Genomic DNA, 115,343 nt, shown 5'->3' with positions numbered 1-115,343 from the left:
TTCATTATCCTTGGTGCGTGGTTTATTAGGACTAGGTGAAGCTGGTTTGTGGCCTGGGACTGTAAAAAACAATGGAGAATGGTTTCCTGTAAAACAAAGAGCATTGGCACAAGGAATTTTTAATTCTGGAGCTTCTATAGGTAATGTAATAGCACCAGTTATAATAGTGTATTTATATGCTCAATTTGGCTGGAAATCTACTTATATAATTTTAGGTTTAGCTGGTTTAATTTGGGTAATTCCTTGGCTTTTTATTAATAAGAAATCTAAACCAGAAGATCATCCTTGGATGACCGAAGATGAAAGAAACTTGTTGCTTAATGATAGAAAGGAAAATAATGTCATTGCTGTTGATGGAGAAAAAAGTTTAAGTGTTGGAAAAATATTGAGTTTTAAACAACCTTGGGGTATTTTATTATGCAGATTTTTCATAGAGCCTATTTGGTGGTTTTTTGCTGGATGGATGCCAATTTATTTGAATTCTAAGTTTGGTTTAAGTATTGAAGAAATTGGAAATACAATGTGGATATCTTATTTAATGGCCGCAGCTGGCGGAATATTAGGAGGAGTGTTTACCGAAGAAATAATAAAAAGAACTTCAATAGATTTTGGAAGAAAAGCAAGTATAGTAGTGGGAAGTCTTTTAATAATAATAGGCTTTGTTTCTATAATATTATTTGTAAGCAACTCTAATTACATGACGTTTATTTACTTAGCAGGTTTAGCACTTTTTGGTTTTCAATTTGCCATTGGTAATATTCAAACCTTATCAAGTGATTTATTTAGAGGGCCATCAGTAGGTACGTTAGCTGGATTAGCTGGAACTGTAGCTGCATTTTCTCCTATCATAATGAATTGGTTTATTGGTAGGATTACAGAAGGTGGATCTTATACTCCAGCATTTATTGCTATTACAGTATCTGTTATATTAGCTGTATTAGCTGTTTTCTTATTAATAAGAAAAGTACAATTAGTAATAAACGAAGAAAATTAAATTAAAATAATAAATAAATATAAAGATGAGTAATAATAAAGGAAAAATAGCTATAGTTACAGGAGCTACAGGGGGTATTGGTTTTGAAGTGGCTAAAAGATTAGGTCATGATGGCTATACAGTAGTTTTAAACGGTATTGAAGATGAAGCTGGAGCTGAAAGAGTAAAACAACTCGCTGCAGAAGGAATTACTGCTGAGTACTATGGTTTTGATGTTACAAGTGATGAAGCTGTAACTTCTAATATCACTAAAATTGGTGAGAAATATGGTAGAATTGACGTTCTTGTAAATAATGCTGGAGGTTTAGGTGGCAGATCTCGATTTGAAGAAATGACAACTGACTTTTATAGATTTGTAATGGCACTTAATCTTGATTCTGTGTTTTTTGCGTCTAGAGCAGCTATTCCATTTCTTAAAAAAGGAGAACACCCTTCAATAATTAATTATACTTCAAATGCAGGATGGACTGCTGGAGGACCAGGAGCAGGAATCTATGGTACATCAAAAGCAGGTGTGCATGCTATTACTAGGGCATTAGCTAAAGATTTAGCTGAATATGGTATCAGAGTAAATGCAGTTTCTCCAGGAACAATTGACACACCATTTCATGCTCAAATTAAGTCAACTAAGCCAGAAGTATTTGCATCTTGGGCAAATAATATTATGTTAGGTAGATTAGGTCAACCAGAAGATGTAGCAGGTGTTATTTCTTTCTTAGCAAGTAAAGACGCATCGTTTATAACAGCTGAGACTATTCAAATTGGTGGAGGACAAGCTCTAGGAATTTAACGATATAGTTTTATTTTTAAGTATATTTTTTTTAATTATGCTTAACGGACAATAATTGTAATAAAAAAGCAAGATTAAAAATCTTGCTTTTTTATTACAATTAACATTAATTAAATTTTCTACTATTAGAATGACTATTTAAAAAAGATTTTCCAATAAGTCATTATCTACTAAATTTGGTAAAGTAACCTTCAAATTGGGTGTACGTTCCATTTCGCGTTTAATAGCAAAAATTGAACCTTCATTACGCGCCCAACTGCGTCTTGAGATGCCATTGTTTACATCATAAAACAGCATATTTTTTAGTTTTCTTTCTGCATCTTTTGTACCGTCTAGTAACATTCCAAAACCACCATTTATAACTTCTCCCCAACCAACTCCACCACCATTGTGAATAGATACCCATGTAGCACCTCTAAAACTGTCTCCAATAACATTATGGATAGCCATATCAGCAGTAAATTTACTTCCATCATATATGTTTGATGTTTCTCTATAAGGAGAATCTGTTCCGCTTACATCATGATGGTCTCTACCTAAAATAATTGGACCTATCTCTCCTTTTGAAATTGCATTATTGAATGCTAAAGCAATTTTTGATCGTCCTTCAGCATCAGCATATAGAATACGTGCTTGAGAACCAACAACCATATTATTCTTGTTTGCATTTTTAATCCAAGTAATATTATCTTGCATTTGTAATTGGATATCTTTAGGTGAATCTAGCATGATATGTTCCAATACTTCAGCCGCAATTTGATCTGTTTTTTCCAAATCTTCAGGGTTGCCAGTAGTACATACCCATCTGAATGGACCAAATCCATAGTCGAAACACATGGGGCCTAATATATCTTGAACATAAGATGGGTATTTAAAATCAATATTATTATCAGCCATAACATCTGCTCCAGCTCTAGAAGCTTCTAATAAAAAAGCATTTCCATAATCAAAAAAATAAGTTCCTTTTTGTGTGTGTTTATTTATTATTTCTGCATGACGTCTTAAAGACTTTTCAACTTCCTTTTTGAATAATTCAGGATTGTTTTTTATCAATTTATTTGATTCTTCATAAGTAAACCCAATTGGGTAGTAACCTCCAGTCCAAGGGATATGAAGTGATGTTTGATCTGAACCAACATGTACAAATATATCTTCATTGTAAAAATGTTCCCAAACCTCTATAACATTTCCGATATAAGCTATAGAAATCACTTCTTTATTTATTTGTGCTTCTTTTGCTCGTTTTGATAAGTCATCAATATTATCAATTAAGATGTCCACCCAACCTTGTTTATGCCTTTTTATAGCAGCTTTTGGGTTTACTTCTGCACAAATGGTTATACAACCAGCTATATTTCCTGCTTTTGGTTGTGCACCACTCATTCCTCCTAAACCAGAAGTTAGAAATATTTTCCCAGCAGATGTTTCTTCTTCTGGTAAAATTTTTCTAAAAGCATTCATAACCGTAATTGTGGTACCGTGTACAATACCTTGAGGACCTATGTACATATATGAACCAGCGGTCATTTGCCCATATTGAGTAACGCCTAAAGCATTGAACTTCTCCCAATCATCAGGTTTAGAATAATTTGGAATCATCATACCATTTGTAACTACAACTCTTGGAGCTTCTTTTGAAGAAGGAAATAAGCCCATTGGATGACCAGAATACATGTGCAAAGTCTGTTCATCTGTCATAGTTGATAAATATTGCATGGTTAAAAGGTATTGAGCCCAATTTTGAAATACAGCACCATTACCACCATAAGTAATTAGCTCTTCTGGATGTTGAGCAACAGCAGGATCTAGATTATTTTGGATCATTAATATAATAGACGCTGCCTGTTTAGACTTTGCAGGATATTCGGAAATTGGTCTTGCATATATTTTATAACTAGGTTTAAATCTATACATATAAATGCGACCATATTCTTTGAGTTCATCTGCAAATTCTAAAGCTAGCTCTTTATGCCATTCTACTGGGAAATAACGTAATGCATTTCTAATGGCTAATTGTTTCTCTTCTTTTGAAAGTACATCTTTTCTTTTTGGAGCTCTATTTGAGTCGAAAGGATATGCCTTTTTTTGAGGTAGAGTTTTTGGTAAACCTTGTAAAATTTCTTCTTTAAACGTCATATTTAATATTACTTTAAAATGAAAGTTTGATTAACTACTAGATCAATCATGGCATTGATATCGTCTTTTAATAGACGATCATCTTCTAACTTATCTACCTTTTCTCTTATAATTTTGAAATTAGCTTCAATGATGTCTGAAAAGGTGTTAGGTCTTCTAAACTCTAAAGCTTGCGCACCATACATTAATTCAATAGCTAGTATTTTTTCTAAATTTCCTAAAATTTGATTGAACTTACGCCCAGAAATACTCCCCATGGATACATGATCTTCTTGACCTAAGGATGTAGGGATACTATCTGCAGATGGAGGAAAGCATAAAGACTTATTTTCAGTAACTAAGGCTGCTGTAGTATACTGTGGTATCATAAAACCAGAATTTAGCCCACCACCAGTTGTTAGTAACCTTGGTAATCCAAATTTACCTTCTAGTAATAAAAAGCATCTACGGTCTGCAATGTTACCTAATTCTGAGGCAGCTATAGATCCATAATCTAATGCCATGGCTAGAGGTTGTCCATGAAAGTTTCCACCAGAAATTGCTTCCATTTCACTTAAAATAATAGGATTATCGGTAACTGAATTCATTTCTATTTCTGTTAACTCTTTTAAGTGATAGAATGCATTTCTTGAAGCACCATGAACTTGTGGAATGCAACGCATAGAGTATGGGTCTTGGACACGTTCACAATCTTCATGAGAATCTACATTTTGTGATCTATATAGTAGCATAAACATACGCTCTGCGACTTCTATATTACCTTTAAAAGGACGAATTTTATGTAACTCGTCTCTAAATGGCGCTGAGCTTCCTTGGTAACCTTCAATACTTATAGCTCCAGCAACATCGGCTAAATCTAAAAGGTATTCCATTTTTTTTAAGCCTCTTATTGCATGAGCCAAAATAAATTGTGTGCCATTAATTAGTGCTAATCCTTCTTTAGCTTTTAATTCAATTGGTGCTATATCGTAATCTTTTAAGACTTTTTCTGCTTTTACTATTTGGTCGTCAATCCAGAATTCACCCTCACCAATTAGTGGTAAAAATAAATGAGATAAAGGTGCTAAATCTCCAGAAGCCCCAACAGATCCCTGTTCAGGAACTACTGGAAGTAGATTGTTTTCTATAAAGAATAAAATGCGTTCAATAACTTTTAATCGAATTCCGGAATATCCTTGACATAATGCATGCACTTTGCAAATCATCATGAGTTTGGATAAATTTTTGTCAATAGGTTTGCCAACACCAACAGCATGTGTTATTAATAAGTTTTCTTGAAGTTTATTAGTCTCTTTTGTAGTAATTTGAACATCACATAAAGGCCCAAAACCAGTGTTAATGCCATAGATTGTCTTATTTGAAGTAGCCATAACTTCTACTTTTTTTCTACTGGAAATTACTTTTTGTTTAGCCTCAGTGCTTATTTCTGTTTCTATTTTTCCATTTAAAATTCTATCTACTTTATCTAAGGTTAGTCTGTCTATGCCGTATTTGAATATCATTTTATGAAGTCTTAATCTTGATTTTCACAAAGTTATTTTTATTTTTGATGTTTTATAAGACTATTTTAATTAATCATTGATAACTATGAGTAATCAATTAGAGTTTAGACATTTGAGATATTTTCTTGCTGTAGCAGAAGAATTGCATTTTAGAAAAGCCGCAGAACGTTTGTATATATCTCAACCAGGTTTAAGCAGGCAGATTAAACAAATGGAAGACGATTTGGGCATAAAACTATTTGAACGACATAATAGAAAAGTGGTTTTAACAGAAACGGGTAAATATCTAAAAGATGAATTTGCAAGGAATTTGAAGCAGTTAGATGATGTAATTAACCACGCTAAACTACTTCATGATGGAAAAACTGGACAAATAAAATTAGGCTACGTTGGGTCTGCTATTCAAAAAATAATACCAGAATTACTCATAAATTATAGAAAAGAACATCCTGATGTCGTTTTTAGTTTAAAAGAAATGGATAATCAAAAACAAATTGAGGAATTGTTAGATTTTAATATAGATATTGGTTTTGTTAGATTGGAGGAAGTTCCTAAGACTATCGAAAAAATTAGTATTAAGAGTGATACATTTTGTTTAGTTCTGCCAAAAAAGCATCCGATAAGTATATCAAATTTTAAAAATGTTTCTCAGTTAAAAGAAGAAGCCTTTATTCTTTTTGATCCTGAATATAGTAAGTCTTATTATGATAATGTTATGCAGATATTTCATGATAGTGGTTTTACTCCTTTTGTGTCTCATCTTACAATACATGCTAGTTCTATTTATAAATTGGTAGAAAATAACTTCGGAATTTCTATTGTTCCTAAATCACTGGCATCACATAAAATTAAAGGTGTAAAATTTATAGAATTGGATGGTATTTCACAAAGAACAAATCTATCCTTAGTATGGAATAAGGCTAATAGGAACCCTTTATTAAATAAGGTTTTAGATTTAGTTTTTAAGATAGCTCATGAATAACAAAAACCCAAGATTTAATCTTGGGTTTTTGTATAAATCTTGTAGCGAGAGGGGGGCACGATCCCCCGACCTCCGGGTTATGAATCCGACGCTCTAACCAACTGAGCTACCTCGCCATTTTGAGGTTGCAAATATAAAAACAAAATTAACGTTCACAAACATAACTAGGGCAAAATATTATTAAAAATAATTGCTAAACTTATCAATTAATGTATATATTGAGCATTATAAATATTTAATGCGCTTATGGACGATAAAATTAAATTTGAAATAGAGTTTCCTATTCATGCTTCTCCACAATTATTGTATCAATACATATCTACACCTTCTGGATTATCAGAGTGGTTTTCAGATAATGTAAATTCTCGTGGAGAACTATTTACTTTTATTTGGGATGATAGCGAAGAGCAAGCAAAATTGTTAAATAAAAAGAGTGGAGAGCGTGTAAAGTTTAGATGGCTTGAAGACGAAGAAGACGATTTATCATGTTATTTTGAAATTAGAATTCAAGTTGATGAAATTACAAAAGATGTGTCGTTAATGGTAACAGATTTTGCTGAAGATGATGAGGTTGATGAAGCAAAAATGTTATGGACAAATCAAATTTCTAGTCTTAAGCAAGTATTGGGTTCTGTCTGATAAAAAATAGTATATTTTAAATTATATTTGTCCCGCTTTCAAAATAATGTTAGCGGGATTTTTTTATGATAAATTTTAACGGAAAAGTTTTAGAGGGTAATACTATTTTGTCAATTCAAAATAGAGGATATGCTTATGGTGATGGGCTTTTTGAAACTATAAAAGTGGTCAACGGTAAAATCCTCTTTTGGGAAGATCATTACTTTAGATTAATGGCTTCAATGCGTATTATGCGCATGGAAATTCCAATGAATTTTACCATGGAATATTTGGAAGACGAAATACGAAAAACCATAGAAGCTAATAATTTATCTAATAGGTCTACTAGAATTAAATTACAAGTACATCGAAATGAAGGTGGACTTTATACTCCTGAAACTAATAATATTAGCTTCATAATTTCAGTAAAATCTATTTCGCAAGATTTTTATTCATTGAATGATGATTTTTATGAAGTAGATTTATTCAAGGATTATTATGTATCTCCTAGTTTGCTTTCAACTTTAAAAACCAACAACAAAGTTTTAAATGTTGTTGGTAGTATTTATGCAAAAGAGAATAATTTAAATAATTGTTTGTTATTAAATACTAATAAACATGTTGTTGAAGCCTTAAACGGAAACGTGTTTTTAGTAAAAGGAAATACTATTAAAACAGCTCCTTTGGCTGATGGTTGTTTAAAAGGTGTAATGCGTACACAACTTTTAAATACCATTAAAGCAATTCCAGAATACGAGTTGGTTGAAGACTCTATATCTCCTTTTGAAATTCAAAAAGCAGATGAAATGTTTATTACCAATGTTATTGTTGGAATACAACCAGTTACTAAGTATAGAAAAAAGGTTTTTGCAAATGAACTTTCTAAGTTATTACTGCAAAAATTGAATGTAAAAATAAGACTAGGTTAATTATAACTAGGATTCTCAGGAGCATTAGACCAAATACTATATTCTCCACCAAACTCTAACATTTTTTCTTTCCAAAAAGTCTCATAATCTTTTTCAATGATATTCTTTTTGTAAATGTTTTCAGTAACAACCCAAGAACTTGCTTTTAATTCACTTTCCAATTGACTTGAGTCCCAGCCAGAATAACCTAAGAAAAATTTAATATCGTTTTCTTTGATAGTATTATCTTTTATGAGTTCTGCAACTTTACTAAAATCACCTCCCCAATAAATCCCTAAAGAAATTTCAATACTATTCGGAATAAGATGCGGTATTTTATGAATGAAGTATAAATTATCTTGCTCCACAGGGCCACCGTTATATACTTTAAAGGTTGCATCAACCTCAGGAATTAAATCATTTATGTTATACTCAAGCGGTTTATTAAGAATAAAACCAATAGAACCCTCATCAGAATGGTCAGCGAGCAAAACTATAGAACGATTGAAAGATACATCTCCAATGATTGCAGGTTCAGCAATTAATAAATCTCCTTTTTTGGGTTTGGTAGTCACCATGTTTTAAGCAAATAATAACTAAATCTAATATTTATTTATTTAAAATGCAACTCTTAAAGTTATAGAAATAAAAAAAGCCTCCTTTTAGGAAGCTTTTAATATTGTATAAGAACTAACGAATTAGTTTACTGCACTTGATAAATCAGAACCAGCTTTAAACTTTACTACGTTTTTAGCTTTGATTTTGATAGTAGCACCTGTTTGAGGGTTTCTTCCTTCTCTTGCAGCTCTTTTAGAAACTGACCAAGATCCGAATCCTACTAAAGAAACTCTGTTACCTTTTTGTAAAGCTCCTTCAATTTCAATGATTGCACACTCTAAAGCTTTTTTTGCAGCAGCTTTAGTAATTCCTGCGTGTTCTGCCATTGCGTCGATTAAATCTGTTTTGTTCATAATATAAAATTTAATTATTAATAAATCGGTTAAACATTTTTGTTAAATCCTTTACAAATTTATACGGATTATGCAACCACGCAAGTAACAGTAAGGGAAAAACATGCTTTTGTTGATAACTTAAGGCATTTGTTAATAAAGGAAGGGCTTTTCGTCGATATTTTTATGAAATCAATGGTAATAAGGGTTTACAGCATTTTAGCATTTTTATCAAAAGTATATCCATTTAAAAGCGATTTTACATCCATAGCACGCTTACCAGGTAGCTTAATTTCCTTTATAATAATGTAACCTTTTGTTACAGCAACCTTTAACTCTTTTTTCGAAGCTATTATGGTTCCAATAGCTAATGAATGTTTATCCAATTCCTGTTCTACTTTATATAATTTAATATCTAATTCATCATCAGCATTAATTAACGTACACCAAGCAGCTGGATAGGGAGAAAGCCCACGGATATGATTATAAATAGTATCAATAGGGGCATGCCAATCAACTTTACAATTATCTCTATTAAGCTTATAAGCCGTTTTAATATCTTTAGTTTCAGTTTGCGGAATTGTTTTAACATTACCCTCCTTAATAGATTTAACGGTCTTTAAAACAAGCTGGCTTCCAATGTCCATGAGTTTATCATGCAGGCTTCCTGCATTTTCATCAGGTTCTATATCAATAACCTCTTGAAGAATCATATCCCCTGTATCAATTTTCTCATCAATAAAGAAAGTAGAAACCCCAGTTTTTGTCTCACCATTAATAATAGCCCAATTTATTGGTGCAGCTCCACGGTAACTTGGTAATAAAGATGCATGTAAATTAAACGTCCCAAATTCAGGCATTTGCCATACAACTTTTGGTAGCATTCTAAAGGCAACTACTATTTGCAGGTTTGCACGTAACGCTTTTAATTCTTCAAGAAAATCTTCGTTTTTTAAATTGGTAGGCTGTAAAACGGTTAAGTCTTTAGATTTTGCATATTTTTTAACTGCACTTTCGTTAAGTTTCCTACCACGTCCAGCAGGTTTGTCAGGTGCCGTAATTACACCTACAATATTATAGTTATGTTCTACCAGAGTTTTTAAAGTAGCCACCGCAAAATCTGGCGTACCCATAAAAACAATTCTTAATTTTTTCATTTCTTTTTTATTATAAATTTTTGGGCGTTACCCCGAAAAGGGGTCGGGCTATCCGTTACAAGTCCTCGCTTCTGCGCTAGGGCGCAAAAGCTGTGGGCTTTCCTCTACTATCCCTAACGCGGGTATATCTGCAAACTTCTGTTTTTTATTTGGATTTTTTTAATTTTTGGAAAGGTTCGTTTAACGTTTTTACGGATATGCGTCGTTTTAATGACTTATATCCGACGTTAAACGAAGGTAGCTGAAATTTTTTACAAAGTCAAGTCATGTTATAATTCATAAATGACTTAATTTATAGGTGTTAGTTGGTGTTATTGTAATGATTTGATGTTCTAATAATAGCTTTAAAACGGTTTTCATATCCTTTTCTTCACAATTTAAATGCGCTATTATAGCTCTGGAAGATTGCTCTCCGTTTTCTAATAATTGAATAATATCCTTTTTTATACTTTTTAAATCCTGTGGCTTCTTTTTCTTTTGTTTGTTTATACAAACAGAACACACACCACAAGGCTCTAATTTTTTTTCTCCAAAATAGGCGAGGAGTTGCATGCTTTTACAAACCGAATCGTTTTCAACATAGTCAAGCATCGCTTTTACTTGGCTTTGCTTTAATTTGTTTTGCTGTTCTATAATTGATGCTATTCTGTTAATCGTTTTATCATCTTCTCGTGGTTCTATAAACGTAATTTGTGCATCGGTTTTTGCTAAGCTTAAATCTATAATTTTATCGCTTTCTAGTTTTTGAAGTGTTTCAATTATAGTATGTTCTGGTACAGATGCTTTTTCGGATATTTTAGATACATCTATTTTGGTAACATGATCAAAAACACCACCATATAAGCGCAAAATGGATTTAACAGTAATACTAAGGTTATTATGTGTTTCTAGATAGCTAAAAAGTGTATTGTTTGATGTTATAAATTGTACAGTAACCTTGTTTTTAAATTGTTTAGATAAGCTTATAATACTATTTCTGTCTAGCAATAAAATGGCATTATAGCATAAAATAGAACTGAAATTGTAGGTTTTGCAAAAGGTGTTAAAATCAAAATCGAAGGTTTGATATTCACCTTCTCCATAAGAAATTTGAAAATAACTACAGAGTTTTCTATACACTTGTTTTACCAAATCTACATCTGGTAAAACGCTTAAAAATTGATTTTTTACTAATGCTTTATCACTATCGTTTTTTAAAATTATGGCAAACGCTTTTTCTCCATTTCTTCCAACTCTACCAGCTTCTTGAAAATAACTTTCAATGCTTTCAGGGAGGTTTAAATGTATAACCGTTTTTACATCTGGTTTATCAATACCCATACCAAAAGCATTTGTAGCAACCATAACTTGCTTTTGGTTGTTTAACCACCCCGACATGTTGGTGTCTTTCTCAATGTTTGAGAGTCCGCCATGGTAGTGTGTTGCCGTTATGTTTTTAGAATTTAAAAATGCACTTAGTTCTAAGGTTAATCGTCTATTTCTAACATAAATAATGGACGATTCGGGATTCTTTTTTAGGATTTTTTCAAGACGATAGTATTTATCGTTTTCATGAAACACCATGTATGCTAAATTGGGTCTTAAAAACGATTGTTTAAAGATTTTTGGGTTTATAAAATCGAGTTCTTTTACAATGTCTTTTACTACGTTTGGTTTTGCTGATGCGGTTAAGGCTACCATATTTACACTGGGTTGCAGTTGCCTTAATATGGCTATGTTTTTGTATGCTGGCCTAAAGTCGCTTCCCCATTGTGAAATGCAATGTGCTTCGTCTACTGCAATAAGGTTAACGTGCATTTGCCTAATCCTATCTTGAACGAGTTCTTGTTGTAAGCGCTCTGGCGAGAGGTATAAAAACTTATAATTTCCGTATATACAATTGTCTAAAAGTGTATCTAATTGGCTATAGCTTATACCGCTTGTAATAGACATGGCTTTAATACCTTTGTTATTTAAGGCTTGCACTTGATCTTTCATAAGTGCAATAAGCGGCGATACCACAATACAAATGCCTTTTTTTGCTAAAGCTGGGATTTGAAAACAGAGCGATTTTCCACCACCTGTTGGGAGCAGAACAAAAGTATCTTCGCCCTCGATAACCGTATTTATAATGGCTTCTTGCTCTGGCCTGAAACTTGTAAACTTCCAATAACGCTCTAATATGTTTATTGGGTGTTCCATTTTATAAGTTTACTGTTTTTAAGATGAAGTTTGTTCGGTTTTCTACCGTATCAAATGGGACATCTATTAACGTGTAATTAAACTTTTGGTAAGTATTTACTAGATGCTCGTGAATTTTTAGGGCTTGATCGAAACTTTCGTAACGCTCGTTATCACTTCTGTAAATGGCTTCCCATGGCTTTAAAATGAATACTAAATTGTAGGGTGCATTTTTGCAGGTTTCTACAAATGCGTCTGGATATTTGTCTCCTATATAATCCATGTATGCTAAAACATCTGGAATGCCTCTATCGAAAAAAACGGTTTGATTTTTATAGATATCGGCTTCTATGTATTGTTTTTGTCTACCTTTTAATAGCATTTCGCTAAATAGTAATGGGTTGGTTAAAAATAGTTGGTCTATACCTTGTTTTTGAGCATCGAGGGTGACTTGACGTGAAATTTCTTCAAGACAGGTGTGTCCTTTTTTTATAAGGTTATTAATTAATGTAGATTTTCCAGTTCCTGGACCTCCAGTTATTACTATTTTTTTTGTACTCAATATTGTAATATTTGCTGTAAAAATCGGGATTTATATGTTGAAAAAAAAGCGGAATGGTAACTATTGCAAGTGTGTAATGGTTTTGGTGGTGCTGTTTGTGTATTTTATAATAAATAAATAGTTTTTAGTTTGTTCATTTTGCCTTGATGCACTATTTAGTTTGAAATGTCTGGTAGACATTTTAAAGTAAATACAAAACCAAAAAATCACGGTCAAGCCGAGGAATTTTTCTTCTGTAAAAACAGAAGAAAACCGATTTGAAAACTCCGCGTCGAACTTTGTTCTCCTGTTTTCGGAGCTTTTCAAATCTATTCTGCGCCTTGACGTTCAATTCTGTGAATTGATTTGGGTGTTGACTTTTTATTATTTTTTTTTGCTAATGGCTAATCGTTGAAGTACTGACTTTTGCTAAGTAACCCGCGCTAGGGATTGTAGTGGATAGCCCACAGCTTTTGCACCTTAGTGCATAAGCGAGGACTTGTAACGGAAAGCCCGACCCTTTTGGGTAGCGCCCAAATAATAATATGTATTATGTTTTAAAATGTGTTTTGGTGCCGTATATTTGCACTTTATTTTTATGTTATGAGCACACCTCCAAATTCTGAAGAATTTTACAAGAAATTAAAGACACAGTTGCAAGATACGGCGCTTTGGCCTACGGAATATTTGTATAAATTTATTGTGATTTCTGATAAGGAAAAGATTAAGAGTATTGCATCTATTTTTAATCATTTAGGGGCTGTGATTGATACTAAAGAGTCTAAAAACGGTAAGTATACCAGCGTTTCGATTAACGTGAGAATGAAAAATCCGGATGCTGTTATTGAAAAGTATAAAGAGGTTGCAGAAAAAGTTGAAGGCGTTATAAGTCTTTAGTTTTTTTTTGTACTTTGCGCTTGCATAACAACTACGTGCAACAACATTAACTCTACACATTTATTTTGATAGATAATTTAGAATACAACACAGAGCGTGAACATTTGATTATTCCTGAATATGGACGCCATATGCAGAAAATGATTAATCATGCTAAAACACTTGAAACAAAAGAGGAACGTAACAAAGTGGCGAAAGCTATTATTGCTGTTATGGGTAATATGCAGCCGCATTTAAGGGATGTTCCTGATTTTCAGCATAAACTTTGGGATCAGCTTTTTATTATGTCTAATTTTGAATTGGATGTAGATTCTCCTTTTGAAATACCAACTAAGGAAATTTATGAGGAACGTCCTGACCCATTGGAATACCCGCAGAATCACCCAAAATATCGTTTTTATGGAAACAATATTAAAACGATGATTGACGTTGCTAATACTTGGGAGGAAGGTGAATTGAAAGAAGCATTGCTTTACACGATTGCCAACCACATGAAAAAATGTTTTTTAAATTGGAATAAAGATACGGTTGAAGATGCTGTAATTTATGATCATTTATTTGAGCTTTCTGGTGGTAAAATAAACTTGAAAGATAGCGAGGAGGATTTGTCTGAATCTTCTAGTTTATTACGAACAAAAAGTAAATACTCAAATAACAATAATAAGAAACACCACAAAAAGAATTCTAATAATCGCCAAAGAAAACGCTACTAGTCAAGCATGGGAACATTTAAGATTGAAGGTGGCCACCGTTTAAAAGGAAAAATACAACCTCAAGGTGCCAAAAACGAAGCATTACAAATTTTATGTGCTGTTTTATTAACTCCAGAACTTGTTACAATTAATAACATCCCTGATATTGTTGATGTTAACAAGCTAATAAGTTTACTTAAAAAACTTGGTGTTAAAGTTGAAAAGCTTGGAAAAGGATCTTATAGTTTTAAAGCTGACGAGGTTAATTTAAAATACTTAGAGTCTCAAGCGTTTAAAGAAGATGGTAAAGGATTAAGAGGTTCTATAATGATTGTTGGACCTTTATTGGCTCGTTTTGGTAAGGGATATATTCCTAAACCTGGAGGAGATAAAATTGGTCGTCGCCGTTTAGATACGCATTTTGAAGGTTTTATAAATTTAGGAGCAAAATTTCGCTACAACAAAGAAGATTTATTTTATGGTGTTGAAGCAGATAGATTAAAAGGTGCGTACATGCTTTTAGATGAAGCATCTGTTACAGGAACCGCAAACATTGTTATGGCTGCAGTTTTAGCCGAAGGGACAACCACAATTTATAATGCAGCTTGTGAGCCCTATTTGCAACAACTTTGTAAAATGCTTAACCGAATGGGGGCAAACATTTCTGGTGTAGGTTCAAATTTGTTAGTTATAGAAGGTGTTGATGCTCTTGGTGGTACAGACCACAGGATGTTGCCAGATATGATTGAGATTGGAAGCTGGATAGGTTTGGCTGCTATGACTAAAAGTGAATTAACTATTACTAACGTGAGTTGGGATGATTTAGGTGTTATTCCTACAGTCTTTAGAAAAATAGGTATTACTGTTGAGCGTCAAGGTGATGATATTCATATACCTGCGCATACTGATGGTTATGAAGTACAAAATTATATTGATGGTTCTATTTTAACCATTGCAGATGCCCCATGGCCTGGGTTTACTCCAGATTTGTTAAGTATTATTTTAACGGTTTTAACTCAAGCAAGAGGAAGTGCTGTTGTGCATCAAAAAATGTTTGAAAGTAGATTGTTTTTTGTAGATAAGTTAATTGATATGGGCGCGAAAATTATTCTTTGTGATCCGCATAGAGCTACTATTATTGGTCACGATTTTAAATCTACATTAAAGGCTACTACCATGACTTCTCCTGATATTAGAGCAGGTGTTTCGTTATTAATTGCGGCTTTGTCTGCAAAAGGGACTTCAACTATTCATAATATTGAACAGATTGATCGTGGATATGAAAATATTGACGAACGATTGCGTGCTATTGGTGCCAAAATAGAGCGTGTCTAGTTTATGATGCTTGAAAATTAGAATGTACTACTTTTAACTTGGGTAAAAAACTTTTTTCGTATTCTAAAAGATCTTCTTTTTTTAGTGTTTCAACATAATTGTGTAAAACTGAAAGCGGTATGTTTATACAGTCTGATGTTTTAATATGATTTTTAAATTCAATTTCTAAAGTTTCATCTTTTTTATTAAAACGAAGATTTTTTACAAATGAGGGTTTTAAGCTGAGGCGTATCATAACTATTTGGTTTTGAAGGATATGTTGTAAATATACTTCTAGAATTACTCATTTCAAATACGCACATATACGTATTTTTAATTTATAGCTACTACTTAGTTTTTATCATTTCGAGCTCTAAATCTTTTAATTGAATATCATTACCCCTCGAAATGCAGGTATAACCGTTATTATAGGTTTTAATAATTGATACTTCAAATATTTTTCCAATAGCATTTTTTAATTCGGGTTTAGAAACGCTTTTACAAGTTAAAGTATAAACACACTCTGATTTCCATTTAATTACACTTTTAATTTCAACTCCTGTTTTACTATTAATTTCAGTTTGAATTGAATCATTTCTTGTAATAGTCCATTCTGAGTAATTAGGGTTTAAAAACTTAAACTCCCCAATTTTAAAATCTACGCAGGAATTGTTTTGACAGAATAATGACAATGAGGATAGAGAGAGAATTATTATAAAATTGATTCTCATATTTGATTAGGGTTGATTGGCTAATCAAATATAAGGATTTTCTTATATATTTAAATTTTTTTTCTGTTAAAGGTGTAGCTTATTTAATAAATAGTGATAATTATTTTAAATGTTTTTTTAGGCTATTAAAAATAACATCTGCTGCAACTTTACTACCTTTTGGAGAAGGATGAAAACTATCTAATCCATAGTAATCAAACTTTTTAGTAGAATCAAAATAGTTTTTCCAAACTTTTCCTACTGGACATAAAATAGCATTATTCATTTTTGCAGCCAATTGATGATTTTTTATAACATCATCAAAAGTATGATAATACCTTAAAGATGGCCAGACCATGTAGTAGGCAAGTAGTACGTTATTCTCTAAACACAAATCACTATATTTTTTTCCGTAATTGATGAGCATTTTTTTTCCTTCGGATTGAGAAGATGGCCCTTGCTGAATTATTACGATATCAAATTTTTTACTAGAAATAAGTTTTTGAACTTTCCCATCTTTCCAATGATCTGAGATTGCATAATTTGGAAAAGCTATAACTTCAGTATGAATATTGTATCCGGAGTATTTCGCCTTAGTTTTTACTAACTCTGGTAAATTATTTGTGTAAGTTAAACTGTTTCCAATAAATAGTATATTATTTACGACAGGCTTATTTTGCGCTTCAGTATTAAACTGAAAGCAAAAAAAGAGCGTTAACAAAAAGAATTTTTTCAATGTATTGTAAGCCATATAGCTATAATTATTTTTGACTTTTTTATATTATGCATAACTAAAATTTATGCATTGTATAAAAAATATAAATAAAAATATATTAATAATGCGTGCTATATTTGCTTAGGGAAATGTAATATAAGTTAATCGTAAGTAATAATAAAATTTAGTTTAGTTAGTTTTTTAATAAGCCTTGTGTATTTTACACAAGGCTTATTTTAATTTTATTCAACCTTTACACCTTTGTAACTTTCATCTTCTTTAGATAATTTAATAGTCATTTTATTTGTTTCTTTATTGCTAGCAAATTCCACTTTGGCATTAGGCATTCCTTTGACTTTAAATTCGGTTTCTGATATTGGATAGAGAGAATCAGCTGGTTGTCCAGCAAAATTGATGTAAAGACTCATGTCTTTTCTATATATTTTAACTTCAAAACCTGGATCCATTTTATAAGTACCAACATAAGTGTCTAAAACGCTTTCAGTGATTTTATTTTCTTTAAAAGTATCAAACTCAGAAACTGATTCAGTCTTTGGAAAGCTATTATTTTCCATATTAGTATCTGCAAACTCAAAATTAGGGTCTAGATTCACTTTACTAACTTCTTTGTCTTTAATAAAAGTTTCTTGAATTTCATATTCATTTCGTCTCCAAATATCAGAAGGTAACGTATTTGTTTCAGAAGTTCCATCAGTGAAAATCCATTCAATAGTAACTGGCATAACTAATCCACCTAAGTTTTTAATAGTAACCTCATAAATATTTTTACCTGACAATTGTTTTCTAACTGCTGCATCATCTATTCGAGATAAAAATTGACCATAGGATTGGTCTGGAGTAGTAGTCATAGTTACTACTTCAGGACCATTAGAAAAATCTTTAGCTTTTGCATTAGCATTGCTTCCATTTGCTGCAATTTTTGTTTTAGAATTATTTTTTTGATCTTCAATATTAGAATTTTCTTCATACACTTTAAACCATTTTACGTTACTCAATTCCATATCAACATTATCAGTTGTAAAAAACCATCCTCTGTAAAACCAATCTAAATCAGTTGCCGAGGCATCTTCTAGAGTTCTGAATAAATCTGCAGGATTTGGATGCTTATATTTCCAACGGTTTGCATATTCTTTAAACGCTTCGTCAAAGAGCTCTTTTCCCATAACAGAGTTTCTTAATATTTGTAAACCAACAGTAGGCTTCAAATAAAAATTTGCTCCAAACTGTGATAATAATTCATTATCAGAATTCGTCATAATAGGTCTTAAAATATCTTTATCTCCACTCATAAATGGTACTATAGATTTTGGAGTAACACTATTCCAACCTGGGTAGCGTTCTGCAACTGTGCGTTGATGTAAAAATGTATTTAAACCTTCATCCATCCACATCCATTTACGCTCATCAGAACTTACAATCATAGGGAACCAATTATGTCCAACTTCATGTATAATAGTACCAACCATTCCTTGTTTTGCACCATCACTAATTTTACCGTTTTTTGGGCGCCCACCATTAAAACTAATCATCGGGAATTCCATTCCAATATTTGAGGTGTTAACTGAAATACAAACAGGGTAAGGGTAATCAAAAGTAGCTTCTGAATACACTTGTAAAGCATGCATAATAGCTTTTGTAGATTCTTCTTGCCATACTGGTAAACCTTCTTTTGGGTAGAATGACATGGCCATTACAGTATTAGTTGGTAGTTTTACTGCTTGAGCATCCCACATAAACTTTCTAGACGAAGCAAAAGCAAAATCTCTAACATTTTTGGCATTAAATTTCCATGTTTTTTGTTTAGTAGATTTTTCTTTTTCGTTAGCTTCTGCCTCTTCTTTAGTGATAACCATTACTGGTTTGTCAAAAGATTTTTTGGCTTGTTCTAATCTTTTGCGCTGTGTTTTTGTTAGAACAGATTCAGGGTTTTGAAGTGTTCCTGTTGAAGCAACAACATGATCTTGAGGCACAGTGATTTCAACCTCATAATCACCAAATTCTAAAGCAAACTCTCCAAGTTTTTGAAATTGTTGATTTTGCCATCCTTCAGTGTCATTATAAACAGCCATCCTAGGAAACCAATGTGCAATTAAATAAACCGTATTATCATCTTCAGGAAAATACTCATAACCTTCCCTTGATAATAAAAACATACTTCTATCAGTAATCGGGTAAGACCAATCAATTAACAGCTTGGTTGATTCACCAGATTTTAAAACGGTATTTAATTTAACTTTCATCATGGTATTGTTTACCATGGTTTTAATGTTATTCCCGTTAGCATCTTTAACTGATTTTATCGAATATCCTGCTGGAAAATCTATCGCTCTAGTAAGAAACTGCATTTGTCTTGTAGTAATAGAATCTTTCATTCTATTATTTATACTACCAAAATCTTCATTTTCTTTCTTGTTTACATTTTGTTCTAACTGAATCCATAAATAGCTTAAATCGTCAGGAGAATTATTGAAATAAGTGATGGTTTCTTCTCCTGTAATGGTGTTATTCTTTTCATCAAGAACAGCTTTTATTTTATAGTTTGCTCTTTGTTGCCAATAAGCACTTCCTGGAGCTCCACTTGCAGATCTATATGCATTTGGAGGAGAAATCATATTGTCTATGGGTTCAAATTTTCCTTTCCAAGGTTGATTTTGAGCTTGAAGATTAAATGCAAAAAAGAGCAGTAAACAGATTGTTGTACGCATGATTCGTTAATTATTTAAGTTAGTCATGCACAATATAGCAAATATTGATGTTAAATAGTAGGGATTATTTAATATGATTATGTTAAAGTTGTACTTATGTAAAAAGAAAATTATGAATAGCTTTTTTGTTGTTTAAAGTTAAAGTGTTCTGTACATTTGCAACCTTAAAATTATGAGTTATACAACCTAGATTTAGGGTTTCAAAATATATTATTATGAGTGATGAAAAGAAAAAAAGAGTAGCATTTGATGTGTTAATAGAAATACCAAAAGGAAGTAGAAATAAGTACGAATACGATTTTACTTTGCATAAAATTCGTTTTGATAGAACCTTGTTTTCTTCAATGATGTATCCTGGTGATTACGGTTTTATTCCTGAAACCCTAGCACTAGATCAAGATCCATTAGATATTTTAGTGTTATCTACAGAGCCTTCTTATCCAATGGTAGTGATGGAAGTAAGACCAATTGGTGTTTTTCATATGACAGATGAGAAAGGACCAGATGAGAAAATTATCTGTGTGCCTGTTTCTGATCCTGTTTGGAGTAAAAGAAGTGATATCTCCGATTTGAATCCACATAGACTAAAAGAAATAGAACACTTTTTTCAAGTATATAAAGACTTAGAGAAGAAAAAAGTAGATACTGGAGGTTGGGGAAATGCTGAAGAAGCTATTAAAATATATCATGAATGTGTTGAGCGATATGATAATAGTGAGCATAAGAAAAAGAGAACTTTTACTATCTAATTAGTATATTCTCAAAATATTGATAAAAAAATGAGCCATCTTTAATTAAAGGTGGCTTTTTTTATCACTTATATTTTCATATTTTCGTCCAGTTAAAAAAAATAATTAATTTAAAACTGACTAACTAATATGGAATTAATAGTAAAATTTTTACCACTTTTTGGAGTTATCGCTCTGATTTTCGTTTTTCTAAAAAGCGGATGGGTTTCAAAACAAGATGTTGGTAATGAAAAAATGTCACGCATAGCTAAAAATATAGCTGATGGTGCGATGGCATTTTTAAAAGCTGAATACAAAGTTTTAGCAATTTTTGTTGCTGCAGTTGCTGTCTTACTGTACTTCAAAGGAACAAACGAAGTCGGTTCAAATGGAATGGTCGCTGTATCATTTATTATTGGTGCTATTTGTTCTGCTTTAGCAGGGTTTATTGGCATGAAAGTAGCAACCAAAGCTAATGTTAGAACCACTGAAGCTGCAAGAACCTCATTAGGGCGCGCATTAGAAGTTGCATTTGCTGGAGGAGCTGTAATGGGCTTAGGTGTAGTAGGTTTAGGTGTCTTAGGATTGAGCGGATTGTTTATTTTGTATCAATCAATCTGGCCTGGAGCCGAAAACTTATCAATGGTACTAAATGTGCTTTCGGGATTTTCATTAGGTGCTTCATCTATTGCTTTATTTGCTCGTGTTGGTGGTGGTATTTATACCAAAGCTGCTGATGTTGGTGCTGATTTAGTTGGTAAGGTTGAAGCTGGAATTCCAGAAGACCACCCATTAAACCCTGCAACTATTGCTGATAATGTTGGAGATAATGTTGGAGATGTTGCTGGTATGGGAGCCGATTTGTTTGAATCGTATGTAGGTTCAATTATAGGAACAATGGTATTAGGTGCTTTTATATTAACTCCAGATTTTAATGGTTTAGGAGCTGTGTACTTACCTTTAGTTCTAGGAGCAGTAGGTATTATAATGTCTATTTTAGGTTCGTTTTTTGTAAAAGTTAAAGATGGAGGAAATCCACAAACAGCTTTAAACATTGGAGAGTTTGGTTCTGCAGGATTAATGGTAGTAGCATCTTACTTTATAATTAATGCTTTAATTCCTGAATCTGTGGATGGTTTACCTTTTGGAGCAATGGGTGTGTTTTGGGCAACAATTGCTGGTTTAGTAGCTGGTTTAGGAGTTGGTAAAATAACTGAATATTACACAGCTACAGGAAAAGGACCTGTTAATTCAATTGTTGCGCAATCAGAAACTGGTTCTGCTACAAATATTATTTCTGGTTTAGGTGTGGGCATGATGTCTACAGCAATTCCAATTATTTTAATTGCTGCAGCTATTATGATTTCACATCATTTTGCGGGTTTATATGGTATTGCAATTGCCGCTGTTGGTATGTTAGCAAATACAGGTATTCAATTAGCAGTAGATGCTTACGGACCTATTTGTGATAATGCTGGTGGTATTGCTGAAATGGCAGAATTACCAAGTGAAGTTAGAGAGCGTACAGATAAATTAGATGCTGTGGGTAATACTACTGCAGCTGTTGGTAAAGGATTTGCAATTGCTTCTGCAGCTTTAACAGCTTTGGCATTATTTGCTGCTTTTATGAAGACAGCTGGCGTTACTGCAATTGATGTGTCTCAGCCAAAAATTATGGCAGGATTATTAGTAGGTGGTATGTTGCCATTTGTGTTTTCTGCATTATCAATGAATGCCGTTGGTAGAGCTGCTATGGCAATGATTGAAGAAGTAAGACGTCAGTTTAGAGATATACCAAAATTAAAAGCTGCTTTAGAAGTTATGAGAGCAGTTGATTCTGATATGACTAAAGCAACAAAAGAGCAAAGAGCCATTTTTGATGAAGCTGATGGTGTTGCAGATTATGGAAAATGTATTGATATTTCTACAAAAGCATCAATTAAAGAAATGGTATTACCAGGTTTATTGGCAATAGTTGTACCTGTTGCTGTTGGATTCTTAGGAGGTGCTGAAATGTTAGGAGGTTTGCTTGCTGGTGTTACAACTTGTGGAGTACTAATGGCAATTTTCCAATCTAATGCAGGTGGTGCATGGGATAATGCTAAGAAAACTATTGAAGAACAAGGAAGAAAAGGAACTGAAGCTCACAAAGCTGCTGTTGTTGGTGATACTGTTGGAGACCCTTTTAAAGATACTTCTGGTCCTTCATTAAATATTTTATTAAAATTAATGTCTGTTGTAGCATTAGTAATTGCACCTAGTATTGCAATGTCTGCTGATGATGTAACAGCTTATGCTACTAATACAAATGTTTCTGAACAAGTAGAGGTGTCAAAAGAAGTTAAAGTTGAAATGACTAAAAATGATGAGGGTTTAACTAAAGCTGTTGTTACAACTGTAACTACTAAAAATGGTGAATCATCTACTGAATATGAAACTTTTGAAGGTACTGAAGCAGAAGTTAAATCTAGTATTGAAGCTTTAAAAGAAGAAGGTAGAGACATTTTAGTTGAAACTAAAAAAATTGTAAAAGAAGTGAAAGAAGAAGTTGTTAACTAGACACTTTTGTTTTCTTTTTTCAAGAATAAAAAACCACGCTTTTCTGCGTGGTTTTTGTATTTTTAAGCTGAATACCTAGTAACAGTTATGTTTAAAAAAGATCCGCTTCAAATTATTCCCTTTGATACTTATGGAACAAAATCACATTTGTATCTAAAAGGTAGAGCTTTAGAGGATGAAGATATAGATTTAGATAAAAAAAGTTGGCTTAATCTTTTAGTAAATTCTTGGAAACGTTTTGAAACTGATGAAATAAGAAACACACCTATTACTATAACAATAGCTGATAAGATTGTAATAAATTCAACTACAGATGCTGAAGGTTATTATCTTATTGATGAGTCAATAGAAACAATTAAAGAACATATAGACTCTAACGGTTGGCTTCGTTATATGGTTTCATACGGCAATAGTAAAAAGTCAAGACAAATTCAACTCGGAAATCAATTTTTTGGAGAAATGCTTATTCCAAAGGAAAAATCTAGTTTTGGGGTTATTAGTGATATTGATGACACCATATTACATACTGGAGTTGCCTCAACTTTAAAATGGCGTGTTGTTGTTAATACGTTTTTTAAAACACCACATAAAAGAAAGGCACTTGAAGGTTCTGCAGATTTTTACAATATGCTCCATCGTGGAAAATTTAATAATGATGCTAATCCAATATTTTATGTAAGTAATAGTCCTTGGAACTTATATAGATACTTAAAATTCTTTTTGAAGCGAAACGGTTTCCCTAAAGGTCCTATTTTGCTGAGGGATTTCAGAACACCGTTTGATAGAACACCTAAGACTGAATTGGCACATAAATACAATGAAATCTATAATATTCTTGATACATTTCCAGATTTAAAGTTTATCCTTATAGGAGATTGTGGAGAAAAGGATGCATATATTTATTTAGATGTTGTTAAAAGATTTCCTAATAGAATAGCTGCAATTTATTTGAGAAGTGTTGAACATTCTAAGCGAATGAAACGTATTTCGTCTTTATTTAAAGACTATAAAGCAGTTCCTGTAAAAATAATCAAGACTAGTGAGGATGCTTTAAATCATGCTAAAAGCAATAATTTTATTTAGTATACAAATAAGAGTTAGACTAAAAGAGTCCGTTTATTTCTGCATCAATTGTATTGATAACATATCCTAAATCTTCTGGATTGTCAACAAAATTCAAATTATCAACATCAATTATCAATAATTTACCTTTGTCGTATCCATGAATCCAAGCTTCGTATCTCTCGTTTAGCCTGCTTAAATAATCAATACTTATTGTGTTTTCGTAATCTCTTCCGCGCTTGTGTATTTGAGACACTAAATTTGGAATAGAACTACGCAAATAGATTAATAGATCTGGACCTTGTACTAGAGATTCCATGAGGTCGAAAAGCGATTTGTAGTTTTCAAAATCACGATTAGTCATTAAACCCATAGCGTGAAGATTGGGTGCAAAAATATGAGCATCTTCATAAATGGTTCTATCTTGAATGATATCCTTTCCACTTTGGCGAATTTGTAAAACTTGGCGAAATCTACTATTTAAAAAATATACTTGTAAATTGAAACTCCAACGTTCCATTTGGTTGTAAAAATCATCTAAGTATGGGTTGTCTACTACATCTTCTAATTGTGCTTCCCACTTGTAATGTTTTGCTAAGAGTTTTGTGAGAGTTGTTTTTCCAGCGCCAATATTTCCGGCAATAGCAATATGCATAATTTACTTAATTTTTAGTTGATTCTCATGTAGGATTTCGTTGTTGTAAATATACAAGGTTTCATTGGTTACAAAAAACTGATTTATCAACAAATTTGAAGTTGCTATAGGAATGATTTTATTACTATTCTTATTTAAAAAAAAGAGCTCATTACCTCTTTTTAAGATAATATTCTCGTTAGTTTCCACTAAGGTTGTATAACCGTCATTTACTATTTTTTTGATTAAACTACCAAAGTAATTGTATGTGTATAGATAGTTTTCAGTAAGCAAGTAGCAATAGTTGTAATTGCTTTTTAAATCAAGTACATTGCTTCGAACAGGAACGGTTTGCGCTCGATTTGTTCTGGTTTTATAATCAAACAATTCAAGCTTTTGTAAGTCTTGATTAAAAGTCCAAATGGTATTATCATGCCCAGTAGAAATATGTGTTACATTTTTATACGGAGAAAGAGCGTTAAAGTCTATTTTAAAAATTTCTGCTAAACGATTGTCCAATATAATTACTGTATTAAAATCTTTGTAAAAGAGATTAATTTTTAATGGATTAAAAGCATTAGCAGAATGAAGATTGCCTAATTGTAAATTATTATAAGTTATGTTTTTAGTATTGGTTTTTTTATGAATTACATCATCTATTAAATAGTAAATGGTGCCAAAATTATCTACAGATACCAAGGTTTCGGCTTTTAAGTGAGTTTTCTTAATAAATTTAGCTTCAATTGATTCTTGAGCGAATATTGAAGTAGTAATGAACAGAATAAAGTAAAAGGTGTATTTCATTGCAGTTTGAAAAGTACAAAAATCAAACCACTTTTAGCAAATTAACTTGTAGCCATAACCACGAACATTTAGAATTTCTAAATTAGTATCCTTTTTAAGTTTTTTTCTAAGTTTTGTAATAAACACATCCATACTTCTTGCACTGAAAAAATCATCATTACCCCAAAGTTTATTTAATATTAAAGAACGGTCTAAAACCTTATTTTTATTTTTTATGAGATGAAACAATAAATGGGCTTCTCGATGGGTAAGTGATACTACTTCTTCATTTTTAAATTGAAGTGTTTGCTTTGGAAAGTTAAATATATATTGGCTTATATTGATTATATCAGACTGTTTTTGTTCTTTAGTTCTATTAAGTAAATTATTAATTCTAACAATTAACTCTTCTATACTAAAGGGCTTTTTTAGATAATCGTTACCTCCAATAGAAAATCCTTCAACAACATCTTGAGTTTGCGATTTTGCTGTTAAGAATATTATAGGAATGGCACCATCAATATTTCTAATATCCTTTGCTAATGTAAAACCGTCTTTTTTGGGCATCATAACATCAAGTACCAATATTTCAGGAGTCTCTGTTTGATATTTTTTTAAAGCAACTTCACCATTTTCGCATAGTATTACCTCAAAACCTCTAGTCTCTAAGCTTTCTTTAATAATTTGCCCCAAAGCAGCTTCATCTTCTGCTAATAAAATTTTTATTGGCTTATTCATGAGGTAAAGAAATTTTGAATGTTGTTAGATTATTTTTTAAATCTAAATAAATACTTCCGTTATGTTTGTCTATTATAGTTTTAGTATAGTATAAACCAATACCAAAACCTTTTACATCGTGTGTATTGCCTTTAGGTATTCTATAAAATTTCTCAAAAATACGCTGCTTATTTTCTGGTTTTAATGTATTACCATTATCAGAAATAGAAATATTTATTTGATTTGAACTTTTAACTAATTCAACAGATATTTCATCACCTCCATATTTTATGGCATTATCTAAAATATTATTTATGGCATTTTCAAAATGAAATTTGTCTACTTGAATGTTTAAAGATTCAGGTTTTATGAAGTCAGTGAATGATTTCTTAGGATTATGAATTTTATATCTACTTATAAGTGTTTCTATTACCGGAACAATATCAACATACTCTTTGTTGAATTCTAATAATTCACTATCCAAAGTTGCTGTTTCCAATAGTTTTTCAACCATTACATTTAGCTTTGAAAGCTGATTAGACGACATTTTTATATACTTCTTTGTCTTTTCTTTATCATCTATAGCATTAAAACTATTTATGCTTTCTAAAGCAACACCAATAGTAGCAATTGGTGTTTTAAATTCATGAGTAATATTACTTATTAAATCATTTTTTATTTCAGCAAGTTGTTTTTGGTTTTTTATAATTTTTAGCAAATAGAATAATGAGCTTATTATTGCAATAACCAATAATGTAGAAATTAAAATACTACTCAAACCTTGTTTTAAAATAATATGTGTTGCATTAGGGTAAGCAATTTCCAGTAGTTCATTCTGCTTTAAAAATGTAGACTTAGACTGTGCTTTTAAAAAATTAGGCTTAATGTTTTCAATATTATAAACATTATATAAGCTGTCGTTTTTGAAATGTTTTAAAACAAAATCAATGTTTAATTGCTTTCTTTTAAGTTCACTTTTAACTAAAGGGTTTAATTTGGAGAAGTCTAAAGTGTCATTCTTTATTGAAATAAAAATTGAGGTAATACCTTTTAATAATTTTATACTATCTGAAGCTTTCTTTCCTCTTATTACTTTTATTTTTGATATATGGTTTTTATCATTACTAAAATGATATCCATTGCTAGAATCTGTAAACTGTGTGTATCCTGAAATACTTTTGATGTCAACAGACCTAAGATCATGCTTAATATCTCTAATAACGGAATCAGTTTTTAGCTCTTTAAAATTATGGCTAAATGCAATACTATCAGTTTCAATAATGGTCATATTATTAGACTCAGCTAATTCAGCATAATAAGTATCTAAAGCATTATCTAAACTTAATTGTACCTGATTTACAAAATTTTGTTTATTAAGTAAATAGTTTTTGTAATTCCAATAGCATTGTACTACTATAGTTAACACTGTAGTTGTTATAATTAAATATAAGACCCACCTGTATTTTTGTTCGTTCATTAATCCAAAAGTAAATGTTAAATATTAATAAAACCAATTGGTTAACACACGTTAACACTCGTTAACTTTAAAAAATGAAATTCTGTTACATATTTGTACATCATTAATCATAAAACGAATACAGTTATGAAAATTAATCATGTTTACCTTTTACTATTTCTTTTCACTTCAAGTGTAATAGCTCAAAACTTTCAAGGTGTTGCGACATACAAATCGCATAGAAAAGTAAATTTAAAAATGGATAATAAGGAGATGAGTGATGAGATGCAGAAACAAATTCAAGAGCAACTTAGAAAACAGTTTCAGCAAGAATACACACTCACTTTTAATAGGCACGAATCCATTTATAAACAAGAAGAAAAATTAGATGCTCCTAATCCTGTTCAATCTGGAATCACAATAAAAGTATCTCAAGGTTCTGATATTTTGTATAAAAATATAAAAGACGGTAGGTTTTCAAATAAATCCGAAATTTATGGAAAAGTGTTTTTAATTAAAGATACGCTAACTAATAGAAAATGGGAGTTAGTAAATGAGACTAAGAATATTGGAAACTATACTTGTTTTAAAGCCATTTTTAAAGATGAATACACCACAGAAACTTTTACACAAGAAGGGAAAATAGAAAAAATAACCAAGCCAAGAACAACCACAGTTTGGTATACACCTCAAATACCAATTAACAATGGGCCTGCACAATATTATGGGCTTCCGGGGCTTATTTTGGAAATGAACGATGGTGATTTAACTTTAGTTTGTACAAAAATTGTTTTGAACCCTGAGGAAGAAATTGAAATTGTTGAACCAACAAAAGGCAAGGTAGTTTCTCAAAAGGAATTTGATGATATTCAAGAAAAAAAATCAAATGAAATGATGGAACAATTCAAAACAAAAAAAGGAAGACATGCTGATGGTGATAGAGTTATGATAAGAGTTGGAGGGTGATAATTTTATTTAATAAATATGCTTTCAAATATTTTGTTTAATAATTTATTACATTTGTTAAACAAAATAATTTACCATGAAAGCATTTACTATTAAAGTTATAGCATTAATCTTAATTACCTTAATATCTATATCAGTTCAATCTCAGGATTTTCAAGGCAAAGCGTATTATTTTTCAAAATCTAAAATGGAACTAGGCAAATGGGGTGCAAAACTAAGTGCGCAGCAAAAAAAGCAAATTCAAGAACGTTTAAAGAATAGATTAGAAAAAACATATATTCTGACTTTTAACAGGGAGGAATCTATATTTAAAGAAGATGAGAAGTTAGATGCTATGTCTGGAGCTACAGATACTTGGGGTAAAAATTTCACTCCAGGATCTCAGTACAAAAACGTTAAAACAAATACACTTTTACAAGAGCAAGAATTTTATGGGAAGAAGTTTTTAATAAAAGATAAGCTTCAAGAATTAGAATGGGTTATGGGCTCTGAAACGAAAAAAATAGGTAATTACACATGTTTTAAAGCGGTAAGTGTTTTGCCTCAGTCAGAACTAAATTGGTGGTCGTTTTCATGGGATAAATTAAGAGTTAAAGAAAAGAAAACGGACTCAATTGCTAAAGAAATAACTATTAATAAACCTAGTAATATAGATGAAACCATTCCTTTGGCTCAAATAGAAGCATGGTATTCGCCACAAATACCAGTAAGTCAAGGCCCTCTAGAATATTGGGGGTTACCTGGTTTAATTTTAGAAATAAGCGTTGGAGACACAACCATGCTATGCTCTAAAGTAGTTATAAACCCAAAAGATAAAACTAATATTGAAGCTCCTAGTAAAGGAGAAGTTGTTTCAAAAAAGGAATATCAAAGTATTATTCTGAACAAAATGAAGGAGTTTAGGGATAATAGAGGAAGAAGGTATTAAAGATGAAAATAGTAACAATAAATAATTTAACTTTTTATTAACCATTTTGATTTAAACCTTGTTCAGACATTGCGGTCTAAACCTAGTTAATAATTAACTATGTTTGTTAAACATTACAATCGTTTAAACTTTCCGCAATGAAAATCTCTATTATTAAATTTTGCATGTTATGCTTTATTCTTCTATTTACTATTTCAGTTGATGCTCAAGACTTTCAAGGTAAAGCGTATTATTTTTCTAAGACAACCATGGATATGAGTCGTTTTGGTAGAGGTAGACAAATGAGTGAGCAACAGAAAAAGCAAATAGAAGCCCGTATGAAATCTTGGTTAGAGAAAACCTATGTGCTAACTTTTAATAAAGAAGAGTCAATATTTAAAGAAGATGAAAAATTAGCTGCACCAGTGAATGGTAGAGGACCAAGTGTATGGGGAAGTAGTTTTTCTGCAGGACCTCAATATAAAAATATAAAAGAAAAAGTGTTTTTACAAGATCAAGAGTTTTTTGGGAAGCAATTTTTAATAAAAGAAGAAATGTTACCACTTGAATGGAAAATGGGTACTGAAACGAAACAAATAGGTCAGTATTTATGTTTTAAGGCTACTGCAAGAAAAGTATCTACTGATGTTGATTTCAGCCCACCAAGAAGAGGTAATAATAATGAAAAAAAAGCAGATTCGCTTAAAGTTAATAATGATTCTACAAAAACAAAGATAAAAGGTGAAAAAGTAGAAGAAGTAAAAGAAGTAAAAATGATTGATGTTGTTGCTTGGTATACCCCACAAATACCGGTGAGTCAAGGACCTTCTGAATATTGGGGATTACCAGGATTAATTTTAGAGGTGAGTGCTGGAAATAATACAATGCTTTGTTCTAAAATAGTACTTAACCCTGAAGAAAAGGAAGAGATAGAAGTTCCTAAAAAAGGAGAAGAAGTTACTAAAAAGCAATACAACGATATTATCACTAAAAAAATGCAAGAATTTAGAGATAATCGTGGAAGAAGAAGAGGAGGATCAGGAGGCGGTAGACGATAAATATTAAATTTCATTAAAACATACCAATCAAAAAATGATAAAGAAACTAATTTTTATTACCCTACTTTTTATAGGTAATATTACTATTGCTCAGGTTAAACTTCAAGGTGTTGTTAAAGATAGCATTGGTGGAGCACTTGAATTAGCAAATGTAATTGCTATCAATCAAGAAACTAAAACCTTACAATCTTATGGTATTACAGATCAAGATGGACGTTACAGATTAAGTCTATCTAAAAATACAGCTTATAGTATTCAGGTAAGTTACATAGGTATGAAAACATATACTGAATCTGTGTCTACTAATGAAACCGATTTAACTAAAGATATTGTTTTACAGGCAGATAACGCGCTGGATGCCGTAGAGTTAACCTATGAAATGCCAGTAACAGTAAAAGGAGATACTCTTATTTATAATGCAGATTCTTTTAAAAATGGCTCTGAACGAAAGTTAGAAGATGTTTTAGAGAAACTCCCAGGTGTTGAGATTAATGACGATGGACAAGTAGAAGTAGAAGGTAAGGTGGTAAACAAATTGATGGTTAATGGTAAAGATTTTTTTGATGGCGACACCAAATTAGGTATCAAAAACATTCCATCTAATGCTGTTGATAAAGTACAGGTATTACGAAATTATTCAGAAGTTGGGCAATTAAGTAGTGTTACAAACAATCAAGATAATGTTGCTTTAAATATAAAACTAAAAAAAGGTAAAGAAAACTTTTGGTTTGGCAATGTTACAGCTGGTGCTGGTAGTTCTCCTGATAATGAATTATATTTAATACAACCAAAACTGTTTTATTACAGCCCGAAATTTAGTTTAAACTTTATTGGCGATTTAAATAATACAGGAGATTTAGCTCTTACACGAAGAGATTTAAGAGGTTTTGGTGGTGGTTTTAGATCACCAAGTAGAAGTAGTGGAACAACTATTAACTTAGGTGATAATGGACTTAATTTTTTAACAACCCAAAATAATGCGTTAGAGATTGAAAATAAATTAGCAGCATCAAACTTCAGTTACTCTCCAAATAGTGCTTTGGACATTAGTGGGTTTGCTATTTATAATAGTAGTAGAATTTTATCAAGAGAGGAAAGTTTTGTGCAATACACAGATTCAGATTTAGGTATTCCAGATGAAGAAACTATTCAAAAAAGTAAAGAGCGCTCTAATCAAGGTCTTTTAAAACTCAGTGCGTCTTACAAGCCAAATATTAACAATCAATTAGATTATGATGTATTAGGTCGCTTTTCAAAAGATGTTCAAACACAAAGTTTATTTTCTTCTGTTATTGGGACCACAGATCAAATTGATGAAGTAACACCTTTTAGTGTGAATCAGAATATTAATTATTATTACACGCTAAACGAGACCAATATTTTTGCTTTTGAAGCCCAACATTTAATAAAAAACGAAGATCCGTTTTATAATGCATTATTGGTTAACGATCCTGATAACAATGATGAAATAGATCCAAATAATAGAGATGCTTTTGATACAACTGCTGAAGCTATTGGTTTTGTAACTTCATTAGATAATTATGATTTAGGTCAAAACCGACGTATAAAATCCAATCAAGTAGATGCTAAGTTGGATTATTATAACATCCTTAACGCTAAAAGTAACATCAACTTTACTTTAGGAACTATTTTGAGTCGTCAAGAATTTAATTCTAATATTTTTCAATTTTTAGATGATAACTCAGAATTCGAACCAACTCCAAGTATTACAAATGATGATGGCGATTTATTAAGTGCAATGAATGATACCGAATATAATTTTAGCGATATTTATTTAGGAGCACATTACACACTTAAAGCTGGAAAATTTACATTCACGCCTGGGTTTTCAATACATGCCTACGGAAATAAAAACAGTCAATTTGGAGAAACATTTGAAGATAATTTCTTTAGGTTTTTACCAGATTTTGAAACCCGTATTCAGTTTAAAAAGAGTGAAAGTTTAACGTTACGATACAGAATGCAAAATCAATTTACTGATGTTACACGTTTAGCTCAAGGTTTGGTGTTTAATAACTTTAACAGTATTCAGTTCGGAGAACCAGATTTACAAAACGCATTATCACACAATGTGAGTTTGTTTTATAGTAGTTTTAATTTATTCAACTACACAAATGTTTTTGCACGTTTATCTTATAACAAGAATATTGATCAAATTAGAGGTCTAACCAATTTTGAAAACGTAATTAGAACTAGCTCTTTCTTCAACTCAAATTTTGCTGATGAAAGTGTATCTGCAAACGGCCGTGTACAACGTACTTTTGGGAAATTAAGAGCAAGCTTGTCTACAAATTTCAACTACAGTAAAATCAATCAATTTATTCAAGGAAGACAATCTCTAAATGAACGTTTCACGCAGAGTTATACACCAGAATTGCGGACTAATTTTAGAGAAGCGCCAAATGTAAGATTTAGATACCGTTACAGTGTTTCGAATAATGATCAAGGATCAAGTTCTACAAAATTTATTACCAATGCACCATCAATAAATTTTGATGCATACATATGGAATTCATTAACCTTCAGAACAGATTATACATATAGCAATCAAGATGATGGTGTTAATCCTTCTCAGTCTTTTGAAACTTGGGACGCTTCATTATCTTACAGAAAGAACGAAGATTCTAAATGGGAATATGAAATTAAAGCTACTAACTTATTAGATATAGATTCTAGAATACGAAATAGTGCTAGTAATTTATCTGTTCGTAATTCTGAAACGTTTATTCAACCTCGATTTATTTCATTTAGAGTACGTTATGAATTATAAAGAGTTCCATGTCACCTTGAGCACAGTCTAAAGGTTTTTTGTACTAGATTTTTTAGGTTTCAACTTCGCTCTACCTGACATCAGATCATATATTTTTTAATTGGATAAATTTTAAAATTTCCTTTTGCAGAATTAAGAAACAATAATATATTTGCTGTCAGTTTTGGGGAGATACTCAAGCGGCCAACGAGGGCAGACTGTAAATCTGCTGACTACGTCTTCGCAGGTTCGAATCCTGCTCTCCCCACGGATAAATAGAAAAAGCAAGCAAAATATAAAGCTTGCTTTTTTATTTTGTGGATTTTTCTATTTTCATGAACGGTTAACTAGGATATTTAATCCTACTAATAAATTAGTAGAAATCACATTTATTCTGAAAAATACTCTAAACTATCTTCAATAGTATTTAAGAAATTTTCTGAGCAATCAAAATACTTTAGATTATTTTCTTTACAGGATTTTTTTAACATTATACTGTGAGTTATCATGTTTTTCACATGGTCAGTTATATAAGTGTCTGTTTTATCAATTAACCAGTCATTTTTCTGTAAACTGAACTTTTTTATGTCTTTAACTTTTTCTTCAATATTAGCAGAGGTATAGCCAACAAAGCAAATTTTAATTTTATCTGGATGTTTGTTCAATAATTCAATGATCAATTCTGGAAGTATGGCTTCTCCTTCAATAATATAGTTGATTTCACTCCACAGCATATTTTCTAATATGGCTTTTAAAAAAGGCCACATTCTTTTAGCAATCTCATCTGGGAATAGCATATCATGTATTCCATATTCAGGAATACCATTTGTAAATCCCATTACTAACCAGTCAAGAGACAAATACGATATGTTTTTTTGTTCTGATAATTTTTTAGCGAGCAGAGTCTTTCCAGATCTTGAAGCTCCACTTATTAGATAAAGCATAATATTTTCAATTTATACTACAGTTGTTTTTTATAGATACTTTTCAATCTACTTTCCAAAAAAAAGATAAATCTTCATCTAAAACAAACCCTTCACGTTGGTACAAATGCTGTGCAGGGTTATTACTTTCAGTTTGAATAATAAGTCCTTTATAATTTTTTTCTCTGCAAAGTGCTTTTGCTTTATTAATTAAAGCAGTACCGATACTTTTATTCCGATAATTTGAATCTATATATAAATCATTTAACAGATACATAGGTTGCATACTTACTGAAGAAAATAAAAAGTAAAGTTGTGCAAAGCCTACTGGAACATCATCAATATATGCTATAAAAATTACTGAATCTTTTTTAGTAAGACGCTCTTTTAAAAAGCTTTGAACTCTTTTTATATCTGTTGGTTGTCTATAAAATTGACGGTAACAATCAAAAAGAGGAACTAAATGATCTAATTGTTTAACACTTGCTTTAGTTATAACCATATCAAAAAAAATCTGCAACGTGAAGTTACAGATTTTTAATATATGATTAAGCAAAAAGGGTTTTATACTTTTTTCTGTTTATTGATTTCGTCTTGTAATTGACGTCTTACCTTTTGTTCACGTTCTAAAGCTGTTCTTCTGTGTTCATCAAATTCTTCTTCAATTTCAGCTAAATTGTGTTTGGCTTCTCGGGTAATAGCATTACTATTTTTAAACTTGTAGATAAACAAAACTAGAAGTGCTAATAAACCTCCAATTATAGACCACATAAGCACATTGTAATTGGTTTTACTCATTTGCATACCAAACAGTGCCATGTTGTTTTTTTCTTCGTTTGTTTTGCTTAAATCAGTCTGTGTATTTGACAAATTAGCTTTTAAATCAACAATTTCCTTAGCTTGTGTTTTTACAACTGCTTGCGTTTCTGCTAAATTTTTATGTACTGTTTTTAAAGAATCTAGTGTGTGGGCTCTTAAAGCTAAGAACATACTACGTTTTACAGCCTCATATGCTTGCCCGTTTGTCCCTTTAAAATTACCAGATTTTTTTAAAATATATTCAAATTGATTGTCAATAGTACCTTTGTATAAAGACAATTGGTCGTCATCTTGTTTGGCTTGAGAAAATGAGGTTAAGCCGATTAAGCAAGTAAATACTATTAAAAGTAGAGATTTGATAGGATTCATTTTTAGATGGATTTATTGGTTGTATTTGGTTTGCGAATTTATAAAATATTGTTAATTAATTGATTATAAATCATTAAAAAGCCTCATAAAAATGAGGCTAGTTTATATACGTTAAAAATAAAACTTTAGATTTTCAAATTCTAATAGTAAGTATAACGTCTTACTTTGGCTATATATTTTGCTAATCGAATCACTTGATGACTGTATCCATATTCGTTGTCATACCAGATATAAAGCAAGATATTTTTTCCGTCTTTACGCACTATAGTGGCTTTACTATCATAAATTGATGGAGCTGAACTTCCAACAATATCACTAGAAACTAATTCATCACTTAACTCATATTTTATTTGTTCAACTAAATCACCTTCTAGGGCATATTTTTTTAAAATAGTATTTACACCATTTAAAGAGGTTTTATTTTCTAATTCTAAATTAAGAATAGCCAAAGAACCGTTAGGTACAGGAACTCTAATAGCGTTAGAGGTTAATTTACCTTCCAAACTTGGTAAAGCTTTAGAAACGGCACTTCCTGCCCCAGTTTCAGTAATTACCATGTTTAAACCAGCAGCTCTACCACGACGGTATTTACTATGAAAATTATCAACTAAATTTTGATCGTTAGTATAGGCATGAATGGTTTCTAAATGACCGCTTTTAACACCAAAAGAATCTTCTACAGCTTTTAAAACTGGTGTGATAGCGTTAGTAGTACAAGATGCAGCAGAAAAAATATCAACTTTATTAGGATCATTTTCCTTATGGTTTACTCCATAAACAATATTTGGAACCCCTTTTCCTGGTGCAGTTAATAGAACCTTATCAACACCTTTGGATTTTAGATGCTTACTTAGAGCTTCTTTGTCTCTGAAAGCACCTGTATTATCTATAACTAAAGCATTGTTAATGTTGAATTTAGTATAGTCAATATCTTCAGGTGTTTTTGCTGATATAATTTTAACTGTTGTGCCATTAATAATTAGGGCATTATTCTTTTCGTCAATTAAAACTGTTCCAGGAAAATCGCCATGTACAGAGTCATTGCGTAAAAGTGAAGCTCTTTTTTCTAGTATTTGGGCATCAATAGCACCACGAGTTACTATAGCTCTTAAACGAAGTTGGCTCCCTTTACCGGTTCTTACCATTAATTCTCTGGCTACCAATCTACCAATCCTTCCAAAACCATAAAGTACTACATCTTTAGGTTCTATATCACCATTTTTGCTTGCATCTTTAAGTTTTGAAGCTACAAATGCTTTAGCATTATTATGCTTATTGTCTTCTAAATGATATTCATAAGTGAGTTTCCCAATGTCTAATTTTGCAGGAGGAATATTTAAGCTTTTAATTGCTTGTGCTATTTCTACAGAATCAAAAATTGAAATTGGTTTTTGTACAAATTTACCTGCGTATTCGTGCAAACTTAAAATCTGACTTACATTTCTATCAATTAATTGATTTCTGAATAAAACCAATTCAATTGATTTATCATACCATAAATCGCTTACGGTTTTAATAAATTCTACCGTAGCTTTTCTACGGTCTGCCTGAAAGGCCAATTCTTTTTCATAAGTTTTGTTAGAACCCATTGCTTAAATGTTTAGTTTATGTTGAAAAATTTTTGCGAAAGTACTATATTTCAAACGTTTTCGTAAGCTATTTTAACAAAAAAATAACCCTTCAAAAATTTATCTATTTGAAGGGTTAATTAATTCGTTAAACGAACCGTTTTTATCTAAAATTATAGCGTTCTTTTTCTCCACTAGAATTAATAAGTTCTATTCTTAGAGCATCAGAATTAGAATTTTTTATAGCATTTTGTACATCATCAACTGATTTTACTTTTATATCATTTACAGAAGTAATAATGCAACCTTCTTCTATACCGTTTCTTTTCCAGTAATCAGCATATTGAGAATTTAAATCGGTTATTTTAACACCATAAGCGGCTTTAAACTTTTTTAAATCAGATGATTTTGCGTTTTTTATTTGCCCTACTAAAGGCATTGTAAAAGTTTCATTTTTTGCTAAAGTTACAGGAATAGTTTTTGTTTCTCCGTCTCTTAATACTTGAAGGCTTACCACATCGTTAGGGCGTTTCGTACTTAAATGCCCCGTTAAATCAGAGAACTTAGAAATTTTTATATTATCAATTTCTTTTATAATATCACCTTTTTGTACACCAGCTTTTTCAGCACCAGAGTCTTCAACAACACTATCAATATAAACACCTTCAGTATCATTGACACCAAATTTTTCAGCCAAAATACTGTTTAAAGCGCCACCTTGAATACCTAAAATCCCATTTTGTACATTACCATATTCCATAATGTCTTCAATCACTTTTCTAGCAATATTACTAGGTACAGCAAAAGAGTAGCCAACATAAGAGCCCGTTTGAGATGATATTGCGGTGTTTATACCTACCAATTGTCCATCAGTATTAACAAGTGCACCACCAGAGTTTCCAGGGTTTACCGCGGCATCAGTCTGGATAAAAGATTGCCTGCTAGTACCCGATAAATCTCTAGCCTTAGCACTAATAATGCCAGCAGTAACAGTAGATGTTAAATTAAACGGATTTCCTACAGCCAATACCCATTCGCCAATTTTTGCATTATCAGAGTCAGCAAAAGTAACAAATGGTAAATCTTCATCTGCATCAATCTTTAAAAGTGCAATATCAGTTTTGGCATCAGCACCAATTAATTCAGCAGTATAGGTTTTATTATTATTTAGTGTAACAGATAGTTCATGTGCATTTTTAATCACATGGTTATTTGTAATTATATAACCATCTGCATTAATAATAACACCAGATCCTGTACCCATTTGCGCACGTTGCGAGCTTCTACCAGAAAATAAATCTTGTAAAGTATATTGTCCAGAACTTAGTGTTACATTTTTTACGTGTACAACCGCATTTACAGTGTTTTCAGCAGCTACTGTAAAATCTGGAGCTTCCTCATTAGCTAATAATGTATTAAAGTTATTTGTTGGTAGAAATGCTGGGTTGGAGTTTTCTGCAGCAATCAAAACTGTTTTTTCTTCTTCTAAAAAAAGTTTGTAGGCTCCTAAAGTAAAAATACCACCTAAAGCCGAAACCAATACTAATGTCAAAATCTTCTTCATAATTTGAGTTTAAGTTTTATTTATTAACGATTAAAATTAAATAAATATTGAATTCTTAATTCAACTTTAACGACGATTTAACAATCCACTTACGTTTAATTATTTGGGCGTTACCACAAGGGTCGGGCTTTACGTTACAAGTCCTCGCTCTCCCGATAGCTATCGGGATCGCTGTGGGCTTTCCACTGCAATCCCTAACGCACTTCCTTGTAAACATCTGCCAAAAAAATAAGCTTTTTTTCAACCCGCCAAAATTATCGCTAAGCATCAAAAAATTTAAATCACTTCTTTATCTTTGCAGCATATTATGCAACACACCTTTTACAAATACCAAGGCACAGGAAATGATTTTGTGATGATTGATAATCGTCAACAAACATTCGACAAAAATAATACCAAACAAGTAGCGTTTTTATGCGACAGACGTTTTGGCATAGGCGCTGACGGACTCATTCTTTTAGAAAACCATCTAGAACACGATTTTAAAATGGTTTACTACAATGCAGATGGTAATGAAAGTTCTATGTGTGGTAACGGTGGGCGTTGTTTAGTTGCCTTTGCTAAGCAATTAGGCGTTATTTCAGATAAAGCAGTTTTTGAAGCTATTGATGGTTTGCATCATGCCACTATTGAAGGTGATATTGTGAAACTTCAAATGGTAGATGTTAATACGGTTGAAAAACATGAAAACCATGTCTTTTTAGATACTGGGTCGCCACATCACGTGCAATTTGAAGAAAATATTGAAGATTTTAATATAAAATCAAAAGGCGCAGAAATTAGATATGGAGCACCATATAATGAAGCTGGGAGCAATGTTAATTTCGTAAAAAAGCAATCTGATAACGAATTTAGGGTAAGAACCTATGAACGTGGAGTAGAAGGGGAAACCTTATCTTGTGGTACAGGTGTTACAGCAGTGGCATTAGCAATGCATTACATAGGAGAAACCGAAAAAAACCACGTAACTTTAAATGTTGAAGGCGGAAAGCTAGAAGTATGTTTCGATGTTGAAAATAATACTTATAATAATGTATGGCTTATTGGTCCTGCAAAATTTGTTTTTAAAGGAACAATATGATAACTCTAAAAGGCGATAATATATACTTAAGAGCCTTAGAGCCAGAAGATTTAGACTTCATACATACCATTGAAAACGATGAATCTATCTGGGAAATCAGTAATACACAAACACCATATTCTAAATTTCTTATCAAACAGTATTTAGAGCATGCCCACAAAGATATTTTTGAAGTCAAGCAATTACGTTTGGTCATTTCAAGTTATGATGATGTTGCCATAGGTATGATAGATTTATTCGATTTCGATTTTAAAAATAAAAGAGCAGGTGTTGGCATTTTAGTTAAAGAACCTAACGACAGATTAAAGGGTTACGGTCGCGAAGCCCTTAAACTTTTAATAAATTATAGTTTTACGCATTTAGATTTGCACCTGTTATATTGTAATATTTCTGAAGAAAATGATGCTAGTATTAAATTGTTTTCAAAAGAAGGTTTTAAACAAATCGGCCTAAAAAAAGATTGGAACCACGTTAATGGTGCTTATAAAAACGAATATTTATTTCAACTCATTAATAAATAGATGAATTACATAAAAAAAATACTTTTAGTTATAGTCATTATAGGTCTTGTTGTAGCTGCTTTTTTTGCAAATTTTGTATACAAAGCCATGTTAAAACCCAATACGGCTTTTAATAATGAAGCGGCTTATATTTTTGTACCTACAAATGCTAAGTATACTGAAGTTAGAGAGCAATTAGAACCTTTATTAGAGGATATTGAGTCTTTTGATGATTTAGCTGAACAAAAAAAATACACCACGAATATAAAAGCTGGTCGTTTCGAAATTAAAAAAGGAATGACTAATAATGATATTATCAATTCTATAAGAAGTAAAAACTTGCCAATAAAAGTGTCTTTCAATAATCAAAGTACTTTAGAAAAATTAGCGGGACGTATTTCAAAAGAAATAGAAGCAGATAGTATATCGCTTTTAAATGCCATGACCGATAAAGCTTTTTTAGAAGAAAATAAATTTAATGAAGCCACGGCTTTGGGAATGTATTTACCAAACAGTTATGAATTCTTTTGGAATTCATCTGCAGAAACTTTTAGAAATAGAATGCTTAAAGAATATAAGCGTTTTTGGACAGATGCACGAATTAAAAAAGCTCACGATATTGGATTGTCTCAAAATCAGGTGATTGCATTAGCATCTATTGTTTATGAAGAGTCTAAACAAGCTTCAGAACAACCAAGAATTGCAGGCGTTTACATAAATCGTTTACGTGTTGGAATACCACTTCAAGCAGATCCTACTTTAAAATTTGCAGCATATAAATTGCCAAAATATAAAAACACCGTAATTAAGCGTGTTTTAAACGTTCATAAAGAGATTGAATCACCTTATAATACATACAAAAATAGAGGATTACCTCCGGGGTTAATTGCAATGCCAGATATTTCAGCGATTAAAGCCGTTTTGAATTACGAGAAGCATAAATACTTGTATTTTGCTGCTGATGCAAAGCGTTTTGGCTTTCATAAATTTGCAAAAACTTTGGCACAACATAATGTAAATGCTAGAGAATATCAACGGTATTTATCATCTCAAGGGATAAATAAATAGTGCGTTTATATGTAATAAGACATATTATCATTTTTGTTTTATTACCAGTCGTTTCTTTTTCGCAATCTAAACTAGATTTATTTTTGACACCTAGTGATACACTTAACAAACCAAGAAGAAATGCTGTAGTTATTACAGAAGCTTCTATAGGAGCCATAACACTTGTTGGTTTAAATCAATTGTGGTATGCGGATTTTGAACGTTCAAAATTTCATACTATTAATGATAATAATGAGTGGTTGCAAATGGATAAGTTAGGACACGTATTTACATCTTATCAATTAGGTAAGCATGGAGCGCAACTTTTAAATTGGAGTGGTGTCAGCAAGCGTGATCAATTGCTATATGGAGCTACATTAGGTTTTACTTTTTTAACAGCTGTAGAAGTACTTGATGGGTATTCAGAAGAATGGGGGTTTTCTTGGGGAGACATTTTAGCAAATGGCGCAGGAACAGGTCTTTATATTGGGCAAGAATTATTATGGAAAGAACAGAGAATTGCCTTAAAGTACTCTTTTCACCATACTAAATATGCAAAACAGCGTCCAGATAAACTCGGAGAAACCCATCTTGAACAAATTTTGAAAGACTATAATGGGCAAACCTATTGGCTTAGCGCAAATTTACACTCCTTTTTCAAAGACAGTAAAATTCCTAAATGGTTAAATATAGCTGTAGGCTATGGAGGACAAGGGATGCTTACAGGTGAAAAAGATATTGACAATCAAGTGTTAACAAGTAATTCCAGATATAGACAGTACTATTTGAGTTTTGATTTAAATTTGAATAAAATTAAGACAAACTCGAAGTTATTGAGGTCTATTTTTGATGTTATTGATATGATAAAAATACCATTTCCTACCTTAGAATTTAATAAAAAAGGGAGTGTATTTCATCTATTCTACAACTAATAAAAGCTGATAATCGATTAATTTTGAATTTATTGAAAAAAAGCTTAATTTTGCACGCTCAAATTTCAAGGTGTATTTTGTATTGAAAATACGCTGAAAAAATTTAAAATTATGTTGAGAAATATTGCAAGTTACAGTACCCTGACGCTTACAATATTAACACTATTGTATGTATCGTTTCAATCTAATGAAACGATTGATTTAAGTAAGTACTCTACGGAAGGCTTAGACTTAAATTATACTGTCAGTATTGATGTTAGTCAAACTGAACTAAAGAAAGAGTCTAATGATTCGTTTTCACCTTATTTAGGTAAATCTTTTGTTGGTTTTAAAGAGGCTATTGCTTTTAAGGAATCTGGTGGAGATTACAATTCAGTTAACACTTACGGTTACCTTGGTAAATATCAGTTTGGAACAGAAACTTTAAAGATGATTGGTATTAACAATCCTGCAAAGTTTTTGAAGAATCCTAAATTGCAAGAAAAAGCATTTATTGCTAATGCAGCTCGTAATAAATGGATTTTAAGACGTGATATTAAGAATTTCGTTGGTAAACGTATTAACGGTATTATTGTTACTGAATCTGGGATATTAGCAGCAGCACATTTAGCTGGTCCAGGAAGTGTGAAAAAATATTTAAGAAGTTATGGTTTAGATAATTTCGCTGATGGATACGGAACTACAGTTCATTATTATATGAAGCGTTTCTCTGGATATGATACATCTTTTGTAAAACCGAATAAGAAAGCTAAAGCAATTTAATTATTATCTCTTAGCTTTTATGAATGATAAATATGGTAGGTCTCTTGTGGAGGTCTACCTTATTTTTTTTCCATTGGTTTGCTGTTAGTGTTTTAATAAACTCATTTTCTAAAGTAATATCACATGCTACAGAAACATCTGTATTATTTTCTAAAACATTATATAAATCTTCTAACATTTTATTATTCCTATATGGGGTTTCAATAAATATTTGAGATTGGTTTTGTTCAAACGATAAACGTTCTAAGCGCTTTATTTCATTTTTACGCTCGCTTTTATCAATCGGTAAATAGCCATTAAAAGCAAAACTTTGCCCATTCATACCAGAACTCATTATCGCCATTAAAATAGAAGAGGGACCAACAAGAGGTACAACCTTTATATTCTTTTCATGAGCAATTTTAACAACATCAGCACCTGGATCTGCTACACCAGGGCAACCAGCTTCAGATAATAAGCCAACATCGGTTCCATTTAAACAAGGGTTTAAAAAAGAAGGTATGTCTGCTTCATCAGTAAATTTATTTAAATGAAACATATTTAATGACGGTTGAGATTTTTCAGGGCTAATTCTTTTTATAAAACGTCGCGCTGTTTTATCATTTTCAACAATAAATGTGTTTATTTTATCAATAGTTTGTTTTACAGAAATAGGTAAAACTTCTAATGGGTCATTGTCTCCTAATGTAGTTGGAATAAGGTATAATTTACCTTTTTTGTTGTTCATTTATTCTATTATGATTTTTTTTATTGCTTTGTTATAGTTATTAGTTTCAACTTGTATTAGATATAAACCGCTATTAAAATTTTCAGTTGGTATTCGAATAATTTTCTGATTTGGTTTTTTAATAGTTTTAATCAACTGACCTTGAATATTTGTTATTGAAATCGTTTCTACATTTGCAAAATTATCTGTTAAATCAATATTTACAAAAGATTTTGATGGATTAGGGTATAAGGTAAAGTTGAAAAAGTTATTTTCAGTAATACTTAAATTAGAATCAAAAATTTTATAAACCGTTGAACCTCCAGCTATATATAATTCACCATTTATGTCTTCACCAAAAGTAGTCCAACCTCCAGTTATATTAGGTGTTTGTAGTGTAATTGACCAACCAGCACCAGTATCAGTTAGAAATCCAATTTCACCAGAGCAAAAGTCAGCAAAAAAGTATTTCCCACCAAAAGCACCATAAATATTTCCTCTATAAATGTAACCACCAGTAATAGAACATTTCCCGCCAGAGTGTCCATATTCTGCAACAGGAGCAACGGTATCATTTAAACCTCCTGAAGGGCAGTTTCCTGTTGAATTAAAAGACATACTACCTTCAAAACATCGCCAGCCATAGTTGTCACCAGGTGTTCCAGAACCATTTACTCTATTAATTTCTTCTATTAGTTGCTGACCTACATCAGCAATCCATAAATCGCCATTATTTTTGTCAAAAGAAAATTTCCAAGGATTTCTTAAGCCTACTGCGTAAATTTCTGGTCTTGGATCGTTAGGTCCATTAGCAGATGTTGAAAAAGGGTTTGAAGTTGGTATGGAATAATTGGTTCCACTAACGTCAATTCTTAAAAGTTTACCCAAAAGTGTAGTTGTATTCTGTGCTCTATCTCCAGGATCGCCACCACTTCCACCATCACCTGAAGCGATGTACAAAAAATTATCTTGATCAAAGGCTATTTTACCACCATTATGATTATCAAAGGGTTGCTGGTAGGATAATAATATGGTGCCATTTGTATTTGCAATATCTGGATTTGTACTTACCGTATATCTAGCAATAATTGTATTAGGCTCAGTAGTACTTGAATTATCAGTATAGTTTACGTAGAGACGACCAGTAGAATCGTAATCATTAGCAAATGCTAGTCCTAGTAGTCCACGCTCTCCTCCAGAGCCAACTATACTTGATATATTTAAAAAGGGTGTTGAATTTACAGTACCATCAGAGTTTAAAATTTTGATAATTCCTGATTTTTCGACAATAAAGAGTCTTGTGTCATTTGTAACACCTGTGTTTGTAATCTCTACAGGTTGTGAAAAGCCAGAGGCAAAACTAGTAAGACTTACAGTTTGTGAAATACAAAAAGTGCTAAATAGGTAAAAGGCGAAAATAAAGAATTGGGGTTTCATAGCGTATCTTTTTATGTAAAGTTAATAAATAAGACGCTAATAAGTATTTAGCCTAAAAATCAAATAAGTTGTTTTGCGATGCTCTTACATGCTTCGTCTAACATTTGATAGACATTTTCAAAACCATTATCACCACCATAATATGGGTCTGGAACTTCATAATTTTTATTCGGATGAACTTCGTTTAAAATCATTTTAACTTTTGCGATATCTTTATCATGTCTAGCTAGTTTAAGAACATTCTGAAAATTAGATTTATCCATAACGTAAATGACATCAAAAGTGTCAAAATCCGAAACATCGAATTGACGCCCTCTTAAATTCGAAATATCTAATCCGTATTTTCTGGCAACAGCTACCGAGCGTTTATCTGGTGAACTTCCAGAATGGTAATTAGCAGTTCCGGCAGAATCTATAATAAAGTCGTTTGAAAGTTTTGATTTTAGAATACCTTCAGCTAGAGGAGAACGGCAAATGTTTCCTAAGCAAACCATCAAAATTTTAGTCATGGTGTAAACTATTTAAACAGAAAGTTTTTTGGTAATATCTTCAACATATTTTCTGAATTGTTTATCAGTTGAAGATAAATTGTCTACTGTTTTGCAAGCATGTAATACTGTTGCATGATCTCTTTTTCCTATTTGAGATCCAATACTTGCAAGTGAAGCTTTGGTGAATTTTTTAGCAAAAAACATAGCTAATTGACGTGCTTGAACAATATGACGCTTTCTTGTTTTAGACTGTAAAGTGTCAATATCCATTTGAAAATAATCTGAAACTACTTTTTGGATATAGTCAATAGATACTTCGCGTTTGGTATTTTTAACAAACTTCTCAACTATAATTCTAGCTAAATCAATTGTAATTTCTTTTTTATTGAAAGAAGATTGTGCAATTAAAGAAATGATAGCACCTTCAAGCTCTCTAACATTAGTTTTGATGTTCTTTGCTACATATTCAATAATATCATCTGGCATTTCAACACCATCACGATATAATTTGTTTTTAAGTATTGATACACGAGTTTCAAAATCCGGATTCTGTAATTCAGCAGATAACCCCCATTTAAAACGTGATAAAAGACGTTGTTCAATATCTTGCATATCAACAGGTGCTTTGTCACTAGTTAAAATAACTTGCTTTCCGTTTTGATGTAAGTGATTGAAAATATGGAAAAATACATCTTGTGTTCCTGATTTTCCTGATAGGAACTGAACATCATCAATGATTAGAACATCTATGATTTGATAAAAATGAATAAAATCATTTCTATTATTCTTTTTTACAGCATCTATATATTGTTGCGTAAACTTTTCAGCAGAAATATATAAAACTGTTTTTTCTGGATATTTATCTTTTATATCAACACCAATAGCATGAGCTAAATGTGTTTTTCCTAGGCCAACACCACCAAATATTAATAATGGATTGAAAGAAGTGCCTCCTGGTTTGTTTGCAACTGCTAACCCTGCACTACGTGCTAATCTATTAGAATCTCCTTCTAAAAAATTTTCAAAACTATAATTTGGATTAAGTTGAGATTCGATTTTTACATTTCTAATACCAGGGATTACAAATGGATTACGTAATTCTGGGTTTTTATTGTTCAATGGAACATCAACATCTTGTGATTTAAGAGCTCCTCTATTTGAACTAGGAATTTTTTCTGTAAAAGGTTGTTTGTTGCCATAAGTGTTTTCCATTTTAATAATGTAAACAAGTTTGGCAGTTTCTCCTAATTGTTTGGTAAGAGCAACTTTTAAGATTTTAACATAATGCTCTTCAAGCCATTCGTAAAAAAACTTACTAGGTACTTGAACGCTTAATGCTGTATCAGAAAGTTTAACTGCTTTGATTGGTTCAAACCAAGTTTTGTATGCTTGCGGTTGAATATTATCCTTTATGAATTCAAGACAATTATCCCATACCGATTGCGCAGTTACACTCATTTGTTAGTTTTAATTTTTGGTTTTTAAAGTTTGTTGTATTCGATACGAGACAATAAAATGCCATCCCCCTTTTATCGAGGAGCAAATATGTGAACAAAATTCTTAAAAAAAAAATGATTTACTATTGAATTTTTAGAAATTTTTCCTCATGTTTATCCTCTTGCCGAAACTACAAAAAAATATTCAATAAAACTTATGAAATTCGATGAAATACAAATAAGAGTGAGATATGGTGAAACTGACCAAATGGGAGTGGTATATCATGGTAATTATGCGCTATATCTTGAAATGGGGAGAATTGAGTGGTTACGTAAACTAGGAGTTTCATATAAATTAATGGAAGAAAATGGTATTATGTTACCAGTAGTTTCTTTAAATATAAACTATAAAAAATCAGCAGGTTATGATGATGTAATTAATGTAAAAACTCAACTAAAAAGTAAGCCTACTGCAAAAATTGAATTTGAATATGAAATTACAAATGAAAACGATGAAATTTTAACTACAGCTAGCACAACTTTAGTATTTATAGATATGAAAACTAATAGACCAACAAGAGCGCCTCAGTATCTTTTGGATCTTTTAGGGGCTTAATTATAATTTTTTTATGTCTATTTCATAAAGACGATTAAAAATTTCAAAAACAGATTCTGCTTCATTTTTTCTTACCGTTATAGTTATCTCACAACTCATTTCTAATTTTTGATTGATTATTTTGAGTTGTTTTTCTTTGATGACACGCATTACAGTGTTCATATTCTTATATTCAAAAGAAATAAGGTAATCTGTATTGATAGTCTTCTCAATTATAGCAGAATTCTCAAGAACCATTTGCGCTGCAGTTCTGTAAGCATTAATTAAACCACCAACCCCCAGTTTTACACCACCAAAATAGCGCACTACAACAATTAAAACATTTGTAACATCAAACGATTGTATTTGTCCATAAATTGGCATACCTGCAGAATTGCTAGGTTCACCATCGTCATTTACGCGGTAAGTAAGAGTTTCTGTTCCTAACTGGTAAGCGTAACACCAATGTCTTGCTGTATGATGTTCTTTTTTTAATTGCTCTAAGTGCTTTTTTATATGTTCTTCATTTAAAACAGGAAAAGCATATCCAAAAAACTTACTGTTTTTATCTTTAAACAAAGTTGGGTCAGGAGTAACTTCAATAGTTTTATATGTGTCTTTTTCAGTCAAACTATTTAGAAGAGATGTTTTTTGGTTTCAAAAAGATTTACAACATCTTCATTTTCAGGGTTGATATGCCAGGTATTAATATTCAACCGCTTTGCAGTTTCAATGTTATCTGTGTTATCATCTATAAAAAGACATTCTTCAGCTTTGAGCTTGTTTTCATTCAAAACAAATTCAAAAATATCTTGATTAGGTTTAACTAAGTTTATTTCATGTGAAAGATAAAACGCATCGAAACAATTTTTGAAGTCCTCATAAAATGAAACATTATCTTTTATGTAATTGATATGAAGTTCATTGGTGTTGCTCAATAAAATCAATTCATATTTTGAAGATGATTTAAGTTTCTTTAAAAACTCTAAACGTTTTTTAGGAAAATGTTTTAACATATAATTCCAAATATCAATAAGGTCTTCTCTAGATAATTTTGGAAAATTTTCAATATAAAATTGAAGAAATTCATCAGTAGAAATTAATCCTTGTTCATAAAAGCTATTGAATGCTAACATTTCTTCTGAAAGTCTCTCAATTTCAAATGTTTCTAAGGCATGTTTATGAGCAGCTTCAATATTTAAATTGATAAATATGTTTCCAAAATCGAAAATGATGGTTTTAATCATTTTTGTAAATTTTAAGAGTATCTGTAAGTATAGATGTCTCAGATATTAATTTCCCTTTAAAACTAGGTGCTTTAACTCCATTTTTAAAAGTATTTTGTCTTGTAAAGATTCTTGCTTCATCCCAAAGATTTTCATCTATAAAAGTTTGAAGTGTTTTCGCACCACCTTCAATTATTACTGAGTTTATATCATTTTCAAATAATATATAAGTAATTTGTTTTCCTTTAGGTTTAGTAAAATCTATATTGTTTTTTGAGATTATTATAATCTCAGAATCTTTATTAAAAACATGAAGCTTTTTTGATAGCTCTTCATCTTTATCAATAACAATTCTTATAGGGTTTTTACCTGCCCAATCTCTTGTGGTTAAGCTAGGGTTGTCTTCTATAATGGTATTTGTTCCAACTAAAATGGCTTGTTCTTCTGCTCTCCATTTATGTACTAATTGTCTAGAATAGGTATTAGTAATCCACACTGGTTTTTGTTCATTTTTTGTTTCTGGAGCAATAAATCCATCACTAGTCTCTGCCCATTTTAAAATAATATAGGGTCGTTTTTTATTATGAAACGTAAAAAAGCGTTTATGATGTTCTTTACATTCATTTTCTAGAATACCAACAGTTACGGTACAACCTGCGCCCATAAGTTTTTTTATGCCTTTACCCGCTACTTTTTCATTATCATCAACACATCCAATAACAATATTCGGAATTTTATGCTGTATTATAAGATCGCTACAAGGTGGTGTTTTTCCAAAGTGCGAGCAAGGTTCAAGCGTTACATAAATTGTGGCTTCTTTGAGTAAATCTTTATTTAAGACAGAGTTTATTGCATTTACTTCTGCATGATTTCCTCCGTAAGGACTAGTAAAACCTTCGCCAATAATTTTATTATCATGAACAATTACGCTACCAACCATAGGATTAGGTCTGGTGCTTCCTAAACCATTTTTAGCAATCTGAAGACAGCGCTTTATGTAAGTTTCGTGTAGTGTCAATTTTAAAATTTAATTTTAACATCTTCGGTTTGGTCAATGTCATAAGTATAAGAGAATCCCAGTACCTTATATTTAATATCACCTTTATATTGCACTTTAACTTTCTTACTAAATAAACTTCCAATTAATCCGCCAATACTCTTATTGCTAAAAATACTATCTGTTGGTACATTTGTTTTTAATGGTACAGAAAATTCTTTTTTAGCAGGCACTTTAAAACTTTCAGTAGAAACTGAAGCCATTTCATTATCATTTATAAAAACTTTTATCTCATCTGTTTGTAACTCGCCGCCTATATCATTTGGGTTGATAAATTTTGCTTCAGCGGTAAAAGTGACATGTTTAGAAGTTGATTCTAAAACCTTGATGTTTTCTAAACCAATAAATTGAGGTTTTTCATTTACAGAACAGCTTAAAAAAACTAAACAAATTGTTGATAAGATTATAAGTTTACGCATGATGTTTTTTTTCGATTTAACGTATCTTCACTACTTCAAAAGCAGCAATTAAAGTGAGTAAAGATACTATAGTTATTCGAGAAATTGAACCTCAAGACAATGCGGAATTAGAGCAGGTTATAAGGGCGTGTTTCCATGAATTTAAAATTCCGTTGAAAGGCACTGCATATTCTGATAATGAAACACCTAGAATGTATGAGTCTTATCAAAATACTAATGATGTGTATTTTGTAATTGTTGAAAACGGAAAAGTTTTAGGTGGCGGCGGCGTTAAACCTTTAGCAGATTTTGAAGGTGATGTGTGTGAAATCCAAAAAATGTATTTCTCTCCTAAAGTAAGAGGTGCCGGCTATGGTAGAAAGTTATTTGAAAAATGCATGCAAGCTGCTAAAGATTTAGGATTTAAAAAATGTTATTTAGAATCAGCTTCACAACTTAAAGCTGCAATTCATATTTATGAAAGTTATGGATTTAAGCATTTAGATAATGCCCTTGGAAATACAGGACATTATTCATGTGGAGTATGGATGATAAAGGATTTATGAAGGTAAAAGATATTCAAAATATATTTCATGTTGAATTAGATGTTCTTTATGGTGAAGAAGAAGTTAATAGCTTCTTTTTTATATTGATAGCGCATTATAATAATATAACCAGAATTCAATTAGCAGTAAATCCTGATATGGTTATAGATGATTATGAAAACATTTTAAATGCTTTACAATTATTAAAGAAGCAAAAACCAATTCAATATATAATAGGAGAAACGGAGTTTTACGGACTGCCTTTTAAAGTGAATGAAAATGTACTAATTCCTAGACCTGAAACCGAAGAATTAGTTGATTGGGTTTTGAAGGAAGTTGATAATAATAAGCCTATTACCATTTTAGACATTGGTACAGGAAGCGGTTGTATTGCAATCTCGTTAGCTAAAAACTTAACAAATGCTAAAGTTTATGCTCTGGATGTTTCCGCGAAAGCGATAAAAATCGCAAAACGAAATGCAGAATTGAACAAGGTAACTGTAAAATTTATAGAAGCGGATATCTTAAAGATAAAAAATGAAGGGTTTATGGCTGATGTTAAATTCGATATCATAGTATCCAACCCGCCATATGTAAGAGTGCAAGAAAAAGCACTTATGAAGGCTAATGTTTTGGATAACGAACCCCATTTAGCATTGTTTGTAGAGGATGAAAACCCGTTGCTTTTTTATATAGCCATATCTAATTTTGCTTCAAGTAATTTAAATGATAATGGGCAATTGTATTTTGAAATTAATGAATATTTAGGCAATGATATGATTGGGTTGTTGAGTCAAAACCATTTTCAAAAAATAAAATTAAAACAAGATATCTTTAAAAAAGATAGGATGATAAAAGGTGTTAAAGCATAATGAATACAGTAAAAGAACAAATTGAAGCCCTTCGTAAAGAATTAAGATTGCATAACTACAATTATTATGTGTTAGATAATGCGACCATATCTGATTACGATTTTGACGTTAAATTAAAAACGCTCCAAGCTTTAGAAGCTAAACATCCTGAATTTTTTGATGCAAATTCACCATCACAGCGGGTTGGAGGTGAAATAACTAAGAATTTTGAAACGCTTGTACATGAGCATCGTATGTATTCGCTAGATAATTCGTACTCAAAAGAAGATTTAGAAGATTGGGAAACACGTATTAAAAAATTAGTTGATGGTGATGTTAGTTATACATGCGAATTAAAGTATGATGGCGCATCTATAAGTTTAACCTATGAAGATGGAAAACTTTTAAAAGCTGTAACTAGAGGAGATGGGTTTCAAGGAGATAATGTTACAGCCAATATAAAAACTATAAAATCTGTTCCGTTGCAGTTGAAAGGCGATTATCCTCCAAAGTTTGATATACGTGGTGAAATTGTTTTGCCTTTTAATGGTTTTAATAAAATGAATGAAGAACGCATTGAAATAGGAGAGGAGCCATACAGAAACCCAAGAAATACAGCTTCAGGAAGTTTAAAGTTACAAGATAGTACTGAGGTTGCTAAACGACCATTAGAGTGTTTGTTGTATAATTTAACTGGTAATAATTTAGGAGTAAAAACACAATTTGAAAGCTTAGATAAAGCAAGACAATGGGGTTTTAAAGTTCCAGAGGCTGCTAAGTTGGCTCATTCTATTGATGAAGTTTTAGAGTTTGTAAATTATTGGGATGTGCATCGTCACGATTTGCCTTATGAAACGGATGGTGTGGTTATTAAAGTTAATAATCTTCAACAGCAAGAAGAATTGGGCTATACAGCCAAAGCACCACGTTGGGCTATGGCGTATAAGTTTAAGGCTGAACAAGTTTCTACACGATTGAATAGTATTACATATCAAGTTGGTAGAACGGGAGCTATAACTCCTGTGGCTAATCTAGAGCCTGTAGAATTAGCAGGTACAACGGTTAAAAGAGCTTCTTTACACAATGCAGACCAAATTGAAAAACTTGATATTAGAGAAGGAGATGAAGTGTATGTTGAAAAAGGAGGTGAAATTATTCCAAAAATCTTAGGTGTTGACTTAAGTAAACGTCCTTCAAATTCTGAACCTACAATTTATATAAAACAATGCCCTGAATGTAAAACGGAATTAGTGAGACAAGAAGGCGAAGCACAACATTATTGTCCAAATTATAATGGTTGTAATCCACAAATTATTGGTAGAATTCAGCATTTTATATCTAGAAAAGCTATGGATATTGATGGGTTAGGAGGCGAAACCGTTGCGCTATTGGTTAACGAAGGTTTAATTACTAATTATTCAGATTTATATGAATTAACTAAGGATCAGGTGATTCCATTAGAGCGTATGGCAGAAAAAAGTGCTGAAAATTTAATTAATGGTATTGAGCAATCTAAAAACATTCCTTTTGAGCGTGTACTTTATGCTTTGGGGATTAGATATGTTGGTGAAACCGTAGCTAAAAAACTTGCTAAACATTATAAGAGTGTTGATGCAATTATTGAAGCTACAGAGGAAGAATTAGTAAATGTTGATGAAATTGGTGTTAAAATAGCAGAGAGTGTAACAGCGTTTTTTGAATCTGAAGAAAACATTGCTGTAGTTAATAAATTAAAAGGTTTTGGAGTTCGATTAGAGTTTTCAGCAGAACAACTTATTGGTCAAACCGAAAAGCTAAAAGGCGACATTATTGTAGTTTCTGGTGTATTTCATAAAGTATCTAGAAATGAATTAAAAAAGCTTATTGAAGATAATGGTGGGAAGGTAAGTAGCTCTATTTCTTCAAAAACAAGTTATATAGTTGCAGGTGATAATATGGGACCTAGTAAAAAAGATAAGGCAGAAAAGCTTGGTGTAATGTTAATAAATGAAGATGAATTCTTACAAAAAATAGGTTAAATCTATTTTTTTATCGATAAAATGTATTTTTTTTACGTTTAATTGTAAAAATTGTTTATATTTGTACTTGAACACTAAATTACTCTCATGTACAAGTCGAAAGTCTTGGTAGGATTTGTTTTAATATGTTACATCTTATTTGCTATTTTTGAATTTAGCGGATATCAAGATGTAGCTTATTACTTTAATTCTTTAATTGTACCAATAATAACTGTGCTATACTTTTTATTAATAAAAAGAAAAAGCAAATTATTTTTATGGTTTTTATTGAGTTATTCCTTGGCTGACATTTTAGGGTTAGTAATAGGTAGCATCCCTAATGGGCCATCTTGGATTTACGATTTTTCATATTATTTTGGAAATTCACTTTATATATTATCGTATTTATTTCTAGTAATAAAAATTAGTAAATCTATATGCTTTTCTCATATTATTAAACATTTCAAATTGCATTTATTAGTCTTGAGTATCTTAAATGTATACCTGTTGTATGTATTACATGCTATAATCGATCCAAATTTAGTTATTGAGAGTGATTATTATATTGAGTTAACTTATAACATAGTGGTGCTGTTATTGTTGTCGATGTCACTTTTAAACTATTTTTATAAAGACAATAAAAAATCACTTTACCTGTTCTTGGGTGCGTTATGTATTGTTTTTGCAGAGGTAATGGATATAGCTTATATTTATATAGACCAAAGGAGTTTTTTAAATTTTCTATCTACAACGCTAGCTCTAAGCGCATTTTATTTCTTCTATCAACAGTCAAAGTTATTAAATGTTTCTAATCAAGAAGAGAAGTATTTAGTAGCTGAACATAATTAGGCTTTCTTCTTTAAGAACGGAATGTCATTTTTGTATAAATAAAGAATAATTGCAGAAAGAATAAAAGTTAATACTGCAGTTCCAAAAAGTAAACCTCCATCACCTTTTACTTCTATTCCTAATTGCGTTAAGTGCATCATAATAGCGCCACCAATTAATCCTAAAGTTAAACCAGCCCCAATCCATACTGTTTTAGGTATAAGTAATAAAATACCAGCTATAAGTTCTAAGACACCTATGCCTATTCTTCCAATTGGCTCTAATCCAACAGTTTCAAATATGTAAACACTATCTGGATGAGCAGAAAATTTAAAACGTAAGGTTTGAATTAAAATTACAGCAACAATTATTCTTAATGCAAGAGGTATATATTTTTTCATAATATAGTTATTTAGTTAAATGCTTAGACGCAAATAGCTATGTTTCTTAACATTCTAAATATTTTTTACACAATAATAGATGTGCCATTTGCTGATTTATTCTTGTCAGAATCAAAATAAAAATCAATTTTCCCAAGGTTTATACCATAACAGCCTACTTGGTTTACTAGCATGTTTTTATTTTCTTTATTCTTAACAACCGTCGGTTTTGGAAGAAATGTGTGTGTGTGGCCTCCAATAATTAAATCAATATCTTTCGTTGCTTTTGCTAAAGATAAATCACTAATTTTATTTGAGTTTCGGTAGTGATATCCTAAGTGAGACAAACAGATAACCAAATCACATTTTTCTTCCGTTTTTAATATCCTAGACATGTCTTGGCTAATCTCTACAGGATTTAAATATTTTGTCTCTTTAAACATTTTAGGAGCTACTAAACCATCTAATTTAATACCCAAACCGAAAACACCTATCTTAATTCCATCTTTAATGAATATTTGATAAGGCTTGGTATGTGTATCCATTATAGTATTTGAAAAATCATAGTTAGCAGATAAAAATTGAAAATTTGCATGGGGTAATTGTGCATATAAACCATCAATACCATTATCAAAATCATGATTACCAATAGTTGCAGCATCATATTTAAGTTTACTCATAAGTTTAAATTCCAACTCGCCACCGTAATAATTAAAATAAGGGGTGCCTTGAAAAATATCTCCAGCATCTAATAATAACGTATTTGGGTTTTCTTTTCTAATGGAATCAATTAAACTAGCTCGTCTTGCTACACCTCCTTTATTTGCATTTCTACCATCTTCAGGACCAAAAGTATCAATATGACTATGCACATCGTTTGTGTGAAGTATGGTTACTTTTGTTGTTTTCGGTTTATTTGTAAAAGATTGTAAGCCTAAACTTCCTAATGTAACTAATGCTGTTCCAGCTGATGCTTGTTGAATAAAATCTCTACGTTTCATAGTTTACTTAATTTGAATAAATCTATCGTCAATAACTGGTTTTATGGTGTCTAGCTTATTGAATTTATCAATTAAAGCATTCCTGATTTTATAGTTAATTCTATAAATACTATCATTTGGTTTAAAGAAAGACATATTATCACCTCCATTATACAAATAATCACTTGTAGCAACATAATATGTGTGATTATTTTTTATGTGTTCATCTTTAATCTTAGCATCAACAAGGTTGAAATTTTCATCTATAGTTAATTTAAGTTTTGAAATAGGGTGTGCTCTTTTCGCCTTAAGTAAATAATCAATTAAACTATTTATTTGAGAAGTTTTAAGAGCAATTACAACGATACTATTTTCAAAAGGCATTAATTGAAAAGCAGTTCTTTTGGATACGCTTCCCTTGTTTAAGGGTGCTCGTATACCACCATGATTTAACAATACTAAATCAATATCCTTACCAGTTCTACTTTTAAAAATTGGATTAGCTTCAGAGTAAACAGCATCAGCCATAAAGTTACCAACAGCTGTATTAAAATCACCATCATTTTTAGAATAAGTGCCTGCAGAATATGCTAAAGTACTATCTAAATCTTTTTGAATATTATCTCTAAAAGGCTTTATGAAAGCTTCAATTTCAGAATCTAAAGCTATAGAATCTGTTACTTGAATTTGTTTTCCTTCAATTTTATAAAGATTTGATTTTTCATGTTTACAATTAAGAAAAGTTAAAAAATATAACAAAATAAAGAAATGTGTAAACCTCATATTAAAGCGTAAAATTTGAATGTACTTTTGCTACCTTTGCGCAAAGTTTAAAGATAAATGATTTTAAAGGGTTTTAAAGAAAAATCTAATAAAAAGTACTTAAACAAATTATTAACAGAACGCAAGGTTAATGTTAATGCGGACAAGGTTATTAGTTTAGGTATTATCTTGAATATTGATGAAATAAACGATTTTGAATCTCTAAGAGAATTAGCAGACCATATTAAAGTTAGACCTAATAAACTCAAGATTATAGCATTTTCATCCAGCAAAAAGGATGACATACACTCTTGGGATGAATGCTATAATCCAAAAGATTTTGGTTGGAATGGTGCTATAAAGAATATGGAATTAAAAGCTTTTTTAGAAACCGAATTTGATGTTTTAATTAGTTATTATCAAAAAGAAATTTTAGAGCTTAAATTAATAACTGCTGAATCTATAGCAAAATTTAAAATAGGGATTTTACAATCTGATGAACGTTTAAATGATTTAATTATAAAAACTAATTTGAAACAGTTTAGTCTTTTTAAAGAAGAAGTTTTTAAATATCTAACCATTTTTAAAAAAATTAAGTAATAATGAGTAATAAGTTTGTAGGTACTGGAGTTGCATTGGTTACACCATTTAATTCTGATTTAACTATTGATCATGAAGCATTAACTAATATTGTAAATTATAATATTGATAATGGTACTGATTATCTTGTAATATGTGGAACAACAGGAGAAAGTGTAACACTAAATAAACAAGAAAAAAAGGATGTGGTTGAAACTATTTCTAAAGCTAATAACGGTAGATTACCTCTAGTTCTTGGTATTGGCGGAAATAATACCATGGCTGTTTTGGAAGAGATAAAAACTACAGATTTAAGTAACATTGATGCCATTTTATCTGTATCTCCTTATTATAGCAAACCAACTCAAGAGGGCATTTATCAGCATTTTAAAGCCATTGCAGAGACGTCTCCAATAGATATTATTTTATATAATGTACCAGGAAGAACTTCCAAAAATGTAGATGTAGATACAACTTTAAGATTAGCAAACGATTTTGATAATGTTATTGCCGTAAAAGAAGCAGGTAATAATATGGCGCAATATTTAGAACTTATAAAAGATAAGCCAGAAGATTTCTTAATTATTTCTGGAGATGATGATTTAGCCCTTGGAGTTACTTTGGCCGGTGGTTCTGGAGTTATTTCAGTAATTGGGCAAGCTTTTCCAAAAGAGTTTTCTAGTATGATTCGTTTTGGTTTGAAGGGAGAGTCAAGTGAAGCATATAAGCTCCATTATAAACTTATGGATGTTGTAAATTATATTTTTGAAGAAAATAACCCTGCAGGAATAAAAGCTGTTTTTGAGGCTTTAAATTTATGTAATGATAGTGTTAGGTTACCATTGGTTCCAGCTTCAAATGGTTTAAAATCTAAAATTAAAGATTTTGTTAATGCTTTTTAGTGTGTTAAATATTACTTAAACCTTATAATTACTTACTTTTTGCCATTATTTTAGCTGAGAAATAATATTTTTAAAATCCATATTAATAGCGTATTTTTGCATGCTGTATTAAAAATCTATGAACAAATTTTTTTACATTCTATTAGTTTTTGCTGTTTTAAGTAGTTGTAGTGAGTACCAAAAAGTTTTAAAAGCTGATGGGGAAGGGGCAATAGCTAAAAAATTTAAACTGGGTGAAGCTTTGTATGACGAAGGTAAATTTGATAAAGCTAATAGGCTTTTTGCTCAAATTGTTCCAAATTACAGAGGAAAACCACAAGCTGAAAAATTAATGTATTTATATTCAAATACATTTTACCAAATGAAGGATTATTATGTGGCTGGTTATCAGTTTGAACGATTTGCTTCAAGTTATCCTAAAAGTGAAAAACTAGAAGAAGCATCTTTTTTAGGTGCAAAAAGCTATTATCAATTATCACCAATTTATAGTAAAGACCAAAAGGAAACAAAGGAAGCTATTGAAAAACTACAAGAATTTATCAATTTATTTCCTAATTCTAAATATGTAGCTGATGCCAATAAGCTAATTCAAGAATTAGATTTTAAACTTGAGAAAAAAGCATATGAGGTAGCTAAGCAATACAACCAAATTTCAGATTATCCAGCATCGGTAAGATCATTTGATAATTTTATATTTGAATTTCCTGGATCTAAACTAAGAGAAGATGCTTTGTTTTATAGATTAGATTCAGCTTATAAACTCGCAATAAATAGTGTTGAGTATAAAAACACATTGCGAAATGGATTGGTACATTTGAAAAAGGAACGTTTAGAAACAGCTAAAGAGTATTCTGAAGCTTTTAAGCAAGCCTATTCTAGCTCAAAACATATTGAAGATGTTAATAAAATGTCTTCAGAAATAAATAGTGAACTAAAAAGTTACAGCACCAAAAGTTAAATTATAATATAATGGATTTAAAAAAAACCAATGCTCCAGTTAATACGGTAACGTATGATAGAAATCAAATAGATGAGCCAACAGAAAACATCTACGAGTCAATTTCAATCATATCTAGACGTGCAGAACAAATTAACACTGAGATTAAAAAAGAGCTTATTGATAAGTTAGAAGAATTTGCTACTTATAATGATAGTCTTGAAGAAATCTTTGAAAACAAAGAGCAAATTGAGGTTTCAAAATTTTATGAGAAATTGCCTAAGCCTCATGCGTTAGCTGTTCAAGAATGGTTGACAGATAAAATTTATTTTAGAAATACAGAGGAAGATTCTCAAGAATAATTTCTAAATTTAAACACCATTAAATAAACTCCAATACCGTTTTAATGAATGGTGTTGGAGTTTGTTTGGTTATTAAACAAAGTCTTTATATGAGTATATTAAGTGGAAAAAAAGTACTACTTGGCATTACCGCAGGCATTGCAGCTTATAAAACGGCTTCGTTAGTTAGGTTGTTTATAAAATCTGGATCTGAAGTAAAAGTTGTTATGACGCCCGCTGCTAAAGATTTTATAACACCATTAACTTTATCAACCTTATCCAAGCATCCTGTTTATTCCTCATTTACTAATGAAGATGATGATAATGCTGTTTGGAATAATCATGTAGATTTAGGCCTTTGGGCAGATTTGTTTGTTATAGCTCCTGCTACAGCCAATACATTGTCTAAGATGTCAAATGGAGCCAGTGATAATTTACTATTAGCAACATACCTATCAGCAAAATGTCCTGTGTATTTTGCGCCAGCAATGGATTTAGATATGTATAAGCATCCTTCAACTTTAGAGTCATTTAAAAAGTTGAATGAGTTTGGTAATATTATGATTCCTGCAACAAGTGGTGAGCTTGCCAGTGGATTGGTAGGCGAGGGTAGAATGGCAGAACCTGAAGATATAGTTTCATTTATAGAAAAAGATATTTTAGGAAAACTTCCACTACGTGGTAAAACAGTATTAATTACTGCTGGACCAACTTACGAAGCTATTGATCCTGTTCGCTTTATTGGAAACCATTCTAGTGGGAAAATGGGGTTTGAAATAGCCAAAGCTGCAGCTAACATGGGCGCAGAGGTTATTTTGGTTACTGGACCAACACATCAAAATGTTTCAAATAGTTTAATTAGTATCAAACCTGTTGTAAGTGCGCAAAATATGTATGATGAGGTGCATAAATATTTTAAAGCATCAGATATAGGTATACTTTCAGCTGCCGTTGCAGATTTCAAACCAAAAGAAGTTGCTTCTCAGAAAATAAAAAAGAAGTCAGATACGTTAACTTTAGAGTTAGAAAAAACTAAAGATATCTTAGCTTCTTTAGGCGAGATTAAAAAACAACAATACCTTGTTGGGTTTGCCTTAGAAACAAATAACGAGTTAGAAAATGCTAAAGGGAAATTAAAAAGAAAGAATTTAAATTTAATTGTATTAAATTCGTTAAATGACAAAGGAGCTGGTTTTAAAACAGATACTAATAAAGTCACTTTTATTGATGATAAAGAAAATGTTTCCGAGTTTCAATTAAAGTCAAAGTCTGAAGTAGCTTCGGATTTATTAAATAAAATTATATCAGAAATTGATGCGTAATATTCTAGTTGTACTATTAATTTGCCTTAGTTTAAAAGGGTTTACTCAAGAGTTAAATTGTAATGTGGTTGTAAACGCAGAACAAACAGGAAATGAAAACTTTCCCATTTTTAAAACCTTAGAAAAGCAACTTAACGAGTTTATCAATAACACTAAATGGACAAAAAAAACATTTAAAGATCAAGAACGTATTAATTGCAATATGTTTGTGAATGTTATTCAATACAGTGGAGAATCTTTTCAGGCTACGTTACAAGTGCAATCTTCAAGACCAATTTATGGTTCATCGTTTAGCACACCAATTTATAATTTTAACGACAAGGATTTCAATTTTAAATATTTAGAGTTTCAAAATTTAATTTATAATCCTACACAATTTGAATCTAATTTAATATCAGTTTTAGCTTTTCATGTGAATATGATTTTAGCCTTAGATGCAGATTCATTTCAGGAAAATGGTGGGGATGAATATTATAAACAAGCTCAAATCATCACAAATTATTCACAACAAGGGAATTTTCAAGGCTGGAAATTAGAAGACGGATTACAAAGTCGTTTTACATTAATAGATAATGTGCTCTCTCCAACATTCAAAGAATTTAGGAATGTAATTTATTCTTACCATAGAAATGGTTTAGATGTTATGAGTAACGATGTTAAAGCAGGTAAAGAAGAAGTAGCAACTTCTTTAGTGAAATTTCAAGCTATGAATAGCCGCAGACCAAATTCATTCTTATTGCGAACATTTTTTGATGCAAAAGCTGAAGAAGTTGAGCAGATTTTTACAGACGGCCCTAGTGTTAATATTGCCACCTTAAAAGAAGCTTTACAGCGAATTGCACCTATGCATAGTAGCAAATGGCAAAACATAAAGTATTAATTATTTATTAGTATTTTTAGTTCTAATCACATCAGCTAATTACTGAACATTATTATATGCTTACTTCCCTCTCCATAAAAAACTACGCATTAATTGATAACCTCAATGTGGATTTTAACAATGGCTTGTCTATAATTACAGGTGAAACCGGAGCAGGAAAATCAATACTACTTGGTGGTTTATCATTAATTTTAGGAAAACGTGCCGATTTAAGTAGTTTAAAAGATGAAACACAAAAATGCATTATTGAAGCTGTTTTTAATATTTCGAATTATAATTTAAAGTCACTTTTTGAGTCAGAAGATTTTGATTATGAACCGCAGACAATAATTAGAAGAGAAATATTACCTTCTGGAAAATCTAGAGCTTTTGTTAATGACTCTCCGGTAAACCTTTCGAGTTTACAATTGTTAGGAGAACGATTAATAGATATTCATTCGCAACATCAAACATTGCAGCTTACTAGTAATGATTTTCAATTTCAAATTATTGATGCTTTAGCAAAGCATGATGAGGTTCTCCAAAATTATAAAGAAGAATTGGGGGTTTATAAAAATCTCCAAAAAGAATATAAAGAGCTTATAGCTTTTCAATCAGAAGCTATCAAAGAGCACGACTACAACTCCTTTTTATTAAATGAACTAATTGAGGCTAATTTAGTTGAAGGAGACATAAAAACTCTTGAGGAGGAATATGAAACCTTAAATAATATTGAAGGCATTAAAGAAAAGTTAGCAGAAGCTTATCATCTATTAGATGATGAACAAATTGGCGTACTATCAACGTTGACGGCTCTAAAAAACACTTTTCAAACGCTATCTGGTTTCGCATCTAAATATGAAGAATTATTTGAAAGAGTAAATAGCAGTCTGATTGAAATGGACGACTTATTCTCAGAAGTTAACGATTTACAAGATGGTTTAGATGCTGACCCTAACAGGTTAGAATTTGTAAATGGAAAATTAAAAACTATTCATAGTTTGATGCAAAAGCATGTAGCATCAGATGTTTCAGAATTAATTTCAATAAAAAACCAACTTGAAGAACAAGTTTCTGTTACTGAAAACTTAGATGAAACCATTCAGGAAAAGCAATCGGAAATCAATTCAAAAGAAAAAATATTAAACGCTATTTCCCAAACCATTCATAAAAACCGTTCTAAAATTATTCCTCAGTTAAAAGCACATCTGGAAACTATTTTGATAGATTTAGGAATGCCAAATGCGCAATTTAAAATTGATGTTATAGAAAGTGATACTTACTATACAAATGGAAAAGATGAACTTTCATTTTTATTTTCAGCAAATAAAGGCGGTAGTTTTAACGAATTGAAAAAAGCTGCATCTGGAGGTGAGCTTTCTAGAATTATGTTAGCTATAAAATCTATTTTAGCTGGTTATATTCAATTGCCAACAATTATGTTTGATGAAATTGATACAGGCGTTTCTGGCGAGATTTCTAATAAAATGGGAGATATCATGTTGCAAATGAGTAAAACAATGCAAGTGTTTTCAATTACACATTTGCCACAAATTGCTGCTAAAGGGCATTCGCATTTTAAGGTATATAAAGAAGATGTTAATGAGGTAACTCAAACCAATTTGATTAAGCTTAATCATGATGATAGAATTGTTGAAATTGCACAAATGCTTGGAGGTTCAGAAATGTCTTCATCTGCTATTGCACATGCTAAAGAATTACTCAATTAGCTTGTCATTCCTGCGAAGGCAGGAATCTTAATTATTAAAAATCATAATTTTAATATTATCTTTACACCCAATATTAAACAAATAATTAATCAACATATAAACCAATACATATGTATAACTTACTAAAAGGAAAAAAAGGAATTATTTTCGGAGCATTAGATTCAAATTCTATTGCTTGGAAAACTGCAGAACGTGTTCATGAAGAAGGAGGTCAATTTGTGCTTACCAATGCGCCAGTTGCAATGCGAATGGGGCAAATTAATGAGCTTGCAGAAAAAACTGGTTCTCAAGTTATTCCTGCTGATGCTACTTCTGAAGAAGATTTACAAAATTTAATTGACCAGTCTATGGAGATTTTAGGAGGTAAAATTGATTTTGTATTGCATTCTATTGGTATGTCTATTAATGTTAGAAAAGGAAAACATTATACTGATCAAAACTATGCTTGGACTCAAAAGGGAACTGATGTTTCGGCAATGTCTTTTCATAAATTGATGCAAACTTTATATAAGTCTGATGCCATGAATGAATGGGGAAGTATTGTGGCATTAACCTATATGGCTGCACAACGTGTTTTTCCTGATTATAATGATATGGCAGATAATAAAGCATATTTAGAAAGTATTGCACGTAGCTTTGGTTACTTCTTTGGGCGTGATAAAAACGTTCGTGTTAACACCATTTCACAATCACCAACACCAACAACTGCTGGTAGTGGTGTAAAAGGCTTTGATGGATTTATAGCTTACGCAGATAAAATGTCGCCGCTTGGTAATGCAACTGCAATGGATTGTGCTAATTATACAGTGTCATTATTTAGTGATTTAACTAAGCGTGTAACGTTGCAAAACTTATATAATGACGGAGGATTTAGCAATATGGGCGTAAGTGATGCCGTAATGTCAACCTTTACAGGAGAAGAATAAATAAAACTTTTAATACAATAAAGCTGCCTTGAAAAAGGCGGCTTTTTTTATGGCAAGTTTTTGAAATAAAAACCGCGCTATCCGTTACTAGTTTTGGCTCGATGCTCGCCTCGCCAAAAGCTAACCACTTCTATCGCTCTTGCACGTGTCCGCCAATAAAGAGTACAATCAAAAAGCAATTGCAAGTATGCTAAAAATTGTGAAAGGATTAGTTACATTTGTGTTATGCAATTACAATATTCATTTATTATTCCTGTATATAATCGTCCTGATGAAATTCAAGAACTTTTAGAAAGTTTTGATGCCTTAGAAGGGAATATACCTTTTGAAATTGTAATTATTGAAGATGGTTCAAAAAACACATCAAAAGATGTTGTTGAAGCATTCAACAAAAATCTAAATATATCCTATTTCTTTAAAGAAAATTCAGGTCCGGGAGATTCTAGAAATTTTGGAATGCAACATGCTAAAGGCAATTATTTTATCATTTTAGATTCAGATTGTATTCTTCCTAAACAATACTTAATAGAAGTAGAAAAAAGCTTAAAATCAGAATTTGTAGATTGTTTTGGCGGTCCAGATGCTGCACATCATTCGTTTTCAAACCTACAAAAAGCAATTAATTTTTCTATGACTTCATTTATAACCACAGGAGGTATTAGAGGGAGCAAAAACAGTGTTGGTAAATTTCAACCCAGAAGTTTCAACATGGGACTTTCAAAAAAAGCATTTGAAGACTCTCAAGGCTTCGGAAGAATTCATCCTGGAGAAGATCCCGATTTATCAATCAGATTATGGAATTTAGGTTATAAAACAAAACTAATACTAGAAGCTTATGTGTATCATAAACGTAGAATTTCTTGGAATAATTTTTACACCCAAGTTAATAAATTTGGTGTGGTTCGCCCTATATTAAACAAATGGCATCCATCAACAAAAAAAGTAACATATTGGTTTCCAACGCTATTTAGTATTGGCTTAATATTAGCAGTTATATGTTTTGTATTCGGTATTAAATGGCTATTATTTGCTTATGGAGTGTATTTCGCAATTGCATTTGTATTAGCTTTAACAAACACTAAAAGTCTAATAGTTTCTATATTAGTTATTCCCGCAATTTTAATACAATTTTTTGGTTATGGTTACGGATTTCTAAAATCAACCTTTGCGATTTTAATATTAAATAAGAATCCTGAAGCGTATTTTCCTAAATTATTTTTTAAATTGAAATAATGAAGAAGTTAAAAGCAGATATTTTAGCATCATTTAAAAATAAAAGAATCAACGTGTTCATTTTGTTTTTACTGTCTGCGTTTGTTATTTTGATATTCACTAAGCTATCAAAAGAGTATACTAAAACCATGTCTTTTGAAATTGAAAAGCTAAATGTACCTCAAGAGAATGTAATTTTAAATGATTCAACCTATTTTAATATCACTCTAAAAACACATGGTTTTAAATGGTTGAAATATTATTTTGCACCACCAAAAATCAAAATAGATTTCAGTAATGATGTGTATAGAAATGATGGCATCTTTGTTTGGAATAAATCAAAATCATATTTAAATAATACACAGTTTGGTAAGCAAGTAGAGCTTTTAAATATCTCTCCTGACCCTATAACATTTCGTTATGGTGTAAATATGGTAAAAAAAGTTCCAGTTAAGATTAATGCTGAAATCAATTTTGTTCCAGGTTTTGATATGTCAAGTAATATTGTGTCAGAGCCAGATTCTATAACAGTAGTTGGGCCAGATTTATTGGTCTCTGAAGTTAACCTTATTGAAACAGAAGACGTTATTTTGAGTGATATAAGAGCAGATATAGCAGAACGAGTAAGCCTCAAGTTACCTAAAAATCTATCAGATTTAAAATTTTCTTCTGAAATAATATTATTAAAAGGTTTGGTTGAAAAATTTACTGAAGGTACACTTACTATTCCGGTTTCAGTAATTAACACTCCTTCAGATATTGAATTAAAATATTTCCCAAAAACTGTTACAGTTTCTTATTATGTCAGTTTGAGTGATTTTAATAAAATTCAACCCTCACATTTTAAAGTAGTCTGTGATTATAATAAAACTAGTAAAAATCAGTCTTTTTTAAACCCAGAACTTGTTAAGTATCCAAAGGTTGTTAAGAATGCTAGACTAGGTCAACAACATATAGAATTTATTGTTACAAAATGATTATAGTAGGACTTACAGGTGGTATTGGTAGTGGAAAGACAACTGTAGCAAAACAGTTTTCTGATTTGGGTGTTCCCGTTTATATTGCGGATGAAGAAGCTAAAGCTTTAATGAGGCGCTCAAAAATTATTAAAAGAAAGCTTATCAAATTATTTGGAGATAAAGCCTATTTAGGTAATGAATTAAATAAGCCATTTATAGCTAACATCATTTTTAATGATAAAAATTATTTGGCTAAGATGAATGCAATAGTCCACCCGAAAGTTGCTAGACATTTTGAGAAATGGGTTTTAAAGCAAGATTCTCAATATGTTATAAAAGAGGTTGCTATTTTATTTGAAAACAATGGACATAAGGCATGCGATTATGTTATAACCGTTATATCTCCAATAGAAACAAGAATAAAACGCTTACTTAAGCGTGATAATACTTCAAAAGACAAAATTGAAGCTATTATGAAAAATCAATGGTCAGATGAAGAGAAAATAAAACGTTCTCATTTTGTTATTGAAAATATAGACTTAGATGAAACTAAAAAACAAGTCTTAAAAATTCATAAGAAACTTCTTGTTAAGGCTAAAGTATCTTAAAATTTAACATTTTTGTTAATGTAAGGTTAAAAGGTAATAACCCTAAATGTTAAAATGTTAATTTTGAATAATGGGCAAAAGATTATTCATTCTATTGATAATACTCATGAGCTTGTCTTTAGTTGGTATTATTGCTATTCAAGCTTATTATATTAATGATTCTGTTGAAAACGAAAAGGAACGCTTCAAATTCAATGTTGTAAAGGCGTTAAATTATGTTTCAAACACTATAGAAGAAAACGAATCGGAAAAGTATTTTGCTAAGTTTTTAAACTTAGATAGTGATAAAAAAGCAGATGAAGATGCAGTTTCGCAGTTACTCATTTATCAAAAGAATAATAGCACTAAAGAAACGCTCATTTACAGAAGTAATGTTTTAGAAGAGAACTATAAACTATCTTCTTCGCTCTTTGACATTGGTTTAGATAGCCTCGATATTAAAAACATCACAGCAAAATCAACCGCTGAAATATATAATAACACAGGGAATAGAGATATAAAAAGCCCTATTTCAAAAATTATTAGAAGTGGTACTATAGATGAAGCACAACGCTTAAGTTTTGACAAAAGTTTTAAAGAGATTTCAAAACGCACGCCAATTCATAAGCGTGTTTCTGAAGCAGAAATTAAAACGCTTTTATCAGAAAAACTTAAAAAAGATAATATAGATATCGATTTTGAATTTGCTATTTACAGTAACGATTTAGCAACAAAAGTAAGAAGTGATAACTTTGAATATGAACCCAATTCAAATTTCAAAGTGCCGGTTTTCTATGATGAAAACAATCAAACACCTTACAGGCTGCTTGTTAATTTTCCTGATGATGGTAAATTTATTTTATCTGGTATAATAGGCATGATTTTATTATCGATAATTTTCACTTCTATTATCATATTAGCATATACAAGTGCATTATTTCAGTTAGTTAAGCAACGTAAAATTTCTGAAATTAAAACAGATTTTATAAATAATATGACGCATGAGTTTAAAACGCCAATAGCAACAATAAACTTAGCTCTTGATGCTATAAAGAATCCTAAGGTTATTGATGATAAAGAGAAGGTGAAGCGTTATCTCAGAATGATAAAAGAAGAAAACAAGCGTATGCACGCGCAAGTTGAAAATGTCTTAAGAATATCTAAACTAGAAAAAAATGAATTAAACATTAGTAAGGATAGAGTCAAGTTACACGACTTAGTAGAAGATGCTTTAACACACGTAGAACTTATTGTTGAAGATAGAGGCGGTTCTATGAAAACGTTTTTAAATGCTGATAAATCGTCAATTTTAGCTAACGAAACACACTTTACCAATGTTATAGTAAATATTCTGGACAATGCTATTAAATATTCTCCAGACGCTCCTAAAATAGAAGTTTATACTGAAAATGCAGGAACAAATATTATATTAAAAATTAAAGATCATGGTAGCGGTATGAGTAAAGCGGCTGCCAAAAAAGTGTTCGAAAAGTTTTATAGAGAGCACACGGGAAATATTCATAACGTTAAAGGTCACGGATTAGGTTTGGCTTACGTTAAAAGAATTGTAGAAGACCATCAAGGTCATGTATCAGTAGAAACAGAAAAAGAAAAAGGAAGCACATTTATTATTAAGCTTCCGTTAATATCATAATTATGGAAGAGTTTAAAAAAAGAATATTATTAGTAGAAGACGATCCGAATTTTGGAACCGTTCTTAAGGATTATTTAATGATGAATGAGTATGAAGTTACACATGCTAAAAACGGTATGGAAGGTTTCGAAAAATTCAAGAAAGACGATTTTGATTTATGTATCCTTGATGTTATGATGCCTTATAAAGACGGGTTTACTTTAGCTAAAGAAATAAGAGAAAAAAATACAGACGTACCAATCATATTCTTAACTGCTAAAACGATGAAAGAAGACGTTTTAAAAGGTTATAAAGTAGGTGCGGATGACTACTTAAATAAACCCTTTGATAGCGAGGTGCTTTTAATGAAGATTAAAGCTATCATTCAAAGAAAAGCTACAGAAACTATTTCAGATAGTAAGCAATTTGAGTTTAAAATTGGACGATTCGATTTAAATTCAAAACTCCGTTTCTTGAAATTTGATGGTGGAGATCCTGTTAAATTATCTCCGAAAGAAAATGAATTATTACGTTTGTTAGCTTTACATGAAAATGATTTAATGCCACGTGAATTGGCACTTACTAAAATATGGCGCGATGATAATTATTTTACATCACGTAGTATGGATGTGTATATTGCAAAACTTCGTAAGTATATGAAACTTGATGAAAAAGTAGAAATACTTAATATTCACGGAGAAGGCTTTAGGTTAGTAGTAAACAGTTAGGAAAACCTAATTTATGATATAAAAAAAATCCAGCATTTAGCTGGATTTTTTTATTTCTTGTATTTATCAAAATCCTCAATATCAAATGCTTTTTGATATGATGCTTCATCAATTGTATTATTTTCTGATGAATCATAATCCACTAATATTTTCCAGATGCCATTTTCCTTTTTCAAAATCACATGGAATTTACCATAATAAGATTTTTCGTTTGCAGTATTTGGGTTTCTAGTTAATTTATAAATACCACGCTCAGAGGCTTTATAATTATTACAAATGCGTTCTAAAAACCTAAAAGAGATAGTCTGATTTATGGCTTTGTCTTTCCAGTGATTCTTATAACTTTCTATATATTCAGTTAAGTCTTTAATACTTTGTGAGTTTCCGCTAACTCTAACTAAATCATTTGAATGTAAGCTGGAAAATAAATTGTAATCCAGATCCTCAAAAGCTTTGGTGAAATTTTCCCATAAATCTGTATTTATAGCTTTAAGCTGTGTTGCGTCTTGAGAAAATAAAGAAGTTCCTGTAAAAAGAAATAAACAAAATGTGATAGATGAAAGCGTTTTCATATGAACCTGAATTTAAAGGTTTAATATATGAAATTTATTAAATACGTTTTTCTATCCAATCTTTAAGCTGATAAAAGTTTTGAGGGGCTACACCATGTTCCACAGGAAACTCAGAGTATTGGTGTTTAATATGTAGACTATCTAAAAAAGGAGGTGTAAGTCTAGCCCAATTAACAGGAATTACTTGGTCTGCACTTCCATGAGAGCAGTAAAAATCTAAGTTAGAGTAATCTCGATTTTCTATATTCTCAGGAAAAATATCTTTATTAATGTAGCCGCTAAGTGCTACTATGTTTTTTACTTTCTCAGGGTATGTTAAAGCAACAGCGTAACTTAAGATAGAACCTTGGCTAAATCCAAGAAGCGATACATTGTTTTTATTTACAGGATATTCAGCTACAGCTTCATCAATAAACGTAGCAATTAAATCACGAGAACTTTTAGCTTGTTCGTTATCACTCCATTTACCTTTCACTTCATCAAAATTAATGGCATACCAAGCATTTCCATAAGGTTGCATCTGGTAGGGCGCTTTAACTGAAATAATAAAAAGCTCTTCTGGTAATTCAGCAGCAAAAGAAAATAAGTCGTTTTCATCACTACCATAACCATGTAGAAGTATTAAAAGTGGTGCGTTTTCAGTTAGGCTAGATTCACGAATAAGATGATCTAGAGCGAGCGAGGTATGTAACATTTAAGATCCGAGATTTGAAAATATTTTTTGGTATAAGTTACCAACTAAAGGTACAGGCTGTTCTTTTCTTCCAATGGCATTTGTAAAGCCATAAATAAAAAGGACTGCAAAAAACAAATAAAAAGAAGACGTAATTAGCCAACTATTAAAGCTTCCTATTATATATCCTAAAGCAAAAAAAGTAAGCCAAAGCCCTAAAGATTGTCTAATATGAAAACTAGCAAACGCACTTTTTTTAGCATCTTCATTATTTAAATAATAAGCTATAATAACGCCAAAAATGGTAATGTAACTAATAATAGCGTTTTGGCGCCCTTTATCTATATCTTGTTCAGTCATTAATTAAGAATTTAAAACGGCTTTATTATTAGCAATAATTCCGTAAGCTTTTCCTTTTAAAGTTTCATTTTCAAAAATCGCGTTTTTAGATCTTGAAACAATATCTGCTTTAGAGAATGTGTATTTACTATCCGGATCAAAAAGTGAGATGTCTGCTCTGTTTCCAACCGCTATAGAAGAGGATTCAATTCCAAATCGTGTTTTTCCTTTTGTTAAAACCTCAATAGTTTTTTTTATGGTAAATAAGTTTTGTAAAGCTCCTAAAGCACTTTCTAAACCAATAGTACCGTAGCTAGCATGGTCAAATTCTATTTTTTTGTCTTCAATATCAATAGGATTGTGGTCAGTGGTAACCATATCAATAGTACCATCTTTAACACCTTCAATTAAAGCCTCTATATCAGTTTGCGTTCGTAATGGGGGTAATACCTTAAAATTGGTGTTAAAATCCGTTAAAACGTCATCAGTAAAGTATAAGTTATGGATAGCGACGCTACAAGTAACATCCAGTTTCTTCTTTTTCGCTTCTTTGATAAGTGTTACAGATGTAGCTGTTGAAATTGTTGGGATATGTAATTTCCCGCCTGTGTATTCCAATAAAAACAAATCTCTTGCAACTTGAAGTTCTTCTGCTAATGCAGGAATACCTTTTAAACCTAATTTGGTGCTCGTTATGTTTTCATTCATAACACCATTTCCAGAAATTTTATTTTCCTGAGGAAATGAGCAAACCAAACCATCAAAATTGCTGGCATATTGCAGTGCAATCTTCATTAAGTTTGGGTTAGAAATGGGTTTCTTATAATCGTAAAATGCAACAGCTCCAGCAGTATTCATGTCAAACAGTTCTGCTAAATCTTCACCTTTACTTCCAACGGTTAAGGCACCTATTGGAAATAAGCTTACCGCATTATTACTGGCTTTAGAATTTAAAAATGTAATATCTGAGTTGGAATCTATTACTGGATTGGTGTTAGCATTTACAGCTACAGCAGTATATCCAGAGTAGGCAGCAGTTTTAAGACCGTTTTTTATAGTTTCGCGTTCTTCGTATCCAGGTTCTCCAAAACTCACACTACTATCAAACCAACCTTGAGATATATGAAGGTTATCACGTTTAACTTCTTTATAGTTTTTAGGATTTTTAATGCTGCTGGAAATCTTAGTAATCACGCCATTTTCAATTAAGATGTCTTGAGTTGTATTGTGAAACTCGCTTTTAGAATCTATAATTGTGGCCGATTTTATAAGTATGTTCATTTAAAGAATTTTAAGATGAGCATTTCAATAATCAATAACGCTAGTGCAAAAATAACAAACCATTTCCATAGCACGTTAACTTTTGTGTCACTTTTTATAGTATCGAAAACTTTAGTGATAGAATTGCTAACAGTAGCATGCTCTATATTAGAAAGGTCTTTATACGTGAGTTGACTCTCTTGTCTGCTGTAATTATAACTCACGTGTTTAACGGTTTCTGTCTTGTTTTTAATAGCGTAAGTTTTTGCTATTGATGGCTGTTCTGATGTGTTTACAACAACTTTGTTATTAAAATACTGTTGTTTCGGGATGATGTTTATATCTTCATTAACTAAAGATAAAACGGCATCTTGCTGCATTTTTGTTTCCACATCAAAACTGTTTTCTTTTCCAATTGTGTAGTATAAATCAGGGATTTTAAAACTTTGTTTTGCAATATTGTAAAGCGTCGGAACAATTAAGGGAGAGTTTTGAAAACTTGAATTTTTCTGATTTAAAGCGGATGTAAAAACAAATGTGTTTTTAAACTGGCCTAAAAACAATTTGCCATCTTCAAAGTTCAAAACATTTGAAAGGCCGTTGGTATTTACATTGTAAAAACTAGTAATTTTTGGGTATTGAAAGTTTTTTACTTGCTTTTCAAAAACGCCAGTATTGTATAAAGGATGTGAATAATTTATTGTTGTAATACGCTTTTCTGAAGAAACAAAATCTTTAAAACTACCTCTGTAATTTGTTAATAATTGGTTATATGAAGCAGTATTAATAGAATTAGAAGGTACAACAACCAAGGAACCTCCTTGATTAGTAAATTGTTTTAAAGCAGCATTTAAAGCTACAGGAATACTATTTAACTCATTCAGAATAATAAGATGTTGGGCATCAATTAAATTATAATTTAGTTGGCGTTCTGGTGTAGAGGTATAGTTAAACTCAGTATCTGTATAGATACGTTTTAGGAAGTTATCGTTATTACCGTTAATTACTAATACATTAATTTTTGAAGCCTTATTGATGTTAAAAAATAACTCATTATCAAACTGTAAATTAGCATCGTTAATACTTATTTTTCCATGAATGATTTGGTTTACCGGTAAGGTGAAAATAGTTTCAGTTTCATCTTCAATAAATACAGAAGTCTTAGCGATTAGCTCATCGTTATTGTATAATGAAACTGGCAAATTCTCAATAGGAATGCCACTGTTTTTTAAGCGTACTTTTAACTCAATAGACGTAGGATTCGTTTCAGAAATATAAACACTATCAATAGCTACGTTGTTTTTATTGATTGGTTCTAGATTTACTAAATTTAAATTTATTGAAGTATCTTTTATGTTTTTTAATAATGATTCATCTTCTTGAAAATCAGATATTAAAATAATATTATTTAAAGTATTAGTTTTTTTATTTATTAAAGTCTTGGTTTTTAATAAAGCAGCTTCAGACGTTAATATTTCAGAACAATAGTTGAGCCCTAGTAAATCATTTTTAATTGCCTTTATTGTAGTGTTTTTAAAAATAGCATCATTTGTAATTAACGATATATTTTCATTCTCAGGTACATTAACTATAATATCTTGTATGGCACGTTTTAGTAATTCGCCTTGGTTTCCTTTAGCTTGCATACTAAACGAATTATCTAAATAAATAACTGTTTCTTTTTCTTTTTTAAAAGCGTCAGATTTAGAAGTAAAAGGTTGAGCAAAAGCAAAGACTAAAGCTGTAAGTAATAGCATTCTAGTTAAAAGAATCAGCCACTTTTTTATTTGCGAACTTTTACGAGTTTGTAGAGTTGCTTCTTTTAAAAATGCCACATTAGTAAAATCGACTTTTTGAAATTTACGAAGTTGAAATAAATGAACAATAATGGGGATAAGCAGTAAAAATAATGCGTAAAGAAGTTCGGGGTGTTTAAACTGCATATTGATTTAGATTGAGCAAATCTATATAATTTTTTTGACTAACAAAAGAAAACATAATCTTCAATAGAGGTCATTTTTAATTTATTCAAGTAGTTTTTAATAGCTATTTGTTCGGTTTTGTTGGCAACAGTAATAATACTTTGCGGATTTTTAATGATTTCTAAATCATTAAAAGGCCTTAAAACGGTGCCGTAAATATCTTTTCCAATTTTCTTTGGATTATCGCAAATCCATTCAAAAGGTAATTTTTTTTCAATAAGCGATTTTGCAATAAACTTCCCTTTATTACCGGCACCCCAAACCACTAGTGTTTTTTTTGGGTTATAATCTAACTCTAAAAAATAATCTAGTTTTAAAGGTATAAAGTGATTTTCAGCGTAATGTTCATTAGTCCTAGAGGTTCGATGGCTATAATCTCTCCAATCATGCAAAACAATATTACAAGGAATACATATAAATTTGTGTTTATAAAACCGAAATGCTAAATCGTAGTCTTCTGGATATCTTTCAGGATTAAAGGCGTCACAAGTTATTAAATCCTCCCGATGCATCATCCAACAAGGCGAGGGGATAACACACTCTTTATATATTTCAGAATAATTAGTACCATTTTTAGTTAGTTTATTTAACCAAGTCTCATAGCTTTTATAACCCGCTTTTATACCTTGTTCAGAAAAATAATTAACTAAACCCAAAGCAACATGATGTTTACCGTAAGTCATTAAATTGTTAGCTAAAACCTCTATTTTGTTAGGCTGCATACTATCATCACTATCCATTCTAGTGATTAATTTACCAGAACTTTTAGTAAATGCCAATTGTAATGCATCAATAATTCCGCTACCAGAATTTTTAAAAAGCTTAATTCTGTCATCTTGATGTGCTAGATTTTTAACTATAGAATAACTTTTATCAGTTGAGTTGTCGTCAATAATAACAAGTTCCCAATGTGTATAAGTTTGCTTTATAATCGACTGTATACACGCGTCAATAAACGTTTCTGTGTTTTTAAATGGAATTAAAATACTAACTAATGGGTTCTGCATATCGCGAATTTAACAAAACCTTAAGAAAGCACCCCGTAACAATATGGTAATTTGCACGTCAATTAAAAAAACTATAAAATCGATTTTTGATGACTACAAAAACACTATTCGCTTTTTTTGCTGGTGCTTTGTTAGTTGGCTGTGGGTCAACTAAAAATGCTAGTAACGATTTAGCAACAAGCTTACCTATTGAAACTTCAATAAATTTATCTAATATCTCTGATGATAAAGCTCCTGTAACAATTAATCCAGGACGTTTTACTGTTGAAACTGTAACTTACAGACTACCAAGAGTAGTTCAAGGTACATATTCTGTGAGTGATTTTGGTAAATATGTAGATGACTTCAAAGCCTTTGATTACAAAGGAAATGAAATGACAGTTACTAATGTGGATACTAATACTTGGACCATTGCTAATGCCAAAGAATTAGATAAGATTACCTATTTAGTAAATGATACTTATGATATTGAAAAGAGTGGAGGTATTGGAAAAGACACGCCATTTTCACCATCAGGTACAAATTTAGAGACTAATAACTACGTTTTAAATTTACATGGTTTTATTGGGTATTTTGACTCTTTAAAAAATAATCAATACAAATTAGATGTTACAGCTGCATCAGATTTTGTACGTACTTCTGCATTGCAAAATGTAAGCTCAAAAACGAGTGAAGATGGTAAAACAACAACAACAAGTTATTTTGCACCTAGATATTTTGATATTACAGACAATCCAATGATGTATGGTAAACTTGATGTTGAAGAGTTTCAAGTTGGTGATATTAAAATTGTTTTAAGTGTATATTCTCCAAATAAAGTGCACACCGCTAAATCTCTTAAGGACGTTGTTTTTAAGATGATGAAAGCTCAAAAGGCTTATTTAGGAGATATTAATTCTACCCCACGATATGATATTTACTTATACTTGTCAGAAGGGAAAGAAGATTCTCCAAAGGGGTTTGGTGCCCTAGAACATCACACATCTACTGTTGTGGTATTACCAGAATCTATGGACGAAGCAGCAATAGCATCTAGTATGACAGATGTAGTATCTCATGAGTTCTTTCATATTGTAACACCGTTAAGTGTTCATTCAGAAGATGTACATTATTTTGATTATAACAACCCAACATTTTCTAAGCATTTATGGATGTACGAAGGGGTAACAGAATATTTTGCAACTTTATTTCAAATTGATCAAGGTTTAGTAAAAGAGAAGGCTTTTTACGATAAAGTAATGAGCAAAATTGAACGCTCTAAAAAATTAAACGATGCTATGAGTTTCACTATAATGAGTGAAAACATTTTAAAAGACCCTTATAAAGATCAATATTTAAATGTATATCAAAAAGGTGCATTAATAGGGATGTGTATTGATATTTTAATGAGAGAGGAAAGCAACGGTAATAGAGGTATATTATCTTTAATGAAAGAACTTTCAAATAAATATGGAAAAAATAAACCTTTTGAAGACGATAAGTTAATTGGAGAAATTACTGCTATGACTTACCCTTCTGTAGGCGAATTTTTAAACACGCATGTAGTAGGAGATATTCCTATTGATTACAGTAAATTCTTTGATAAAGTAGGTTTAGAAATAGCAGAAGGTAAGGTAGAAGCAAATTATATTCTTATAAATGGCGCGCCTATAGTAAGTGGAGCACCAGATAAAGGCATCTTTTTTATAGACAGCGTTTTAGAAAATAGTTTTTGGAAAGAACAAGGTGCACAACCTAATGATATTATTAAATCTGTAGATGGAAAAGAGGTAACACTTCAAAATGCCAATGCGGTTTTAGGAGAAGTTTTTGGTTGGAAACCTGGTAGAGATATCGAAGTTGTTTTAGAAAGAGACGGGAAAGAAGTTGTAATCAAAACCACTACCACACAAGGCTATACTACCGGTAAAGCCATAAAGGTAAAAGAAAACGCAACAGATGCTCAAAATGCATTACGCGAAGCTTGGTTAAAAGGCTAAAATAATTTACAGCTTATAAATTTAAATTAACGATTGATGAATATTATGTTCGTCAATCGTTTTTTTTATGGCGTTACCACAAGGGTCGGGCTATCCGTTACAAGTCCTCGCACTTCTCCCTTAACCCCGATAACTATCGGGGTCGGGATCAGGCTGTGGGCTATCCACTACTATCCCTAACGCAGACTTTAAAACCCTTCAAAAACACCTAATCCAAATAAAGCAAAATCATATTTTACAGGATCTTTAGCGTCTAGTTTTCTTAAAGAAGTATCTAATTCTAATAAAGCTTTGGCATCATTTTGTTTTCGCTTTAATAGTCCTAGTTTTCTGGCTACATTACCAGAATGCACATCTAAAGGGCAGGAGAGAAGGCTTGGAGAAATTGATTCCCAAATACCAAAATCAACACCAGTATTATCATTTCTAACCATCCAACGTAAAAACATATTAATACGTTTCGCAGCAGAGTTTTTTAACGGGTCGCTCACATGTTTTAGGGTCCGATGTAAGTGTTCAATTTCAAAGAAAATAGATTTAAATTTTGAGATAGATTCTTGCAGAGAATCTTTTTCAGCATGTTTCTCAAAAACAGCTTCTAATCCATTATGATTAATGTAAATATGTTGAAGTGATTTTATAAACTGCATACAATCATTACCATTAAACGTTCTATGGACAAAAGGTTGCAGTTTTTCTAAATCAGATGCTTTATGATTAATAATAAAATCATAAGGCGAATTGTCAAGTAATTCTACTAATCTATTTGCATTGTTTATAATACTCTTTCTGTTTCCCCAAGAAATTGTAGCAGTTAAAAATCCAGCAATTTCAATATCCTCTTTTTTACTGAATTTATGTGGAATTTGTATTGGGTCGCTTTCTATAAATTTAGGGTTGTTGTATTGAGAAACTTTAGCGTCTAGAAATTCTTTAAGTTCAGCTTTTTTCAAAATAAGCTTACAGATTTACAATTAAACCATCAACCATAGTTAGCTTTCTGTCAGCCATATTTGCTAAATCTTCATTATGTGTAACAATAACAAAAGTTTGACCAAATTCATCTCTAAGTTTAAAGAATAAGTTGTGTAAATTCTCAGCAGATTCACTATCTAAATTCCCAGAAGGTTCATCGGCAAAAATTAAATCTGGATTATTAATTAAGGCTCTAGCAACAGCTACGCGTTGTTGTTCTCCTCCAGAAAGTTCATTTGGTTTATGATCGTAGCGATGAGATAACCCTAAAAAATCTAAAAGTTCTTTAGCACGAGTTCCGGCATCAGTTTTTTTGGTACCTTTTATAAAAGCAGGTAAACAAACATTTTCTATAGCTGTAAACTCAGGTAATAACTGATGAAACTGAAAAATGAAACCAAGATGCTCATTTCTAAACTTAGCTAAAGCTTTGTCTTTAAGAGTGTTTATATTGGTATTATTTATAATTAACTCAGAATTATCTTTGGATGTAGCTTTATCAAGTGTACCTAAAATATGAAGCAAAGTTGTTTTTCCAGCACCAGAAGCACCTACAATGGAGACTATTTCTCCTTTATTAATTTGGATATCTACACCTTTTAAAACTTGTAAATCGCCGTAATACTTATGAATATTTTTTGCTTGAATCATTTATAAAAAATAACAGATGTGAATTTACTACTTTAAAATGTGATGCACAATTAAGAGCTGTTTTTGTTGCTAAATACATTTTTAACATCATTGTAATCAATAAAATAAACAAGTCTTAATGAAAATGTATTTCTTTTTTCTTGGTCAAATAAATTATCCAAACTATCAAAAAAGCCGTCTTGAGAATTATTTGAAAAGTTAAAAATCTGATTTCTATATAAGGCAGTAAGTTGGCTACCTGGAGCAAATTGCCATGTGTAGCTAAAATCTAGATTCCAAGTGTTAAAATTAGCATCAGGATTAAAATCAGAATCTGTTCCAATGGTAGTTTTTGTATTTGTGTTAGAGACTAATAGCGTTCCATCATCTTGTAAGTTATAAACTTGGTCATCATAAGTTACGCGACTCAAATAATTCCTAAAACTTAAGGTAAGAGCATTAAAAGGATTGAAGTTGTAACTTCCTGAAATACTTACTTCTGTTTCAATACGCTCTCGTTGACCAAAAATAATTTCACCATCAACATCTTGCCCATTAATATAACCTCTATCAGCAGTATAATCATCATATTCATAACCTATAACAACTAATAATTTGTCGTTAAATTTAAAACGAGGCCTAACGGCATACCAATAATTATTGAAATTATCTCGTTCCTCATCAAAGAAACAACCATATCCTACATTTGCATTTATGGCAAAAAAGTTATTGTAGTTAGATGAAATCCAAAGATTTGTTTGTGCATAGTTTTTTGTTATAAAATAACTATCAAAGCCGTTTCTTGGTTCAAAATAATCAAAGCGTTTACCAATATTCCAATTACCATTTATTCCAAAAGAATGTAATTTTTTATTAGTTGCATTAAAATTTAGGCCCAAATGCGTTCCTGTAAAGGTATTGGGGTTTGCCAAATGGTTGTAATTAAACCAAGCATTAAAACGGTAACTATTTAGTTTTTCAGTTGGTTCAAAAATTCTATAACTCATTTCTGCACCAAAATTGCTAAAGTTATTTCTAAACTGTATTCCTAAGTCATTAATATCAAAATTTTCATCAGCATAATCATATAAAACAGTATATCTAAATTTGCCGCTATTTTTCCCTGCTCCAATTCTGGCACTATAGCCATTTTCTTTGTCAGCAACATCATTAAACGTGCTCATTTTTACTTCACCTATAGCGCCGTAGGTGTTTTTTTTGTTTATTAAATCTAATAATAAACCTGTAACATTTGCATCCTTAAAATCACCATTTCTAGTAACATTTGTATTTATTAAAGTGACAGACGAATTTTTATTAAACTGTTGGTCTAAAACCATAATATTATAGTTTGCAAGTGGCTCTACAACTTCTTTTCTTCTAGATTTTACAGTTTCTTCGTTGGGTGTATTTTCGTTTATTATTTCAGTTTTTTCAATAGTTGTTGATGTTTTTTCAGTAATGGCATTAAAGAAACCAATACCCAAGCCTTTTTTTGTTCTGCCAGATATTTTTACGGCGTTAATCATTTGTACTTTGTCTGGGTAATCAATAATTTCTTCATCATCATCTACTTCTGGGGTTACTGAAGGATTATCACCAATACGTCTTGAATAAAAAAGACGCCCTTTGTTAAATAAATCTACCCCTTCTGTAAAAAACTGACGTTGTTCTGCAAATTGCTGTTCAAAAGGACCAAGATTCAATTCAACATTATCAAATCCAGCTTGACTAAAATCAGGAACTAGTGTAGCATCTAAAGTGATGTTTTCTGTAATGCCATATTTAACATCTAAACCTGCTGCAAAATCAGTGTCAGTTTCACCGTCAAATGTACTTACTAAACCTGATGCATAAGGATAAAAACTCAGGCGTGTTGGCGGAACAATGTTTTCCAAACCTTTTAATTCTGCATTGTATAAACCAAAGTTCCCTTTAGTAACATCAATGGCATTCCATGTGTATTGCGCTCTTGTTTGTCTAAAATGTCTATGGAATTGAATACCCCAAGTTGGGTCTTCTTGTTGTGTAAAACGTAATGCTCTATAAGGTATTTTTACTTCAACAATCCAACCATCATCAACAAGTTTAACCGCACTTTCCCAAACAGCATTCCATCCAAAATCCTCACCATTGCTAGGGCTTTCAACAGCATCAGCTTGGGTTCCAGAGCTAAACACGAAAAACTCAGTGTTGTTTTGAGCATCATTATTGGGGTTGAATATTATTCCAAAAAAATCTGACTGTCCAAAATTGTCACGCTGTGTAAATTGCCGCATGATATCTTCTGGATTATCGTATAAATATGCAGAAATATAAATAGCATTATTATCATAACACATTTTTACTTCAGATCGTTTTTCTTTAACTGGCGATTTACCAACATCTGGTCTAAATTGAATAAAATCTGTAGCTATCTGTAAATTATCCCAAGTACTTTCATTAAGAACTCCATCTATAGTTGGAGGCGTTTGAGTTCTAGTTATTTGATACGTTTTTTTGGTTTGTGCTTCTAGTTGCATAATAATGCACAAGAAAAAGATTAAGAAGGTTGATTGCCTCATAATTTGGATTTGATTGATGATGAAAGTATGCTTGTTATTAGTCACTTAACAATAACAAAACTAAATTTGTTATCTTTTATTATTCACAATAAAAAGTTAAAAATTTTCATGAGTTTATTAAATAATCAATTTTCGATATGTTTTTTTAATTACCTTTAATTTAAAATTAAAAATTACTATGCCATATAAGAGTTTTGAAGAGTACAATATGAAAGTAACTGATGATGTTAAAGACAGATATAAAAACATCATTAAAGATTTAGGCGAGGATACAAAACGGGATGGCCTTATAAAAACACCAGAACGTGCAGCCAAAGCAATGCAATTTTTAACACAAGGCTATGATCAAGATCCTGTTGAAATTCTTAAAGGCGCCATGTTTAAGGAGTCTTATAACGAAATGGTTATTGTAAAAGATATTGAGTTGTATTCACTTTGTGAGCATCATATTTTGCCATTTTTCGGAAAGGCACATATTGCTTATATCCCTAATGGACAAATTGTTGGATTGAGTAAATTACCAAGAATTGTTGATGTTTTTGCAAGACGACTACAAGTGCAAGAGCGCTTAACAGAACAAGTGTTAGATTGTATAAATGATACTTTAAAACCTCAAGGTGTTGCTGTTGTTATTGAAGCATCGCATATGTGTATGATGATGCGTGGTGTACAAAAGCAAAACTCAATTACAACCACGTCTGGGTTTAGAGGGCAGTTTGAAAAAATTGAAACTAGAAACGAATTTTTAAAGCTTATAGGGAAATAAATTTGGTATGTTTCTTGTTATATTTTTAGTAAAACAATAACAATGAATTTAGAAAACTTAAGTAAATATAAAAAACTAGGATTAAGCCTTGTGTTTGATGCTATTGGTATGCTCACCATCTTCGATATTATTTGGGCGCCAGCATCTGGTTATATAATGAGTAAAATGTATAAAGGTACTAAAGGTAAAATTGCTGGTGTAGTGTCTTTTATAGAAGAGATTATTCCAGGTTTTGATATTATTCCAACCTTTACCATCATGTGGTTTTTAACCTATGTATTCCAGAAAGAGGAAGAGGAGATTTTGGAGGTTTAGGATTGGTTTTTGCTAACGGTCTCGTATAACCGTCAGTTACGGGTTAAATTAGCGATTATTTTAGGTTCAGCACTAGCCTTAGTAATTCCGAGTGGATTCGGACGTAGTCGAATCCGCCGTAATTGCGATTATACATTGTTGTAATACGTTTTTTATATTCCACCAAAAATTTCATTCAATTTAATTTCCCGTTTTTCAATTCCTTCCGTTTTTTCAATGCTTTTTGAGAATAATTTTTGGAAAAAGTTTCTATTAGTAAAATCATACCTACATATATATTGAGATTCGTCATAAGTATCAACAATGGATTTTAATATTTTTCCATTCAAAACATACTGTATTTCTGTTCCAGCTAAACCATTTTTTAAAATAGTAATAACTCTATTTTTGTTAAAATCTATAAATTCCAAACCAGGATTTCCATAACTCTTTCCATTTTCATTAAAATCGTGTTGGCGAAAATAATCTCCTTCAACAAACTTATTATATCCGACAATTTTTGGATTGAAGACTTGTAAGTAGATTAAAAGGTCTTCTTCTAAATATCCAACTCTAATTTCAGTCAGAGAGTTTTGGTCAGTCGATTTAAATGTTTCGATTTCGGTTTGATTTATCAATTCAGAAGTTGAGTTTTCAAATTGGCCACTGTCAATTAAAACTTGGTTGATAAGCTCTTTCCAATTTCTGAATTCCTGCATTTTCTTGATTTGGTCAAATATGTTACAACTTAGATGATATGACGTCGTTTTAATGACTTATATCAGCCGTTAGCGAATTTAGTAGAATTTTTTTACGAATTCAAGTATTTTGTAGGATTAAATGAATTGGAAAATTGTTAACAAGTCCCACCAAAATAACTATTTTAATTTTGTAAATTTGCCTGCGTTTATAAGCGCAACATGACAACTACAACAAAATACATCTTTGTAACCGGTGGTGTTACATCTTCCTTAGGAAAAGGAATTATTGCAGCATCTTTGGCTAAATTACTTCAGGCACAAGGTTATAGAGTTACTATTCAAAAATTAGATCCATACATTAATGTAGATCCTGGAACGTTAAATCCTTATGAACATGGCGAATGTTATGTAACAGAAGATGGCGCTGAAACAGATTTGGATTTAGGGCATTACGAGCGTTTTTTAAACACACCAACAAGTCAAGCTAATAATGTTACTACGGGTAGAATTTATCAAAGCGTTATTCAAAAAGAACGTCGTGGAGAGTTTTTAGGAAAAACAGTTCAGGTTGTTCCACATATTACAGACGAAATAAAAGAGCGTGTTCAGATTTTAGGCAAATCTGGAGATTATGATATTGTTATTACTGAAATTGGAGGAACAGTTGGTGATATTGAATCCTTACCTTATATTGAAGCTGTACGTCAATTGCGTTGGGATTTAGGAGAAAATAACGGTATAGTTATTCACTTAACCTTAGTACCTTATTTATCTGCTGCAGGCGAGTTAAAAACAAAACCTACACAGCACAGTGTAAAAACACTCATGGAAAGTGGTGTACAAGCAGATATTTTGGTTTGTAGAACCGAGCGTAACTTGCCAAAAGATTTACGTAGAAAACTAGCTTTATTTTGTAACGTAAAAGAGGATGCTGTTATACAATCTATTGATGCATCTACAATATATGATGTGCCAAATTTAATGCTAGAGGAAGGCTTGGATAAGGTGGTTCTTGAGAAACTAAATTTAGATAGTTCAATACCAGACATCACACAATGGAATCAATTTGTACATCGTCATAAAAACCCAAAAACAGAAGTTACTATTGGTTTAATTGGAAAGTATGTAGAACTTCAAGATTCTTATAAGTCTATTTTAGAAGCTTTTATACACGCTGGAGCGGAAAATGAAGTAAAAGTTAATGTAGAGTCTGTACACTCAGAATATATAAACAGTGACAATGCTAAACTAAAATTAGCGCATCTTGATGGTGTTTTAGTAGCACCTGGTTTTGGAGAGCGTGGTATTGATGGAAAAATTGATGCTGTGCAATATGTAAGAGAAAATAATGTGCCTTTTTTAGGCATTTGTTTAGGAATGCAAATGGCAGTTATTGAGTTTTCTAGAAATGTTTTAGGAATTAATGATGCGGCATCTACTGAAATGAATGCAAGTACAACTAACCCTGTAATTGGTTTAATGGAAGACCAAAAGAATATTACAGATAAAGGAGGCACTATGCGTTTAGGAGCATGGGCTTGCGATTTGAAAATGGGAAGTGCTGTAAGAGATATTTATAAAGCTGAAAGTATTACTGAGCGCCACAGACACCGTTATGAATTTAATGGAGAGTACAAAGATAAGATTGAGGCTGCAGGCATGATTGCTACAGGTTTAAATCCAGATACTGGTTTAGTTGAGATTGTTGAAATTCCAGAACACCCTTGGTTTGTAGGTGTGCAGTATCACCCTGAATATAAAAGTACAGTAGCAAATCCGCATCCGCTTTTTGTAGCTTTTGTAAAAGCATCATTAAACCATAAGAAAAAGAAAAACAATGCCACTATGGCATAAAAATAAAATTGGATAGTTTTTTGATTATTCAATAAACTTTATAACAAATAACATTTGTCATAATGAGCACAGTCGAAATATCTCTAAAAAAGATGCTTCATGATATTCAGAATGACACCAACTAAAACTAGATGGAAGAAAAAAAATTAGACTTAAATTCGATTATAGGTTTTGTACTTATCTTTGGAATTTTAGCATATATGCTTTGGCAAAACCAGCCTTCGCCAGAGGAATTAGAAGCTCAAGAAAAAGCAAAGCAAGAACAAGTTGAAGCAGAACAAAAAGCGAAAGCTCAAGAGGAAACTTTAGTAACTACAGCTGAAGATTATGCTATCGGTTCTGGAGCAGATTCACTTCAAGTCATTCAGTTAAAAAATAAATTGGGAGCATTTGCATATTCAGCGATGCAATCTTCAGATAAAGAAACGGTTGTTGAAAGCGATTTATTAGCACTTACTTTTAATAATAAAGGAGGCTATCTTTCAGAAGTACGTTTAAAGCAATTTGTAGATTATGATTCTATTCCTATCTATTTAATAAAAGATAACAACGCATCTTTTAATATTAACTTCGGAACAAATGATAGTAGAATATTAAACACTAAAGATTTGCCATTTGTTCCTCAGGTTACTAAAAATGGAGATGTTACTGTAGTTTCTATGAAGCTTAAGGTATCTGAAAGTCAATTTTTAGAATACCGTTATGAGTTGAAGCAAAATGATTATATGATTGATTTTGCTATCCGTTCTCAAGGATTGAGTAATGTGATTAATAGTTCTCAAGCCATTAATTTAGATTGGAAATTGAAAGGGTATCGTCATGCAAAAAGTATTTCTTATGAAAACAGATATACTGATATCCATTACGATTATGAAGGCGGAAAAGCAGATTACACAAGAGATGGTGAAGATGATATTGAAGATGTAGCTTGGATTGGTTATAAGCAGCATTTCTTTTCGTCTGCATTATTAACAGACTCACGTTTTAAAAATGTAAAGGTTAAAACTGAAAACTTAGTAAAAGAAGAAACTGTAGATACAGTTTACACTAAAAGTTTTGCAACTACAATACCTTTAGAATTGCAAGGTGGAGAAATCAATCAATCTATGGATTGGTATTATGGACCAAGTGATTTTAAAGTACTTAATAAATACGATAGAAATTTAGATGAATTAGTACCATTTGGTTGGGGATTATTTGGTTGGATAAACCGATACATCTTTATGCCATTGTTTGGTTTCTTAGGCGGTTTTATGCCTTACGGAATTGCTATTGTAGTAATGACAATTTTAGTAAAAATATTATTATCATTTGTGCAGTATAAGCAGTTTTTATCTCAGGCTAAAATGAAAATTTTAAAGCCAGAGCTTGATGCTATTAGAGAAAAGCATAAGAACAATAAAATGAAAGCGCAACAAGAAACCATGGCGTTGCAAACTAAAGCAGGAGCAAGCCCAATGGCAGGATGCTTACCAGCTTTAATTCAGTTGCCCGTATTTTATGCGTTGTTTCAGTTTTTCCCTTCTGCGTTTGATTTAAGACAGAAATCTTTCCTTTGGGTTGATGATTTATCTTCTTATGATGTTATTGCGAACTTACCGTTTAATATTCCTTTTTATGGAAACCATGTGAGTTTATTTCCAATATTAGCGTCTATTGCTATTTTCTTTTACATGCGTTTAACTACAGGACAGAATATGCAATCTCAACCTCAGCAAGAAGGTATGCCAGATATGGCGAAAATGATGAAATATATGATGTATTTCTCTCCTATAATGATGTTGTTTTTCTTTAATAACTATGCTTCAGGTTTGAGTTTGTACTATTTTATATCTAATGTCATTAGTATCGGAATTATATTAGTTATAAAAAACTTTATTCTTGACGAAGATAAAATTCATGCTCAGATTCAAGAGAAGAAGAAACAGCCTAAAAAACAAAATCGTTTTCAGAAGAAAATGGCTGAAATGATGGAGCAAGCTGAAAAACAAAAACAAGCGCAACAAAAACGCAAATAAATACTTTTGTCACCTTGAGCACAGACGAAAGGTTATTATAAAAAAACAAAAGCTGTCAATACATATTTTGGCAGCTTTTTTGCTATAACAAATTTATAGTTTATTCGTTACCTAAGTATAATTTCCAGGAAATCGTAAGATTTATGAATTCATTATTATTAAATTTTTAAAAATGAAAAGGTTTTATAGTATTCTATTTTTATTGCTGTTCAGTAATGTTTTGATTGCTCAAAGTATAAATCAGTTTGATGCTAATGGAAAGCGTCATGGGGTTTGGAAAAAGAATTTTGAAGATACTGATATTCTAAGATATGAAGGCCAGTTTTCTCATGGGAAAGAAATAGGCTTATTTAAATTTTATAAGGCTTATAAGAAAAAAGCTATTTTATCTGCAACTAAATTGTTTAATGAAAATAACAATATTGTAGAGGTTAAATTTTTAGCTTCAAATGGGCGTGTTATAAGCGAAGGTGAAATGAATGGTAAAACATATATTGGTACTTGGAAATACTATCAAAAAAACTCAGATAAACTCTTAACCCTAGAAAATTATAATGATGAAGGGCAGTTGGTAGGAGAGCGATTAGTGTATTACCCTAGCGGACAAATAGCTGAAAAGCAAAACTATGTTAATGGTAAATTACATGGAGAGTCATGTTGGTTATCAGAAAAAAATGTGGTTCTTAAAACGTATATTTATGAAAATGGCGAATTACATGGTTTAGCAAAATTTTATAATCCTAAAGGAGAATTACTTTCTGAGGGGCAATATAAAAGAGGAAAGAAAGATGGTGTTTGGAAATATTACGAAGATGGAGAATTAATAAACCAAAAAGACTTCACATATAAACCTAAATACATAAAAAAAACGCCTTAATTTCTTAAGGCGCCCTTTTTCATAGACAATTTTTAGTGGGAATACTAATGTTTGCCTACAAATCAACAAACCAAACTAATTTCTTATTGCATGTTAGGAAGTATTACTTTATCTATAACATGTACAACACCATTTGTTCCTTGAATGTCTACTAAGCTTGTAATAATATTGCTAACTCTTCCATTACCATCAGTTAAAGTAAATGCAGTTGCATCAGCTGTAATAGGTCCTCCTAAAGTTCCAACTTCTCCACTTGCTAATCCACTTGATTGTACATTAGCACTCACAATATGATTTAATAAAACAGCATCTACCGTTGAAGTTTCTATCTCTGTTAATGCAGATACTTCTAATTCTGCTAACAATGAAACAAAAGCGTCGTTTGTTGGAGCAAATACAGTAAAAGGTCCAGCTTCTCCATCAGAAACAGTAGTAATATAAGGTACTGTTGGGCTTCCTGTATCTGCGTAAGCTAACGCATCAACTAAGATTGATAATGCATCATTTGTTGTTGCAAATGTAGCTATTGTTGGAAGATCAATAACTTCGTTAACTATATGCACAACACCATTTTCTGTACTTACATCAGGCATTGAAACTGTAGCTCCTCCATTGAAAACCACACCGTTTGTTCCATTATAGTAAAGACTTAATTTTGTTCCGTTTGGTCCATCTGCCATAGTGTTTGTATACCCAGTATTACCAATAAGGTCTGTTGAAGCAATATTTGCATCAGCAATAACGTGATTTAGAAGTATTTGAGTTAAAACATCATTTGGTACATCGGATAGAGATGCAAAACCTTTAGCTTGTAAAAAAGCTGTGAATGCTGCATTTGTAGGAGCTAATACTGTTCTGTTACCAGGAGCTGATAGAGCATCAACTAAACCTGCTTGTATTACAGCATCTACAAGAAGACTAAGGTCTCCAACTGATTGAGCTGTTTCAACAATGTTTAAAGGATCTGGTGTTGGTGTAGTGTTGTCATCATCATTACTACATGATGTGAAAGCTACTAATGTTACTAGAATTACTGCTAATTTTTTCATAGAATTTAATTTTTTCATTTTTGTAAGGTTTTATTTTGTTCAACAAAAATATAAAATAATTAAACAAAGTTCCAAATAATGTTTAATAAAATTTTAAAATAATTAAACAAAAGTGTATTTCATCGATTTTTTAGAAATAGTTATTTGTATAAAAATCGTAGTATAATATGTATCTTTGTGCACTAATTTTTTAGTAATGAAACGTGTAATTGTAGGACTTTCTGGGGGTGTTGATTCTAGCGTAGCTGCTTATTTACTTAAACAGCAGGGTTATGAGGTTATTGGGCTGTTTATGAAAAACTGGCATGATGATTCTGTTACTATTTCTAACGAATGCCCTTGGCTGGATGATAGTAATGATGCGATGCTTGTTGCGGAAAAGCTTGGTATTCCTTTTCAAACTGTAGATTTAAGTGAGCAATACAAAGAACGTATTGTTGATTACATGTTTAATGAATATGAAAGGGGAAGGACACCAAATCCGGATGTACTTTGTAATAGAGAAATTAAGTTTGATGTTTTTATGAAGATTGCATTAGAACTTGGTGCTGATTATGTAGCTACTGGTCATTATTGTAGAAAAGGAACTATTAAAAAGGATGGTAAAGAGATTTACCAGCTTCTTGCTGGAGTTGATGATAATAAAGATCAATCATATTTTTTATGTCAGTTGTCTCAAGAGCAATTAGCTAAATCATTATTTCCTATAGGAGAATTAACAAAACCTGAGGTTAGAGACATAGCAACAGAATTAGATTTAATAACTGCAGAGAAAAAAGATTCGCAAGGTTTGTGTTTTATTGGTAAAGTAAAACTACCAGATTTTTTACAGCAACAGTTAAAACCTAAAGAAGGTGTAATTGTAGAAGTTTCTAAAGAGCAAGATATTTATAATGATATTCAAACTGATTTTAATTCAGAAGAAGAAAAGTTAGAGTATTTATCCAGGAAAATAGATTATAAAGTAGATTTAGGTAAAGTTGTTGGAAAGCATCAAGGTGCTCATTACTTTACTAAGGGGCAAAGAAAAGGTCTTGGTGTTGGAGGAACAGTTGAACCTCTATTTGTAATAGATACAGATGTAAAAGAAAATGTAATTTATACTGGCCAAGGAAAAGAACATCCTGGACTTTTAAAGAAAGCCTTATTTGTCTCTAATGAAGAATTGCACTGGGTTAGAGAGGATTTAAAACTTGAGCTAGATGAAACTTTAGAGGTTTTGGCAAGAATTAGATACCGACAATCTTTACAAAAAGCTACATTACATAAAGTTGATAGTGGTATGTATGTTGAGTTTGAAGAATTTCAGTCTGCAATGGCAGAAGGTCAATTTGTAGCTTGGTACATAAATGATGAGCTTATTGGTTCTGGTGTCATTTCTTAATTCATAATATATTTCAAAATTTCATGGAAAATAGAATAACTGATTTATTCAATATTAAATATCCAATTATACAAGCAGGAATGATTTGGAATAGTGGATGGCGTTTAGCTTCCGCTTCAAGCAATTCGGGTATTTTAGGACTTATTGGTGCAGGTTCTATGTATCCAGAAGTATTAAGAGAGCACATTCAAAAATGTAAAAAAGCTACAGACAAACCTTTTGGAGTAAATGTGCCAATGCTATATCCAAACATCCAAGAAATTATGGATATTATAGTTGAAGAAGGTGTGAAAATTGTTTTCACTTCTGCTGGAAATCCAAAAACATGGACATCATGGTTAAAAGAGCGAAATATAACTGTAGTGCATGTTGTAAGTAGTGTAAAATTTGCATTAAAAGCTCAAGAAGCAGGTGTTGATGCTATAGTTGCCGAAGGTTTTGAAGCAGGTGGACATAATGGAAGAGATGAAACAACTACACTAACTCTGATACCAATGGTTAAAGAGCAAATAAAAATTCCGTTAATTGCTGCTGGAGGCATTGCAACTGGTAGAGCAATGTTGGCAACTATGGTTTTAGGAGCTGATGGTGTTCAAATTGGAAGCAGGTTTGTTGCTAGTGTAGAAAGCTCTGCGCATGAAGCATTTAAAGCAGCTGTTGTTAATGCAAAAGAGGGAGATACTCAATTAACTTTAAAAGAATTGGCACCAGTTAGATTAATAAAAAACGATTTTTATAAGCAAGTTCAAGATTTGTATAAGAAAGCTCCAACTATTGAGGAGCTTCGTGAACTTTTAGGTAGAGCAAGAGCAAAAAGAGGCATGTTTGAAGGTGATTTAGAGGAAGGTGAATTGGAAATAGGACAAATTTCTGGATTAATTGACGATATTAAATCTGTTTCTGAAATTGTCGAGGATTTAGTAAACGAATATCATGAAGCTGAATTAAGTATCAAAAAATTAATATAGAAATAGTTAAAAGCTAATTAAAGATTTGAATAAAACATTTATTTACAAATTAGCCTTGAGGATATATCAGATTAAATGGTTTCCTAAGTGGATATATTTATTAGGTGTAAATCAATTCGCTTTATTATTAATAAATGATATATTAAAAAAGAAGGATCTTTCGGAATTAAGGGTTAAAGGCTATAATAATCCTATTTATTTAAGAGGAAATACTAGTGATTATAAAATTTTTAAACAGATTTTTATTGAAGAGGACCATAATTTGGATATTGAATTTCCTGTTAAATCTGTAATTGATGCGGGTTCTAATTGTGGTTATTCTGTGTTATATTTTGCTAAAAAATTTGAGAGAGCTATTATTGTTGCTATTGAACCTGATGAATCAAATTGTGAAATGATTCGGAAGAATACTTTGAATTATAGAAATGTTAGACTTATGCAAGGAGGTGTTTGGCATAGAAGTACAAACTTATCAATTAAAAATAAAAATGCAGGAAAATGGGCGTTCCAAGTGCAAGAAGTTAATGAGAAAGATGGGGAGTTTAAAGGTTATTCAATAGATGAAATAATGAATTTAAATAATTTAAACTCAATAGATTTTTTGAAAATGGATATAGAAGGCTCTGAAAAAATAGTTTTTACTGAGAATTATAAAAATTGGCTGCCAAAAATTAAGTATGGCATTATAGAATTGCATGAGGTTTATGCCAATGGAGTTACAGAAACTATCAATACAAAATTAAAAGAGTATAATTTTAAAATATCTCAAGCAGGAAAGAATCTAACATTTTATAAATAATAGATTTTATTTATATTTAATTAGAAAAGGAGGAAAATATTTTCCTCCTTTTCGTTTAGAAACCTCAGCACTTGTTTATTTATCCCTATAAAAAGCTAAATGTTTCTACAGTGCTATTTCTAGTTTTAGTGAGAACGATTTAAGGCGATGCAAATTTATAAAATAAATAGCAATAAATACCTACAAAAAGTTAGATATATTAACATTTGTTAATTTGATTTTTTTATGAAAAGATAATTATCAAATTTCTAAAAAGTAATAGCTAAAGTTTACTTTTGCTTAATGCAATTATCAAATTATACAAAGGAATTTAAATACAACTGGCAATTAGCAGCTCCGGTTATGTTAGGCATGCTCGGACACACCTTTGTAAGTTTTATTGATAATATTATGGTAGGGCAATTAGGAACCGCAGAATTAGCTGCTGTTTCCTTGGGGAATAGCTTTATGTTTATAGCCATGTCTTTAGGGATAGGTTTTTCAACAGCTATAACGCCTTTAATTGCTGAAGCTGATTCAGCTCAAGATTTTATTAAAGGAAAATCGTCATTTAAGCATGGTTTGTTTTTATGTACTGTTTTAGGGGTACTTTTGTTTTTACTTGTGTTTTTTGCTAAACCTTTAATGTATTTTATGAAACAACCTGTTGAGGTTGTTGAGTTGGCTATTCCGTATCTAGATTTAGTTGCGTTTTCTTTAATTCCGTTAATTGTTTTTCAAGGTTTTAAGCAATTTAGTGATGGTTTATCAATGACCAAATATCCTATGTATGCTACGCTTCTGGCAAATATCATAAACATCATTTTAAACTACATTTTAATTTTTGGAAAATTTGGTTTTCCAGAATTAGGTATTGTTGGAGCTGCTTATGGAACATTGGTTTCAAGACTTGTAATGGTTTGGTATTTATGGTTTTTGTTAAAAGGAAAAGAAAAGTCTAAAGCCTTTGTTACAAATATTAAGTTTTTTGTGCTTGATAAGTTTATGTTGAATAAGATTATCAATTTAGGAGCACCTAGTGCGATGCAAATGTTTTTTGAGGTAGCCATATTTACTGCTGCTATATGGCTTAGCGGATTGTTAGGTAAAAACCCTCAAGCTGCAAATCAAATAGCATTAAATTTAAGTTCTATGACGTTTATGGTGGCTATGGGTTTAAGTGTTGCTGCTATGATACGTGTGGGAAACCAAAAGGGATTGAAAGCGTATTTTGAATTGCGACGAATTGCGTTTTCATTATTTTTAATGGGCACATTATTAGCTACTGGGTTTGCTTTAATTTTCTTTTTCTTTCACAACCAATTGCCAAAAATATATGTAGATTATGATGATGCAGTAAACTTAATTGATAATATGGAAGTGGTTGGTATCGCTTCAAAACTATTACTTGCAGCTGCTATTTTTCAAATTAGTGATAGTATACAAGTTGTTGTTTTAGGAGCTTTACGGGGTTTACAAGATGTTAAAATACCAACTATAATTACATTTATTTCTTATTGGTTAGTTGGTTTTCCAATTAGTTGGTTTTTAGGTAAAGAAGATGCATACGGAAGTTTTGGTATTTGGCTTGGACTTCTAGCAGGTTTAACTACAGCTGCAATTTTATTATACATAAGGTTTAATTATTTAACTAAAAGGTTAATTTTGTCAAACAATAAATAACTTACTTTATGAGTCTTCCAAAATTTATATTAGGTGATAATACAGAATTTCCAAATGCGATTTACGTGATTCATACGGAGTTTCCGAGGTTTATAATTAATCTTGAAAATGATGAGGTTGAATGGTTTGAAGATTTTGATGCTGAAGATCAAAAAGAATTAGAGGCAGAAACGGAGACTGCTATTAGTGAAGCCACTGCATTTTATGATGCTGAGGTAGCTAAATATGATGAGTAAAATTAATTCCTAATAAATGATTGATCAGCTTTTACAATACGATACTGAACTTTTCATATTATTGAATAATCTAGGGTCAACAACTTGGGATGGTTTGTGGTTGGTTATTACTGATAAACTAACATTTATTCCTTTGTATGCTGTTTTACTGTTTTTGCTTTATAAGCACTATGGATTAAAATCTATGTTAATTTTTGTAGTCGTAATAGCTTTAATGATAACTTTTACCGATCAAATAACAAACGTTTTTAAACGTGGTTTTATGCGTTCAAGACCTTGTGGTGTAGATGAGTTAGAAGAACAGATTCGTTTTATTGCTGTACGTTGTGGTAAATATGGTTTCTTTTCAGGGCATTCATCTAATTCTATGGCTGCAGCAGTTTTAACAGGACTGTTGTTGAAGCCATACTATAAGAATTTGATTTTTGTTTTATTATTTTGGAGTGCTGTTGTGGCTTATAGTAGAATATATGTTGGTGTACATTACCCTATAGATATTTTATGTGGAATGACCTTTGGAGCTATGTCTGGATTTATGTTTTATAAAATAGCTAAATACGCTTTGAAGCGTTTTTTACCTGCTGAGATTTAAGAGATAATCAGCTGCTGCAAAAGGAGATGTTTCGTTGTTTTCTATAAGTTGAATTTGATTTGCTAATGCTTTTTTGATTTTTGGTGTGTTGAAGAAATCCGATTTCAATTGTTCTTCTATGGTTTGAATAAGCCAAAATTTATTCTGTTCACTTCGCTTATTATTAAAGAACTTATTTTTAGAAGTGGTTTTTACGTATTCTAAAATGATGTTCCAAATGGCATCTATACCTTCGTTTTTAAGTGCGCTACAAAGCATAACTTTTGGTTGCCAATGCGATTCTTTTTCTGGGTAGAGGTGAAGCGCTCTATTAAATTCTACTTTGGCAAGTTTAGCTTTTTTTAGGTTATCACCATCAGCTTTGTTAATAGCTATAGTGTCTGCCATTTCTATAATGCCTCGTTTTATACCTTGAAGCTCATCACCAGCACCAGCTAATTTCAATAGTAAAAAGAAATCGACCATACTGTGTACGGTGGTTTCACTTTGACCCACACCAACGGTTTCTATAATAATCACATCAAAGCCAGCTGCTTCACAAAGTATAATGGTTTCTCTGGTTTTTCTCGCTACACCACCTAAAGATTCACCAGAAGCGGAAGGACGTATAAACGCATTTTTATCTTTTACTAAATCTTCCATTCTGGTTTTGTCGCCTAAAATACTGCCTTTTGTTATAGTGCTGCTTGGGTCTATAGCTAAGACAGCAACACGTTTTCCAATAGCTGTTAAGTGTTTTCCGAAGGCTTCTATAAAAGTGCTTTTTCCAACACCAGGAACACCTGTAATGCCAATTCTAATAGAGTTGTTAGCATGCGGTAAACAAGCTTTTAATATAGCATTGGCTTGAGTTTTATGTTTTTGGTTTTTACTTTCAACCAAAGTAATAGCTCGACTTAATGCTGTAATGTTTTTTTTTAGGATAGATGTTACTAATGCATTTGTGTCAATTTTTGCTTTACGCTTATCTTTAATAGATTCAATAGAAGAGGAGTTAGTAATTTCTGAAATAGAAACACCTTTTTTTTCTTGTAATGCGGATTTTTTTTGTTTTGACACTAATGCACGAATGTTTTTTTAAAATTACGATTTTATTTTTAGTGAGCTGTAAATTACAAATGAGACTGAGAATGTTTATGTATAAGAATAGTTGCAATTTTCTTACGACATTTGATTAGTCCTAAAACTGCAATTATTTTTATAAGGTTTTTCAATCTGTTTTTTCTTAATTCTTTTTATATTTTTTAGAATTCGATTGAATTAGTAAGTATGGTATTCCAATAATTATTGAAGTCCAAAAAACATAATTTTGAAAATTTGGGTTCTCAGTCAATTTTGTAATTAAGTATCCAAAAATTATAATTAAAGCCATTCCGAACATCACGTTTCGAAATACATTTGCTATTCCCTCTATATTGTATTTTTCTTTTTCTTCTTTCGGCATTGTATTATAGCCAGCAACCAACCAATACATTTTTCCGTATTTTATTAAAATTCCGAGAACAATAAAAAGAATTGCTACTATAATCATAAATTCAGTTTTTTATTTGGTTCAACGTTCCGATTATTAGTCCAAAAATTCCTCCGAAATAAGAGAAATTATGGATTTTTGCAACTTTATTAAATTCCGCTTTGTGCTCAATTTCAAATGGCAAATCATAATTCGCAATAATTTCTGATGGATTTAATTCCGCAATTCCATAACCAACAAATCCGAACAATATTGTAATTCCGATAACGATGAATATGGATTTTAGCGATTTATTCAACATTATTTGTCTGTCACTATATTTCAGTCCGAATATTCCGAGAACTATTCCAGTTAAAAGACCAAACCACCAAGTTGAGAAAAATCCAACCCAAATCAGGGAAAAAGTCCAGTTTCCGTTAAATTCTCGTGCATAATCATCTAAAATTCCAAAATTAAAAAATATCAGTTTAGTGTAAAATTCAGGCGATATTTTTGACGTAATAAAATCGTGTGTAACTCCATAAATTGCAGCTAATGCTATTGAAATAAAAACGATTATTATGAATGTTCCGAGTTTTTTCAAATTGATGGTAACTTACTTTAAAGGAACAGCTACCTTAACATCATCCCAGGCCATGGTTAAAAAGAGATTATCTGTAGAGTTATCAAAAGCAATAGTAAACTGTTCTACAGCATTGTCTAATTTTTGAACAGGGACTTCTATATTAATAGCATCATAGTTTGGATCCCACATGGGTTTCATTTCGGCATTTACGCCCCAAGAATATTGTTTGGTGTTGAAAATAACATTCCATGTTGAATCTTTTGGAACCGTCCAGAGTGTATATTTCCCTGCTGGTAATGGCATGCCTTTTATTTCTAAAGGTGTGTTTGTTTCAAATGTGGTTGCTTCGTTTGCTCCAGTACGCCATACTTGATTGAATGGTACTAGTGCACCAAAGATATCACGTTCTTTTTTAAAGGGTCTGTTGTAAAACACTTCAAGTTTTAAATCGTTAAGCTTAAACTCCACAGTATCTTTAGGACTTAACCGTTTTGCAAAAATATTTTCAACGAAAGTGGAATATAAAAATAGGCCTAATGCTATTATTGATAATAGGATTAAAACGCGTTTTAAAAAGGTATTCATATACAGCAATTTAATAAAGTATAAATATAATTTAATTGGGATAACTAGTAAAGGACTAACGGTTATTTATTTAGCTTTGTTGTTGTGGAGCTAGAAGATGGAATATGGAATAGGTAAAAGGGAAAAGGGAGTAGTGAAAAGGGGAAAGGGATAAGTGACAAGAGAAATGAGGAAAAGTTAGGTAATAATTTGTAAACTGGAACTTAGAGAGTGGTTGCAAACTTAATTTAGCAGACATGCCCGCGTTAGGGATTATTCATTGGTTACTATTTTAAATTAATGAAATCATGAATGCGTTGCATTTGCAGAGGAAAGCCCGCAGGAACGAGGACTTGTAGCGGATAGCCCGACCCTTGGGTAACGCCCAAATAAAAATAATTTTAAAAAAACATTTAATTTTTGCAACACTGTATTTTTTTAATCGTCTTTAAAACGAACTAACTTAAACCAAAAGTAGAACAAGCATGTTTCAAGTTGACATTATTGAACAATGTAAACAGAACAACCGTAAAGCGCAATTGCAGTTATACAACCAGTACTGCGACGGGATGTATATTGTGGCTAAACGGTTTTTGAAAGATGCTGCTGATGCTGAAGATGTAGTACAGGAAGCTTTTATTAAGGCTTTTACAAAACTGCATCAATATAAAGCGGAAGTAACTTTTGGGGCTTGGTTAAAACGTATTGTTGTTAATAAAAGTATTGACTTTTTAAAAGCTAGAAAGCAACAGCTGGTAGAGCTTGAAGAGGTGCACCTGAAAGTAGTTGATATGCCTAAAGACGACAAATGGTTAGTGGAAGATACAATAACATTGGATGATGTTAAGGTAGCTATTAATGAGTTGCCAGAAAAGTATCAGTACGTTGTGATGTTGTACTTAATTGAAGGGTATGACCATCAAGAGATTTCGGAGATTCTAGATATTTCTGAAGTGGCTTCAAGAACACAACTATCTAGAGGAAAAGTAAAATTACAAAAACTGTTAACACTTAAAAAAAATGGCACAAGATCTTAGAGAGTTATTTAAAAATGACAAGATAACGAACGAAAAGATGCCTAAAAACCATCAAGAGCGTTTTCTTGACAAGTTAGACGCTGCTTTACCAGAGCAGAAACAATCAAAATTTAGTTGGATGCAAATTGCAGCTAGTGTTGTTGTGCTTTTAGGTTTGAGTTTTGGTGTGTTTAAGTATTTTCAGCCTGTTGCTTTAGGTGATGATAATCCTGAGGTTGTAACCAATAAAGCGGTTGATACAAAAACCTTAGGCGATATTTCTCCTGGATTAAAAAAGGTAGAAGATTATTATTTAGCGAGTATTAATTTAGAGTTGTCTAAAATGGAATACACACCAGAAACCAAAGAGTTGTTTGATGGGTATTTAATACAACTAAATGCACTTGATAAAGAGTATCAAAAATTATCATTAGAGTTAACAGAATCTGGACCTAGTGAATTAACAGTTAATGCTTTAATTGACAATTTAAAATTACGTTTGAATTTATTGTATCGATTAAGAGCACAATTGCAAGAGTTTAACACTTCTGATGCCTTGGCTGATGAAGTTGTACAATCAATCTAAAAAATCAAAAAATGAACAAGACTATTATAAAAATCAAATTATTGGCATTATGCTTCTTTATAACAGGAGGGATAATGGCACAACAGAAATTAACCAAAGTATCTCAATCTATTAAAGTAGATAAAGATGTTGTTGTAGATTTAAATACAAGCTATAGCAATATTATTATTGATACATGGAATAAGAATACTATTGAAGTTGAAGCTTATATTGAAGGCGAAAAGTTGAGTAAAGAAGATTTGGAGGAAGCTTTAAAACACTGGGATGTTGATATTGACGCAAGTAATAAAGAAGTTTCTATATCGACTAGAGGCGGACATTCTAATTCTTTATGGGTACACCGAGATTCTCATGATTGTGAAGGTTGTGACCATGATAATCATAATCATTCAGTAGGTGCTATATTAAACGAGTTGAAGTTTGAATTGGCTGATATACCAGAAATGGATTTTGACTTTGATTTTGATTTCCCTGAAATGCCTGAAATGCCTGAAATGCCAGAGATGCCAGAGTTACCTGAATTGCCAGAGGGTGTAAATGCTATTAAATTTGATTATGATGCTTACCAAAAGAATGGCGAAAAATATTTAGAAGAGTGGTCTCAAAATTTCGAATCTCGATACGGGAAGGACTATGCTAAAAAGATGGAAGCATGGGGCAAAAAATTTGGTGAAGAATGGGAAGATAAATATGGAAAAGATTATGCTAAAAAGATGGAAGCTTGGGGCGAGAAGTTTGGAAAAGAATGGGGAGAAAAGTACGCTAAACAAATGGAAGCATGGGGAGAAAATTTTGCTAAACGTATGGAAAGTCAAGCTAAACAAGCAACAGCACAAGTAGAGCGTGCAGAAGCACACAAAGCTAGAGCAGAAGCCATGAAAGAAAGAGCTAAAGTGCGTGCAGAAGCACATAAGGCTAGAGCAGAGGCTATGAAAGTAAGAGCTAAGGTTCGTGCTGAGGAGCACAAGAAGCGTGTTAAAGAGCGAGCAATATTAATAAAGGATAGAGAACGAGAAGTGGAGAGTTTGTTCCATAGAAGTTCTCATCCAGATGTTAAGAAAACGATTAAAATAAAGATGCCAAAAGGCGCTAAATTAAAGGTTAATGTTAAGCATGGCGAAATACAATTTGCTGCTAATATTGATAATTTAGAAGCCGATTTGCAATACACAAAATTTACAGCAGAAAGCATTAATGGAAGTTTAACTTCCATTAATGCTTCTTATTCGCCAATTTATGTAGCAAATTGGAATTTAGGTGAATTGAATCTGAACCATGTAAAAAACGTTGAATTAGAAAATGTTGAGCATTTGGTTTTAAACGCTGTATCATCAAATATTGATGTGGAAAACTTATTTGGTAGTGCTATTATTGATGGCAATATTGGCGATGTGAAAATTTTTAATATTGATGATAACTTTATTAGTTTGAATATGATTCTTCAGAATAATGATACATTCATCAAATTACCTAATACAGATTACAATTTAAGATATAAAGGCACGCGTTCTCATTTAAATCACTCAGAGCACACTGAAAATGGTCATGTAACTAACTTTTCTACAGGTGATTTATCTAGTGCAAAAAACATTGTGATTAACGCTAAATATAGTAACGTAACTATGGAGTAAAAACTACTTTAATTGTCCTTTTCTATTTCTTCGCTTTTAACCACTTATTTTCCAATACTCAATTTTTATTCTCGTAATAAAACCAAGCTTTTTATATAAATGTATTGGTCCAAGGTTTGTTTCATCTACATGCAAAAACGGAACTTTATTATCCTCAAATATTTTATTAGAAGCATGCGTTAAAAGCTGTTTTGCATAACCATTACCTAAATAATCGGGATGTGTTGCTACAGCACTAATTTCAGTAAAGTGTTTGGTTTGCATGCGTTCTCCTAATGCTGCCACTAGTAAATTATTTTTGTAGATGCCATAGTATCTGCCTAAAGTGCTCGTTTTTTCTTTGAAAAAATGCGGGTATACAAGTTTAATTAAACCCATTAAATCTTCAAGGTGTTTTTCTTGAAGTTCAATAATAGTTTCCGTAATAGGAAATTGTGTTTTTTTACGAAGTATCATTTGCAATCCTATATACTTAATAGCAGGTTTAAACTCTGTTGGTAGCTTAGGTTGCTTTCCAACTACAAAAAAGGTATCTATTAGTTTGGAGTATTTTTCTATGGCTTGAGCAGTATCAGCACCATCTATAAAAGCACCAAAGGGCGCATAATCAGTTTTATAAAATTTTACTTTATCATAGTTTATGCATTTATCAGTATGTATTTCTGTTAAAGAAAACCATACTGGATTGTCTAAAACAGCTTCTTTAATTCTGGAATTTATTTTATTTATAATGTCCAGGGTTTGAGATTTATAATCGAACCACAATGTTTTATCATTTCGTTTAAACCAAGTGAGTTGGCGTTTTGCAAAACGTCTTGTATTTTTTTTAATTTCTGAAATGGCAAAATCTAGATCCCATGCTCCAGAAAGATGATTAAAGAGTTCTTTATAGCCAACAGTGTTAAGTGCATTTAAATTTTTATGCTCTAGTAAACCTTTTACTTCGTCAAGTAAGCCTTCTTGCATCATTATATCTACGCGTTGATTGATGCGCTGATATATTAAGTCTCTATCTGCAGTTAAACCTATGGTAATGGCTTTAAAATGGCGTTTTTCTTTGTCTTTATTTAAGAAAGATGAATAGGGTTTTCCTGTACCTATGCAAATTTCTAAAGCGCGAATAACACGGTGAGGATTATCTATGGCTATTGTGTTAAAAGATATTGGGTCTAAGGTTTGTAATTGGTTTTGAAGTGTTTCTAAACCATCTTGCTCTAGTTTTTTGTTTAATGTTTTACGAATTTCTGGATCTACTTCTGGAAAATGATCCAACCCTTTGGTAAGCGCATCAACATATAAACCTGAACCGCCAACCATAACCAAAATGTTATGCGTTTTAAAAAGCGTTTCTAAGCATTGTAAAGCATCTTTCTCGAAAGCACCTACATTGTAATTGTCTTTTATAGATTTATGATGAATAAAATGGTGTTTTGCACCTGCCAATTCCTCTGGGGTTGGAGCTGCAGTACCAATTTGCATCTCTTTAAAAAACTGACGCGAATCTGCGGAGATTATCTCCGTTTTAAAGTGTTGTGCTAGTTTTATGCTTAGCGCAGTTTTACCAATAGCTGTAGGGCCAACTATGGAAATAAGATATTTTGCGTTTGAGTTTATAGCTTGTTGTATTTAATTTGGTAAAGTTAATTTGAATAAATGATTTATGCGAATTTAAGTATTGAATTGAAATTTTGTTTTATATAATTACTTGATTTTGTAAAAAATTTCAGCTAGCTTCGTTTAACATAGGATAAAAGTCATTAAAACGACACATATCCGTAAAAACATTGCCAGTAATTTAAGCGAACTCGAAATTAACCCATTTACTAATCCAAAAGAACAATTCACTCATTATCTCTTTTAATTTTTTAAAAGCTGACATAAATTTGATAAAGTCAATTTCACCTATGAAAAGAATAACCTTTATCTTGTGTTGTATTATTTCTTCATTCACATTTGGTCAAGAACTGACCAAAAAAGTTGGCGACATAGAAATTCGACTAATCGAACATTATTATAAACGAAATTCTAATTACGAATTAACCAAAAGAAAATCTAACAATTTAAACCGTCCTTTTGTAAAAATGTTTTTTGATTCTCATGGAAACTTGCTCAAGAAAATCAAATATGGCACGCACCATAATTCGGATTTAAAATTGATTGGAAGGGTTCAGGTTTTTACTTATTTAAATAAAAGACTTGATTCAACTTTGGAATATTATTCTGAATGTTTCTGTGAAAAGAAAATTGAACCCTATTTTTATTCTCGATACAAATACAATAAAAGCGACTTACTAAAAGAAGAATTAACCTATGTTTATTCAACCGATTCTTTACAGAGTAAAAAGACTTTTGAATATAATTCCAACCTGAATAAAATTAAATCTTTTATAAATCCAACCTATTATTACCAAAGTGAATTTGACTCATTAAATAGAATTACGATTTTAAAACAGATTTATGAAGATAAAGTAAGATGGGATTGGAAATATAACTATACCAACAACCAAAGAATTGGAATTTTTCAAACCTATTATAAAGACGGTAAGGATTACTCTAAAAAAGAAATCCAGACTTTTAATGGAAATGGACTGCTAATTGAAACGGAAGAAAAATATATTTCAAGAAGTGGACTTGACGTGAAAACGAAAATTTTCTATGATGAAAATGGGATGATATCTAAAATTGAACAATACGAAGCATACGGAAAAGAATATGTATTTGTTTCTTATACAGATATTAAGATTAAATCAAAATTGGAATTGAATTCAAATATTGTTGAAAAGATAAACGAACAAATCAATATATAATAAAAAACTACTAGCAACAATGTGTATAATTCATTGCTGGTAATAGCCTACTTACGAAAGTCCTCGCGGACTTTCTATCCGTGATTTATTTGCTAATTTAGTTGCTGAAACACGCAACGAAATCATACACTAGACCGTTAAACGAACTTCCTGAAAATCAAGAAACATTAATTTAAAACCCAAGTTAGCAAACATGCCCGCGTTAGGGATTGCAGTGGAAAGCCCGCAGCCCGACGTAGGAGGTGCGAGGACTTGTAATGTAAAGCCCGACCCCTGGGTAACGCCCAAAAATTAATTGTATAATTTCTCGCCACAATTGTAGCAATAATCTGCATTGTCTTTATGTTTTTCGGCTAGACAATTTTCGCAAGATTTTGAATTTAGATGGATGTCTTGATTTTTGGGTTCTTCTTTTTTAGTATTACTTTGGTTTGCATATTCCGCAGAAACGATACCTGTTGGTACAGCAATAATACCATAACCTAAAATCATGACTAATGAGGCAATGAATTGCCCGAGTGGTGTTTGGGGTGCGATATCGCCAAAACCTACTGTGGTAAGGGTTACAATACACCAATAGACACTTTTTGGGATATTTGTAAAGCCGTTTTCTTCGCCTTCAATTAGATACATTACGGTTCCTAAAATGACAGCAACTATAATGACTGCGAAGAGGAAAACAGAGATTTTTGCACGACTTGCTTTTAAAGCGTTCACCAAATTATTGGATGCGCCTAAATACCTTGCGAGTTTTAAAATTCTGAACACGCGAAGTAAGCGTAAGGCCCTTAGTGCAGCTAAGGCATGTACGCCTCCTACAACTAGTGAGATGTATTTTGGTATGGTTGAGAGTAAATCTATAATACCATAAAAGCTAAAAATATATTTACTTGGTTTTTTTACGGTAATTATTCTAGCAATATATTCTATACTGAAAAGAATGGTAATTACCCACTCTGATATGTTTAAAAGGTTGTGGTATTTACTGTCTATGCTTTTAACACTTTCTAGCATAACTAGTATAATACTGGTTATAATGGTGATTAGGAGTATGACATCAAAAAGTTTTCCTGCAGGGGTGTCTGCTTCATAAATAATATCATGAAGTTTTGTTCTCCAGCTTGTTTTAGATGTCTTGCTCATGCTTTCAAAAGTAAGAAAAGATTAATTAGTTTTTTCAAGTAAAATGATAGAGTTGTTTTGAATGTTAACTATTTTATTCATGAATTCTTTTAAAAAAGGGTAATACTCAGCATCATATTTAGATCTTTTAAAATCAATTTTTAAAGTTAAATTCAACGTATTGGCAAGCTGATTAGCACTAAATAAAATTTGGCCAGCATCATTGGGAAGGCTCAAATTTAAGTTTTTTGGCATTTCGATAACTTTATAGTTTTCAGCTATTTCTAGTTTAAACATATAAAAATAAGTGTCTTTATATCCAAAATCAATGGGGTATGTGCGTTGCTGTAGTTTAAAAGGGTTTTCACTAAAAAACTTTACAAAAAATGGGTTTAGGTAAATGTTATTACCGGCTTCGTCAAAATTATATTCGATATTGTAATTTTCTTTATAATCTTCACTAGTTGCGCCTTCACTTGTTACTTCAAAATCTGATATTTCAATATAAGGGAATGTGTTTTCTAGTTTATCTAGATAGCTGTTTTTGTTTGAGAAATAGGATTTTCTCTTATTTAAAGCATGATATCCTGTTCTTTTAGATTTTATGTTTCCAATAAGTACTCCATTATCATCAAAATGTAATTCTGCCTGATAATAAGTGTTTGAAGGTTTGTATGGTTTTAATTCTATCCAATCACTTCCATTTTTGAAGTCTAATAGTCTACCGTATTCATTTAAACATTTAAAAGGAATTTCTCCAAAGTTTAAAAATTTATCAGTGGCATCGAGCAAGTATGTTTTATCGTTTATTGTTGCTTGGGTAATTAGATAATTAAAATCATATATAACAGGAAAAATCTTTGTTGGAAAACCATTTTCTCTTGTTGATATTAATATGGGTTTTACTTCAATACCACTTTCTTTGAGTAAATTATGTAATAAAATATTTATTGAAGCAACGTTACCAGATTTATTTTTTATCAAATCTTTTACCGATGTTTCACTAAAAATCAGATACTCTTCGTCCCAATTATAGTTGTTTTGTACATGTTTATAAATAGATTGTGCCTTTTTTAGTAAATCTGTTTCATTAATAATGTCTTCAGATAAAAAATCTTCTAAATCAACCGATTTGTTTAGCTGTTTTCCAATTTTAGCATGACTTTTTAACTCTTTGTCAACGGTTTTCCAAGTTTTTGTAAAATGCTCTAAAGTGCCATCAAACCTTCTGAAGGTTTTTAAATCGTATTCTATTTTTATTAAATAATTAGATTTACTAGTCATGTAATCCTCCTCAATAAAAGCGGGAATATCTTTCATGGCATATCTAGCATTAAAACAATGAGAAGAAGCTCCATTACCGGCTATAAGACAGTTTTTTTCAACTTCTGATTCGTTAATTGCTAGTTTTTGGCCTCCAACAAGTTTAATGTTGTACTCCCAGTTGCCTGGTATGCTAGGAGTGTATTCACTATAAAGTTTTGGGATACTCCCTTGAAAACTCCATCCATGATATTTCATCATAAATGGGGAAATGGTTGTATAGCTATAACTAATTACTGAACCCACTTTTACATTTGGAAGTGTGAATTTAACAAGTGTATGATTCTCGTCGTATTTTTCAGTGAAGATATTGTCTTCTTCTAATTTGGTTTTAATCACCTCCCCGTCAACCATAGTGTAGGTTGTTGCAAGTATTTTTTCTACTTTTTCAACTCTAGAGCCATTACTGTATAAGTGAATTTCTACCGTTGCATGTTCAAAACCTTCTCTTTTTAAAATTTTTATTTTGTGTTTTTCTTCAGTCCTTAAGTCGAAGTCACTTTTGCTAACGTAGCTTTTGGCTTTTTCATAAATTACCAAGGCATTTGCAGTAGAGTCTTTTGTAAAAGTTTTACTTTCTAAATCTCCTAAAGAAACTCTGTATGACTCTGAATCATAATTTTCTTGGGCAAGAGTAGTCATGCTAATACATAAAAATAGTAGTAAAAAGATGTGTCTCATATTTAATCTATTAAAATGGTTTTAAGGCGTTTATTTTTTCTGAGGTAACTTTGAATAATATGCTGAGTATCTCTATTGTTTTGCATAGGTGTAATAATAGATTCTAGTACCTCAAGATTATTTATTTGATAATTAAGGTTGAAGAAGCCTAGTCCCTTATAAACGCCATTTTCTATTAATATAGCACTGCGTTCATCTACCTCTCGGCCTCTATCAACAATGATCATGTTTTTATTTGAATAGCTGTTTTTTTCAATGAGTGATTCTACACGTTTGTTATAAGATTTTAATGATTCTTTTTGAATACAAGCGCCTTCGCAGTTTTTGATTTCGTAATTGAAACAACTGGTTTTAGTTTTGTAAAGCCCTGTTAGTTTTTGACACAGATTAAAATCTTCAACAGCTTTGGTTATAAAACTCTTTCCGCTTTGACGATTACTAAATGTAGTGATGGGTTTTTTTCGACCATCAGCAACATCAATTTTTAAATTAAGATAACCAAATTCGTCTTTAAAATGATATAAAGCATGTGTGAAGATGGAACGACGCAATGCTCTGTTATATATAGGTTTAACTTTTTTAATTTCTTCACTTTCTTTAAGTAGTGCAACTAGCTCGCTTCCAGTAGCTTCATAAGTTACAGAGGTTACTTTAGCTTGTATTTTTTTTGATTTAGCATTAGTACCTGTAAAGTGTTGATTGATGCGTTTTTTTATATTTTTACTCTTACCAATATATATGATTTCACCATCTTCTTTATGTATATAATATACACCAGTTATAGATGGTAAATCTGAAATAATATCTAAATGCCTGGGTTCCAATTGGCGCTTTGGGTTTAAACGCACAGATTTTTGAATAATAGTTTTTGTGGTGTCTTTGGCAAGAAGGAGTTTAAATAATTTTACAGTTGCTAGAGCATCACCAGAAGCACGATGTCTATCAGTAACAGGGATTCCTAGTGAGCGAACCAATTTTCCTAAACTATAAGAAGGTTGGTCTGGAATTAAATCTTTTGAAAGTTCTACGGTACATAAAGATTTTCGTTCGTATTCAAAACCTAGTCTTCTAAACTCTGTGCATAAAATACGATAATCAAATTGAGCATTATGTGCTACTAGAATACAGTCTTTTGTAATTTCTACAATACGTTTTGCAACTTCATAGAATTTTGGAGCGCTACGAAGCATGTTGCTATTAATTCCTGTTAAATTAACAACAAAGGGTTGAATATCTCGCTCTGGATTTATGAGGCTTATAAATTGATCAATGACTTCATGACCGTCGAATTTATAAATTGCAATTTCTGTTATACCTTCTTCATTGTACTTACCTCCAGTGGTTTCTATGTCTAAAATTGCGTAAATAGTATATTTTTTTTGTTTATTAATTTGTATAAATTCTATTGCCAAATATACTACTTCCAACTCGAATCATGGTGCTTCCACACTCAATTGCCATAGGATAATCGCCACTCATACCCATAGAAATAATTTGCAATTTGCAGTTTGCAGTTTGTAATGATTTTAATGTTTTAAAAGTAGATTTTAATAGCTTGAATTCTTTTTCAATTTGAATTCGATTGTCAGTAAATGTTGCCATTCCCATAACGCCAGAAACTTTTATGTTTTCTAATTCTGAAAAGTCTTCAGATTGAATAATACTAGACGCCTCTTTGATAGACATTCCAAATTTAGAATCTTCTGAAGCTATTTTTATTTGAAGTAAACAGTCAATAATTCTATCGTGCTTTTTGGCTTGCTTATTTATCTCTTTCAATAATTTGAAATTGTCTACACCATGAATTAATGAAACAAATTCTGCCATGTATTTTACTTTATTTCGCTGTACATGTCCAATCATATGCCATTTAATATCTTTTGGCATTTCCTCATGTTTTTCAATCATTTCTTGGATTTTATTTTCACCAAAAATACGTTGTCCTGCATTATAAGCCTCCATTAGATCACTAACAGGTTTGGTTTTTGAGACTGCAACTAAAGTAACATGGTCTGGTAATGATGTTTTTATGTTTACAAGATTATCTTTTATACTCATTATTAAAATTCATAAATAGTTATGCCACTTCTTAATTTAGGCAAAATGTAAGTACTCTTTGGCGGCATAGTTAATCCTTCGTCTGCAATACTTTTTATTTGTTCAATGGTAGCTGGACACATTCCAAAACCTATTTTGAAATCACCATTATCCACACTGCTTTTGATAGTAATCATTTCATGCCTTCCGTTAACATATTCTATGCGATTATCGTGCCTTAAATCATTAATTCCTAAAATGGGTTGCAATATAGTTTTGTATAATAACTCTGCATCAAGTTCATCTAAAGCTGTATTCATTTTGTATCTCGCTTTTCTCAGGTATAAAGAATAAAATTCACCATCTAAATACATACAAAAATGATGCGATTTTGATGGTATGTAAGGTATGTTTCCTCTGTTTTCAATACGATATATTGAATCTAATTGGATTAAAAATTCTTCTTTGGTTAATCCATTTAAATCTTTTATTAAACGATTAAATTCATGAATAACTAAATCAGATTCTGGAATGAGGTAAGTCATAAAGAAATTATACGATTCTTCTCCATTATGATTTGGATTGTTCTTCTTTTCATCTTGATAAAGCAGGTAAGATGAAGCAGACCTATGATGACCATCAGCAATATAAATAGTGTTCATTTTTTTGAACTCATTTTGAATCTGAGAAATGATCTCTTCATTGTCTATTTTCCATAGATAGTGCGTATCTCTGTATGTCATTGTAAACTCAAACTCTGCATGTTTTTTTTGAGTTTCTTTGATGATTGAAGAAACGGTTTCATTATCTGGATAGGTAAGTAGTACAGGTTCTGCATTAAACCCAACTGTTTTTAAATAACTTTTAAATGTTTTTTCACGGGTTGCAATGGTGTCTTCGTGTTTCTTTATGATGTTTTTTTCATAATCTTCAGCACTAGATGCAGCAATTATACCACTGAATTCTTGTCCAAGCCTATTTACAATCTTATAAACGTAAAGTGATGGTTTTTCATCTTGTACAAAAACGCCATCTTCTTTAAATTCTAAATATCTATTTCTTACTAATTTATAGCGTTCTTTTCCTTTAATATCTTGATGATATTTATAGCCAGGATTTACAATATGAAGAAAACTGTACGGATTATAATCCATTCTAGATTCTCGCTCCTCAACAGTATAGCTTTGGTAAGGTCGTGCAGCAACTAAACCTACAATAGCTCTAGTTGGTCTTACTGCTTTAAAAGGTATTATTTTAGCCAATTATTTTCTGTTTTTATTTATAAAGTCAGTTGGATCTAAATACCCTTTAGTTATACTTGAATAACCAGGGCCAATATCTAAATTTATATTATCTCTAATTTCTAAATGAAGATGTGCTAAATAATATCCATTACAATTACCAATTGTTGCAATTTGTTCTCCTTTCTTAATAAATTTGTTATGACTTATTAATATAGAATCACAATGTGCATAAAGGGATTCATATAATTTATTATTATGTAAATGAACAATTCTTATGACTTTACCCCATCCTCCTTTATAATCTTTTACCTCACTAACATAACCATTGGATATAGAATATATTGGATCTCCTAAATCAGTATTACCTCCACCAACACCATTCCAATCATCACCTAAATGATTGTTTTCTTGAAATTTTTGAGCATTATAATAGCCTTTTCCATCAGGTTTGCCTACTGGAAAATCAAAACTATTTGATATATAATTTGTTTTTTTCTTAAATAAAGCATGATAATTAATTTGCGATAGAGGTTTTTCTTCAAAAACCACTTTTTTTTCTAAATCTGTATTTCCTAAGGGATGCTCGATTGTTTTTTTGCACGAAAAAATAAAGAACAAACAGACTAAGTAATAACGCATAAGATTGATATTAAGAAAACTGTTTTGATACTTTCTCAGCTTTTCTACTTTCTGAATAATCATAAAAGCCTTCACCAGATTTAACCCCTAATTTACCCGCTCTAACCATATTTACTAAAAGCGGACATGGCGCGTATTTAGGATTTTTAAACCCATCATACATAACGTTAAGGATTGACAAACAAACATCTAACCCTATAAAATCTGCTAGTTGTAATGGGCCCATTGGATGTGCCATACCTAATTTCATAACCGTATCTATTTCTTCAACACCTGCTACGCCATTGTATAGTGTTTCAATAGACTCATTAAGCATTGGCATCAAAATCCGATTTGCTACAAAACCAGGGTAATCATTTACTTCCACAGGTATTTTTCCTAATGTTTTAGAAAGTTCCATAATGGTATTTGTAACGTCATCACTGGTGTTATAACCTCTTATAATTTCCACCAATTTCATTATTGGTACAGGATTCATAAAATGCATGCCAATAACTTTGTCTGGTCTTGAAGTTACAGCTGCTATTTGAGTTATAGATATAGAAGATGTATTAGTTGCTAGAATTGTATTTTCTTGACAAGCTTCATCTAATTGCTTAAATATATTAAGTTTTAAATCAATATTTTCAGTGGCAGCTTCAACAACTAATTCAACATCATTTACGCCTTCATCAATGCTTGTATAAGTTGTGATATTATTTAAAGTTTGACTTTTATCTGCTTCAGAAATTTTTTCCTTAGCTATCAATCTATCAAGGTTTTTTGTAATGGTAGCAACACCACGTGTAAGTGACGCTTGACTGATATCTATAAGCTGAACTTGAAACCCACTTTGCGCAAAGGTATGAGCGATACCATTTCCCATGGTGCCAGCTCCAATAATGGCTATTTTTTTCATTTTAAAAACAGTTTATTATTTGGGTAGCTACACGTAACGCTTCTGTACCATCATGAAGTGTAACTATAGGAGTTGTATTATTATTTATAGCGTCAGCAAAAGTTTCCAATTCATCCAGAATAGAGTTATTGTCTGGTACTGGAGGGTTATCAAAATATATTTGCTTTTTAATGCCTTCTGCATTTTGTAAAATCATATCAAAATCTCCAGGATTTTCTGGAGCATCTTTCATTTTTACAACTTCACATTTTTTTTCTAAAAAATCAACTGAGATATAGGCGTCTTTTTGAAAGAAGCGTGCTTTACGCATTTTTTTAAGTGAAATTCTACTGGCGGTTAAATTAGCTACACAGCCATTTTCAAATTCTAATCTGGCATTGGCGATATCTGGTGTATCACTTATAACTGAAACACCACTTGCAGAAACACTCTTTACTTTAGATTTAACAACGCTTAAGATAATATCTATATCATGAATCATTAAATCTAGAACCACAGGAACATCGGTCCCTCTTGGGTTAAACTCAGCTAAACGATGTGTTTCAATAAACATTGGTGCGTTTATTTCATTTTTTACAGCAAGATATGCTGGATTAAATCGTTCAACATGACCAACTTGTCCTCGCAAATTATGTTTAGCCAAAAGTTCTCTAATATGTTCTGCTTCCTCAACAGTATTAGTAATTGGTTTCTCAATAAAAATATGCTTGCCTTTTCCTATAGCTTGTTTTGCGCAATCATAATGTGATAATGTTGGGGTAACAATATCAACCATATCTACAGCATCAATTAAAGCATCAATGGAATTGAAAAATTTATATCCAAATTCAGCTTCTACTTTTTTACCGTTTTCTTCATTGGCGTCATAGAACCCAACAAGGTTATATTTTTTAGATTCTTTAAGAAGTCTTAAATGAATTTTACCAAGGTGACCAGCACCAAGAACTCCAGCTTTTAGCATAATTTTTTACGTTTTGAACAAAAGTAAGATATTTAAAAGATGAAGTTAAGAATTAATCTAAAATTTTAGACGATATATTCAGAATAATAAAATCTGAAAAAATAGTTTTTAAGCTTGAAAATCTTTACCTAATTTTAGCAAACCAAACGCCACCAGAATTGAAAGACACTTTTAAGCACCAAGGATTAAGACAGCAATTAGTTAACATATTAAAAAACAAAGGTATAACAGATGCTAATGTTTTAAAAGCTATAGGAAAAATACCAAGGCATTTATTTATGGATTCTAGTTTTTTAGACCATGCTTATCAAGACAAAGCCTTTCCAATTGGTGCAGACCAAACTATATCTCAACCATATACAGTAGCGTTTCAATCTGAATTATTAAAAATAAAATCAGGTGATAAAATTCTTGAAATTGGTACAGGTAGTGGTTACCAAACTGCTGTTTTATGCGAATTAGGGGCCAAAGTTTATAGTATTGAACGCCAAAACGAATTGTTTAAAAAAACGAGTAAGTTTCTTCCTAAATTAGGTTATCGTGCTAAGAAACTCGTTTTTGGAGATGGTTATATTGGTTTGGAAGAAGAAGCACCTTTTGATGGTGTTATAGTTACAGCAGGAGCTCCTTTTGTTCCTAAGCCTTTACTGAGTCAATTAAAAATAGGAGGTAAGCTTGTTATTCCAGTTGGACATGATGTACAAGTAATGACTATGTTTACTAGAAAAGGGCAAAAAGAATTTGAGCAAGAAGAATTTGGAGAATTTAGATTTGTGCCTTTATTGGAGGATAAGAATTAACAAAAAGCCCTTGACTTAGTCAAGGGCTTTTTGTTTTCAATATAATATGAATTTAATGCTTAATCTAAATTTTCACTACCTCCAACAATAGGTAAAGTTAAATGAGTTCCATCTAAATCAATAGTTAATTCTGCACCTGGTTTAGGATGTAAAGTATATTCTTTATCACTAGAAAAAATCATCAAACCAATTTGCTGTCCAGCTTTAATAATTTGATCATCTGGTTGCAAATCAAAAGTAACATCATAAAACTTACCAGGAACTAAGGGTTCACTTTCTCTTATTGATTTATGATTTTGAGGATCTGCCCAACCACGAGTGATAATATTATCAGTAGTTTTTGCTCTTCTACTAGCATTCCACGGAAGTGAAACTAACCAAACTGATAAATTTGCAGCAGGTTTATTACTTGCCAATTTTACAGTGATTTTTGGTACACCAGAAATATGAACCTCTTTTTTAAGTTTTGGAGTTACATATAATAAACGATGACTTGTAATTTCTGCTCGAGCTAAAGCTTCTCCTGAAAATGAGTAATTATCAGTTAATGTTTCTCTACCTTGTTTTTGAGTTTTTATAGTGGTTAAACCACCTGCTTCTGGTGCGCCAGGAGTTAAGTGAAATGTTACAGGTTCTGCATCAGGATTTGGATAATCTTTATAACCAGTTGGAGATTCCATTTTATCATCTTCTCGAACAATCCAAGCTTTATTGGGTTCGTTTTCAATACCATTTTCAATACCGTGCAAATAATGAGTAAACCATTTGTTCATCATACTTATAGGTGGCGGTCCGCCATGTCCGTATTGATGGTAATAAATACCAGTTTCTAAGCCCATTTCTTTCGCTTTTTTATAAATACGGTAGCTATGTTCTGGCATCACATTCCAATCATTAAATCCATGAGACATTAATAATGCTGCTTTCATAGGAGCCATATCGTTTAAGTAATCTCGTCCAGCCCAAAAATCATTATAATCCCCAGTAATTCTATCCATTCCGTTTTTCATTTCAGAATCTCTAACCATAGCGTTACTGTAAGCTCTTTTGTTTTTAAAAGCTTTGGGTATATCAGAATCATTTACTTTTTTAAAGTTATTAATAACAAGAGGCTCTTCGCCACCGCTATGAATATAATCGTAAAGTACATCTATATCTTCACCTAAATAACCACCAGGAGAACGTACTAAACCATTTGAACGGTAATAATGATAGTATGATGTATTTGGAGCAATAGGAATAATAACCTTTAATCCCTCTACACCCGTAGTTGCTGCAGCTAATGGAATTGTGCCATTATATGATGTCCCTGTCATTCCTACTTTTCCAGTACTCCAAAATGCTTTAACTTCCTCATTACCGTAAGGCTCTGTGTAGCCTTTTGCTCTACCACATAACCAGTCAACAACAGCTTTTGGAGCTAATGATTCATTGTCATCACCAACAGTTGGAGATCCTTGTGATAATCCAGTGCCTGGAGATGATGAGTGTACAACAATGTAACCTCTAGGAACCCATTTTTTAATTTGAGAATTTGAAATAATTGGGCGTTCACCTAATCGTTTTACCTCTGGATGCGCACGTTCTTTAGCCGTTTCACCCAATTCATGTTTAACATCCCAAAAAACACCATCAACATCTGGTGCAACTCCAGCGTAATAAGGACTAGATTCATAAATAATAGGTAGTTTTAAGCCTTCGGTATCAGTTTGATATGGTCTTGTAACATCTACATGCACACGGTCTAGTTTTCCATCGCCATCGGTATCAAATTCGGTTTCAACAAATAAATCATGTCTAACCCATTTTTCGGGAGTGTTAAAAGCTTCAACTATTTGAGCTTCACCATCTTTAAAAACAGGTTTAGTAGTTTCTTGTGCTTTAATTTCAAAAGTAAATACTATTAAAAGTATAAATAAAAAGGTTGTTTTTTTTAGCATAATGGATTGAAATTTATATGGTTATATTCTTGTTGTTTAAGGTAAGTATTTTTTTGGGATAGGATTGTCTTTTGTTTCTTGAGACCAATATATATTTATTACCCACCAACGCTTTCCATCATTTAAAAGCTGGATACTATTAATACCTCTCATAAATGGGGTTTCATCACTTTCACTATAAAATGATTCATAAGAACTAAATACCTGAGTAATATTCCCAAAGGTATCAACTTCACGATGTAATTCTTTTTCAAAAAAACCATTTTCAACTAACCATTTTCCTGAACCTTTAATATAATCGTCAGGAGTCATATAACGTACTCTGTAAGTTCCAGATTTATCTTTTCCAGATGGAATCAATTTAGCATCAGGTTTAAAAAGAAACTTAAACTGTTTCCAATTTCGTTCTTCTCCTTTTTCACCAGAAATCACAGCGTATAAAGCTTTTATAGTACTGTCTAAAGTTAAAACAGACG

112 protein-coding genes, 2 tRNA genes and 1 pseudogene (2 of these 115 running past the window's edge) are annotated in these 115,343 nt (G+C 31.4%); 56 read left to right on the top strand and 59 right to left on the bottom strand.

Annotated elements, in window-relative coordinates:
* Nucleotides 1-994: the 3' portion of an MFS transporter gene (locus DIS18_RS12925; RefSeq protein ID WP_109353497.1), read on the top strand. The gene continues 293 nt to the left of window position 1, outside the view; only the last 994 of its 1,287 coding nucleotides appear in the window; its start codon lies beyond the left edge, outside the window; it ends in the stop codon at nucleotides 992-994.
* 25 nt (nucleotides 995-1,019) lie between these two features.
* Entirely contained in the window at nucleotides 1,020-1,784 is a 765-nt protein-coding gene (locus DIS18_RS12920) for an SDR family NAD(P)-dependent oxidoreductase (protein ID WP_109353496.1), read from the top strand.
* Nucleotides 1,785-1,922: 138 nt separating this feature from the next.
* On the opposite strand, the gene DIS18_RS12915 is transcribed toward DIS18_RS12920, so the two are convergent.
* Together DIS18_RS12915 and hutH are read right to left on the bottom strand one after the other, a co-directional pair.
* Nucleotides 1,923-3,920 carry a urocanate hydratase gene (locus DIS18_RS12915; protein ID WP_109353495.1) on the bottom strand — a complete coding sequence of 666 codons (1,998 nt, stop codon included), beginning with the start codon at nucleotides 3,918-3,920 and terminating at the stop codon, nucleotides 1,923-1,925.
* An 8-nt stretch (nucleotides 3,921-3,928) separates the two neighbouring features.
* Nucleotides 3,929-5,422 (bottom strand): histidine ammonia-lyase, encoded by a 1,494-nt coding sequence (hutH, locus tag DIS18_RS12910; protein ID WP_109353494.1) that lies wholly within the window; start codon nucleotides 5,420-5,422, stop codon nucleotides 3,929-3,931.
* Nucleotides 5,423-5,507: 85 nt separating this feature from the next.
* On the opposite strand from hutH, the gene DIS18_RS12905 reads away from it, so the two are divergent.
* Nucleotides 5,508-6,404, top strand: coding sequence for a LysR family transcriptional regulator (locus DIS18_RS12905; protein WP_109353493.1), 897 nt, complete (start codon nucleotides 5,508-5,510; stop codon nucleotides 6,402-6,404).
* Between the two features lie 42 nt (nucleotides 6,405-6,446).
* On the opposite strand, the gene DIS18_RS12900 is transcribed toward DIS18_RS12905, so the two are convergent.
* Nucleotides 6,447-6,520: transfer RNA gene (locus DIS18_RS12900), tRNA-Met, on the bottom strand.
* 130 nt (nucleotides 6,521-6,650) lie between these two features.
* On the opposite strand from DIS18_RS12900, the gene DIS18_RS12895 reads away from it, so the two are divergent.
* The gene (locus DIS18_RS12895; protein WP_109353492.1) at nucleotides 6,651-7,043 is read left to right on the top strand and encodes an START-like domain-containing protein; all 393 of its coding nucleotides are present in this window, start codon (nucleotides 6,651-6,653) and stop codon (nucleotides 7,041-7,043) included.
* A gap of 65 nt (nucleotides 7,044-7,108) precedes the next feature.
* Nucleotides 7,109-7,951 (top strand): aminotransferase class IV, encoded by an 843-nt coding sequence (locus DIS18_RS12890; RefSeq protein WP_109353491.1) that lies wholly within the window; start codon nucleotides 7,109-7,111, stop codon nucleotides 7,949-7,951.
* Here DIS18_RS12890 and DIS18_RS12885 read toward each other — a convergent pair.
* From DIS18_RS12885 to DIS18_RS12865, 5 genes are all read right to left on the bottom strand, one after another.
* Nucleotides 7,948-8,508 carry a YqgE/AlgH family protein gene (locus tag DIS18_RS12885; protein WP_109353490.1) on the bottom strand — a complete coding sequence of 187 codons (561 nt, stop codon included), beginning with the start codon at nucleotides 8,506-8,508 and terminating at the stop codon, nucleotides 7,948-7,950. The genes DIS18_RS12890 and DIS18_RS12885 overlap by 4 nt on opposite strands.
* Nucleotides 8,509-8,628: 120 nt before the next feature.
* Complete coding sequence (locus DIS18_RS12880) at nucleotides 8,629-8,901, bottom strand: HU family DNA-binding protein (protein WP_034040429.1); 273 nt, start codon at nucleotides 8,899-8,901, stop codon at nucleotides 8,629-8,631.
* A 188-nt stretch (nucleotides 8,902-9,089) separates the two neighbouring features.
* Nucleotides 9,090-10,037 (bottom strand): methionyl-tRNA formyltransferase, encoded by a 948-nt coding sequence (gene fmt / locus DIS18_RS12875; protein WP_109353489.1) that lies wholly within the window; start codon nucleotides 10,035-10,037, stop codon nucleotides 9,090-9,092.
* A 276-nt stretch (nucleotides 10,038-10,313) separates the two neighbouring features.
* A complete protein-coding gene (locus tag DIS18_RS12870) occupies nucleotides 10,314-12,218 on the bottom strand; it encodes a RecQ family ATP-dependent DNA helicase (protein WP_109353488.1) in 1,905 nt (634 codons plus the stop codon).
* A 1-nt stretch (nucleotide 12,219) separates the two neighbouring features.
* Nucleotides 12,220-12,759: an AAA family ATPase gene (locus tag DIS18_RS12865; protein WP_109353487.1), complete on the bottom strand. Its 540-nt coding sequence runs from the start codon at nucleotides 12,757-12,759 to the stop codon at nucleotides 12,220-12,222.
* A gap of 582 nt (nucleotides 12,760-13,341) precedes the next feature.
* On the opposite strand from DIS18_RS12865, the gene DIS18_RS12860 reads away from it, so the two are divergent.
* The 3 genes from DIS18_RS12860 (at nucleotide 13,342) to murA (ending at nucleotide 15,662) form a co-directional block, all read left to right on the top strand.
* Nucleotides 13,342-13,635 carry a DUF493 family protein gene (locus tag DIS18_RS12860; RefSeq protein WP_109353486.1) on the top strand — a complete coding sequence of 98 codons (294 nt, stop codon included), beginning with the start codon at nucleotides 13,342-13,344 and terminating at the stop codon, nucleotides 13,633-13,635.
* A 65-nt stretch (nucleotides 13,636-13,700) separates the two neighbouring features.
* Entirely contained in the window at nucleotides 13,701-14,348 is a 648-nt protein-coding gene (locus DIS18_RS12855) for a DUF4290 domain-containing protein (RefSeq protein WP_109353485.1), read from the top strand.
* A gap of 6 nt (nucleotides 14,349-14,354) precedes the next feature.
* Nucleotides 14,355-15,662 (top strand): UDP-N-acetylglucosamine 1-carboxyvinyltransferase, encoded by a 1,308-nt coding sequence (gene murA, locus DIS18_RS12850; RefSeq protein ID WP_109353484.1) that lies wholly within the window; start codon nucleotides 14,355-14,357, stop codon nucleotides 15,660-15,662.
* A 1-nt stretch (nucleotide 15,663) separates the two neighbouring features.
* Here murA and DIS18_RS12845 read toward each other — a convergent pair whose 3' ends face one another.
* The 4 genes from DIS18_RS12845 to DIS18_RS12830 all read right to left on the bottom strand — a co-directional run bounded on the left by DIS18_RS12845 (nucleotide 15,664) and on the right by DIS18_RS12830 (nucleotide 19,792).
* Nucleotides 15,664-15,897, bottom strand: a complete 234-nt coding sequence (locus tag DIS18_RS12845; protein ID WP_109353483.1) for a hypothetical protein — start codon at nucleotides 15,895-15,897, stop codon at nucleotides 15,664-15,666.
* A gap of 91 nt (nucleotides 15,898-15,988) precedes the next feature.
* Nucleotides 15,989-16,372, bottom strand: coding sequence for a hypothetical protein (locus DIS18_RS12840; RefSeq protein WP_146191830.1), 384 nt, complete (start codon nucleotides 16,370-16,372; stop codon nucleotides 15,989-15,991).
* 100 nt (nucleotides 16,373-16,472) lie between these two features.
* Nucleotides 16,473-17,102 (bottom strand): SGNH/GDSL hydrolase family protein, encoded by a 630-nt coding sequence (locus DIS18_RS12835; RefSeq protein WP_109353481.1) that lies wholly within the window; start codon nucleotides 17,100-17,102, stop codon nucleotides 16,473-16,475.
* Between the two features lie 206 nt (nucleotides 17,103-17,308).
* Nucleotides 17,309-19,792 carry a M1 family aminopeptidase gene (locus DIS18_RS12830; RefSeq protein ID WP_109353480.1) on the bottom strand — a complete coding sequence of 828 codons (2,484 nt, stop codon included), beginning with the start codon at nucleotides 19,790-19,792 and terminating at the stop codon, nucleotides 17,309-17,311.
* 215 nt (nucleotides 19,793-20,007) lie between these two features.
* Between DIS18_RS12830 and DIS18_RS12825 the strand changes: the two genes are divergently transcribed.
* The 3 genes from DIS18_RS12825 (at nucleotide 20,008) to DIS18_RS12815 (ending at nucleotide 24,162) form a co-directional block, all read left to right on the top strand.
* A complete protein-coding gene (locus DIS18_RS12825) occupies nucleotides 20,008-20,541 on the top strand; it encodes an inorganic diphosphatase (RefSeq protein ID WP_109353479.1) in 534 nt (177 codons plus the stop codon).
* A 129-nt stretch (nucleotides 20,542-20,670) separates the two neighbouring features.
* Complete coding sequence (locus DIS18_RS12820) at nucleotides 20,671-23,079, top strand: sodium-translocating pyrophosphatase (protein WP_109353478.1); 2,409 nt, start codon at nucleotides 20,671-20,673, stop codon at nucleotides 23,077-23,079.
* Between the two features lie 87 nt (nucleotides 23,080-23,166).
* A complete protein-coding gene (locus DIS18_RS12815) occupies nucleotides 23,167-24,162 on the top strand; it encodes an App1 family protein phosphatidate phosphatase (RefSeq protein WP_109353477.1) in 996 nt (331 codons plus the stop codon).
* A gap of 19 nt (nucleotides 24,163-24,181) precedes the next feature.
* Here the strand turns inward: DIS18_RS12815 and DIS18_RS12810 are convergent, their stop codons facing one another.
* The 4 genes from DIS18_RS12810 to DIS18_RS12795 are packed head-to-tail and all read right to left on the bottom strand — an operon-like array spanning nucleotide 24,182 to nucleotide 27,752.
* On the bottom strand, nucleotides 24,182-24,796 hold the full coding sequence (locus DIS18_RS12810; RefSeq protein WP_109353476.1) for a deoxynucleoside kinase: 615 nt from the start codon (nucleotides 24,794-24,796) through the stop codon (nucleotides 24,182-24,184).
* 3 nt (nucleotides 24,797-24,799) lie between these two features.
* On the bottom strand, nucleotides 24,800-25,579 hold the full coding sequence (locus tag DIS18_RS12805; protein WP_109353475.1) for a hypothetical protein: 780 nt from the start codon (nucleotides 25,577-25,579) through the stop codon (nucleotides 24,800-24,802).
* Nucleotides 25,580-25,612: 33 nt separating this feature from the next.
* Nucleotides 25,613-26,296: a response regulator transcription factor gene (locus DIS18_RS12800; RefSeq protein ID WP_109353474.1), complete on the bottom strand. Its 684-nt coding sequence runs from the start codon at nucleotides 26,294-26,296 to the stop codon at nucleotides 25,613-25,615.
* Complete coding sequence (locus tag DIS18_RS12795) at nucleotides 26,289-27,752, bottom strand: sensor histidine kinase (RefSeq protein ID WP_109353473.1); 1,464 nt, start codon at nucleotides 27,750-27,752, stop codon at nucleotides 26,289-26,291. The genes DIS18_RS12800 and DIS18_RS12795 overlap by 8 nt, the downstream gene beginning before the upstream one ends.
* A gap of 126 nt (nucleotides 27,753-27,878) precedes the next feature.
* Here DIS18_RS12795 and DIS18_RS12790 point away from each other — a divergent pair, with 126 nt between their 5' ends.
* The 5 genes from DIS18_RS12790 (at nucleotide 27,879) to DIS18_RS12770 (ending at nucleotide 33,700) form a co-directional block, all read left to right on the top strand.
* Nucleotides 27,879-28,697 carry a GLPGLI family protein gene (locus DIS18_RS12790; RefSeq protein WP_109353472.1) on the top strand — a complete coding sequence of 273 codons (819 nt, stop codon included), beginning with the start codon at nucleotides 27,879-27,881 and terminating at the stop codon, nucleotides 28,695-28,697.
* Between the two features lie 76 nt (nucleotides 28,698-28,773).
* Nucleotides 28,774-29,625, top strand: a complete 852-nt coding sequence (locus DIS18_RS12785) for a GLPGLI family protein (RefSeq protein WP_109353471.1) — start codon at nucleotides 28,774-28,776, stop codon at nucleotides 29,623-29,625.
* A gap of 137 nt (nucleotides 29,626-29,762) precedes the next feature.
* Nucleotides 29,763-30,662 (top strand): GLPGLI family protein, encoded by a 900-nt coding sequence (locus DIS18_RS12780; protein WP_109353470.1) that lies wholly within the window; start codon nucleotides 29,763-29,765, stop codon nucleotides 30,660-30,662.
* 34 nt (nucleotides 30,663-30,696) lie between these two features.
* Entirely contained in the window at nucleotides 30,697-33,453 is a 2,757-nt protein-coding gene (locus DIS18_RS12775) for a TonB-dependent receptor (protein ID WP_109353469.1), read from the top strand.
* A gap of 165 nt (nucleotides 33,454-33,618) precedes the next feature.
* Nucleotides 33,619-33,700: transfer RNA gene (locus tag DIS18_RS12770), tRNA-Tyr, on the top strand.
* A 121-nt stretch (nucleotides 33,701-33,821) separates the two neighbouring features.
* On the opposite strand, the gene DIS18_RS12765 is transcribed toward DIS18_RS12770, so the two are convergent.
* From DIS18_RS12765 to DIS18_RS12745, 5 genes are all read right to left on the bottom strand, one after another.
* The gene (locus tag DIS18_RS12765) at nucleotides 33,822-34,376 is read right to left on the bottom strand and encodes a P-loop NTPase family protein (RefSeq protein WP_146191829.1); all 555 of its coding nucleotides are present in this window, start codon (nucleotides 34,374-34,376) and stop codon (nucleotides 33,822-33,824) included.
* Between the two features lie 43 nt (nucleotides 34,377-34,419).
* On the bottom strand, nucleotides 34,420-34,857 hold the full coding sequence (locus DIS18_RS12760; protein WP_109353525.1) for a GNAT family N-acetyltransferase: 438 nt from the start codon (nucleotides 34,855-34,857) through the stop codon (nucleotides 34,420-34,422).
* Between the two features lie 62 nt (nucleotides 34,858-34,919).
* Nucleotides 34,920-35,543, bottom strand: coding sequence for a tRNA (guanine-N1)-methyltransferase (locus DIS18_RS12755; RefSeq protein WP_109353467.1), 624 nt, complete (start codon nucleotides 35,541-35,543; stop codon nucleotides 34,920-34,922).
* A gap of 140 nt (nucleotides 35,544-35,683) precedes the next feature.
* Nucleotides 35,684-37,132: a glyceraldehyde-3-phosphate dehydrogenase gene (locus DIS18_RS12750; RefSeq protein ID WP_109353466.1), complete on the bottom strand. Its 1,449-nt coding sequence runs from the start codon at nucleotides 37,130-37,132 to the stop codon at nucleotides 35,684-35,686.
* Between the two features lie 142 nt (nucleotides 37,133-37,274).
* Nucleotides 37,275-38,675: a trypsin-like peptidase domain-containing protein gene (locus DIS18_RS12745; RefSeq protein ID WP_109353465.1), complete on the bottom strand. Its 1,401-nt coding sequence runs from the start codon at nucleotides 38,673-38,675 to the stop codon at nucleotides 37,275-37,277.
* A gap of 307 nt (nucleotides 38,676-38,982) precedes the next feature.
* Between DIS18_RS12745 and dapF the strand changes: the two genes are divergently transcribed.
* The 5 genes from dapF to DIS18_RS12720 all read left to right on the top strand — a co-directional run bounded on the left by dapF (nucleotide 38,983) and on the right by DIS18_RS12720 (nucleotide 42,997).
* Nucleotides 38,983-39,756, top strand: a complete 774-nt coding sequence (dapF, locus tag DIS18_RS12740; protein WP_109353464.1) for a diaminopimelate epimerase — start codon at nucleotides 38,983-38,985, stop codon at nucleotides 39,754-39,756.
* Nucleotides 39,753-40,277: a GNAT family N-acetyltransferase gene (locus DIS18_RS12735; protein WP_109353463.1), complete on the top strand. Its 525-nt coding sequence runs from the start codon at nucleotides 39,753-39,755 to the stop codon at nucleotides 40,275-40,277. The genes dapF and DIS18_RS12735 overlap by 4 nt, the downstream gene beginning before the upstream one ends.
* Nucleotides 40,278-41,324 (top strand): endolytic transglycosylase MltG, encoded by a 1,047-nt coding sequence (mltG, locus tag DIS18_RS12730; protein ID WP_109353462.1) that lies wholly within the window; start codon nucleotides 40,278-40,280, stop codon nucleotides 41,322-41,324.
* A complete protein-coding gene (locus DIS18_RS12725) occupies nucleotides 41,324-42,235 on the top strand; it encodes a DUF2279 domain-containing protein (protein WP_109353461.1) in 912 nt (303 codons plus the stop codon). The genes mltG and DIS18_RS12725 overlap by 1 nt, the downstream gene beginning before the upstream one ends.
* A gap of 111 nt (nucleotides 42,236-42,346) precedes the next feature.
* Nucleotides 42,347-42,997: a lysozyme family protein gene (locus DIS18_RS12720; RefSeq protein ID WP_109353460.1), complete on the top strand. Its 651-nt coding sequence runs from the start codon at nucleotides 42,347-42,349 to the stop codon at nucleotides 42,995-42,997.
* A 10-nt stretch (nucleotides 42,998-43,007) separates the two neighbouring features.
* Here the strand turns inward: DIS18_RS12720 and DIS18_RS12715 are convergent, their stop codons facing one another.
* The 4 genes from DIS18_RS12715 to dnaA are packed head-to-tail and all read right to left on the bottom strand — an operon-like array spanning nucleotide 43,008 to nucleotide 47,089.
* Nucleotides 43,008-43,724 carry an SAM-dependent methyltransferase gene (locus tag DIS18_RS12715; RefSeq protein ID WP_109353459.1) on the bottom strand — a complete coding sequence of 239 codons (717 nt, stop codon included), beginning with the start codon at nucleotides 43,722-43,724 and terminating at the stop codon, nucleotides 43,008-43,010.
* A complete protein-coding gene (locus DIS18_RS12710) occupies nucleotides 43,725-45,140 on the bottom strand; it encodes a PQQ-dependent sugar dehydrogenase (protein ID WP_109353458.1) in 1,416 nt (471 codons plus the stop codon).
* A 59-nt stretch (nucleotides 45,141-45,199) separates the two neighbouring features.
* Nucleotides 45,200-45,649, bottom strand: a complete 450-nt coding sequence (locus tag DIS18_RS12705; protein WP_109353457.1) for a low molecular weight protein-tyrosine-phosphatase — start codon at nucleotides 45,647-45,649, stop codon at nucleotides 45,200-45,202.
* A 12-nt stretch (nucleotides 45,650-45,661) separates the two neighbouring features.
* Nucleotides 45,662-47,089, bottom strand: coding sequence for a chromosomal replication initiator protein DnaA (gene dnaA / locus DIS18_RS12700; protein WP_109353456.1), 1,428 nt, complete (start codon nucleotides 47,087-47,089; stop codon nucleotides 45,662-45,664).
* Between the two features lie 195 nt (nucleotides 47,090-47,284).
* Here dnaA and DIS18_RS12695 point away from each other — a divergent pair, with 195 nt between their 5' ends.
* Nucleotides 47,285-47,683 carry an acyl-CoA thioesterase gene (locus tag DIS18_RS12695; RefSeq protein WP_109353455.1) on the top strand — a complete coding sequence of 133 codons (399 nt, stop codon included), beginning with the start codon at nucleotides 47,285-47,287 and terminating at the stop codon, nucleotides 47,681-47,683.
* Here DIS18_RS12695 and DIS18_RS12690 read toward each other — a convergent pair whose 3' ends face one another.
* The 4 genes from DIS18_RS12690 to DIS18_RS12675 are packed head-to-tail and all read right to left on the bottom strand — an operon-like array spanning nucleotide 47,684 to nucleotide 50,364.
* Entirely contained in the window at nucleotides 47,684-48,292 is a 609-nt protein-coding gene (locus tag DIS18_RS12690) for an IMPACT family protein (protein ID WP_109353454.1), read from the bottom strand.
* Nucleotides 48,293-48,297: 5 nt separating this feature from the next.
* On the bottom strand, nucleotides 48,298-48,909 hold the full coding sequence (locus DIS18_RS12685; RefSeq protein ID WP_109353453.1) for an HAD family hydrolase: 612 nt from the start codon (nucleotides 48,907-48,909) through the stop codon (nucleotides 48,298-48,300).
* A complete protein-coding gene (gene ribD, locus DIS18_RS12680) occupies nucleotides 48,902-49,906 on the bottom strand; it encodes a bifunctional diaminohydroxyphosphoribosylaminopyrimidine deaminase/5-amino-6-(5-phosphoribosylamino)uracil reductase RibD (RefSeq protein ID WP_109353452.1) in 1,005 nt (334 codons plus the stop codon). Before ribD ends, DIS18_RS12685 begins: the two co-directional genes overlap by 8 nt.
* Nucleotides 49,907-49,908: 2 nt before the next feature.
* Nucleotides 49,909-50,364, bottom strand: coding sequence for an LEA/WHy family protein (locus tag DIS18_RS12675; RefSeq protein WP_109353451.1), 456 nt, complete (start codon nucleotides 50,362-50,364; stop codon nucleotides 49,909-49,911).
* A 53-nt stretch (nucleotides 50,365-50,417) separates the two neighbouring features.
* Here DIS18_RS12675 and DIS18_RS12670 point away from each other — a divergent pair, with 53 nt between their 5' ends.
* From DIS18_RS12670 to DIS18_RS12655, 4 genes are all read left to right on the top strand, one after another.
* Nucleotides 50,418-50,909, top strand: coding sequence for a GNAT family N-acetyltransferase (locus DIS18_RS12670; RefSeq protein ID WP_109353450.1), 492 nt, complete (start codon nucleotides 50,418-50,420; stop codon nucleotides 50,907-50,909).
* On the top strand, nucleotides 50,906-51,760 hold the full coding sequence (prmC, locus tag DIS18_RS12665; protein ID WP_109353524.1) for a peptide chain release factor N(5)-glutamine methyltransferase: 855 nt from the start codon (nucleotides 50,906-50,908) through the stop codon (nucleotides 51,758-51,760). The genes DIS18_RS12670 and prmC overlap by 4 nt, the downstream gene beginning before the upstream one ends.
* A complete protein-coding gene (gene ligA / locus DIS18_RS12660; RefSeq protein ID WP_109353449.1) occupies nucleotides 51,760-53,757 on the top strand; it encodes an NAD-dependent DNA ligase LigA in 1,998 nt (665 codons plus the stop codon). The genes prmC and ligA overlap by 1 nt, the downstream gene beginning before the upstream one ends.
* 87 nt (nucleotides 53,758-53,844) lie before the next feature.
* Nucleotides 53,845-54,585, top strand: coding sequence for a hypothetical protein (locus DIS18_RS12655; RefSeq protein WP_109353448.1), 741 nt, complete (start codon nucleotides 53,845-53,847; stop codon nucleotides 54,583-54,585).
* On the opposite strand, the gene DIS18_RS12650 is transcribed toward DIS18_RS12655, so the two are convergent.
* From DIS18_RS12650 to DIS18_RS12640, 3 genes are all read right to left on the bottom strand, one after another.
* Nucleotides 54,582-54,965 carry a DoxX family protein gene (locus tag DIS18_RS12650; RefSeq protein ID WP_109353447.1) on the bottom strand — a complete coding sequence of 128 codons (384 nt, stop codon included), beginning with the start codon at nucleotides 54,963-54,965 and terminating at the stop codon, nucleotides 54,582-54,584. The two genes, DIS18_RS12655 and DIS18_RS12650, sit on opposite strands and share 4 nt — an antisense overlap.
* A 65-nt stretch (nucleotides 54,966-55,030) precedes the next feature.
* On the bottom strand, nucleotides 55,031-55,945 hold the full coding sequence (locus tag DIS18_RS12645) for a bifunctional metallophosphatase/5'-nucleotidase (RefSeq protein ID WP_109353446.1): 915 nt from the start codon (nucleotides 55,943-55,945) through the stop codon (nucleotides 55,031-55,033).
* Nucleotides 55,946-55,948: 3 nt separating this feature from the next.
* On the bottom strand, nucleotides 55,949-56,707 hold the full coding sequence (locus DIS18_RS12640) for a 5'-nucleotidase C-terminal domain-containing protein (protein ID WP_181364051.1): 759 nt from the start codon (nucleotides 56,705-56,707) through the stop codon (nucleotides 55,949-55,951).
* Nucleotides 56,708-56,764: 57 nt separating this feature from the next.
* Between DIS18_RS12640 and DIS18_RS12635 the strand changes: the two genes are divergently transcribed.
* The 13 genes from DIS18_RS12635 to DIS18_RS12575 all read left to right on the top strand — a co-directional run bounded on the left by DIS18_RS12635 (nucleotide 56,765) and on the right by DIS18_RS12575 (nucleotide 69,401).
* A complete protein-coding gene (locus tag DIS18_RS12635) occupies nucleotides 56,765-57,286 on the top strand; it encodes a DUF6913 domain-containing protein (protein ID WP_109353445.1) in 522 nt (173 codons plus the stop codon).
* A 2-nt stretch (nucleotides 57,287-57,288) separates the two neighbouring features.
* Entirely contained in the window at nucleotides 57,289-58,167 is an 879-nt protein-coding gene (gene dapA, locus DIS18_RS12630) for a 4-hydroxy-tetrahydrodipicolinate synthase (protein WP_109353444.1), read from the top strand.
* 118 nt (nucleotides 58,168-58,285) lie between these two features.
* Nucleotides 58,286-59,125 (top strand): outer membrane protein assembly factor BamD, encoded by an 840-nt coding sequence (locus tag DIS18_RS12625; protein ID WP_109353443.1) that lies wholly within the window; start codon nucleotides 58,286-58,288, stop codon nucleotides 59,123-59,125.
* 11 nt (nucleotides 59,126-59,136) lie between these two features.
* Complete coding sequence (locus DIS18_RS12620; RefSeq protein ID WP_136481415.1) at nucleotides 59,137-59,466, top strand: DNA-directed RNA polymerase subunit omega; 330 nt, start codon at nucleotides 59,137-59,139, stop codon at nucleotides 59,464-59,466.
* An 89-nt stretch (nucleotides 59,467-59,555) separates the two neighbouring features.
* On the top strand, nucleotides 59,556-60,767 hold the full coding sequence (coaBC, locus tag DIS18_RS12615; RefSeq protein WP_109353522.1) for a bifunctional phosphopantothenoylcysteine decarboxylase/phosphopantothenate--cysteine ligase CoaBC: 1,212 nt from the start codon (nucleotides 59,556-59,558) through the stop codon (nucleotides 60,765-60,767).
* Entirely contained in the window at nucleotides 60,760-61,647 is an 888-nt protein-coding gene (gene porD / locus DIS18_RS12610) for a type IX secretion system protein PorD (RefSeq protein ID WP_109353441.1), read from the top strand. The genes coaBC and porD overlap by 8 nt, the downstream gene beginning before the upstream one ends.
* A 56-nt stretch (nucleotides 61,648-61,703) precedes the next feature.
* Nucleotides 61,704-63,356, top strand: coding sequence for a DNA repair protein RecN (gene recN / locus DIS18_RS12605; protein ID WP_109353440.1), 1,653 nt, complete (start codon nucleotides 61,704-61,706; stop codon nucleotides 63,354-63,356).
* Between the two features lie 110 nt (nucleotides 63,357-63,466).
* Nucleotides 63,467-64,282 carry an enoyl-ACP reductase FabI gene (locus DIS18_RS12600; protein ID WP_109353439.1) on the top strand — a complete coding sequence of 272 codons (816 nt, stop codon included), beginning with the start codon at nucleotides 63,467-63,469 and terminating at the stop codon, nucleotides 64,280-64,282.
* A 225-nt stretch (nucleotides 64,283-64,507) separates the two neighbouring features.
* Nucleotides 64,508-65,515, top strand: coding sequence for a glycosyltransferase family 2 protein (locus DIS18_RS12595; RefSeq protein ID WP_109353438.1), 1,008 nt, complete (start codon nucleotides 64,508-64,510; stop codon nucleotides 65,513-65,515).
* Nucleotides 65,515-66,471: a CdaR family protein gene (locus DIS18_RS12590; protein ID WP_109353437.1), complete on the top strand. Its 957-nt coding sequence runs from the start codon at nucleotides 65,515-65,517 to the stop codon at nucleotides 66,469-66,471. Before DIS18_RS12595 ends, DIS18_RS12590 begins: the two co-directional genes overlap by 1 nt.
* The gene (coaE, locus tag DIS18_RS12585) at nucleotides 66,468-67,061 is read left to right on the top strand and encodes a dephospho-CoA kinase (protein ID WP_109353436.1); all 594 of its coding nucleotides are present in this window, start codon (nucleotides 66,468-66,470) and stop codon (nucleotides 67,059-67,061) included. The genes DIS18_RS12590 and coaE overlap by 4 nt, the downstream gene beginning before the upstream one ends.
* A gap of 70 nt (nucleotides 67,062-67,131) precedes the next feature.
* A complete protein-coding gene (locus DIS18_RS12580) occupies nucleotides 67,132-68,694 on the top strand; it encodes a sensor histidine kinase (protein ID WP_181364050.1) in 1,563 nt (520 codons plus the stop codon).
* A gap of 2 nt (nucleotides 68,695-68,696) precedes the next feature.
* Nucleotides 68,697-69,401, top strand: a complete 705-nt coding sequence (locus tag DIS18_RS12575; RefSeq protein WP_109353434.1) for a response regulator transcription factor — start codon at nucleotides 68,697-68,699, stop codon at nucleotides 69,399-69,401.
* Between the two features lie 50 nt (nucleotides 69,402-69,451).
* Here DIS18_RS12575 and DIS18_RS12570 read toward each other — a convergent pair whose 3' ends face one another.
* The 6 genes from DIS18_RS12570 to DIS18_RS12545 are packed head-to-tail and all read right to left on the bottom strand — an operon-like array spanning nucleotide 69,452 to nucleotide 75,234.
* A complete protein-coding gene (locus tag DIS18_RS12570) occupies nucleotides 69,452-69,973 on the bottom strand; it encodes a nuclear transport factor 2 family protein (RefSeq protein WP_109353433.1) in 522 nt (173 codons plus the stop codon).
* A 37-nt stretch (nucleotides 69,974-70,010) separates the two neighbouring features.
* Nucleotides 70,011-70,667 carry an alpha/beta hydrolase gene (locus tag DIS18_RS12565; RefSeq protein WP_109353432.1) on the bottom strand — a complete coding sequence of 219 codons (657 nt, stop codon included), beginning with the start codon at nucleotides 70,665-70,667 and terminating at the stop codon, nucleotides 70,011-70,013.
* Nucleotides 70,668-71,006, bottom strand: coding sequence for a hypothetical protein (locus DIS18_RS12560; protein ID WP_109353431.1), 339 nt, complete (start codon nucleotides 71,004-71,006; stop codon nucleotides 70,668-70,670).
* Between the two features lie 3 nt (nucleotides 71,007-71,009).
* The gene (locus tag DIS18_RS12555) at nucleotides 71,010-72,266 is read right to left on the bottom strand and encodes a dihydroorotase (RefSeq protein ID WP_109353430.1); all 1,257 of its coding nucleotides are present in this window, start codon (nucleotides 72,264-72,266) and stop codon (nucleotides 71,010-71,012) included.
* The gene (locus DIS18_RS12550) at nucleotides 72,263-74,188 is read right to left on the bottom strand and encodes a BatA domain-containing protein (protein ID WP_109353429.1); all 1,926 of its coding nucleotides are present in this window, start codon (nucleotides 74,186-74,188) and stop codon (nucleotides 72,263-72,265) included. Before DIS18_RS12550 ends, DIS18_RS12555 begins: the two co-directional genes overlap by 4 nt.
* 38 nt (nucleotides 74,189-74,226) lie before the next feature.
* Nucleotides 74,227-75,234, bottom strand: a complete 1,008-nt coding sequence (locus tag DIS18_RS12545; RefSeq protein WP_109353428.1) for a glycosyltransferase family 2 protein — start codon at nucleotides 75,232-75,234, stop codon at nucleotides 74,227-74,229.
* An 89-nt stretch (nucleotides 75,235-75,323) separates the two neighbouring features.
* Here DIS18_RS12545 and DIS18_RS12540 point away from each other — a divergent pair, with 89 nt between their 5' ends.
* Nucleotides 75,324-77,213: a M61 family metallopeptidase gene (locus DIS18_RS12540; RefSeq protein WP_109353427.1), complete on the top strand. Its 1,890-nt coding sequence runs from the start codon at nucleotides 75,324-75,326 to the stop codon at nucleotides 77,211-77,213.
* Nucleotides 77,214-77,401: 188 nt separating this feature from the next.
* Here DIS18_RS12540 and DIS18_RS12535 read toward each other — a convergent pair whose 3' ends face one another.
* Genes DIS18_RS12535 through DIS18_RS12525 form a run of 3 tightly spaced genes read right to left on the bottom strand, consistent with a single transcriptional unit; the run spans nucleotide 77,402 to nucleotide 81,382 of the window.
* Complete coding sequence (locus tag DIS18_RS12535; RefSeq protein ID WP_109353426.1) at nucleotides 77,402-78,166, bottom strand: TIGR02757 family protein; 765 nt, start codon at nucleotides 78,164-78,166, stop codon at nucleotides 77,402-77,404.
* Nucleotides 78,167-78,173: 7 nt separating this feature from the next.
* Nucleotides 78,174-78,839, bottom strand: a complete 666-nt coding sequence (locus tag DIS18_RS12530) for an ABC transporter ATP-binding protein (RefSeq protein ID WP_109353425.1) — start codon at nucleotides 78,837-78,839, stop codon at nucleotides 78,174-78,176.
* Nucleotides 78,840-78,889: 50 nt separating this feature from the next.
* Nucleotides 78,890-81,382: a DUF5916 domain-containing protein gene (locus tag DIS18_RS12525; RefSeq protein WP_109353424.1), complete on the bottom strand. Its 2,493-nt coding sequence runs from the start codon at nucleotides 81,380-81,382 to the stop codon at nucleotides 78,890-78,892.
* 178 nt (nucleotides 81,383-81,560) lie between these two features.
* Between DIS18_RS12525 and folE the strand changes: the two genes are divergently transcribed.
* Together folE and DIS18_RS12515 are read left to right on the top strand one after the other, a co-directional pair.
* Nucleotides 81,561-82,148, top strand: a complete 588-nt coding sequence (gene folE, locus DIS18_RS12520; protein ID WP_109353423.1) for a GTP cyclohydrolase I FolE — start codon at nucleotides 81,561-81,563, stop codon at nucleotides 82,146-82,148.
* Between the two features lie 42 nt (nucleotides 82,149-82,190).
* Nucleotides 82,191-82,463 (top strand): hypothetical protein, encoded by a 273-nt coding sequence (locus tag DIS18_RS12515; protein WP_109353422.1) that lies wholly within the window; start codon nucleotides 82,191-82,193, stop codon nucleotides 82,461-82,463.
* 152 nt (nucleotides 82,464-82,615) lie between these two features.
* Here DIS18_RS12515 and DIS18_RS12510 read toward each other — a convergent pair whose 3' ends face one another.
* Complete coding sequence (locus DIS18_RS12510; protein ID WP_109353421.1) at nucleotides 82,616-83,161, bottom strand: hypothetical protein; 546 nt, start codon at nucleotides 83,159-83,161, stop codon at nucleotides 82,616-82,618.
* Nucleotides 83,162-83,362: 201 nt separating this feature from the next.
* Between DIS18_RS12510 and DIS18_RS12505 the strand changes: the two genes are divergently transcribed.
* The 3 genes from DIS18_RS12505 (at nucleotide 83,363) to DIS18_RS12495 (ending at nucleotide 87,892) form a co-directional block, all read left to right on the top strand.
* Complete coding sequence (locus DIS18_RS12505) at nucleotides 83,363-84,997, top strand: CTP synthase (RefSeq protein ID WP_109353420.1); 1,635 nt, start codon at nucleotides 83,363-83,365, stop codon at nucleotides 84,995-84,997.
* A gap of 131 nt (nucleotides 84,998-85,128) precedes the next feature.
* Nucleotides 85,129-87,015, top strand: coding sequence for a membrane protein insertase YidC (gene yidC, locus DIS18_RS12500; RefSeq protein ID WP_109353419.1), 1,887 nt, complete (start codon nucleotides 85,129-85,131; stop codon nucleotides 87,013-87,015).
* Nucleotides 87,016-87,187: 172 nt separating this feature from the next.
* The gene (locus DIS18_RS12495; protein ID WP_109353418.1) at nucleotides 87,188-87,892 is read left to right on the top strand and encodes a toxin-antitoxin system YwqK family antitoxin; all 705 of its coding nucleotides are present in this window, start codon (nucleotides 87,188-87,190) and stop codon (nucleotides 87,890-87,892) included.
* Between the two features lie 83 nt (nucleotides 87,893-87,975).
* On the opposite strand, the gene DIS18_RS12490 is transcribed toward DIS18_RS12495, so the two are convergent.
* Nucleotides 87,976-88,959 carry a fasciclin domain-containing protein gene (locus DIS18_RS12490; protein WP_109353417.1) on the bottom strand — a complete coding sequence of 328 codons (984 nt, stop codon included), beginning with the start codon at nucleotides 88,957-88,959 and terminating at the stop codon, nucleotides 87,976-87,978.
* Nucleotides 88,960-89,137: 178 nt separating this feature from the next.
* Between DIS18_RS12490 and mnmA the strand changes: the two genes are divergently transcribed.
* The 6 genes from mnmA (at nucleotide 89,138) to DIS18_RS12460 (ending at nucleotide 94,582) form a co-directional block, all read left to right on the top strand.
* Entirely contained in the window at nucleotides 89,138-90,325 is a 1,188-nt protein-coding gene (gene mnmA, locus DIS18_RS12485; RefSeq protein WP_109353416.1) for a tRNA 2-thiouridine(34) synthase MnmA, read from the top strand.
* Between the two features lie 23 nt (nucleotides 90,326-90,348).
* Nucleotides 90,349-91,293, top strand: coding sequence for an NAD(P)H-dependent flavin oxidoreductase (locus DIS18_RS12480; protein WP_109353415.1), 945 nt, complete (start codon nucleotides 90,349-90,351; stop codon nucleotides 91,291-91,293).
* A gap of 25 nt (nucleotides 91,294-91,318) precedes the next feature.
* On the top strand, nucleotides 91,319-92,092 hold the full coding sequence (locus tag DIS18_RS12475; RefSeq protein WP_181364049.1) for an FkbM family methyltransferase: 774 nt from the start codon (nucleotides 91,319-91,321) through the stop codon (nucleotides 92,090-92,092).
* A gap of 282 nt (nucleotides 92,093-92,374) precedes the next feature.
* The gene (locus tag DIS18_RS12470) at nucleotides 92,375-93,754 is read left to right on the top strand and encodes an MATE family efflux transporter (RefSeq protein ID WP_109353413.1); all 1,380 of its coding nucleotides are present in this window, start codon (nucleotides 92,375-92,377) and stop codon (nucleotides 93,752-93,754) included.
* 8 nt (nucleotides 93,755-93,762) lie between these two features.
* Nucleotides 93,763-93,990 (top strand): hypothetical protein, encoded by a 228-nt coding sequence (locus DIS18_RS12465; protein ID WP_109353412.1) that lies wholly within the window; start codon nucleotides 93,763-93,765, stop codon nucleotides 93,988-93,990.
* A 16-nt stretch (nucleotides 93,991-94,006) separates the two neighbouring features.
* Nucleotides 94,007-94,582 (top strand): phosphatase PAP2 family protein, encoded by a 576-nt coding sequence (locus DIS18_RS12460; RefSeq protein WP_109353411.1) that lies wholly within the window; start codon nucleotides 94,007-94,009, stop codon nucleotides 94,580-94,582.
* Here DIS18_RS12460 and meaB read toward each other — a convergent pair.
* The 4 genes from meaB to DIS18_RS12440 all read right to left on the bottom strand — a co-directional run bounded on the left by meaB (nucleotide 94,565) and on the right by DIS18_RS12440 (nucleotide 97,203).
* Nucleotides 94,565-95,641, bottom strand: a complete 1,077-nt coding sequence (meaB, locus tag DIS18_RS12455; RefSeq protein ID WP_109353410.1) for a methylmalonyl Co-A mutase-associated GTPase MeaB — start codon at nucleotides 95,639-95,641, stop codon at nucleotides 94,565-94,567. The genes DIS18_RS12460 and meaB overlap by 18 nt on opposite strands.
* Nucleotides 95,642-95,807: 166 nt before the next feature.
* Nucleotides 95,808-96,113: a DUF3784 domain-containing protein gene (locus DIS18_RS12450; protein ID WP_109353409.1), complete on the bottom strand. Its 306-nt coding sequence runs from the start codon at nucleotides 96,111-96,113 to the stop codon at nucleotides 95,808-95,810.
* Between the two features lie 4 nt (nucleotides 96,114-96,117).
* Nucleotides 96,118-96,636: a hypothetical protein gene (locus tag DIS18_RS12445; RefSeq protein ID WP_109353408.1), complete on the bottom strand. Its 519-nt coding sequence runs from the start codon at nucleotides 96,634-96,636 to the stop codon at nucleotides 96,118-96,120.
* Between the two features lie 12 nt (nucleotides 96,637-96,648).
* Nucleotides 96,649-97,203, bottom strand: coding sequence for a DUF2911 domain-containing protein (locus DIS18_RS12440; RefSeq protein WP_109353407.1), 555 nt, complete (start codon nucleotides 97,201-97,203; stop codon nucleotides 96,649-96,651).
* A 464-nt stretch (nucleotides 97,204-97,667) separates the two neighbouring features.
* On the opposite strand from DIS18_RS12440, the gene DIS18_RS12435 reads away from it, so the two are divergent.
* From DIS18_RS12435 to DIS18_RS12425, 3 genes are read left to right on the top strand one after another with little or no spacing between them, the layout of a single operon-like run.
* Entirely contained in the window at nucleotides 97,668-98,219 is a 552-nt protein-coding gene (locus tag DIS18_RS12435; RefSeq protein ID WP_109353406.1) for an RNA polymerase sigma factor, read from the top strand.
* The gene (locus tag DIS18_RS12430) at nucleotides 98,203-98,784 is read left to right on the top strand and encodes a hypothetical protein (protein WP_109353405.1); all 582 of its coding nucleotides are present in this window, start codon (nucleotides 98,203-98,205) and stop codon (nucleotides 98,782-98,784) included. The genes DIS18_RS12435 and DIS18_RS12430 overlap by 17 nt, the downstream gene beginning before the upstream one ends.
* An 11-nt stretch (nucleotides 98,785-98,795) precedes the next feature.
* Nucleotides 98,796-100,415 carry a cell envelope integrity TolA family protein gene (locus DIS18_RS12425; protein ID WP_146191828.1) on the top strand — a complete coding sequence of 540 codons (1,620 nt, stop codon included), beginning with the start codon at nucleotides 98,796-98,798 and terminating at the stop codon, nucleotides 100,413-100,415.
* Between the two features lie 36 nt (nucleotides 100,416-100,451).
* On the opposite strand, the gene DIS18_RS15070 is transcribed toward DIS18_RS12425, so the two are convergent.
* Entirely contained in the window at nucleotides 100,452-100,793 is a 342-nt protein-coding gene (locus DIS18_RS15070) for a GNAT family N-acetyltransferase (RefSeq protein ID WP_281261089.1), read from the bottom strand.
* Between the two features lie 324 nt (nucleotides 100,794-101,117).
* Nucleotides 101,118-102,029 (bottom strand): annotated as a pseudogene (gene miaA, locus DIS18_RS14975) (tRNA (adenosine(37)-N6)-dimethylallyltransferase MiaA); the annotation flags it as partial.
* A gap of 290 nt (nucleotides 102,030-102,319) precedes the next feature.
* On the opposite strand from miaA, the gene DIS18_RS12415 reads away from it, so the two are divergent.
* Nucleotides 102,320-103,222, top strand: a complete 903-nt coding sequence (locus DIS18_RS12415; protein WP_146191827.1) for a hypothetical protein — start codon at nucleotides 102,320-102,322, stop codon at nucleotides 103,220-103,222.
* A gap of 291 nt (nucleotides 103,223-103,513) precedes the next feature.
* On the opposite strand, the gene DIS18_RS12410 is transcribed toward DIS18_RS12415, so the two are convergent.
* Genes DIS18_RS12410 through DIS18_RS12375 form a run of 8 tightly spaced genes read right to left on the bottom strand, consistent with a single transcriptional unit; the run spans nucleotide 103,514 to nucleotide 112,127 of the window.
* Entirely contained in the window at nucleotides 103,514-104,365 is an 852-nt protein-coding gene (locus DIS18_RS12410) for an ion transporter (RefSeq protein WP_109353401.1), read from the bottom strand.
* 21 nt (nucleotides 104,366-104,386) lie between these two features.
* Nucleotides 104,387-106,348, bottom strand: coding sequence for a DUF3857 domain-containing protein (locus tag DIS18_RS12405; RefSeq protein ID WP_109353400.1), 1,962 nt, complete (start codon nucleotides 106,346-106,348; stop codon nucleotides 104,387-104,389).
* Nucleotides 106,349-106,350: 2 nt separating this feature from the next.
* Nucleotides 106,351-107,715, bottom strand: coding sequence for an exonuclease domain-containing protein (locus DIS18_RS12400; RefSeq protein WP_109353521.1), 1,365 nt, complete (start codon nucleotides 107,713-107,715; stop codon nucleotides 106,351-106,353).
* A 19-nt stretch (nucleotides 107,716-107,734) separates the two neighbouring features.
* Nucleotides 107,735-108,406: a YggS family pyridoxal phosphate-dependent enzyme gene (locus DIS18_RS12395; RefSeq protein ID WP_109353399.1), complete on the bottom strand. Its 672-nt coding sequence runs from the start codon at nucleotides 108,404-108,406 to the stop codon at nucleotides 107,735-107,737.
* Nucleotides 108,407-108,408: 2 nt separating this feature from the next.
* Nucleotides 108,409-109,647 (bottom strand): DUF1015 domain-containing protein, encoded by a 1,239-nt coding sequence (locus tag DIS18_RS12390; RefSeq protein ID WP_109353398.1) that lies wholly within the window; start codon nucleotides 109,645-109,647, stop codon nucleotides 108,409-108,411.
* Entirely contained in the window at nucleotides 109,648-110,268 is a 621-nt protein-coding gene (locus tag DIS18_RS12385; protein WP_109353520.1) for a M23 family metallopeptidase, read from the bottom strand. It lies immediately after the preceding gene.
* Nucleotides 110,269-110,278: 10 nt separating this feature from the next.
* The gene (locus DIS18_RS12380) at nucleotides 110,279-111,166 is read right to left on the bottom strand and encodes a 3-hydroxybutyryl-CoA dehydrogenase (RefSeq protein ID WP_109353397.1); all 888 of its coding nucleotides are present in this window, start codon (nucleotides 111,164-111,166) and stop codon (nucleotides 110,279-110,281) included.
* Between the two features lies 1 nt (nucleotide 111,167).
* A complete protein-coding gene (locus DIS18_RS12375) occupies nucleotides 111,168-112,127 on the bottom strand; it encodes a Gfo/Idh/MocA family protein (RefSeq protein WP_109353396.1) in 960 nt (319 codons plus the stop codon).
* Between the two features lie 158 nt (nucleotides 112,128-112,285).
* Between DIS18_RS12375 and DIS18_RS12370 the strand changes: the two genes are divergently transcribed.
* The gene (locus DIS18_RS12370) at nucleotides 112,286-112,927 is read left to right on the top strand and encodes a protein-L-isoaspartate(D-aspartate) O-methyltransferase (protein ID WP_109353395.1); all 642 of its coding nucleotides are present in this window, start codon (nucleotides 112,286-112,288) and stop codon (nucleotides 112,925-112,927) included.
* Nucleotides 112,928-112,986: 59 nt separating this feature from the next.
* Here DIS18_RS12370 and DIS18_RS12365 read toward each other — a convergent pair whose 3' ends face one another.
* On the bottom strand, nucleotides 112,987-114,867 hold the full coding sequence (locus tag DIS18_RS12365) for a Xaa-Pro dipeptidyl-peptidase (RefSeq protein ID WP_109353394.1): 1,881 nt from the start codon (nucleotides 114,865-114,867) through the stop codon (nucleotides 112,987-112,989).
* A 36-nt stretch (nucleotides 114,868-114,903) separates the two neighbouring features.
* Nucleotides 114,904-115,343, bottom strand: the 3' portion of a protein-coding gene (locus DIS18_RS12360; protein WP_109353393.1) for a hypothetical protein. It continues 112 nt past the right edge of the window; the window shows 440 of its 552 coding nt (coding positions 113-552); its start codon lies off the right edge, out of view — the gene reads right to left on this strand; the stop codon is at nucleotides 114,904-114,906.

Origin of the sequence: Algibacter marinivivus (genome assembly GCF_003143755.1) — a bacterium.
Taxonomy (GTDB): domain Bacteria; phylum Bacteroidota; class Bacteroidia; order Flavobacteriales; family Flavobacteriaceae; genus Algibacter_B; species Algibacter_B marinivivus.
The sequence above is the reverse complement of the archived record's forward strand: the minus strand, read 5'-3'. Positions and strand labels throughout refer to the sequence as shown.

Excerpts from the sequence above, each read along its gene's own strand:
- DIS18_RS12375 (WP_109353396.1), bottom strand. The coding sequence starts at position 112,127 with ATGCTAAAAGCTGGAGTTCTTGGTGCTGGTCACCTTGGTAAAATTCAT.
- DIS18_RS12575 (WP_109353434.1), top strand. The coding sequence starts at position 68,697 with ATGGAAGAGTTTAAAAAAAGAATATTATTAGTAGAAGACGATCCGAAT.
- DIS18_RS12560 (WP_109353431.1), bottom strand. The coding sequence starts at position 71,006 with ATGACTGAACAAGATATAGATAAAGGGCGCCAAAACGCTATTATTAGT.
- DIS18_RS12650 (WP_109353447.1), bottom strand. The coding sequence starts at position 54,965 with ATGAAAAAATATATACCTCTTGCATTAAGAATAATTGTTGCTGTAATT.
- DIS18_RS12425 (WP_146191828.1), top strand. The coding sequence starts at position 98,796 with ATGAACAAGACTATTATAAAAATCAAATTATTGGCATTATGCTTCTTT.
- DIS18_RS12490 (WP_109353417.1), bottom strand. The coding sequence starts at position 88,959 with ATGAAAAAATTAAATTCTATGAAAAAATTAGCAGTAATTCTAGTAACA.
- DIS18_RS12570 (WP_109353433.1), bottom strand. The coding sequence starts at position 69,973 with ATGAAAACGCTTTCATCTATCACATTTTGTTTATTTCTTTTTACAGGA.
- DIS18_RS12655 (WP_109353448.1), top strand. The coding sequence starts at position 53,845 with ATGTACAAGTCGAAAGTCTTGGTAGGATTTGTTTTAATATGTTACATC.
- DIS18_RS12915 (WP_109353495.1), bottom strand. The coding sequence starts at position 3,920 with ATGACGTTTAAAGAAGAAATTTTACAAGGTTTACCAAAAACTCTACCT.
- DIS18_RS12760 (WP_109353525.1), bottom strand. The coding sequence starts at position 34,857 with ATGGTTATAACTAAAGCAAGTGTTAAACAATTAGATCATTTAGTTCCT.
- DIS18_RS12735 (WP_109353463.1), top strand. The coding sequence starts at position 39,753 with ATGATAACTCTAAAAGGCGATAATATATACTTAAGAGCCTTAGAGCCA.
- prmC (WP_109353524.1), top strand. The coding sequence starts at position 50,906 with ATGAAGGTAAAAGATATTCAAAATATATTTCATGTTGAATTAGATGTT.
- recN (WP_109353440.1), top strand. The coding sequence starts at position 61,704 with ATGCTTACTTCCCTCTCCATAAAAAACTACGCATTAATTGATAACCTC.
- DIS18_RS12505 (WP_109353420.1), top strand. The coding sequence starts at position 83,363 with ATGACAACTACAACAAAATACATCTTTGTAACCGGTGGTGTTACATCT.
- DIS18_RS12495 (WP_109353418.1), top strand. The coding sequence starts at position 87,188 with ATGAAAAGGTTTTATAGTATTCTATTTTTATTGCTGTTCAGTAATGTT.
- mnmA (WP_109353416.1), top strand. The coding sequence starts at position 89,138 with ATGAAACGTGTAATTGTAGGACTTTCTGGGGGTGTTGATTCTAGCGTA.
- porD (WP_109353441.1), top strand. The coding sequence starts at position 60,760 with ATGCGTAATATTCTAGTTGTACTATTAATTTGCCTTAGTTTAAAAGGG.
- DIS18_RS12710 (WP_109353458.1), bottom strand. The coding sequence starts at position 45,140 with ATGAAACCCCAATTCTTTATTTTCGCCTTTTACCTATTTAGCACTTTT.
- DIS18_RS12835 (WP_109353481.1), bottom strand. The coding sequence starts at position 17,102 with ATGGCTTACAATACATTGAAAAAATTCTTTTTGTTAACGCTCTTTTTT.
- DIS18_RS12795 (WP_109353473.1), bottom strand. The coding sequence starts at position 27,752 with ATGAACGAACAAAAATACAGGTGGGTCTTATATTTAATTATAACAACT.
- DIS18_RS12790 (WP_109353472.1), top strand. The coding sequence starts at position 27,879 with ATGAAAATTAATCATGTTTACCTTTTACTATTTCTTTTCACTTCAAGT.
- DIS18_RS12450 (WP_109353409.1), bottom strand. The coding sequence starts at position 96,113 with ATGATTATAGTAGCAATTCTTTTTATTGTTCTCGGAATTTTAATAAAA.
- DIS18_RS12365 (WP_109353394.1), bottom strand. The coding sequence starts at position 114,867 with ATGCTAAAAAAAACAACCTTTTTATTTATACTTTTAATAGTATTTACT.
- DIS18_RS12640 (WP_181364051.1), bottom strand. The coding sequence starts at position 56,707 with ATGAGGTTTACACATTTCTTTATTTTGTTATATTTTTTAACTTTTCTT.
- coaE (WP_109353436.1), top strand. The coding sequence starts at position 66,468 with ATGATTATAGTAGGACTTACAGGTGGTATTGGTAGTGGAAAGACAACT.
- DIS18_RS12675 (WP_109353451.1), bottom strand. The coding sequence starts at position 50,364 with ATGCGTAAACTTATAATCTTATCAACAATTTGTTTAGTTTTTTTAAGC.
- DIS18_RS12430 (WP_109353405.1), top strand. The coding sequence starts at position 98,203 with ATGGCACAAGATCTTAGAGAGTTATTTAAAAATGACAAGATAACGAAC.
- DIS18_RS12845 (WP_109353483.1), bottom strand. The coding sequence starts at position 15,897 with ATGATACGCCTCAGCTTAAAACCCTCATTTGTAAAAAATCTTCGTTTT.
- DIS18_RS12715 (WP_109353459.1), bottom strand. The coding sequence starts at position 43,724 with ATGAACAACAAAAAAGGTAAATTATACCTTATTCCAACTACATTAGGA.
- DIS18_RS12565 (WP_109353432.1), bottom strand. The coding sequence starts at position 70,667 with ATGTTACATACCTCGCTCGCTCTAGATCATCTTATTCGTGAATCTAGC.
- DIS18_RS12705 (WP_109353457.1), bottom strand. The coding sequence starts at position 45,649 with ATGACTAAAATTTTGATGGTTTGCTTAGGAAACATTTGCCGTTCTCCT.
- DIS18_RS12600 (WP_109353439.1), top strand. The coding sequence starts at position 63,467 with ATGTATAACTTACTAAAAGGAAAAAAAGGAATTATTTTCGGAGCATTA.
- coaBC (WP_109353522.1), top strand. The coding sequence starts at position 59,556 with ATGAGTATATTAAGTGGAAAAAAAGTACTACTTGGCATTACCGCAGGC.
- DIS18_RS12830 (WP_109353480.1), bottom strand. The coding sequence starts at position 19,792 with ATGCGTACAACAATCTGTTTACTGCTCTTTTTTGCATTTAATCTTCAA.
- DIS18_RS12620 (WP_136481415.1), top strand. The coding sequence starts at position 59,137 with ATGGATTTAAAAAAAACCAATGCTCCAGTTAATACGGTAACGTATGAT.
- dnaA (WP_109353456.1), bottom strand. The coding sequence starts at position 47,089 with ATGAGTGTAACTGCGCAATCGGTATGGGATAATTGTCTTGAATTCATA.
- DIS18_RS12380 (WP_109353397.1), bottom strand. The coding sequence starts at position 111,166 with ATGAAAAAAATAGCCATTATTGGAGCTGGCACCATGGGAAATGGTATC.
- DIS18_RS12820 (WP_109353478.1), top strand. The coding sequence starts at position 20,671 with ATGGAATTAATAGTAAAATTTTTACCACTTTTTGGAGTTATCGCTCTG.
- DIS18_RS12550 (WP_109353429.1), bottom strand. The coding sequence starts at position 74,188 with ATGCAGTTTAAACACCCCGAACTTCTTTACGCATTATTTTTACTGCTT.
- DIS18_RS12480 (WP_109353415.1), top strand. The coding sequence starts at position 90,349 with ATGGAAAATAGAATAACTGATTTATTCAATATTAAATATCCAATTATA.
- DIS18_RS12595 (WP_109353438.1), top strand. The coding sequence starts at position 64,508 with ATGCAATTACAATATTCATTTATTATTCCTGTATATAATCGTCCTGAT.
- DIS18_RS12825 (WP_109353479.1), top strand. The coding sequence starts at position 20,008 with ATGAGTGATGAAAAGAAAAAAAGAGTAGCATTTGATGTGTTAATAGAA.
- DIS18_RS12515 (WP_109353422.1), top strand. The coding sequence starts at position 82,191 with ATGAATTTAGAAAACTTAAGTAAATATAAAAAACTAGGATTAAGCCTT.
- DIS18_RS12510 (WP_109353421.1), bottom strand. The coding sequence starts at position 83,161 with ATGCAGGAATTCAGAAATTGGAAAGAGCTTATCAACCAAGTTTTAATT.
- DIS18_RS12540 (WP_109353427.1), top strand. The coding sequence starts at position 75,324 with ATGACTACAAAAACACTATTCGCTTTTTTTGCTGGTGCTTTGTTAGTT.
- DIS18_RS12720 (WP_109353460.1), top strand. The coding sequence starts at position 42,347 with ATGTTGAGAAATATTGCAAGTTACAGTACCCTGACGCTTACAATATTA.
- DIS18_RS12405 (WP_109353400.1), bottom strand. The coding sequence starts at position 106,348 with ATGAGACACATCTTTTTACTACTATTTTTATGTATTAGCATGACTACT.
- DIS18_RS12580 (WP_181364050.1), top strand. The coding sequence starts at position 67,132 with ATGGGCAAAAGATTATTCATTCTATTGATAATACTCATGAGCTTGTCT.
- DIS18_RS12890 (WP_109353491.1), top strand. The coding sequence starts at position 7,109 with ATGATAAATTTTAACGGAAAAGTTTTAGAGGGTAATACTATTTTGTCA.
- DIS18_RS15070 (WP_281261089.1), bottom strand. The coding sequence starts at position 100,793 with ATGGGTTTAATTAAACTTGTATACCCGCATTTTTTCAAAGAAAAAACG.
- DIS18_RS12805 (WP_109353475.1), bottom strand. The coding sequence starts at position 25,579 with ATGAAATACACCTTTTACTTTATTCTGTTCATTACTACTTCAATATTC.
- folE (WP_109353423.1), top strand. The coding sequence starts at position 81,561 with ATGCCATATAAGAGTTTTGAAGAGTACAATATGAAAGTAACTGATGAT.
- DIS18_RS12590 (WP_109353437.1), top strand. The coding sequence starts at position 65,515 with ATGAAGAAGTTAAAAGCAGATATTTTAGCATCATTTAAAAATAAAAGA.
- DIS18_RS12440 (WP_109353407.1), bottom strand. The coding sequence starts at position 97,203 with ATGAATACCTTTTTAAAACGCGTTTTAATCCTATTATCAATAATAGCA.
- DIS18_RS12920 (WP_109353496.1), top strand. The coding sequence starts at position 1,020 with ATGAGTAATAATAAAGGAAAAATAGCTATAGTTACAGGAGCTACAGGG.
- DIS18_RS12765 (WP_146191829.1), bottom strand. The coding sequence starts at position 34,376 with ATGCTTTATCTAATAAGTGGAGCTTCAAGATCTGGAAAGACTCTGCTC.
- DIS18_RS12745 (WP_109353465.1), bottom strand. The coding sequence starts at position 38,675 with ATGAAGAAGATTTTGACATTAGTATTGGTTTCGGCTTTAGGTGGTATT.
- DIS18_RS12385 (WP_109353520.1), bottom strand. The coding sequence starts at position 110,268 with ATGCGTTATTACTTAGTCTGTTTGTTCTTTATTTTTTCGTGCAAAAAA.
- DIS18_RS12870 (WP_109353488.1), bottom strand. The coding sequence starts at position 12,218 with ATGGAACACCCAATAAACATATTAGAGCGTTATTGGAAGTTTACAAGT.
- hutH (WP_109353494.1), bottom strand. The coding sequence starts at position 5,422 with ATGATATTCAAATACGGCATAGACAGACTAACCTTAGATAAAGTAGAT.
- DIS18_RS12880 (WP_034040429.1), bottom strand. The coding sequence starts at position 8,901 with ATGAACAAAACAGATTTAATCGACGCAATGGCAGAACACGCAGGAATT.
- DIS18_RS12750 (WP_109353466.1), bottom strand. The coding sequence starts at position 37,132 with ATGGGTTCTAACAAAACTTATGAAAAAGAATTGGCCTTTCAGGCAGAC.
- fmt (WP_109353489.1), bottom strand. The coding sequence starts at position 10,037 with ATGAAAAAATTAAGAATTGTTTTTATGGGTACGCCAGATTTTGCGGTG.
- DIS18_RS12435 (WP_109353406.1), top strand. The coding sequence starts at position 97,668 with ATGTTTCAAGTTGACATTATTGAACAATGTAAACAGAACAACCGTAAA.
- DIS18_RS12635 (WP_109353445.1), top strand. The coding sequence starts at position 56,765 with ATGATTTTAAAGGGTTTTAAAGAAAAATCTAATAAAAAGTACTTAAAC.
- DIS18_RS12460 (WP_109353411.1), top strand. The coding sequence starts at position 94,007 with ATGATTGATCAGCTTTTACAATACGATACTGAACTTTTCATATTATTG.
- DIS18_RS12545 (WP_109353428.1), bottom strand. The coding sequence starts at position 75,234 with ATGCAGAACCCATTAGTTAGTATTTTAATTCCATTTAAAAACACAGAA.
- DIS18_RS12685 (WP_109353453.1), bottom strand. The coding sequence starts at position 48,909 with ATGATTAAAACCATCATTTTCGATTTTGGAAACATATTTATCAATTTA.
- DIS18_RS12905 (WP_109353493.1), top strand. The coding sequence starts at position 5,508 with ATGAGTAATCAATTAGAGTTTAGACATTTGAGATATTTTCTTGCTGTA.
- ligA (WP_109353449.1), top strand. The coding sequence starts at position 51,760 with ATGAATACAGTAAAAGAACAAATTGAAGCCCTTCGTAAAGAATTAAGA.
- murA (WP_109353484.1), top strand. The coding sequence starts at position 14,355 with ATGGGAACATTTAAGATTGAAGGTGGCCACCGTTTAAAAGGAAAAATA.
- mltG (WP_109353462.1), top strand. The coding sequence starts at position 40,278 with ATGAATTACATAAAAAAAATACTTTTAGTTATAGTCATTATAGGTCTT.
- DIS18_RS12395 (WP_109353399.1), bottom strand. The coding sequence starts at position 108,406 with ATGAGTATAAAAGATAATCTTGTAAACATAAAAACATCATTACCAGAC.
- DIS18_RS12410 (WP_109353401.1), bottom strand. The coding sequence starts at position 104,365 with ATGAGCAAGACATCTAAAACAAGCTGGAGAACAAAACTTCATGATATT.
- DIS18_RS12810 (WP_109353476.1), bottom strand. The coding sequence starts at position 24,796 with ATGCATATTGCTATTGCCGGAAATATTGGCGCTGGAAAAACAACTCTC.
- DIS18_RS12415 (WP_146191827.1), top strand. The coding sequence starts at position 102,320 with ATGAAAAGAATAACCTTTATCTTGTGTTGTATTATTTCTTCATTCACA.
- DIS18_RS12840 (WP_146191830.1), bottom strand. The coding sequence starts at position 16,372 with ATGAGAATCAATTTTATAATAATTCTCTCTCTATCCTCATTGTCATTA.
- DIS18_RS12465 (WP_109353412.1), top strand. The coding sequence starts at position 93,763 with ATGAGTCTTCCAAAATTTATATTAGGTGATAATACAGAATTTCCAAAT.
- dapA (WP_109353444.1), top strand. The coding sequence starts at position 57,289 with ATGAGTAATAAGTTTGTAGGTACTGGAGTTGCATTGGTTACACCATTT.
- DIS18_RS12525 (WP_109353424.1), bottom strand. The coding sequence starts at position 81,382 with ATGAGGCAATCAACCTTCTTAATCTTTTTCTTGTGCATTATTATGCAA.
- yidC (WP_109353419.1), top strand. The coding sequence starts at position 85,129 with ATGGAAGAAAAAAAATTAGACTTAAATTCGATTATAGGTTTTGTACTT.
- DIS18_RS12645 (WP_109353446.1), bottom strand. The coding sequence starts at position 55,945 with ATGAAACGTAGAGATTTTATTCAACAAGCATCAGCTGGAACAGCATTA.
- DIS18_RS12775 (WP_109353469.1), top strand. The coding sequence starts at position 30,697 with ATGATAAAGAAACTAATTTTTATTACCCTACTTTTTATAGGTAATATT.
- DIS18_RS12895 (WP_109353492.1), top strand. The coding sequence starts at position 6,651 with ATGGACGATAAAATTAAATTTGAAATAGAGTTTCCTATTCATGCTTCT.
- DIS18_RS12785 (WP_109353471.1), top strand. The coding sequence starts at position 28,774 with ATGAAAGCATTTACTATTAAAGTTATAGCATTAATCTTAATTACCTTA.
- DIS18_RS12470 (WP_109353413.1), top strand. The coding sequence starts at position 92,375 with ATGCAATTATCAAATTATACAAAGGAATTTAAATACAACTGGCAATTA.
- DIS18_RS12860 (WP_109353486.1), top strand. The coding sequence starts at position 13,342 with ATGAGCACACCTCCAAATTCTGAAGAATTTTACAAGAAATTAAAGACA.
- dapF (WP_109353464.1), top strand. The coding sequence starts at position 38,983 with ATGCAACACACCTTTTACAAATACCAAGGCACAGGAAATGATTTTGTG.
- DIS18_RS12780 (WP_109353470.1), top strand. The coding sequence starts at position 29,763 with ATGAAAATCTCTATTATTAAATTTTGCATGTTATGCTTTATTCTTCTA.
- DIS18_RS12800 (WP_109353474.1), bottom strand. The coding sequence starts at position 26,296 with ATGAATAAGCCAATAAAAATTTTATTAGCAGAAGATGAAGCTGCTTTG.
- DIS18_RS12625 (WP_109353443.1), top strand. The coding sequence starts at position 58,286 with ATGAACAAATTTTTTTACATTCTATTAGTTTTTGCTGTTTTAAGTAGT.
- DIS18_RS12695 (WP_109353455.1), top strand. The coding sequence starts at position 47,285 with ATGAAATTCGATGAAATACAAATAAGAGTGAGATATGGTGAAACTGAC.
- DIS18_RS12815 (WP_109353477.1), top strand. The coding sequence starts at position 23,167 with ATGTTTAAAAAAGATCCGCTTCAAATTATTCCCTTTGATACTTATGGA.
- DIS18_RS12555 (WP_109353430.1), bottom strand. The coding sequence starts at position 72,266 with ATGAACATACTTATAAAATCGGCCACAATTATAGATTCTAAAAGCGAG.
- DIS18_RS12885 (WP_109353490.1), bottom strand. The coding sequence starts at position 8,508 with ATGGTGACTACCAAACCCAAAAAAGGAGATTTATTAATTGCTGAACCT.
- DIS18_RS12530 (WP_109353425.1), bottom strand. The coding sequence starts at position 78,839 with ATGATTCAAGCAAAAAATATTCATAAGTATTACGGCGATTTACAAGTT.
- DIS18_RS12755 (WP_109353467.1), bottom strand. The coding sequence starts at position 35,543 with ATGAATCCTATCAAATCTCTACTTTTAATAGTATTTACTTGCTTAATC.